Below are 108632 nucleotides of genomic sequence, written 5' to 3'. Positions count from 1 at the left end.
TTGTGATTAATTTAATTTTACCAGGCATCTAAAACAGGTGCATATTTTTTGTAAAAAAATATGCTGAGGCTACGCCCCAACATTTATTATAGAACCTTTATTTGAAAGTTAGGGTATAATAGCATATGATGGAACAATTTAAGGGAGGAGATAACTTTGGGAAGACCAAGTATCTTTAGTAAAAATTATGAGGAACAGATGAGAAGAAGAAGAATTAATATAACATTAATTATATTAATAATAATTTTTGCAGCCTTCTTTTATACAAAGTATCAATTAAATAAGAGAGGTATTAACATAAATATTGCCGATAAGTTTAGTTTTTTAAAGAAGCAGGAAAAGGACATAAAACAAGATGTAAATATAAATAGAGAAAATAAAAAGGAAGAGATAAAGGATACTCCAAAGCAAGAAAATAAGGTGGATGAAACATTAAAGGAATACATATATACCTCAAATTCACAGAGGCAGTTTAAAGTTGTTTATAAAGATGAAAATGGTGTAAAAAAATTTGTTGAGGTAAAATCAGAAGGATTCAATGTTGACTTTGATATTTTAAAGGATGGAACAAAGGTTGTATTTGATGATAAAGAAAACCAAAATATAATCGTATATTCAATAGATGGAACATATGAAGATATAACTCTAAAAACTTTAAAAACATCTAAATATACATTTGAAAAGGATAAGGTCCTACAGAGGCAGAAGGATTATATATGGGCAGAAAAGCCACATTTTACGTCTGATGGTAAAGTAGTATTTCTAACAAAGCTTCCGTATAATTTGACTAAAAGAGGAATATTTATATGGTATGCTAATTATAATGGTACAAGATTAGTAAGATTAGGTGAATTATCCTATGATATTAATAATATAAAATATGATGGATTTGATGAAAATGAAGGTTTAAGAATAATTTCTGATGGTAAAATTTTTGTTTTAGAAAAGGGGAAGTATAAATTAAAGGAGATAAAGTAAATATAAATAAAAGTCCTCTATAGACATAGAGGATTTTTAATGAGTATTTTATGTTTTTGTGATCTAAAAAAGGCAACCCCTTTAATTGGTTTTGGCAGCATTATAACAGAACGAAACAGGAGTTAACAAACAGGAGATTGGGATTGCCTTTTTAACTTATTCATCACATTAATTAATATTACCTTTAAATTGGGGAATTATACATTTAAATGATAAATTTTTAGGAGGAATTTATGAACTTTGGTATTTCAACAGCTTGTTTTTATCCAGAAGTATTAACAGAAGACACATTAAAAATCATAAGTAGCATAGGTTTTAAGCTATGTGAGGTGTTTTTTGAATCATCAACTGAGATGACAGGAGAAATACTTTCAAAGATAGATGAAAATATTAAAAAATATAACTTAAGTATAAACACAGTACATCCATTTCCTGCATCCTTTGAACCCTTTCTATTTGATGCCTATAATAGAAGAAGGGAAGAGATGGAGGAAAAGTTTGAATTAGCCTGCAGAGCGGCAAAAAAGCTTGGTGCAAAATATTATATATTTCACGGTCAAAGAAACAATAAACAGATTAAGGATATAAAGTGGGCAGCAAAGGTTATGGATAACTTATGTAAAATAGCTTTGAAATATGATGTATATATAGCTTGGGAAAATGTTTCTTGGTGTATGGGAAATGATCCTAAGTTTATACAAGCTGTTAAGGAAAATATGAAGGAAGAGCTCTATTTTACTTTAGATGTTAAGCAAGCTATAAGGAGTGGCAGAAGTATAGATGAATATTTGAATGTGTTTGGAAATAAGATTGTAAATGTACACGTATCTGATTCAAATGAATTTTGTGATTGTTTGCTACCTGGCTATGGTGGGGTTGATTTTAAAGAATTAATAAAAAGAACACAAAATTTAAATAAAGACTGTCAGTATATTATTGAGGTTTATAGGGATAATTATGGATGCTTTGATGAAATAAAGAAAAGCTTTGAATGTATGAAAAACTTGGAGGTATAACTGTGAAAAGAATTTTAAGCTGTCTTATAATTATATTTACTTTGTTTTTTACAGGCTGCATAGAATCAAATATTGAACAATCAAATAACATAGAAAAATATCTTAAAGTGATTGTTTTAGATGTTGGTCAAGGTGATTCTATTTTGATTCAGACACCTAATAGAAAAAATATATTAATTGATGCAGGGCCTAATAGTGTAAGGGACAGTTTTTTAAACAAACTAAATAAAAGTAAGGTTAAGGATATAGAAGTCCTAATTTCTACACATCCCCATGAAGACCATATAGGTAATATGGACGATGTTATAAAGAACTATAATATTAATAATATTTTTATGCCTAAGGTTACAACAAATACTAAAACTTTTATAAATATGATGGAAGAAATAAAAAAGAAGAATATAAAAATTAAAACTGCAAAGGCAGGTGTAAAGTTTAATGTAGATGGCGTAGAGTTTGAACTATTAGCACCTAATGGAAATTATTATGAAGAATTAAACAATTATTCTGCAGTAGTAAGAGTAAAATATAAAAACAGTGCATTTTTATTTATGGGGGATGCTGAAAAGCTATCTGAAGGAGAAATATTAAAAAAAGGATATGATGTAGGGGCAGATGTTATAAAATTAGGGCATCACGGTAGTTCATCCTCTTCATCGGTACAATTTATTAAAAAAGTAAATCCTCAATATGCCGTAATATCAGTAGGTAAGGATAATAGTTATGGGCATCCCCATAGAGAAACCATATCCCTTTTAAATAAGTTAAGGATTAAATATTTCAGAACTGATGAAGTGGGGGATATTATATTTGAAACAGATGGATATAACTTATGGACAAAAAAATAAATTAAATTGTTTAATTTTTATGTATTATGGGATATAATGTAAAGGGATAATATATTTTGTATTGTGGGTGATATTTTGAAGGTTTATTATGACAGAATGCACGACATAGTTAGTTTATACTTTGAAATGGAGGATTCAGAAGTTTGTGCCTCCTACTCAGAAGATACTAGTGAAATTAAAAGAGATTTCAACTTTGATGAAGCTGCATCCTTAATACTTGATATGGTTGATATAGTCGATAAAAATGGAAAATGTATAGGATTTAGAGTTTTCAATGCCTCAAAATATTATGACGTAAACCTTTTAAATAGCGTAGATGAAGAAGTTTTAAGTGAAGAAAATGTAAAATTACCAAAGGATAAAGTTATTGCGAGGGTTTCTAAAGGTCAAATAATTCTGTGATACTATTGAACTTATTTTTTAATTGTGTTATTATTACAATGTTAAACTGTAATAATAGGCTGTTTATATAAAGCAACAGGAAGAACAAAAAGTTGAATAGGAGGAAGTAAAATGAATACAAAGGTAGAAAGATTAGAAAATAATAAGGTTAAGCTTGAAATAACAGTTTCAAGTGAAAAATTTAATGAAGCAGTAGAAAAGTCATACAGAAAGAACGCATCAAAATTCAACATACCAGGATTTAGAAAAGGAAAGGCTCCAAAGGCAGTTATAGAAAAGTACTATGGAGAAGGTGTTTTTTATGAAGATGCAATCAATTACATATTAGACGAAACTTATCCAGTAGCAATAAAGGAAAATAACATTGAACCTGTAGATAGACCAGAAATAGATGTTGTAAAGATTGGCAAGGGAGAAGATTTCGTATATACTGCAGAAGTTGTTGTAAAGCCAGAAGTTAAACTTGGAGATTATAAAGGAATAGAAGTTAAGAAAATTGAATATCCTGTAACAGATGCTGATATAGAGGCAGAACTAAATGCTTTAAGAGAAAGAAATGCAAGACTAATAACTAAGGAAGAAGGAACAGTTGAAAATGGCGATATAGCAGTTATCGACTTTGAAGGATTTGTAGATGGTGTTGCATTCCCAGGAGGAAAGGCTGATAACTACAACTTAACAATAGGTTCAGGAACATTTATTCCAGGCTTTGAAGACCAACTTGTTGGTGCAAAGGTTGGAGAAACAGTTGATGTAAATGTTACATTCCCAGAAGACTACCACGCTGAAGAACTAAAGGGAAAACCAGCACTATTTAAGGTTACTATAAAGGAAATCAAGGTAAAGCAACTTCCAGAACTTGATGATGATTTTGCAAGTGAAGTTTCTGAATTTAATACACTTGATGAATTAAAGAATGATATAAAGGCTAAACTACAAAAGGAAAATGAAGAAAGAGCAAAGAGAGATTTAGAAGAAGAAGTTTTAACTAAGGCAGTAGATGCTTGTGAAGTTGAAATTCCAGAAGTTATGGTAGAACACGAAATAGACTATATGATAAAGGATTTAGATTATAGATTAAGATATCAAGGAATGGATATTAACAGCTATGTAGAAATGCTTGGAATTACAATGGAAGCATTAAGAAATGACTTCAAGGAAGTAGCAAAGAAGAGAGTAAAAATAAATCTTGTCGTAGAAGCTATAGCAAAGGCAGAAAACATAACTGCTACAGATGAAGAGGTTGAAAATAGAGCAGAAGAAATAGCTAAGATGTACTCAAAGGATGACGTTGAAAAGATGAAACAAGCAATTTTAATGACTGAAAGATATATGATTGAAGAAGAAATAGTTAATAACAAAGTTGTTGAGTTTCTTGTTAACAATAGTAAAGTTACAGAATAATATATAAAAGGCTAGCATACGCTAGCCTTCATTAAAAGGAGGTTATGAATATGAGTTTGGTACCAATTGTTGTTGAACAAACCAGTAGGGGTGAAAGATCATACGATATTTATTCAAGGCTTTTAAAAGAAAGAATTATCTTTTTATCTGATGAAATAAATGACCAAACTGCAAGTTTAGTTGTTGCACAACTACTATTTTTAGAGGCTGAGGATCCAGATAAGGATATATACTTGTACATAAACAGTCCTGGTGGCCAAATAACATCAGGTATGGCTATTTATGATACAATGCAGTATATAAAACCAGATGTTTCAACTATATGTGTTGGTATGGCAGCATCAATGGGTGCATTTTTACTTGCAGCAGGTGCAAAGGGCAAGAGATTTGCACTTCCAAACAGTGAAATTATGATACATCAACCACTTGGAGGTGCACGTGGTCAGGCAACAGACATTAAAATTCACGCAGAACATATCTTAAGAATAAAGAAGAGATTAAATGAAATTTTAAGCCAAAGAACAGGGCAACCTATTGAAAAGATAGAACAAGATACAGAAAGAGATTATTTTATGACAGCAGAAGAAGCGAAGGCATATGGCATTATAGACGATGTTATAATAAAGAAGAGTAAGTAATGCGAGGTGTAACAATGCCAAAAATAGATGACAAGAAACAACTTAAATGTTCCTTTTGTGGTAAAACACAGGAACAGGTAAAAAGGCTAATAGCAGGCCCAGGCGTATATATATGTGATGAATGTATAGATCTCTGCTCAGAAATAATAGAGGAAGAGCTATTTGAAGAGCAGGAGGTTGAATACACAGACCTACCAAAGCCAAGGGAGATAAAGGAGTACCTTGACCAATATGTTATAGGTCAAGATGAAGCCAAAAGGGCTCTTTCAGTTGCAGTATATAACCACTACAAAAGAATTAATATGCCTAAGATAAAAAACAAGGATATTGAGCTTCAAAAGAGTAATATACTTCTATTAGGACCGACAGGTTCAGGTAAAACACTTCTTGCTCAAACACTTGCAAAGCTTTTAAATGTGCCATTTGCAATAGCAGATGCAACAACTTTAACAGAAGCAGGATATGTTGGTGAAGATGTTGAAAATATACTTTTAAAGCTAATACAAAATGCAGACTATGATATAGAAAGAGCCGAAAAGGGTATCATCTATATAGATGAAATAGATAAAATCGCAAGAAAGTCTGATAATCCTTCAATAACAAGGGATGTATCAGGTGAAGGTGTACAGCAGGCACTACTTAAAATATTAGAAGGAACAGTTGCAAATGTTCCACCACAGGGAGGAAGAAAACATCCTCACCAAGAATTCCTACAGATAGATACTACTAACATATTATTCATCTGTGGTGGTGCATTTGACGGTATAGAAAAGATTATTGAAAAGAGACTTCATACTAATTCAATGGGATTTGGTGCAGAAATAAAGAGCAAGCAGGAAAAGAATGTAGGAGAACTTCTTAAGAATATTCTTCCTGAGGATCTATTAAAGTTTGGTATGATACCAGAGTTTGTTGGAAGAGTACCTATTGTGGTTACATTAGATCAACTTGATAATGAAGCGTTAATTAGGATACTAACAGAACCAAAGAATGCTCTAATAAAGCAGTATCAAAAGCTTTTAGAATTAGATGGTGTTGAGCTTGAGTTTGAAAAAGAGGCACTATATAAGATAGCAGATGAAGCTATAAAGAGAAAAACAGGTGCAAGAGGATTAAGAGCTATAATAGAGGAAATTATGTTAGATATAATGTTTGACATTCCTTCAAGGGATGATGTTGCAAAGTGTATAGTTACTCTTGACACGATTGAAAAGAAGCAACCACCTACTTTAATAGTTGGAGAAAATTTAAAAAAGGCAAAAAAAACTACTTCTAAAAAAAATAAATTAAAAAATGAGATAGTTTCTTAAAGTGGCTAATTTTAGCCACTTTTCTTTTTTTTGAATAAAAAGAAATTATAAACACATACTATATTTAAACAAAGGAGGGGATAATATGGCATACGCTTCACAGCTGCTGGTTATTGTTAATTTAATTTTTACAGCTATAATAGGACTCTATTTTTATAACGCTCTAAAAAATCAACAGAGCAGCAAAATATATATCGAGAAGGAGAGTAAAAAGGAACTCGAAAAGCTCTATAAAATGAGAACAACGAGCTTAACAGAGCCACTTTCTGAGAAAACAAGACCATCAACCTTTGAAGATATTGTAGGCCAAGATAGAGGAATAAAGGCACTTAAGGCAGCACTTTGTGGCCCAAATCCACAACACGTTATAATATATGGTCCTCCAGGAGTAGGAAAGACAGCAGCAGCAAGGCTTGTGCTTGAGGAAGCAAAAAAGAATCCTCTATCTCCCTTTAAGCAGGATGCAAAATTTGTTGAGGTAGATGCAACAACAGTGAGATTTGATGATAGAGGTATAGCAGATCCATTAATTGGTTCTGTTCACGATCCAATATATCAAGGAGCTGGGCCCCTTGGTGTTGCAGGTATTCCTCAACCAAAGCCTGGTGCAGTTACAAAGGCACACGGTGGTATCTTATTTTTAGATGAAATAGGAGAGCTTCACCCTGTACAAATGAACAAACTTTTAAAGGTTTTAGAGGATAGAAAGGTATATCTTGAAAGTGTTTATTATTCATCAGAAGACCCAAACATACCTGTGCATATACGAGATATATTCGAAAATGGCCTTCCAGCAGATTTTAGACTTGTTGGTGCGACTACTAAAAACCCAGAGGATATCCCTCCAGCTATTCGTTCACGTTGTGTTGAAATATTCTTTAGGGCATTAACACAGGACGAAATTGAAAAGATATCAATAAACGCAGCAAAAAAAGGCGGATTTGAAATATCAAAGGATGCAGCAAAACTTGTAAGTAAGTATGCTACAAATGGAAGAGAGGCAGTTAATATAATTCAAATTGCAGGTGGAATAGCAATTAATGAAAAGAGAAAAGATATTACTGCTCAGGATGTTGAATGGGTAATCGAAAGTGGAAATTATTCACCAAGACCAGATAAAAAAATAGAGGTTGAAGCACAAATAGGCCTTGCTAATGGTCTTGCAGTTTATGGACCTAATATGGGTACACTTCTTGAGGTAGAGGCAGTTGCTATAAAACAGGAGGGACTATGTGGAAAACTTATTGTAAATGGAATAATAGATGAGGAGGAGACAGGATCCTACGGTAAGAAGTATAAGAGAAAAAGCACATCTAAGGGTTCAGTTGAAAATGTATTGACTGTTTTAAGAAAATGTTTTAATATTGATACACGTCAATATGATATTCACGTTAATTTTCCAGGTGGAATGCCGGTAGATGGACCTTCTGCAGGAGTTACAATAACAACAGCAATATATAGTGCAATTACTAAATTGCCAATTAATAACGAAGTGGCAATGACAGGCGAAATTTCAATAAGAGGGCTTGTAAAGCCAGTTGGAGGTATACTTGCAAAAATTGAAGCAGCAAAGAGAGCAGGTGTTAAAAGGGTATTAATACCAAAGGACAATTATCAGGATAGTTTTAAAGAATATGATATAGAGATAGTTCCAGTTGAACATATAAAAGAGGTTATAGAAAATGCAATTATATATGAAAACAAACGAGTTATTATCGATAAAGAAATATCTGATATAGGTATATTGACAGCTAGTAATTTATAAAAATAATAATGTAAAGGTATGCATATACTAGCATACCTTTAATTTTGTAAAGTAAAAGAAAAGTTGAAAAAATTGTATGTTATAGGTTATAATATATTAATTGATACGGCCTTGAAAGGAGTTGATTATATGACAGAAGTTAAATTACCTCTTATACCGCTTAGAGGATTGACTATATTTCCACATATGGTTTTGCATTTTGATGTAGGAAGACAAAAGTCTATTGCTGCATTAGAAGAGGCTATGGTTAACGATCAAACAATTTTACTTGTTACACAGAGGGATTTAAAGGTTGAAGATCCAAACTTTGATGATATATACAAAATTGGAACAATATCAAAAATAAAACAAATACTAAAGCTTCCCGGAGATAATATTAGAGTTCTTGTTGAAGGTATAAATAGAGCAGAAGTTTTAGAATTTACCCAAACTGAACCTTATTTTGAGGCAAAGGCTATTGTGTTTGAAGAAAAGAAGGTAAATTTAAGTGTCGAAATAGAAGCACTTATGAGGCAAGTTTTAGATGAGTTTGAGGAGTACATATCATTAAACCCAACAATTCCTGAAGATGTTATAGAAACAGTGATTGATATAGATGACGCAAGTAAACTCTCAGATGTTATAACATCATATTTAATTATAAAACAGGAAAATAGACAGGAACTTTTAGAGGCAATAGAACCAAAGGAGAGATTAACTAAGCTTCTTGAGATTTTAGCAAGAGAGATAGAGATATTAAAAATTGAAAGAAAGATAAGTGCAAAGGTTAAGAAAAAAATAGATAAGATGCAAAAGGAATACTATCTAAGAGAGCAACTAAAGGCAATTCAAGAGGAATTAGGAGATAGAGATGGTATACAAGCAGAGATAGAGGACTATAAGAAGAAGATAGATAAGGCAAAAATGCCAAAGGAAGCAAAGGATAAGGCATTATATGAACTTTCAAGGATGGAAAAGTTAGGCTCACAATCACCGGAAACAGGTGTTATAAGAACCTATTTGGATTGGGTTGTAAACTTACCTTGGAGTAAAGAAACAAAGGATATAGAAGATATTAAGAAGGTTAGAGAAGTATTAGAAAAGGAACACTTTGGACTTGAAGATGTTAAAAAGAGAATACTTGAATATCTTGCAGTAACAAGGTTAAATAAGAGTATGAAGGGGCCTATATTATGTTTAGTTGGTCCTCCTGGGGTAGGTAAAACATCTATTGCAAGGTCAATCGCAAATTCACTTGGACGAAAGTTTGTTAGGATGTCCTTAGGTGGTGTAAGGGACGAGGCTGAAATTAGAGGACATAGAAGAACATATATTGGAGCAATGCCAGGAAGAATAATAAATGGTATGAAGCAGGTAGGTTCAAAGAATCCTGTGTTCTTACTTGATGAAATAGATAAGATGAGTTCAGACTTTAAGGGAGATCCAGCGGATGCATTGCTTGAGGTTTTAGATGCAGAGCAAAATCACAGCTTCAGAGACCATTACATAGAACTTCCATTTGATTTATCGAAGGTTTTATTTATAACAACAGCAAATACGTTGGATACAATTCCAAGACCACTTTTAGATAGAATGGAAGTTATTGAAATATCTGGTTATACAGATGAAGAAAAACTACATATTTGTAAGGATTATTTAATTCCAAGGCAAGTAAAAGAAAACGGTATTAAAGAGGACATTATTAGCTTTAGTGACAAGGCAATAAAGGACGTTATTAATCTATATACAAGAGAATCAGGTGTTAGAAATCTTGAGAGAAAAATAGGTACAATATGTAGAAGGGCAGCTATTGAAATTTTAGAAAATGGAGAAAAGAAGATAAAGATAACTCAGCAAAACTTAGCAAAATATCTTGGAGCTCCAAGATATAAATACGAAGAGATGAACAAGAAGGATCAAATAGGTGTTGTTATGGGATTAGCTTGGACAGCATATGGTGGAGATACTCTTCCGGTTGAGGTAATTCCAATGGCTGGTACTGGTAAGCTTGAACTAACAGGAAAATTAGGTGATGTAATGAAGGAATCAGCAAGAGCCGGTTACAGCTTTGTCAGAGCACATGCTAAGGAATTTAACATAGATGAAGATTTTTATAAAAATGTAGATGTACATATTCACGTACCAGAGGGTGCTGTTCCAAAGGATGGACCATCAGCAGGCGTTACAATGATAACAGCAATGGTATCAGCCCTATCGAAGACACCAGTAAGAAGTGATGTTGCTATGACAGGGGAGATTACGTTAACAGGACGTGTTTTACCTATAGGTGGAGTTAAGGAAAAGGCACTTGCAGCCTATAGAGCAGGAATAAGGACAGTTATTTTACCTATGGATAATAAAAAAGATATAGAAAAGATACCTGAAAACATAAAGAAAAAAATTGAGTTTAAATTTGTTGAAAGAGTAGAAGAAGTGCTGGATATTGCACTAAGGAGGTAATTTATGATTATTAGAAAAGCAGAGATTGAATGTGTTGCAGCACTAAAATCTCAATATCCAACTAAAGGATATCCAGAAGTAGCCTTTGCAGGAAGGTCTAATGTTGGAAAGTCTTCCCTCATTAATGCACTTGTTAATAGAAAAGCATTAGCAAGAACCAGTAGTAAGCCTGGTAAGACAAGAACAATTAACTTTTATAATATAAATGATGCATTATTCTTGGTTGACCTTCCAGGTTATGGATATGCACAGGTCTCTAAGGAAGAAAAGAAAAAATGGGGTGCAATGATTGAGGGATATTTAAATGGAAGAGATGAATTGAGATTGGTTATTCTGCTTGTTGATATAAGGCACGAACCTACGCAGGATGATAAGTTAATGCTTGAGTGGATGAGGCAGACTGGAAAAAAGGTAGTGGTTGTAGCTACTAAGTCTGATAAATTAAGCAATAATCAGCTAATGAAGCAGGTGCCACTAATAAAAAAATCTCTTAAATTAACGGAGGAAGAAAGATTTGTACTCTTTTCATCAGAAACTAAAAGAGGTAAGGACGAATTATGGGAGATAATTAAAAATGAATGTAGTATAATTGAATAAACTAAAAGGTGCTATAATTATAGCACCTTTTAGATAATTAATCTTATATGAATTTATTGGTTTTGGGGGATAAAACTATGATAAGTTTTTTAGATTTAATAAAGGAATTGATTATTTTTTTTATAATAATATTAATTCCGTGGATGGTTTTTAGAAGACAAATTTTAAATAGAACAAAAAAGAAATATGTAGTTATAATTTTTATTTTTTATGTTGTATTGTCTTTATTTACACAAAATCTTTTTCCTTTTGTATTAGTGCTTTTAATTTTACAGAAGGAGAAAAAAAGGGGTAACAAAGAAGAAAATAAGCTTATAAAACCCTTAGGGGATAAAAAGTTTGAGATAATTTTATTTAGTTTTGCTCTTAAACTTATTACAATGCTTATTACTGCACTTTTTGCAATATTTTTAGTAAAGATTGGAATTGAGCCAAAACAACAGACAATCGTTGATATGATTCAAACTTCAAGTTGGATTAAGTTGGTATTTTTGATGTTTGTAATAAATTTATTTGCTCCTTATGTTGAAGAATTTATTTTTAGACATATTTTTTATCGAAATTTTAGTAGAAAATATGGAAAAACAATAGCTGTACTTATTTCAAGTGCTCTTTTTATGCTATTACATTTTAATTTAGTAAGTTCAATTGCTACTTTTTCTCTTGGGGTTATTAATTGTATATTTTATGACAAATATGGATATAAAGCAGCAGTTCTAAACCACTTTATAACTAACTTCACATCATCAATAGTACTTGTAGCGATAAAATTACTTAACAATGTAGGTATTGCATTGTTATTTTAGAAAAAGGCCTGATTGTTGACAAAACTACTTGTTAGCTAAAATATGAAAAAGCCCCATGAAAGGATTTCAATAGGCTCTTTCATGAGCTTTAGCAATTATTGCTTTTCGACTTTGAAAAAGTCCGTAATTCGGCACAGGACGTTCTGAGCCGAGCGGCCATCAGGACGATGGCATCGCGAGGGTAGGACTTTTTCAAACCAAGAAAAGCTTAGAATTGCTTAGGGAAATGAATCGATGCCCAAGAAATCCTTCATGGGGCTAATCAATATAGAAAAAAGCCTTAAACAAAATTTTGTTTAAGGCTTTTTTCTAAAATGGTATGTTTGACAAACTCTCAATTATTCTATCAATTATATTGCACCTATGCTCTGGTAGGAAGGGTTTAAGAGCAGATAATACGGCAATTACGTTGTTTTGTGGATAGGTTAGATTATTTTGTGATAAATTGATATTGCTTTGCCCTTGTGGTAGGTTTAGATTAGATAACATTGCACTTAATTGATTCATATCAATGTTTTGCATTATGTTTTGAATTTGAGACATATCAACATTATTTAAATCAAGTTGATTATTTAAGTCTTGGTTGTGGTGCTTATGTTTATGGTGTTTTTTGTGGTGGCCCATCTAATCACTTCCTTAAATTTCTATGTATGGGGATGGATGCCCATCCCCATATGCTTCTAATATTAGCAGCATTTAATTACTTCTTGCCACAGCCGCAGCAAATTAGATAGTAGAGTACAATTACAAATAGAACGCTGTTGTCAATTGTAGTATTTCCTCCGATGCAATCTACTGGACTGTCATTATGGCAGCCAGGTCCTCTTCTGCCAAATTGTAATAGGATAAGAAGTAGTATTATTAAGCTGCACATATTGTTGAGACCACAACATTTCTTTGACATAGCAAACCCCCCTTTACCTATAGGATATTAACAAGTTGTTGTGGTAGTGGTGCATGGGGATTTGGAAAGCAGGAATATCAATGCTAAAATTAGTAGAGCAAATAGTGAATCTCCTCCAAAGAAGTCATCACAGCGATGGTGTCTTCTTCTGCACCTTCTGCATGAGCATCCATATCCCTGATTTCCATACCCTAATATTATTAAAAGTATTAAAAACCATGCCCAAGTGTTAGTATTTGTTGGTTGACCTGTTGGACAGCAGGATAATAAATTTGATATATCCATATATTCACCTTCTTCCTTGTCGAATTAATGCATTTCTAATAATAATCTATGTAATAAAATCAATTTTGGTTACAAAAAAAGTAGGTAAAAACCTACTTAAAGGGGAAGACATAATCATCTTCATATTTATCTAATGTTTCAAATTTAAAACCTTCTTTCTTGTAGAAGTCAATTATTTTAGGAAGAGCACATAATGTTTCGTTATCAGTTTGCCTACAGTGCATAAGGAGTATTATCTTTGAATTTTTGCCATAATTAGTTGCGTTTTTATATATAGTTTCAGGATCATTATTTTTGCCTATTCCATCTCCACTGGAGATATTCCAATCATATATTTTATAATTTTTTTTCTTTAACAAATTGTAAAATTCTGCATTAAGCCTTTTGTAGCTTCCACCTGGGAATCGAATTATGTATGATTTATATTTTGCAATATCATAGATTAGATTTTGTGTATATTCCATTTCGTTTATGAAGTTTTCATAATCACTATATATTTTTTTATAGTCGTGGGAATAGGAGTGGAGTGCTAATAGATGGCCCTTTTCGTGTATTTCTTTAGTTATTTCAGGATATTGTTTAACTTTATTTCCAATAACAAAAAATGTAGCTTTAACTTTATGTTCATCTAAAACTTTAAGTACATCAAGGGTTAACTTGCTTGGCCCATCGTCAAAGGTTAGATATATTACTTTAGAATTGCTTTTATGTTTTTCTTTTTCATTAGTTATTAAAGGAAGAGTAACAGAGGAAGCTATCTGTCTATTATTTAGTTTTACATAGATCTTATTTATGTAAAATTCTTCTTCCCTGTAATCATAAGTTTGGCTTAAATTGTATTTATAATTTTCTTTATTAGTTATATAGTCTTCTATAGTTTTACTACCCACTGTATATATACTATTGAAATTAAATGTTAAAAATAGGATAATTTTAAATATCAACAAATACAAATTAACGCCTCCAAAATGGTATCTAATAAAATATATTTAGAAGGCAATAAATAAATAACAATTAGAATAATAAAAATTTTTAGACTATCTTGTCTAAATACAAAAAATATGTAATAATTAACTTGTACTACTAAGGAAGAGGTGATGATATGAATAAGACAAAAAAGATAATTTTCGAGGCAGCAATAAAGGCCTTTTCACAAAAGGGTTATCATAAATCTACAATGGATGAGATTGCTGAAACAGCAGGTGTTGCAAAAGGAACCCTCTATTATCACTTTAAAAGCAAGGAGGACATTTTTAAGTTTATAATAGATGAAGGTCTAAAAATGATGGAGGATGAAATAATTGATAAGACAAAACACTTAGAAAATCCCATTGAAAAATTAAGAATGGTATGTAAAGTTCAATTAGATTTAGTAATAAAATATATAGAGTTTTTCAAGACTATATTAAGCCAGATGTGGGGAGATGAAGAGAGACAAAATCAATTAAGAGAGATATTGAATAGATATTTTAACCTTATAGAAGGGTATTTACAAGAGGCTGCAGATGCAGGATTGATAGATGGAACTGATATAAAGGTTAAAGTGTATAACTTCTTTGGAATAATGGCTTCAACTGTAGTATATAGCTTAATACATAAGGATAAAAATGCAAATGATATAATTGAGGAGACTATTGAATTTATAATGAGAGGTATAGGGAAGAGATAAACTCGTGTATAAATTAGCCCCATGAAGGATTTCTTAGGCATTCGTTCATTTCGCTAATCAATTCTAAGCTTTTCTTTGTTTGAAAAAGTCCTACCCTCGCGATGCCATCGTCCTGATGGCCGCTTGGCTCGGCACGTCCTGTGCCGAATTACGGACTTTTCCAAAGTCGAAAAGCTAAGAATTGCTAAAGCTCATGAAAGAGCCTATTGAAATCCTTTGATGGGGCTTTTTTAAAATTTAGATAACAAGTAGGTTTGTCAACAATCTTAGGTAAACTTTAGTTTACCTCTTTTTTATGTAAAAAATGTATTAACAAAAAATACATAAAATTTTAAACTAATTAGTATAAAAATATATTGACTGGTCAGTATAAAAGATGTATTATTATACTGACCAGTATAATTAGGGAGGTGAAAAAATGAGAGCATTTAAAATTGCAAAGAAGGATTTAAAAAATTTGTTTACCAACAGATTTAATCGGGTAGCGGTGATTGTTGTATCCTTAATGCCTCTTCTTTATAGCTTCTTATACCTATATGCCTTCTGGGATCCTTACAGTAAACTCGATAAGATGCCAGTTGCGGTGGTAAATTTAGATAAGGGAAGCACAAAGGATGGAGAAAGAGTAAATTACGGCGATGATATAGTAGATGAACTAAGAGATAACACAAAAATAAAATGGGAATTTGTGGATTACAACAGAGCTATGGATGGGCTAAATAATAAAGGATACTACTCAGCTGTTATAATCCCAGAGGATTTCTCAAAGAGGATAACTGATGCGTCAGAGGGGAAAATAGATAAGGCCGAGCTTATCTATATACCTAATGAAAAGAAAAATTTCTTGGCAGCACAGGTATCCTCAAGAGTAATGCTTGAACTTAAGGATGAAATTGCAAAATCAATTACACAAGAAGCTTCAAAGGTTGTAATTGACAGCTTATATGAGGTCAAAGATGGACTTTCAGAGGCAATGGATGGTAGTATAGAGCTTAATGATGGAGCAATAAAATTAAGGGATGGTTCAAAGGAATTATCAGATGGATTAAAGACGGCAAAGGATGGAATTGTTAAGCTAAGTGATGGTTCAAAACAATTGAAGGATGGTTTAGGTACTTTAAACAATGGTGCAGAAAAGTTAAATGATGGTTCTATGAAGCTATCAGATGGTTTAAAAACAGCAAGTGAAGGTTCTAAAAATTTAAAGGATGGTTTGAGTTCATTAAAGGGTGGACAGACAAGTTTAGTAGAGGGACTTGAGAAGATAGTTCAAGGTATGTCGGTATTTGCACCAAATCTTTTAAATGCTAAATCTGGAATTCAAATGCTTTATGAAGGTTCAATAAAACTTGAAGAGGGATTAAATGAAATAGTCAACAGAGTTTCACAGTTTAAGTCACTAATTGAGGCTGGACAAAAGGATGTAGATACACTTGCAAATGGTGCAAATCAGGTTGCAGATGGTGCTAAAAATTTAAATGAACAAGTAAGTGCACTTAATATGGGTATAAAGTTAAATAGTGCAGCCCAAGGTATAGATGAAGTAGCAAATGCGATAGATTCAGCAAAGGTACTTTTAGATGCAGGTAAGGTGGATGAAGCAAAATTAGTATTATCAGCAATTCAAGAAAAGAATATAAAGCAAAATTTATCAAAACCTCTTAAGGAATCGGCTGCTGCTGTGGATACATTAGTGCAGGCAACTGCAACTTTAAAAGAGGGCACAAAACAAGTAGCAGAAGGAACACAAAAGTTTGCAGAAGCAAATAGAAGCTCAGCTCAAGGTCTTACAGCACTATTAAATGGTTTAAATGAAGCTAAAAATGGTGCATTATCATTAAAAACTGGCTTAGGACAAGTTGCACAGCTTTCATCTAATGAAGGAGTTGCAAAGCTTTCAAATGGAGTTGCAGAGCTTAAGCTGGGAGCAGAAAAGATAAAAGATGGATTAAATGTGGCAGAGAGCAAAACAGGAGAGCTAAGTGAAGGCTTAAATAAACTTTATTTAGGTTCATTAGAACTTAACAATGGTACAGCTGCACTAAAGGATGGAGCAGTAAAACTTTATGATGGTTCACTAAAGTTAAATGATGGTTTAGTTTCATTAAATAGTGGAACAGATAGATTATATGATGGTTCATTAAAATTAAATGATGGATTAAATAAATTAGCTGATGGGACTTTAGAATTAAAGGATGGATTAACTGAAGGATATGATAAGATAAATAATAAATTGAAGTTCTCATCAGAGGATATGTCAAAGTTTATGTCTGAACCAGTAAGACTAAATGAACAGCCAATCAATCACGTTCCTGACTATGGTACAGGTTTTGCTCCTTATTTTATCCCACTATCACTTTGGGTTGGAGCACTTATAATGTTCTTTATAGTCTCTGGTGAAGTTGATGATGAATTTAAAGGACACCCAGCTGCTATAATATTTGGTAAGTTTATTACCTTTGCATTCCTTGGAATATTACAGGCAGTAGCATCAAGCTTTATTTTGATACACGTTTTAAATTTAGAAGTTAAGAGCTTGGTACTATTTTATGGATTTAATATATTATTATCCTTTGTGTTTATATCAGTAATAGAAGCATTAATAATGATATTTGGAGATGCAGGAAGGTTCCTATCACTTGTACTTTTAATGCTACAACTTACTTCCTGTGCAGGAACATTCCCACTTGAACTTGTTCCAAATTTCTTTGTAAAAATAAATCCATATCTTCCAATGACCTATGCTACATCAGCACTTAGAGAGATTATCTCTGGTATAGATTATGGTGTATTAAGGGGAGATGTAGTAGTTTTATTAGCATTTATGGTAGCTTCTATTATGATATCTATATTATTAAAATATAGATTAGAAAAGATTTCTCAAAGGATAGAAAAACTTAAACAAAGCACTCAGGTGGCATAAGAGTGTGTACCTCTTATCAGTTTGTTGACAAACCTAACTGTTAGAAAAAATCTGAAATAGCCCCATGAAAGGATTTCAATAGGCTCTTTCATGAGCCTTAGCAATTATTGCTTTTCGAACAGGACGTGCCGAGCCGAGCGGCCATCAGGACGATGGCATCGCGAGGGTAGGACTTTTTCAAATAAAGAAAAGCTTAGAATTGCTTGGCGAAATGAACCGATGCCCAAGAAATCCTTCATGGGGCTTTTCAACATATTACTTTTTCAACAGCATAATAAGGCATAGGATAAAAATCCTATGCCTTAGCCTTTTTCCTTTGACTCTTCTTCTTAACAACCTTCAACCTAAAGAAATCCTCTCTATCCTTTTCCTCCAAAACATCCTGTATATATTTTACTATCTCCTCATACTTTGGTATCTGTATGTTTTGAAGTGCATTGGCTCTTTTTTGAGTCTTTTTTATTTCCATAGCAAGTTTAAACACTGCATTTTCAACCTCTGCATATTCCATAATGAGATATGTTATTTCTGAAAACTTAATAAAAGCAATATCCATAGCAGTATTGGTTTGATAAAAGCTATAGGTTGGCTCTTTATGTTTCTTATCATATCGTACTATGGGCACTTCAACCCCCATTACACTTTTAAACAGTAAATTAAACTGCCCATTTTCTGGAACAGAATGGGATATCTCCTCAACCGTTGAAACACCCATTGTTATGTTTGCCATTCTAAGTGCCTCATAGGCTTCTTCAAACTTTTTATTTATCATCTCCTGTATATCCTTTGCTTTATTAACATATCCCATCATTTCTCTAATTAGAACATTTCTCTTCTGGTCTAAAAGTTCATATCCCTTTTTAGAAAACTCCAATGTTGATTTAGCACTCATAAGGTTAGATTTTGTTGGTGCAATATTTTCCATTTAATCACCCTCTATAATATACATTTAAGAACTTAGGGCTAATTCTATCCAATTCGTTCTTAGGTAGTATTGATAATATTTCCCAAGCAATTTCCAAACTTCTATTTATATCTCTATTTTCATTAAACTCCTGCCTCAAAAATCTATATTCAAATGCTTCTCCAAATTCTAAATACTTTTTATCTATTTCAGATAGTTCATCCTCTCCTATAACCTGCGATAGTGCCTTAACCTCCTGAACCCTTGAATAGGAGGAAAATAATTGATTAGCCACATCAGGATGGTCTTCTCTTGTGTAGCCTTCACCTATTCCATCCTTCATAAGTCTTGAAAGTGAGGGCAGTATATTTATTGGCGGATAAATATTCCTTTGATATATTTCTCTGCTTAAAACTATCTGTCCTTCTGTAATATATCCTGTTAAATCCGGTATAGGATGTGTTATATCATCATTCGGCATTGTTAATATTGGTATTTGAGTAATTGAACCTTTAGAGCCTTCAACCATACCAGCCCTTTCATATAGGCTTGCCAAATCTGAATATAGGTACCCAGGATATCCCTTTCTACCAGGTACTTCCTCTCTTGCTGCTGATATTTCTCTCAATGCTTCACAGTAACTTGTAATATCAGTCATTATAACTAATATATGCATATTTTCATAGAAAGCTAAATATTCTGCCGCAGTTAGGGCACATCTTGGTGTTACAATCCTTTCAACTACAGGATCATCTGCCAAATTCATAAACATAACAACCTTATCTAAAACTCCAGCCTCTTGAAATGTCTTTATAAAATAATGGGCATCATCGTGCTTAATTCCCATAGCAGCAAAAACGACTGCAAATTCCCCTTCTCCCTCTGCAACCTTTGCCTGCTTTACAATTTGAGCAGCTATCTGATTATGTGGTAGCCCATTGCCTGAAAATATAGGCAGTTTTTGACCTCTTATTAATGTGGTAAGTGTATCTATAGCTGATATACCTGTTTGAATATAGTTTCTTGGATACCTTCTTGCAACTGGATTTATTGGACTTCCATTTACATCAAACTTAATTCCGCTAAAAACTGGCCCCCCCTCCATCTATAGGCTGACCTATTCCATTAAACATTCTACCTAATATTTCCCTTGAAAGTTTAATCTCTAAAGGTTTTCCTGTAAACTTTACAGAAATATTATTTACAGACATTCCTGAAGTATTCTCAAAAACCTGCACTATTGCTAAATCGTTATTGAGCTGTACAACCTTACCGTGCTTTGTTTCTCCCTGCACCTTTATCTCTACCATTTCGTTATAAGATACACCCTCAACCCCTTCTACTACAATAAGAGGGCCTTCTATTTTCTTTAAACTCAAATATTCCTTATGCATATTAATCACCCTCATATTCTCTTATTAAATTAGAGAAATATTCATTAATATCTTCCATCAACAAATCAAATTTATCTCCATAATCATTGGGTATTTCATATTTCATTTTTATTATTCTATAAAACAACTCACTCGTCTTGATTACAGAAATAGGAACCCCTACCTTAACAGCTTCCTTTGCAAGTTTATAAAAATTATCAATAACTTTAAGCATCATATACTGTTTAACTAAAGGAACAAATGTATCGTCTTTATGATAGGCATTTTGCTGCAAATATCCTACCTTCAAAAGTCTTGCAATCTCAAGAATTAATCTCTGCTGATCAGGAAGTACATCCTCACCTACTAATTTTACTGTCTCTAACAGCTTACTTTCCTCCTGCAAAACCTTCATCATTTCTCCTCTTAAAAAAATCATATCCTCTGCTACATTTTGTTTATACCAATCCTCAAGTTGTGTAATATATCCACTATAACTCGACAGCCAATTTATAGCAGGATAGTGTCTTGAATAGGCAAGCTTTCTATCTAACCCCAAAAAGGCACTAACAAATCTCTTTGTATTTTGTGTAACAGGTTCAGAGAAATCTCCACCTGCTGGTGAAACTGCTCCAATTATTGTAACTGAAGCCTCTTTATTATTAAGTGTCTTAACATAACCTGCCCTTTCATAAAACTCTGCCAATCTTGATGGAAGATATGCAGGATAACCTTCTTCTGCTGGCATTTCCTCTAACCTTCCTGATATTTCTCTTAGTGCCTCTGCCCACCTTGAAGTTGAATCTGCCATAATAGCGACATTATATCCCATATCCCTAAAGTATTCAGCTATAGTTATCCCTGTGTATATAGATGCTTCTCTTGCAGCAACTGGCATATTTGATGTATTTGCTATAAGTATTGTTCTATTCATCAAGGGTAGATTTGATGTTGGATCTATTAACTTTGGAAAATCCTCTAAAACTTCCGTCATCTCATTTCCACGTTCTCCACATCCAATATACACAATTATATCGGCATCCGACCACTTAGCAAGTTGATGCTGAGTCATTGTTTTACCAGTTCCAAAACCACCTGGTATAGCAGCAGTTCCACCCTTTGCTATAGGAAAAAAAGTATCAATAACTCTTTGACCAGTTATAAGAGGTTTTTGTATAGGTAGTCTCTCTTTAACTGGTCTTGGAATTCTAACCGGCCATTCCTGATACATTTTAAGTTCAGCACCACTATCTAACTTCACTAATATTGTTTCTAAATCATACTCTCCATTTGGTTTGACTTCTTCAACCTTTCCCTTTATATTTGGTGGAACCATTAAATAATGTTTTATTAAAGGAGTTTCATCTACAGTACCAAATATATCTCCTTCCTTTAGTTCATCACCAACCTTAACCGTTAATTCTACATACCATTTTTTCTTTTTGTCTATTGTTGCAAGCCCTATACCCTCTTTAATAAAATTTCCTGATTTGTCAAATATAATATTCAATGGTCTCTGTATACCATCAAAAATATTTCCAACTATACCAGGCCCTAAAGTAACTGACAAAGGTTTTTGTGTTGAAACAACTTCATCATTTATTTTTATTCCAGTTGTTTCTTCATAAACCTGAATTGTGCCTAATTCTCCATCAATAGAAATAACTTCTCCAATTAACTTTTTTTCACCAACAGTAACCATTTCTCTCATTTTAAAGTTTTTCATATTCCTTGCCTTTACAACAGGACCATTTACATAAACTACTCTTCCTGCTGAACCCTCCATTTTACCACCACCTATAGCATAGCAAATAATTTTTCTCCTATTTTTTCTCTATATTCTTCTACTATATTTTCAATAGAAAAATCATATTTAAAATTATTTTTAAAATCAACTAATATAAAACCTCCACTTACATTTTCATCAAAAATTACCTTTAAAACACTTCTTAACTCTCCTTCTACATCACTACCCCATAAATTCCAATCCTGCCTATTCACTATCAAATTTGCCTCTTTAATATCATTATTTTTTATTATGCTAATCAGCTTGTTAGAAAAATATTGTTTATATTCTTTTTTGTTCTTATTTTCATTTATATAACAAATCACATCCTCTATTGCTTTGTTATAAATATTATTTTTTCTTTCTAATATAATTTTCTTTCCTCTTATGTGTGCCTTAGATAATGTTTGCGTTCTATAAAGTTCTATTTCGCTTTTTACCTTCTTATCCAACTTACTTGCCTTTTCTTCAAATTCCTTCTTTTTTTCACTTAAAATTTTTCCATATTCTTCCTCAAACTTTTGAATAACAATTCTATTTTCCTTTTCAACCTTTTCATAGACCAATTTAGTAAAAAGATTTAGTTTTTCTTCTATAGTTATCATAAAAATCACCTCAAACTTTTATGCCCACAGAATTTCTAACATAGTTTAATATATAATCATTATCCTTATTTGAACCGTGTCTATCAGGTATCTCTACAATTAGTGGATAAGGTTTTTTTAGTTTAATCTCGGTAATTTCATCTTTAATAAGTTCAGCAGCCTTTTCCGTTATCGCAAGTATTCCTATATTTTTATCCTGTAGAGCTATATTTAAGGCTTCCTTTGCTTCACTTCTTTCATGAACAACCCTACCCTTTATTCCTGCAAGTCTTAAACCAACTAATGTATCTCTATTATCAGAAATTAAATATATAATCATAAAACCACTTCCTACAGCCTTCCTAATATCATTATTGAAATGATTAATCCATAAATTGCAATACCCTCTGCAAGACCAACAAAAATAAGTGTTTTACCTAATATCTTTGGATCCTCAGATACCGCACCAAGTGCTGATGAACCAACTGAACCTACCGCATAACCTGCACCTATTGCAGCAAGACCGGTACTTAATCCTGCAGCTAAAAAACCAATACCTGCAGAAGGATTATTAGTTCCTGCTGCATTTGCAACCTGTGGTATCATTGTTATAATAAGTCCTGTTAAAACAGGTATAAATGAAAATACATTTGCCTTTATAGCCTTTTTTACACCTAATGCATTTGTCTCTTCTCCCTTAAAGAACTTTACTACCCCTTTTGAGATTGTTAATACAACAATTAAAACAGCTAATATTATAAATACATACATAAAAATTCCTCCCCTTTTATAGTTTTACTGGATTATATTCATACCCTGTACCACTAAAAAATTTACTAAAAAGTTCGTAATATTCAAGTCTTAGCCCTTGAATAAAAACTATCAAGCCCTCAAGCCCAATAATCACAATGTTTCCAAATACAATCATTAAAATGCTTTCAAGTTCATTTCCCATCATTTTTGCCAACGTTTCAAAAGCTATAAAAAGGCCAACGTGATTTATTGCAAAGGCACCTACTCTAATAAAAGATAGCGTATTACTTAGCATACTTAGTAGTGTTTCAAGTACGCCAAATCCACCTTCAATATAATAATCTGACTTTGACTCACTATAGAGCTCTTTATTTCCCTTTATTAAATTAGCTAAAGGTTCCTTAAGCAGCATTAAAATCAATAGAAAAACAAGTATTAATGTTATTAGTGAACTTGGTATAATTGTCTTTGCGTCTCTTACATTTGAAACTATTAAGTATAAAAGAAGCCAATAAAAAACAAGTCCAGCCAATCCATTTCTGCTAAACAAACCATTTTCAACATCCTTTTTTATAAAACAGTTAATTAGGTTGTATAAATATCCTATACTTAACAAGAAAACACCTATACCAACTGCCCAAATTAGAACCTTATCTATACTTGCCATAGGTCTAACTAAAAGTGCTTCAATGATATCCTCAAATCCAAAGACACTTCCATACAAAAAACCAAAAACTGTTGAACTTATACCAAGCCTTGCAAGAACCCCACCTAAATTAGGTCTTGCCTTTTTCTTTTCCAAAATTAATCCTAAGGTCAAAAGAACAAGCCCTTGTCCCACATCACCAAACATAGCTCCAAATAAAAACATATAGCTTAATCCTACAAAGGCAGTAGGATCTAATTCATTGTAGGACGGTATACCATAAAGTTTAACCACCGACTCAAAAGGACGTAATAAGAAACCATTATAGATACAGGTAGGTGGCTCTAATCCCTCCCTTAAATTTTTATAATCCTTATAAATTATAATCAACTTATTTTCATAATCTCCCAAGTATTTTGATAGAGCCTTCTTTTTAAAACTTGGTATCCATCCACTCATATAGAAAAATTCATTTGTACAGCCCATATTTGACTTGAGCTCTTCTATCTTATATTGCATTAAAAGTTTAGAATAAAATACTTCAATAAAATTTATATATTCCTTTTTAAGCTCCTTTATTTTGTTTTTGATTATTGCTATTTCATTCTCTATTTGCCTTTTTCTATTCTCTATATCAGTAACCCACTGATTAGGACTACCACTAAATTTAAAATTCAACTGCAATTCATCAAACTCTAATGAATTCAATACCCTTCTTACTTCAATTTCAACAACCTTAGGAACAAACACCATTACCATTGAGTAATCTTGATTCTTATCAAGTTTTAAAACTATTGCAGGTATATTCTCATAATTCTTTTTTAGTTTTTCCATATTATAGTTCGAAACTTTCCCCATAATAAAATCAATATATTTCATTTTAATCAGGTCATCTAAATTGATATTAACATTCTTTATTTTTTTAATATAATTCTCAATCTCACCAATCTGTCTATGTTCCTCCTGCAATTTATTTAGCTCTCTGTTTTCCTCGTTTACCTCCTCATAAATTCTCTTAAGTTTATTTACATCATCTAAAAACACATAGTCCTGTTCTACAATCTTTTTTTGATATTTTTTCCTTATTTCAAACATATCGCAGAGTTCATCATAAACTTTATTTATCTCATTTAAATCTAAATTAGATTGATACTGCTTTATATAATTAAACTCTATAACCGCATCAACTTCGTCCTTTGCTTGAAGTATCGGGAAATTATTTTCATTAATCTCTGACATTGCATTTACAAAATGTATTGATTCAGACAACACAATCCTTTTTGCTATATCCTCCAGCATATCCATATGGCCAATAATATTAACAAACTCCATCTTGGCAACCGCCATAAAACCACCCCACAGTTAGACAGCCTTTATTAAAAAATTATTTGACTGACTAAGTTCTATTCCGTACCTAACCATTTCAGTAATTGAAACAATGTCTCTTATCTCAAATTCTATTATCTGCATTAAAGATAGTACATTTGATATGTCCCTCTTATTTTTTCTAATTATATTTATTAATTTATAATATATATATCTATTCATCCTTCTTTCCATATGTATATCCTGCATATCATCTCCTTTAATTAGAAATGAATATGGAGTAAGCTTTATTCTATCCTCTAATTCCTCAATGGTTTTTGAATAACATAATTCCTTAATGCTTTTATAATTTAATTTTCCACCCCCATCAATGGTGTAATTAAATAATTCATCCGAATACATATTATAAAATTTTTTACCTCTATATATCCATTGGAGGTTTATCATATCAATAATGGGTCCAAATACTTCAAAGAATGCTTTTTTATCAGTTCCTGACAATTTTTTTATTTTCTTAAATAGAATCGAAAAATATGTTTTATCTAATACCATTTCAAATCTGAATAGATTTTCTTCTTTATTACCGTCTAATAAATTTTTTAAATATGGATAATATACAGAATTATTGAGAAACTCTATTAGTTCAGCAATTGATTTTGCCTTTATAATATTATCGACATTAATGTTTTTGTAATAATCAACAAATATCAAGTATTCTCTTAGGCACTGTAGTTCACCTTCAATGTGTATTATCCTTGCAAGCCTCTTTAAATCATAAATTTCATATTTTGAATAGAAGGTCATAAAAAAATCCCTATACTCTCCACTAAAATAGTTATCAAATTTGTCAATATAATAGATTAACATCATTTTTAACTTTTTTTCTAATTCATATCTATGGATGCTATTTAGATTATCATTTGCTATATATCTGCCATAATCACTATTTTTGCTAAGATATAGAGCAATTTCATTAACTGAAGTTAGGGATAATAATTTTTTATAGTCATCACCCTTTAACCTTCTTCCTAAGATTGAATGTACCTTTGTATTAATTGCCTCATAATTTACAACAGCAGGCATAAACATCACCTATCTTTTTCAAAAAAAATATCACAATATACTTCTTTTAAAAACTCTTGTTTTATTAAACTATACTTTCCTTCTATTTCATCTGCTTTAGAATTATACATTCCGATTATTTTCTTCTCTTCATTTTGAATATTTTTCATTTCCCTATCTTTTATATCCTGTAATTCATTAATTTTTTTATCCACTATCTCCTTTTTCACCAGTTCTATTTTTCTATTAAATTCAGCTTTTTTTCTTCCAACGTCCTCATTAACTTTTCTCCTAAGTTCTTCAGCACTCCTATCGATGTGTATTATATTTTGAATAACCTTTTCAACATTATCCTCCATTTTCTCACCCCCCTGAAGCTAAATCATAAAACAATTTTACTCCCATAATTTTAATTTTGCAAATTTTATAAATTGAATAATTTTATGTATTAGTTTTTATTGTCTGATATTTTTTTAGTATCTTAATACCTTCAAATATTTGCATATATTTTCTTGTTTTTTCTACATTTACCTCTATGTTTTAAAATTAAATTTTAAATTTTTTTAAATTAAAAAGGGAGGAATTACTCCTCCCTTCTTACTCCTATCTTTTCACCCATATAAACATAGGTTTCATAACCCTTTTGTGTCTGTTCTAATATGTCATCATCTATTATGGCTATATTTTCTTTAAAGAAAAGAATAACTGTTGACGCACCAAATTTAAAATATCCCTTTTCATCTCCCCTTTTAACCTCTTCATTTGGCTTATAGGTTTGAACAATTGAACCAACAAAGGTTGCTCCAACCTCTACATAGAGAACATCCCCAAAATTTTTAGAATGAAAAATACTCCATTCTCTCTTATTTTCACAAAATAACTTTTCTATTTTATCAAGTGCAACAGGATTCACCGAATAATAGCATCCCTTTATCTTATTTGTCTTTTCGCATATTCCATCATCTATAAAATGAAATCTATGATAGTCAGATGGACATAGTCTAAAAACTAAACAAGTTCCTTTATTATATTTGTCAGCCACCTCATCATCACCAATTAATTCCCTTAAGGAATATGTTATACCCTTAACCTGCAAAAGCATATCTATATCTATATTTTGATATGCCAAAACCTTCCCATCACAGGGTGATATAAGAACCCTATCCTCTTTTTCAATATTCATCATATCCTTCTTAAGTTTTCTGTAGAAAAACTCATTAAAGCTCTTAAATCCACCCTCTGGAACTTGGAATCTATCCATATCCACATTAAAATCCCTTATAAATTTATCTATCTTTTTTCTGCTAACAGACAGTGAACAATAAATACCATAAAGCCTTGAAGCTATTCTTCTCTTAATTAAAAAGTGAAGAAGTCCTGCACCAACAAGCCTTGAACCATATATCCATTTTATAGCCCAATTACCCGCTACCCTTTCTATTTGATATTCTTTATTTCTTCTATTGTAAAACTTTATCATAATTTTACCTTTCACTCCCCAAAATATTGTCATCCTACATTATAGTATAACTCTCAAACTAAAGCAATAATTAAAAGGCTCATATTGTTGACAACCCCACTTGTTAGCTAAAGTATGAAAATAGCCACATGAAAGGATTTTAAAAAGGCATATTTCATGAGCTATAGCAATTCTTGCTTTTCGACTTTGAAAAAATCCATAATTCGGCACAGGACGTACCGAGCCGAGCGGCCATCAGGACGATGGCATCGCGAGGGTAGGACTTTTTCAAACAAAGAAAGCTTAGAATTGCTTAAGCCGTAGAAGCGATGCCCAAGAAATCCTTCATGGGGCTAACTTTTTCAACAGTCGGAAGGCTGCATATGCAGCCTTCCTTTACTTTTTAATCATCTCTGCAACAGCAGATATACTTCCTAATGTTGAAACAACCTCATTTGGTATAATAAGCTTATTTGCTGGATTCTTAGCCATTTCTTGAAGTGCCTCTACCTGCTTTAATGCAATAACCACTTCATCAGTATTTGATTCGTGAATTGCATTATTAACCTTTCTAATAGCCTCTGCTTGAGCCTGTGCAATTCTTTCCATTGCCATAGCTTTACCTTCTGCCTCAAGAAGCTGTGCTTCCCTCATACCTTCTGCACGTCTTATATTTGCTTCTCTTTCTGCCTCAGCTTGAAGTATCATCGCCTGCTTTTGTCCCTCTGCTCTTGCAATTGCACTTTGCTTTTCACCTTCTGCTTGAAGTATTGCTGCTCTCTTATCTCTTTCTGCCTTCATTTGTTTTTCCATTGCCTGTTGTATTTCGGCAGGTGGTATTATATTTTTGATTTCAACTGATAGTATCTTAATTCCATATGCATCAGTTATTTCATCTACAACCCTTAAAAGCTCAGCATTTATTTTATCTCTTCCTGATAAAACTTCATCAAGTGTCATATTACCTACTATATTTCTCATATTAGTTATTGTTGAATAAACAATACCTGATTTGTAATTCTCAATATTATATATAGCATCCTTTGCATTCATAACCTTATAGAATATAACATTGTCTATTGATATTTTTACATTATCCTTAGTTATAACTGATTGTGGTTCAATATCTAGAATTTGTTGCTTTGTTGAAACCTTCGCTCTAACAAAGTCAGCAAATGGTATTAATATATGCCACCCTGGCTCTAATACTTTATGAAATTGACCAAATCTTTCTACTACATAAAGATAACCTGTATTAACTATTTTTATGCTTAAAAATATAATGATAAGTAAGAACAACAATACTACTATTAATAAAATTTTGTCCATTATAATCCCTCCACTATTTCTTAATTGAATTTTTTATTTTGTATTCACTTAAAAACATTAAAATTGCCGCAACTAATTGTATAATCATTATATACCATTTTCCGGTATTTAAAATTAAGTTTATTAATGAAGCAATAATAAAACAGCAACCAGCTAAAATCCATAATCCCCTAACAACTTTTTTTGTTCATAAAAAAATAAGCCCTCCTTTTAAAAAAGAAATTAACATTTTTCAACAATCAACTTATTTCCTTCTATACCTTTTATCTTAAATTTATCCCCCCTCTTTATTGGCTCCCCTACATTCAAGACATACCAATATATACCTTCATATTTGATTTGTGTCTTATCTTGTATGTCTTCCTCTGCCGTCAATACCCTGCCTATATAATTTTGCTCCATTGGTTTAAAGGCAGGTGGTGTTTTCTTAAGTGTCTTTCTAACAAAAGGTGCAACCCAAAGTATAGACGCTATACTAAGTACCATAAATATAATAATCTGTAATGCAATTGAAGCATTAAACATTAAAAGAATTAATGCTCCAATTCCTCCTATTGCAAAGCTAAAAAATATAAAACTACTTGTAAGTGCATCAATTAAAATTGCTGTAAATGAAACTAATATCCATATATACAACATATTACCACCTCTACAGCTATTATATACCATTGTAGTTATAAAGTCATTAAGAAAAAATTAAAAATTCCTAATTAATAAAAGGAGCAAAATATTTTGCTCCTTTTATAGTGTTACCCCTCTATAGATTTTTATATCATATTATAGCATCTAAAGCTTGTTTTAGATCTGCTATAATATCCTCCGCATTTTCAAGTCCAACAGCAAGTCTTATAAGTCCATCAGATATACCAGCCTTTAATCTTTCTTCCCTTGTATAAGGTGAATGAGTCATTGACGCTGGATGTTGAATTAAAGTCTCTGCATCCCCTAAGCTTACTGCCAAGGTGCATACTTTACAAGAATTAAGAACCTTTATTCCCTCTTCAACACCACCATTTAATTCAAAGGCTATAATAGCACCAGGTAGGCTCATTTGTTTCCTTGCAAGTTCATATTGTTCAAAGCTTTCAAGGCCTGGATAGTATACCTTTTTAACTGCCTTATGTTCTTCTAAGAACTTTGCAACCTTTAAAGCATTACTGCAGTGCCTTTCCATTCTAATTTCAAGTGTTTTTAGTCCCCTTAAAATTAGGTATGCATCAAATGGACTTAAACAAGCACCTGTCATATCCTTTATACCAAATAATCTAACCTGATCTATGAAGCTCTTTTTTCCAACAACAAAACCCGCAATAACATCACCATGACCGTTTAAAAACTTTGTTGCAGAGTGCACAACTACATCTGCACCAAGTTCAATTGGTCTTTGAATATATGGTGTACAGAAGGTATTGTCGACAATTAATATACAATCTTCTTTGCTATGTGCAATTTCTGCTACCTTTTTTATATCTATTAATTTAAGATTAGGATTTGCTGGAGTTTCTATATAAATAGCCTTTGTATTTTCCTTCATCGCATTCTTTATATTTTCTGGATTTGAAGCATCTACAAATGTTACATCAACTCCATACCTTGTAAGTCCGTGGTTTAAATATGCAAAGGTACAGCCATATAATGTATCTGCAGCAACTATATGGTCTCCTGCCTTAAGTGCTGTCCAAAGTGCTGAAGAAATAGCACCCATACCAGATGATGTTGCAACACAGGCCTCTGCACCTTCTAAAATTGCTATTTTTTCCTCAAGCACACTAACAGTTGGATTCCCAAGCCTTGAATAAATATATCCCTCTTCTTTTCCTGCAAATCTGTTTCCTCCCTGCTGTGCACTATCAAAAACAAATGTAGCAGTTTGATATATTGGAGTTGCTAATGTACCAAATTCATTTTTATGGTTTCCTGCGTGTATTGCTTTTGTTGAAAATCCCATATTTTTTGCTTTTTCCCTATCCATAAAGGTTCCTCCTTTGAACTTTTATCAATGAAGTATAAGCAAATATGATACCAAAAATACAACACTGAAAGTTCAAAGGATTTTAAATTGTTGTAAAGTTTTGTTTACACTTTAACTTAAAATTTGTAAACTTATATTTACTCATGTAAATATAAGTTTACAAATAGAGTTTATATTTTTTTATTTTATTCATTATAGTTGTATGGGAAACTCCTAAATGTTTCGCTACCTCTCTGTAGCTCTTGTATTTAATTAATGCCCTTTTTATCACTTCCCTTTCACATTCAGATACAATTTCTTCAAGTGTTCTTTCTTTTTCACTTATATCAATAATATTATTTTGTATAAACTTATCGGTATTTATGTAGATGTTATCCTTTATTAATGTGTCTCCTTCGCATAATATAATTGACCTCTCTACAACATTTTGCAATTCTCTAATATTGCCTGGCCAACTATATTTCATTAACTCTTCTATATAACCTTTATCTATTCTCTTTATCTTATTATTAAATTTTTTATTTAGATTCTCTACAAAATAATTAACAAGTAGTGGAATATCCTCCTTTCTTTCTCGAAGTGGTGGAAGATAAATAGGCATTACACTTAATCTATAATAAAGATCCTCTCTAAACTCTCCATTTTTAACCATATCCTCAATATTTCTATTTGTAGCAGCTATAATTCTAACATCTACCTTTGTCTCCTTACTGGAGCCTATTCTCCTAACTACTCCATCCTGAAGAACTCTTAAAATCTTAGCCTGCAATTTTAATGGCATTTCACCTATTTCATCTAAAAAGAGTGTACCTCCATTTGCTTCTTCAAAAATTCCATTTTTTCCACCCTTTAGAGCTCCTGTAAAGGTTCCCTCTTCATAACCAAAAAGTTCACTCTCTAATAGGTTTTCTGGTAAAGTTGCACAGTTTATAGCAATAAACTTATTATTTGCTCTGCTACTTAACCTATGAATTGCCTTTGCAAAAAGTTCCTTCCCTGTTCCACTTTCACCAAGCAATAAAACTGTTGAGGTTGTTTTAGCAACGGATGATACAATTCTTTTTACATATTCTATTATATTACTTTTACCTATGATATCCGAAAAGGCCCCATCCTTTATTGTGTTTACTACCTCAACAAGCTGCATAGCCTTATTAATATCCTTAATCGAAGCCACTGCACCTATCGTATTTCCTAAATCATCTAATACTGGCCTTCCTGATGTTAAATAATGTATCTTAAAATCCCCTCTATCTACTATTTGCTCAACATTATCATAGGGAATACCATCTTTAAATAATTTAAACATTGGAGCATCTTTATTTATTATTGCTCTTATATCACTTCCAATTACTTCATCCTTATTATATTTAAAAAGTGTTTCACAATATCTATTAAATATTTCAACTTTATAATCCTTATTTACTGCCAGTATCCCCTCATCAACAGCATCAATTATCGCTATTAACTTTCTTTCATTTTTTTCATAGGATAACAATTCAACTTCATCTACACTTAAAACCTCTTTAATTTCAAATATCTTTTCTATTAATCGTTGAAGCCTTTCCTTTGAAATTTCATCTATTTTAATACAAACCTTCTTAGAAAAAACCTCAGCAGCCCTAAGATCAATATTCATTTCATACAACTTTTCAAGTATTTTTAAAGTTATTCCTATAGTATCTTTAGTTCTTATTTCTAATCTTATATTCTCCTTCATTTAATCACCCTTTTTAGATTTATCAAATTATATAGACCAAATACAATAAACCCAATACCTATCAAAAACATTATTACTATTGTAAGCTTTTCAACTATTTCATTATTTTTATTATTTTCCAACCTCTGGATTCCCTTTAATGCTGCTAAATTTAAAAACACAAACCAAATAAACATCCCAACTATAATAAATATCAAAAATATATAATAGTAAATAGGCTTCATATCACTAAATCTATGTATAAGCGTACCACTTATGGTTAACCAAAAGGAATGTGTCATAGGATTTGTGAAGGCTATTATAAACCCCTTTAAAACAGGCTTTGAATCATATTTTTTTATATTTTCATCCCTATCACCATTATAATTTTTAATATCCTGAAAAGCAAAAAATAAAATAAGAAGACCACATATAATGAAGAATAAACCCTCAGTCCTTTTATTTTGATTCAACAAGCTAAAAAGACCTATATTAATAAACAAAATATCAAAGGCATCCGCTAAAACTGCTCCAATTGCAACCATTAACCCCTCATTAATACCACTATTTACTGTCCTTTTTATAGATTCTAAACCTGCCGGACCAAGGGGTAGTGCAAAGGCTACTCCTGTAAACAATCCTGTTATTATTGTTCTTATTAATAAAATAAAATTTCTCATATCGTCTCACCTTCTTTTTAGTCAAAGTCTAATTATATTATATTTCTAAACATTCTAAAAAAGCAAACTGTATTTTACTTTGAAAACAATAAAAGCAGATGTCTTTTTTAAGTATAAATTCGACACCTGCTTTTATATAAAATATATTAGATCGTAATCTCAAAATTAGCATATATTATATCTATGATGGATACTTTTTCATACTATTTCGCAACATTTTCAAGCAAATTATCTATATAATCAATGATTTCATCACAAGAAACACCATTTTTCTTTAATTGAATACAATTATCTGTTCCATAAGACTCTTTTACATTTTTCATAATTTCTCTCATTGGAGTTCTGGCTTCATTTCTTTCTGAAGCATCCTTTCTTCCCTTTAGATAGCCTAAAACTACAGCTGCAGCAGTTACCGCACCGCAGGTACTTCCTACTGCCATCCCCCCACCAAAGGCACTTCCTAAATTTACTGGAATATCTAAATTAAATTTTTCATTTGCGGCTTTTATTACTGCCTCTGCACAGTTATATCCTTCTCTATGAAAATTAACAGCCTTTTTCATACTATACCTCCTATATCATAATAATACAATATTATGATATAGCTATTATCGTAATTTGTCAAATATTATCGAACATAAAAAGAGGCCGTAAATACAGCCTCTTTTTATAATAACATATTATGCAACCTTATCTGCCTTCTTTGATTCAGTCTTCTTTTCATATACATAGTACATTATGAAAGCTACTATTGAGAAGAATATTGGTCCTGCAACTGACCAGAATGTAGTCTTCATATCTCCATCTAATGCTGGTTCAAGTACTGTGAAGAAGTTTGCAAATCCAACTGTTAGTGTTACAACTATTGATGCAAATAGTGCACTATTATAGCTCTTGAACACTTCAAATGGTTTGTGTATTTCTGTCTTCTTCTTAAATGGTGCAAATGCACCTGAAAGGAACATATATGGTAGAGTCATTGCAACGTTAGTCATTGCAACAAGTATATCAAAGAACTTTGACATTGAATCTCCACCAACTGCAAGTAAAGCTATCATAACAACAACTATACCAGCTTGTACCCACATTGCATATATCGGCATACCATCCTTAAGTTCACCCATCTTCCATGGCCATAATTCTGCTGGTGTACCTTCTATCATTTGCTTAAGTGGTGAATATGTTAGTGTAAAGAATGCTCCCATTAGAGCTAAGAACATTGATATACCAACGAATCTTGCAATTCCTGCTCCCATTGCCATAGCTGTAGCATCACTAACACCTATAGCTCTACCAAATTCAATACCAAGGTTTGTCATAACAACATAACCTGCGTTTCCTAAGTGAACACCCTCTTGATTTATAACATTTGTCCAGTTAGTAAATATACCTACAAGTAATATACCCATTGAGTAACCTATTGATATTATTGCTGCTGATATAGCAACTCCCTTTGGGAATGTCTTTTCAGCATTTTCAGTTTGGTCAACAAGACCACCAACTGCTTCAATTCCACCGTATGCAAATATTGCATAAACTATAAACGCAAGTCCTGCCATTATATTTCCTGCATACTTAGGATTTGGTGATTGAGTAAATGACTTAAGTCCTTCTATTGGTTGAGCAAGTTGTCCCTTGTTTAATATTAATATTGCTATAGCACCTATCCATAGAACTATGTTAAGTGCTGCAACTGCTGAACCACCAAGTGAAGTAATCTTCTTTATCTTATCAAGACCCTTTGTTGAGATGTAAGTTGCGAATACTATCCATAATATACCAAGTACAGCAAGTAGTTTTGGTCCTGATAATCCAAGAATTACCCAATCCTTTGTTGTATCCTTACCAAATATAGCATTTGAGAAAGGAACCCACATACCTTGTGATACGTTAACCATCCATATAATGTATGAAACGTACCACATAAATGTACCTATGAACGCAAATCTTGGTCCTACTGATTTTTCCATCCAAGAATAAATTCCACCCTTTTCATTCTTGAAGGCTGCACCATATTCAGCCATCATAAATGCAAAAGGAATAAAGAAAGTTATTCCTGAAAGTATAAACCATGGAATAGCAGCGTATCCCATCTTATAGAATGATCTTGGAATGTTGTTAAAGCCGTACACTGAAGTAAAAATCATAAGTATCAATGATACCAGCGTAAGTTTGCCTGTTGGCTTCTTATTTGATGCCATTCTTTGTCCCCCTCCTTAGGTATTTTTTCTTATTTGTTCATCACACAAATACTATTATACACATTTCGACAACATCCGCAATAATTCTGTAAAAAGTTTTTATATTTTGATTATTTATATATTTTGCTCGCTTGACCTAATAAATTTTTTTATATTCACTTTGTGTCCAATTTAAAATTTGAAACCTATAATTATGAATAAAAAAACTTGTTATATTCAATTATTAAAAGTTATAGTTAATATTTTATTATCTAAATATTTTGCAATTGAATTTATGACAAAACATTAATGCAGATATTGTTTTTTATTAATAAAATTTAACACCTATCAAGAGGGGAAATACCTATATTAATAGGCTACAATTTCCTTTATCATAAACTCCCTTCCACAGAGAAGTTCCCAAACTTCGCTTTTACATTTAGGACATACCTTATTATTTTGAATAACATTAAATACACTACCACATTCTTTACATATTGCATTTGCAGGTAAAATTTCAATTTTCAATTGTGTATCTTGAAGCATTGTGCCGTCTACTGCAGCTGGATAACAAGCCTCAATATATCTTGGAATCATAGCTGAAAGCTCTCCTATTTGAAGAACAAGAGTATCTATTTTTGTTAACTTATTTTTCTTTGCAAAATCCTCAACAAATTTCACAACCTCAATTATAACACCTAATTCGTGCATATTAACACCTCTCTTTAAAATTTTTAGCTTACAATATTGTCGCCAACTTAAATGCTGGCGACAATATATAATCTATTAAAAACTTGAGCGTCATATTAACTACTTTCTATAAAAAACCTCTATTTTTTTCTTGTGAAAACAGACTGCATATACTTTAAAGGCTTTTTAAGAGTAATCCTAATTTTTCGTTTTAGAGCATATTTAACTATTGTTGATTTCATTTTGCTAAACTCTGGGTTTTGTGCATCGTACTTTTTAACAAGCTTGATTGCATCAAATTTACATTTTGTAACACATTGTCCACACCCTATACACATAAATTCATCAACAACTGTTGCACCACAGCTCAAACAACGTTCTGTTTCCTTTTTAACCTGTTCTTCTGTAAATGTACCACGTAAATCCCTCAATGTTGCCTTTGCTTTATCTCCATCAACGTGAAGGGGTCTTTGCCTTGGCATTCTGTCATAACCCTCAAGTACAACATTTTCTTTATCAAAGGGCTTATAATTTCTTTTTGTTCTACCAAGAACTAAACTCTGTCCAGGGTGTACATATCGATGTATTGATATTGCTCCTTCTTTTCCCATAGCTATTGCATCTATTGCAAACTTTGGTCCTGTTACAATATCTCCACCTGCAAATACATCCTTTTCTCCTGTTTGATAAGTATCTGGGTCAACCTTTATTGTATTGTTTGGATTAATCTCAATTTTTGTACCTTCAATTAATCCTCCCCAATCAATTGCTTGGCCTACTGAAATTAGAACATAATCAGCCTTTACTACCTTTGTTTCATTTTCATCATATTTTGGATTAAACTTCTTATTCTCATCAAATACTGAAACACATTTTTTAAACTCAACCCCAATGACTCTACCATTCTCTGTAATGATACGTTTTGGTCCCCAAGAGTTATTTATTACAATTCCCTCTGATTCCGCCTCCTCTATTTCTTCCTTTAGAGCTGGCATCTCCTCCTTCTTCTCTAAGCAATACATAGAAGTATTTAAAGCCCCAACTCTTACAGCTGTTCTTGCAACGTCTATTGCAACATTTCCTCCTCCTATCACAACAACATTGCCATTTAGATTTTTAAGCTCTCCTAAATTTACACTGCGTAAGAAATCAACACCAGTTATTACTCCCTCTGCTTCCTCTCCTTCAATTTTAAGTCTTCTTCCAGCTTGAGCGCCAATTGCAATATAGAAGGCTTCAAAACCTTGTTTTCTTAAATCATCTAACTTAATATCCTTACCAACTTCAACACCTGTTTTAAACTCTACACCCAATTCTCTTAATATATCTATTTCAGCATTAACAACATCCTTCTCAAGTCTAAAGGATGGTATTCCTAAAGTTAACATTCCTCCTAATACCTTTTCCTTTTCAAAGACAGTCACTTTATAACCATCTATTGCAAGATAATAAGCACAAGATAATCCTGCAGGACCTGCTCCAATTACTGCAATCTTTTTACCATAGTTGTGTCTCTTTTTTGGAATATATCTTCTTTCTTTATTTAAATCCTGTTCTGCAATAAACTTTTTAATTTCATCTATAGCAACAGGATCATCTATATCTCCTCTCGTACAAGCTGATTCACAATATCTTGGGCATACACGTCCACATACTGCTGGGAATGGATTTTCCTTCTTTATAAGTTCAAGTGCCTCTGTATATCTTCCCTGTGCCGCAAGCTTTATATATCCTTGAATACCAATATGGGCTGGGCATTCTGCTTTGCAAGGACTTGAACCAGTCTCTAACACTACCCTTCTATTAGTACGATAATCTACATTCCACTTGTCAGGTCCCCATTCAGTATCATAGGGAAGTTCTCTTTTCTTCTCAGGAATAGGATTTTTAGAACACAACTTTTGACCAAGTTTTAAGGCATTTGTTGGACAGTTTTCTACACACTCTCCACAGGCAACACACTTATCCTTATCAACCTGAGAAACATAGTTTGAACGCACCATATCAGGGTTTACAAACATATTTGCAATTCTTACAGCAAAACATCCACAGCCACAGCAGTTGCAGATAGCGTGAGTTTTTCCTGGCCCATCTGTGTTTGGAATGCAATGCATCAACCCATTTTCTTCTGCTCTTTTTATAATTTCAAAGGCCTCTTCACGAGTAATCTGCCTTCCTCTTCCTGTTCTAATATAATATTCAGCTGCATGTCCAAGTTGAATACACATATCCTCCTTTAAATGGCCACATCCCTCTCCCATTGCCTCTCTTGCGGTACGGCAGGAACAATCAGAAACTGAAAAAATTGTGTTTTCATTTAGATATTTTGAAATTTCTTCAAAGGAAGCCCTTCTTGTTTCGCCTTCAATTGCGTGTTCAATTGGAATTACACGCATTGGGCCAAGTCCTACTGGCACATTACCTGCCGCCTTAGGTCCTCTCTTTTTACCATATGCATCAAAGGCCATACCAAGCTGTGGATATTTTTTTGCGTTTTCTTTATTGTTAACTATCATCTCCATATGACCTGGAACCCAAATCTCGTGCCAAAACTTATCCACTCCATCAATTTTATTTACAAATGCTGCTCCAGCTTTTGCTAATTCCCAAAGTAACCTTTCTGTCTCCTCTAAAGATTTGCCACATTTTTTACTAATTTCTTCTGCACTTTGTGGTTTTCTAAGCTCAAGGCACAATCCTACCTCTGCCATCTCCTCAGTAATTATAGGCTCTAATATTTTGTATTCTGGGTCATTTGGAGTAATTTCATCCTTTGAACCACGCTTTGTTCTGCTTATCTTGTTTGCTAAATCAAGTACCTTTTCTTTTACCATAATTTTATCCCCCTTCAAAAATTATTCCTTCCAAGCCTTTACCTCATTTCTTAACCAATCTATCCATTCATCAAACCCCTCCCCTGTTTTTGCAGAGATTGGTATAACCTTTATGTTTGGATTTAATTTTTTAACACGCTCCTTTACCTTCTCAATATCAAAATCAAATATACACATTGCATCAATCTTATTTATTAAAAGAACATCTACAACTGAAAACATCAAAGGATATTTTAGTGGTTTATCATCTCCCTCTGGAACACTTAAAATCATTGCATTTTTTGAGGAGCCAGTATCAAACTCTGCTGGGCAAACAAGATTTCCTACGTTTTCAAGTATAACTAAATCAAGTCCATCTGCCTCAAGTGCATCTAATCCTTGTTTTGTCATATCTGCGTCAAGATGACACATTCCTCCTGTATGTAACTGTATTACCTTTGCACCAGTTTTTGCAACTAAGCTTGCATCAACATCAGAATCAATATCTGCCTCCATAACACCTATCTTCATTTCATCCTTTAATGCTTCTATTGTTCTTAAAACAGTAGTAGTTTTACCTGAACCAGGTGAAGACATAAGATTTAGTAAGAATGTCTTTTTGTTTTTTAACTCTTCCCTGAGTTTATCTGCTTGTTTATCATTATTAGAGAAAACACTTTCTTTAATTTCAATAATTTTATAGGTATTCACACTCCCGCACCTCCATCTATAAAATATTTATGAAAATAATAATTAAAGTAGCACATAATATATTTAAAGTTTAAAATAAAACTTATATTACAAATATTCTACAAATTTTAAAGATTTCCTTTTCAACTTTGATAAAAAAATGACTAAAAAACACCTTTACTAAATTTCTTTCAATAAGTCTTGGCTTTTATGCTTGTGCTATGGTTTATGTATCTATGATTGAAATTTTCTCTGAAGCACAGTAGAAACAAAAAAGTTGAGGTATTAAGTACCTCAACTTTTTTGTTTCTATTAATGTTTTCCACCTATTTTGCAGGCAATAGCTTCATTTTCAATTTCCTTTGATATTATATCTGAATATTTTTCTTTGTTCTTTTGAAGCCAATTATTTGCATAAGAACAACTTGCTGTTGCCTTTAATCCTTTTTCTCTTAAAAATTCTGCAACAACCTCCATCATTTTTGAGGCTATACCCTGTCCTCTCAAAACTGGATTAACATAGGTATGGTCAATATCAACTTCTCCATTTTCTTTTAAAACATAAGTTGTCTCTGCCATTAATTCACCCTTATCATCCACACTATATATACGTCCATCTTCAAATTTCCAATTCATATTCTGTACCTCCTTATATAAATTTTAAATAGTTATATTACTTTTTATGCAATTTATCCTTATAATAGCTATCTGAAAGGTAAAGTGCACCTAATGGGTTGTGTGCCAATACTCTATCCTTAACTGCAAAAACAGTCACAGGTGCCTCTGAATATTTTATAAACAACGAATCGTGACCTACACAAAGCCCTAATATTATATTTAAATCTGTTTTTTCATTGTTTAAAAACATCGCTTGTCCTATTGGATTACAAATTGCTTCAAAGTTACCTGGTCTAACTTTTTGATGTTCTTTAATATTCAAAAATTCTTTAGGAATACTTCCGTTTTTACATATAATAGAACATACCTCAAATCCATTTTCCTTCAGTATTTGAGCTAACTTTTTAGCTTCTTGGTTTAAACCAACACAAAATGCGATTCCTAATTTTTTAAAATCACATTTATTTGCAAAATCCATTATTTCTTCAAGTCTGGTTTTTTTACAATAACCCTCTGCCTCCACCAAAGCAGAATTATAAGCTAATTTATAATTTTCCTCCTGTAAATATAATTCCTTAAATTTCTCAACTTCTGCAGTTTCATTACAAGGACAGTTTGAGGGTGTTTTTTCTAATTCTCCTCTTCTACAATAATGTTCATTACAGGATGCACAAGTATACATTTACTCACCTCTTAATATTATAAATTTAACTATTAATAGCTCTATTTAGTTTATCTAATATTTCATCTAATTCTATACTATATTTTTCTGTTACAGATTCTAATGAGTCAAATAGATGAGAACACATAATACATACACCTGCTCTCTCATCATACATATGAAAAACATCTTCTGTCTCTGGATATTTTTCTAAAATATCAAGCAAAACCATATCCTTTTTAATACTCATAATTCCTCCTAAAAAATGAACATTGCTTTTAATTTTATTCTAACACATAAATCTATTTTGTAAAGGTTATTATCTTATGCCAATAATGTAGTGATTGATATTACTATCTCTTTTTTATTTTAACTTTATTAATTATAACGTATAATAACAACATACATAATTGATAATATTTTTTAAAGTTATGCAACTAAATAAGTTTATTATTTATCTAATAAAGTGAATGAAACAATATGTGCACATATTAGACTACACTTAGAAGGGAGTGCAATAGTTTGGAAATATCGTTGATGGTTAAAAAGGCTAAAAAAGGAGATGAAGAAGCCTTTATTAATCTTATGAAGCAGTATGAAATAGTTCTTTATAAAGTTGCAAAACGTATGCTTATTAATGAAGATGATGTCGCAGATGCACTTCAAGATACAATTATTACAGCATATGAAAACATAAAAACACTTAAAAATGAAAAATATTTTAATACTTGGATATGCAAAATTCTCATTAATAAATGTAATTCTATTTTAAATAAGAATAAAAAAATTATCCCTGTAGAAGATATATTACCTCAAAAGAATAAAAACAATAACGAATTTTTTAAAGTTGAATTAAATGATGCACTAAATACTTTAAATAAAGAATATAAATTGGTGTTAGTTCTTTATTACATTGCTGGCTTTAACATAAGGGAAATAAGTGAATTAACTAATGAACCTGAAGGTACAATTAAATCAAGATTATCAAGAGCAAAAACCATTTTGAGAGAGAAATATTTTTTAGATAATGAAGGAGTGATATTAAATGAGATATGATTTTGAAACTGAATTATCAAAGGTTTTGAATAGTGAATGTACAATTTCTGATAAGGTTAGAACATCAATAGATAATGCATATGAATCAATAAGAAAGAAAAATAAAAGAAAAAAATATTTTAAAAATACAATTGCTGCTGCTATGTGTTTACTTATGGTTTGTGCTATTCTATCAAATGATGTAATAGCAAGTGTAATAAAATCATTTTTAAATTTTAACGACAAAGGTATTGAAACAGCTATTAATAATGGTTATATAAATAGAACAGAATCAGAAACAACTAATAATGATATATCAATAAAATTACAAAGCTATTTTGCTGATTCTAATAAAATAGGTATAAGTTTTAAAATAAAAATTGAAGATTTATCATTATTAAAAGGAGATATAGAAAAAATATACTTAAGTTATAGCATTATCGATAAAAATGGTAATTATATTGGACAATCTGGTTATACTGAAGAAGAAAATTTAAATATAAAAAAATCAATTATATCAAGTATAGAAGACAAATTTGAACTACTCAATTTAGAAAATGGTGAAATACAGTATGACACAATTCTTGAATCCTGTGATAGTTCTATACCTAAAATAGAAGAAGCAGTTATAAAAGTAGATAAAGTCAACATATTATATAAAAATAATAAAACTTCAATAAAGGGTAACTGGACTTTAAAATTAATACAAAATAATTTTGAGTATGTTAAAGAATATAATTATAGTGCTTTAAACAGTATACCGAATATAGATATAGTTTCTATTAAAGCTGAGCCTACTTCACTTAATATTATCTTTAACGTAAATCAAGTATATGAAAATAAAGAGTTCCCTATAGACAATCTAATACTTATCGATGAAAATGGCAACGAATATAAAACAAATATCTGTTCTATGAATACTAATGACGGCAAAACTACAATATCAACTAATTTTAAAATAAGCTCTTACGAAGAACACAAATTGTTAAAACTAATAATACCTAATTATGGACAAATAAAATTACAAAAAAAAATAAATTAATAAAAATAAGTGATATGACAACCATATCACTTATTTTTATGTGATTCAAGCCATATTAAAATATCCCTCATAACTTCATCACGATTAATTTCATTTAACATCTCGTGTCTTCCGTTTTTGTAGAACTTATACTCTATATCCTTAATTCCTAATTTTCTATATCTTTCTATCAGCCATCTAATAGTTTTGCAATTATTTCCTACTGGATCAAGTTCACCTGCAAAAATATAAATAGGTAAGTCCTTTGGTATTTTAGCCATATTCCTATTTTGATGTATCATCTTGAGTCCCTTTAAAAAGTCGTAGAAAAAGCTTGATGTAAATACTGTTCCGCAAAATGGGTCATTTATGTACTTTTCTACCTCTTTTTCATCACTGCTCAACCAATCAAACTCTGTTTTTGTGGGCTTAAATGATTTATTATAATTTCCAAAGGATAGTTTATTTAATAAGTTACTCTGCCATCTCTCACCTTTTCTTTTCATCTCAAGTTTTGCAATAAGTATTCCAAATTCCAATAAAAATCCCTGTTTACCTGCAGTTCCTGATAAAATTACTCCATCTATGCTATCACCATACTTTTGAATATATCCCTGTGAAAGAAATGATCCCATACTATGTCCCATTAAATATACTGGAATATTAGAATATTCTTTTTTAATAATATCATTTAATTGTTTCATATCCTCTATCATCCAGTAGAATCCATCTCTGCCTATATAACCTACATTTTCAATACATTTAGCTGTTTTGCCGTGCCCCCTATGGTCATTTGCGTACACTACATACCCTTCGTTAGTTATAAATTCTGCAAATCTCTCATATCTTGCAGCCGTTTCAGCCATTCCGTGTGCTATCTGAATTACACCTTTAATCCTTTTATCCTCATCTGGAAGCCACTTGTATGTAAAAATTTCTACATTCTGCTTATCTTTAAATGTAAATTCCTCAATCCTCACATTACCCCCTCCATCCCCTAATTTTATAAGGTACATTTCTTGTTTTAGTTAAAAATTATTTTATATAAATTTATTCTAATTTTATATACTTTTATCAATATATATTCGTGTAAAAATTTATTATTCCTTCTATGTAATGAATTTTTACCTATTTATATTTTTGTTAATACTTTAATTTATAGCATATAAACTATTGAAAAAATTCCTTCTCAGCTATAATTTTTAAATAAACTAAGAAGGAATCTATAATAAATTCTAAAAAAATACTATTTCAACTGTCTGATAAAATCATCCCAATCCTGCTTTCTTATTGATTTTGTTGCATTATCATAAAAACAATAAGCAGGATATGGATTTAAGGTTTATATACTCCTCTATAACCTATATATCCTGCTAAAATATATGCAATTGTCTTTGGTATCATCAATAATCCTATCATTGGGTTTATATTATTAAAAAGTATTACAGGTATATAACAGGCGTAAGATACAAAAATCATAATACTTATCCATCTAAAGGTTATATCTTTAGCCTTTTGTGCATCAATATACATCAAAGAGGCAACACTCAAGCCTTGAACTGCAAGAGGGATATTTCTTATAAGAGACCAAATATATGGCTGGTTTAAACTTGACCAATTATTTTGAGGTAAAAATAAAATAAATATTCTTAAAATACCTAATGCTATTAAAAAATAGTGAAATATTCCAAACTCCTTGTTAAATCTATATCTCCAAACATATAGAAAAACAATGTAAAATAATGTTACCGTAATTGCTGTCGCTAAGGCACCATATCCAACTAATACCGAATACTTTTCTATTCCCCCTAACATATATGCATATGCTCTAAATCCAACGTGTCCTGTATCTCCAAGAGCAAGTAAAAAGAATGCTAAAAGTAAATATCCCCCCACTTTTTGTTGCTTATTTTTTAATTTTTCTTTATTTAATTTCATCTTTACAACCATTAACCATATTAAAAATAAATAAGTAATATTAAATATTATCTCTATCGTACCTCTTAAATTCTCTGACATAAAACTCCCCCACAAAAATTAAATTCATATTATATAAATATTTACTAAACTATTAATTAAGTACATTTTTTAAATTTATTTGCCTTTAATTAATATGTTATAGAGTTACAAATACGATTAAAAAAGTTGGGTATATATCCCAACTCTCCTTATATATAATGTATTTTATCCCAAAGCCACATCTAAAAGCATCATAACAGCAAATCCCATCATAGTTCCTAATGTGGCTATATGCGTATGTTCTCCTGCCTGTGATTCTGGAATAAGCTCCTCAACAACTACAAATATCATTGCACCGGCTGCAAAGGATAATGCATAGGGTAATATACCTTTCATATAGACAACTAAAGATGCACCAATAACAGCTGCAATTGGCTCTACTACCCCAGATGCCTGACCATACATAAAACTTTTAAATCGTGATAATCCTTCTCTTCTAAGTGGAATAGAAACTGCTGCTCCCTCTGGAAAGTTTTGAAGCCCAATTCCTATTGCAAGTGCAATCGCCCCTGCCAAATTAGCCGATGCATCTCCATTATTTAAAGCACCAAATGCAACTCCAACCGCAAGCCCTTCTGGAATGTTGTGCAGTGTTATAGCAAGTACAAGAAGTATGCTTCTTTTTAAGCTTGTCTTTATCCCCTCTGCCTCATCTGAAAACATATGTAGATGTGGCATAAACATATCTACTGCTCTTAAAAAGAAGCCTCCTAATAAAAATCCTATAACAGCAGGAACCCAAGGAATAATTCCCATATTCTCAGCCATTTCAATGGCTGGATTTAAAAGAGACCAAAAGCTTGCAGCAATCATAACTCCTGCTGCAAATCCAAGCATTCCATCTAATACTTTTCTATTAAGTTCTTTAAATATAAAAACCATCCCAGACTCTAAAGCTGTTAAAAACCAAGTAAAAAGTGTTCCAAATAATGCTAATATTACTGGACTAAATTTAGAAAAATTCATAATATCACCTCACTATAAAACTCCATACAAATACCTCTTTAGAAAATTATTATTTGTTAACAATTATATTGCTTTACAAATATTATTTCAAGAAAAATAAGTTTTTAAATAAGACATAAACAATATAAACATTTCTATAAAATAAAAAAACCTTGAAAAAACAAGGCTTTTTAACATATTATTGATATTATCTCATATCCTTTTCAGTATAGTAAACAAACCCTATTGCACCTGGACCTACGTGTAGTCCAATTACAGGACCAATATCTATAATATCAGCTTTAACTCCAAGCTTTTCTTCTATCAATTTTGAAAGGTCTAATGCCTCTGCATAGCAATTGATATGATGAACAACTATTTCCTTAAGACCATAAATAGAACTATCCTTAACTAACTTATTTATCATTGCAGATACAGCATTTTTCTTCGTTCTAACCTTAGTTAGGATTGCAGTTTTTCCATCCTCAACTGTTAATATTGGAATAATCTTTAAAAGATTACCTATAAGTGCTTTAGCACCACCTATTCTACCACCTTTTTTCAAATATTCAAGATTATCTGGGATAAATAGGAATCTGCTTCGTCTTAAGTTTTGCTTAACTAATTCAACAACCTCATTTAGTGTTTTGCCTTCCTTTGCAGCTCTTGCACCAACTATTGCTGCAAAACCAAGCTGCATACAATTTGACCTTGAATCAATAATTTCTATTTGAGCATCCTTATATTCTTCAAGAACCATCTCTTTTACCATAAGTGCTGATGAATATGTACCGCTCATTTCTGATGAAAGAAATATACAAACAAGGCTATCTCCATTGGCTACAGCCCTTTTCATTTCCTCTAACATTTCTCCGATGGAAGGCTGTGAAGACTTAGGTATTCCCTTTTCTTCCATCATACGATAAAAATCTTCATTATTGATATCAACTTCCTTCACACTCATATCATTCCAAGATACACTAAGTGAAATTTTTTTGATGTCTAATTCTCTGCAGATTTCTTCACTTAAATAACTTGTACTATCCGTCAAAATTTTTACTGCCATTTTATCCTCTCTCTTCTTTTAAAATAATGTTTTAATATAAATGTTTCTTACATTTTATGTATATTTTAAAAAAATTTTAATAATTTTTTTCTTCTTGTTGAAATTTTACCACACAGTCAAATTTTTTTCAATCTTTTAAAACTAACTATATATATGAACTTTTTTCACACAAAAGTAAATACTACTTATTAATTTAATTAAGATAAAATATAAAAGGAGAGCTATCATTAGCTAACTGCCCTTTTATAATATATAATATTCAACAATTTATATGAATTTTAATATTTACTTCATATACTTATCAAGGAATGCAAATACCTTATCTAAATAACTCTTTTCTTCAAATTGTGGACCACCGTGTGATGCACCATCTAAAAGAACAAGTTCAACCTTATCTTCCCCTAAAACCGATTGTAGTTTTTGTGCAAAATTAATGGATTGTTGCACTAGTACATTTGCATCTTGTGTCCAATGTTCTATAAAGAATGCTGGGTCATCAGCTGATATATATGTTTCTGGGTTTGCCTTTGCAACAAGGTCTTTTGCTTCCGTAATTAACTTTCCAATATATGCAGATTCAGGTGAAGATTCACTGCTTGTTTTCCCAAATCTTGGTGTTATGCCTGATTCCTCAAACTGGCTATCCATTTCTAAGAAATTAATTGGTCCAAACCAATCAACAACTGCAGTTACATCATCTGAAACATCTGCATATCCAAATGAAGTATCATAAAGTTCATTTGTACCTCCTGTAGTTCCTGCAATTGATGCCAAGTTTCCACCTGCTGAATCTCCCCAAAGTGCTATCTTATCAGGATTTAAATTGTATTTTGAAGCATTTTGTCTTATAAATCTTATTGCTGCCTTTATATCATTTACAGCTGCTGGAAATATAGTCTCTCCTGATAACCTATAATCAACAGAAATAACTGCATATCCTCTATTTAATCCTTCAAACATAGCGGCTAAATCTCCACCTGTCTTATTTCCCATTTTAAACGCTCCGCCATGTATTGCAATGATTACTGGGAATGGTCCATCCCCTTCATTCGGTAGATATATATCTAATTTTTGGCTCTGTGACTTATCTGCATAAGCTATATCAAGATACTTTTTTGTGTACTTTGATGTATCTATAGATTGACCACCTAATCCTCCACCCATAGGTCTTCCTCCTTGTGGAGCTCCTTGTTGAGTTTGAACTGTATTTGTATTATTTGTTGAATTGTTTTGTGATGTTTTAGCACAACCTGCTAAAGTTGAAATTGTTAATACTAATCCTAATGTTAAAATAGTTAACTTTTTCATTTTATTATCTCCATTTTCTTATTGTTTTCCTCTTGATGTTTTAAGTATAAGATATAATTGTGGCAAAAAAATGGCGGTAATTTGATTTAAAAAGGAAATTATTTTTTTATTCCTATTGTAAAACTAAATTTAGTACCCTTTCCTATTGTAGACTCAACCCAAATTTTTTCATCTAATGCCTCTATTATTTGTTTTGCTATCGCAAGGCCTAATCCTGTACCCTGTGTTATTCTGGATTTATCTGCTTTGTAAAATCTTTCAAATATATATGGAATATCCTCCTTCTTAATCCCTTCCCCTGTATCTTCAACACTAATGATTACCTTTTCATTATCTATATTTGAGGAAATAGTAACTACACCACCTTCTTGGGTAAATTTAAAAGCATTATCTAATAAAATAATCAAAACCTGTTCTATTCTTTCAGCATTTGTGTATGTTAAAGGCAAATTTTTTATATGATTTTTTAATTTTAATTCGATTCCTAAATCATCTGCAATACCATCAAATTTTTGGTAAACTAAATTTATTAGTTTTGATATGTCTACTGTACTCTTTTCTAAATATGCATTACCTGATCGAAGTTTTGAAAGTTCTAACATATCATTTATTAATCTTTGCAATCTTATAGACTCTATCAGCATTATTTGATAATATCTTTGTTTTTCTTGCTCATCATTAATCATTCCATCCAATAATGTTTCACTCATAGCTCTTAAAGAAGCTATTGGAGTTCTTAATTCGTGTGAAATATTAGCTACATACTCCCTCCTGGTTTTTTCAAGCCCCTCTGCCAACTTAGATGCTTCTTCTAAATTAATAGCAAGAATATTAAAACTGTTTGCTAATTCTTCAACTTCTCCATATCCTTTTTCTTGTATCCTTACACTATAATCTCCCTGTGCTATTTTTTTGCACTATAAGCCATATCTTTAAATGGAATTATAAGTGGTTTTATAGAGAAATATAATAAGATTAATATTATAATTAATATTAATATACTCATAAATAAAAATACCATATTAAATCCATTTAATGCAGATATATAATCACTAACAGGTTTTAATAAAAACACTCCTCCTATTATTTGTCCATCTTTTCTGATAGGTATTCCTAAAACAATGGATATTCCTTCAATTGCTTCTAGATTGGTTATTTTTTCAATCTCCTCACCTGAAAAAACTTCATTCATAAATGGTTCAATTGACTTTTTTATATTGTCTTCAAAATATGGTTCTTTATCTTCACCATGTTCCTTAATTGATTTAAATGGATTCTCAAAAACATTCATCTCATTTTTATAAACATCATAAGCTTTCACAATAAAAGGTAATCTATTGAGATTAACATTACTTTTCCCTTTACTATTAATTTCATCAATTATGTTTTGTAGTTCAGGTTTTAGTTCATCTACTTTAATATTAATATAGTATTTTTCTATTACAAATCTACCTACAAACAAAGAAATAGAAAAAACAATTATTAATATTAAGGTTATAGTTATAAATAATCTATTAAACAAACTTTTTTCATCTTTGCACCTCAAATTTATATCCTACTCCATAAATAGATTTAATTCCCCAACTAACACCACTTTCAGGTAATTTTTTTCTTAACCTTTTTATATACGTATCTACTGCCCTTGTATCACCAAAATAATCATATCCCCATATTGTTGATAAAATTTGTTCTCTTGTAAATACTTTACCTATATTACTTGCAAGTAGATATAAAATCTCAATTTCTTTAGGTGTTGCATCTATAGGATGATTGTCTATTTCTATTGAATATTTTTCTAAATCTACAACTAAATTATCAACTTTAACAACTTTCTTATTTTCTTTTATTTCTTTATTGTTTGCTTGATATCTCTTTAAAATAGTCTTTACCCTTGTAACGACTTCCCTTGGTGAAAATGGTTTTACTACATAATCGTCAGCACCAATTTCAAGTCCAACAATTCTATCTATCTCCTCTCCCTTTGCAGTTAACATCAAGATTGGTACATCACTTATTTTTCTTATCTCCTTATATACTTCCGTACCAAACATTTTAGGCATCATTATATCTAATATAACAAAATCAGGTTTTTCCTTTTAGAAAATTTCAAGTGCTTCCAATCCATCAAAGGCTGAAGAATATGTCATACCTTCAGCCTTTATATAAGCACCAATTATATCGTGAATGGCTTGATTATCATCACAAATTAAAATATGTATATTTTTTTCTATACCCTTCTCCTTCTTGTTTTTTATAATTTCCAAACAATTTTACTTTATATTTTCTTTAATTACCTCAATCACCCTATTATAAACATCCTCAACCTTAATATCTATTACTTCACTTGAATTTCTAAGTTTAAATTCAACTATTCCATCTTTAATTTTCTTTCCAACAGTTATTCTAATTGGAATACCAATTAGGTCAGCATCGTTAAATTTAACTCCTGCTCTTTCATCTCTATCATCAATTAAAACTTCAATCCCCATATCATTTAACTTGTTATAAATCTCCTCTGCCACCTTAACTTGTTCATCATCCTTCATAGAAACAGGTACAACTATTACTTTATAAGGTGCAATAGATATTGGCCATATAATTCCCTTTTCATCATGGTTTTGTTCAATTATTGCAGCCATTGTTCTATTGATTCCTATTCCATAGCAACCCATAATAATTGGTTTTTGTTCTCCCTTTTCATCAACAAATGTTGCATTCATCTTTTCAGAATACTTTGTTCCTAACTTAAAAATATGTCCAACTTCTATCCCCCTATTTATTGTTATACTTCCACCACATTTAGGACATCTATCCCCTTGTGTTATATTTCTAAAATCACCAACTGTACCATTAAAGTCTCTTCCAAAATTAGCATTAATGATATGGTATCCTGTTTCATTTGCACCAACAATCATATTTTTTGTGTTTTTAACTTCATAATCTATCAATAGCTCATCTACTTTTATTCCAATAGGACCTGCAAAACCAACATCTGCGCCTGTTGCTCTTTTAACTGTTTCTGCATCTGCCATTTCAAAGTTTATACACTTTAATTGGTTAATAACCTTTGTTTCATTTACATCCCTATCTCCTCTAACCATAACTGCAACAACTTTATCATCAGCTTTATATATCAATGTTTTTGCAAACTTTTCTGGAGTTGTATTAAAGAACTTTACTAATTCTTCTATTGTTCTTACATTTGGTGTTTCAATCTTTTCTGTATTTTTTATATCTTCACTGTTTGAGATAATGGCTTCAAAGGTTGGAGCCTTTTCAATATTTGCCGCATAATCACACGATGTACAAAATACTACTTCTGCCTCTCCTATATCTGATTTAACCATAAACTCCATTGAACCTGTCCCACCCATAGCACCTGTATCTGCTTCAACTGCTTTAAAATCCAATCCACATCTTTCAAAAATTTTGTTATATACCCTATACATCTTATTAAATGACTCATCTAAACCTTCCCAAGAAGTATCAAAGCTATATGCATCCTTCATTATGAACTCTCTACTTCTCATTACTCCAAATCTTGGTCTTCTTTCATCTCTATATTTTGTTTGAATTTGATATAGGTTCAGCGGCATATCCTTGTATGACTTTATTTCATTTCTAATAATATCTGTAAATATTTCCTCATGAGTTGGCCCTAAACAAAATTCTCTATCATTTCTATCTATAAGTTTAAACATTTCAGGGCCAAAAACATCCCATCTTCCCGATTCTTTCCACAATTCTGAAGGTAGAAGAGCTGAACATAGAATTTCCTGTGCACCTTCTCTATTCATTTCTTGTCTAACAACCTCTTCTATTTTTCTTAATACTCTAAGTCCTAATGGAAGAAAATTATATACACCTGAAGCTAATTTCCTCATAAGAGCTGCCCTTAGCATCAATTGATGACTTGCAATTTCAGCCTCTGATGGAACTTCCCTTAGTGTTGGCATAAATAGTTTACTAACTCTCATCTTTTATCCTCCTTTTATCTTATAAATAATTGATATATTATAGGAATAAATACTGCTGGAAGTAAATTTGCTACCTTTATTTTTGTAATACCAAGCATATTTAGACCTATACCTATTATAAGCAAACTACCAATGGCTGTCATATTAGCAACTACGGTTTCAAGTAAAATGCCTTTGAGCAAAGCTGCACAAATAGTTATAAACCCTTGGTAAATAAATACTGATATAGCTGAAATCATAACTCCTATTCCTAATGTTGATGAAAAAATAATAGAACTTACACCATCTAATATTGATTTTGCATACAGCATCTGATGATTACCTGTAAGTCCACTTTCTAAAGAACCGACAATTGCCATTGAACCTACACAAAACAATAAACTTGAAGCAACAAAACCTTGTGAAATTTTACTCTCTCCGCCCTTAAATCTTTTTTCTATATTGTTGCCTAATTTTGTAATCGCCTTATCAATATCAATTGCTTCTCCAACAACTCCACCAATTACAATACTCAAAATCATTAAAAGTGGATTATTGCCCTTTAATGTTCCTGAAAAACCCAAATACAACACACAAAGTGCAAGCCCCTTCATCACTGTTTCCTTTATATTATCTGGAAGACCCCTTTTAATAAAAATTCCTACTAAACTCCCAACCATAATAGCTATTGCATTTACAATAGTACCCAAAAGATTAAACATAATACCCCTCCATCTTATTTATAGTTTAAAAAATGTATTACATAATTTCCTCTATCACATTGAAGCAATACAAAAATGTTGGACAGGATTTTAATATAAAATCGTTGTTTTTTATATTAACTTTATTCAAATAACATTGTAACCTAAAATTAAGCCATCTTCCCTGATGTTGTCAATATATTCTCTAAAAATATTACATTATCCATCTCACTGATTCCTTAAGATAGACTGAAACATATTATAGCTCTGTAGCTCATACTCTTAGATTGTGGTATATCTACTACATTTAGCTTTAATAGAATTATTTTTACACTATTCGCCTTTTAAACTGCATTCATACTATAAATATTATTTTATTTTATAATTATTTTAAACTAAGTTTATATTTACGTCACTAAAATAATACAAAAACAGCAATATCACCTATTTAAAAATTATATGTGATATTGCTATCATTAAAAAGTCCTAATTTCTAAAGGTTTCTATTTACTGTATGAAAGTATAGTTTAATTTGTCTTTGGACGATTATGTTGATACGATGTTTAATTTTTTATAGCTATTATAAAGGACAGGCATTCTAATCGAATACCCGCCCCCAACTATTTATAAAGAGCCAATTTTTAATACATAAAAATTATTTCCATACTAAATCGTCAATATCTTAATTTTAAATTATATTAACCTAAATTTTTTAATCTTTCTTTAATAATTTCTTTCTCTTCATTCCCTGTAGCTACAGAAAGCCCTTTTTGGTAGAATTCTTTTGCTTTAACAGCATCATATATATCGCTTTCATACAAGCAATATACATCACCATAAGCAATATAACTCCAAGGGTTCTTAGGAAAATCTAATATTAATTTTTCACATTCTTTTTTTGCTTCTTCTAATTTATTTAATCTAACTAAAGACTCAATTATCGCTCTCCTCATCTGATGAATTAATTCCTCATTTTCATTCCAAAAATAGTGTAAAAATTCTTTACAATATTTGATTCTTATTTCAAAATATTTTGGTTCATCAATTCCTGCATTATATAACTCACTCTCTAATTCTTGACAAAAATCCCTTATGTCAAAACTTCCACAATACTCTTTATCCAAATATTCAAGAGTGTTAAAATCTGTTCTTATTCTATATTTTATCCCTTCCCAAACTTTTAACCATTTATCGCATGCCAAAATTGATTTATTATCATCTAAATATTGATATCCTTCTTCAATCAAATCTGCCATTTGCTCCATGGATAAAACATTTTCTGGAGCAAACCTTTCCCATAATACCCAAGCTGCATAAAAAGGAAAATCTTCATCTCTTCCTTTAGCTGTCACATTATATGTATTAAACCATTTTTCAGATATCTGCTCTGCAGAATAATATCTTTCTATATCTTTTAAAAATATTTCTTTATTAAACATAATTCCTATGCTTTGTAATTTTTCTATTATTTCTTCATTACTCATTTCTTTTACTTCTTCATAAGACCATAATTCAAAAAGAAAATTTCTAAAATTATTAAAGCTCACTTCTTGGTTTATTTTATCTATACAACACTTTTTATATTTTTTACCACTACCACATGGGCATAGATCATTTCTTCCTACTTTCATAAACAAACCACCCTCTTATTTAAGTTTATATACATATTATAAAGCCTCTAAAATCAAAAAATCAATTAAATTTTTATAAGCCACATGAATGCTATCATATCTAAAGAATCACCGAATCTTGAAATAAGATGCCAACCCTAAAAACCTTAATTTGCAAAAACTTATTATTTTTTATATCCACTTTTATCCCCGTCGTATAATATGATTTATAGAGAATTTCCAGGAAAGGAGTTTTTTTGCGTGCCCAATACTTTAATCGTTGATATCGATGTTTACTTATTTGTTAGTGTCGATTATATTCTTTTCGGATATCATTTCATTTCAAATAAAGCCTGAGCAGCCAATTCAACTGTTGCACTTGATTTATCGAGTTTCATTATATCTTTATCTTTATTATATTTCTTAAAATATTCACGAACTCTTTCTATAGCCATTGCTTCCTTCTCCTTCTCCAGTTGATTGTAAAAATACTACATAGGTATTAACGATCTAGTTTACATTAATTTTTACTAACTTTAATATATTACTACTACATAAAATTATATTTTCCTTCAATTTTTTTGAAAAAATCAAAAAGAACAGCCATTCTAATCGAATACCCGCCCCAACAATTGACAAAGAGCCATAATTATTAGTTAAAGTTATATAATATATCCACGATTAAAAACAAAAAGCCCTGATTTCTCAGGGCTTCTATTTATCGTATCAATATGTTGTTCAATATGGCTTTAGACAATGATTTTGTTACAAGAAAGGTTGTGTTTTTATACAAAAAATTTTTTTGCTGTTATAAACTATTAAATATTAAATTGTTTTATTAACTTGATATTTTCATACTCTATTTTATTTAAGATTATTTTGAATAGCTTTTAAATGTGATTTTGATGCATCCCTAAGTAATGTATTTAATACAATTTTTATTTATTTTTCAACTTCAACACTATGTGTCTTCATATATTCTATTTGTTTCTTAGTTGGTTTACCATTTTTTAATATTATTTCTACAGCTTGTTTTGGAAGATATGCCTCTTCAGTTAAATCTATATCTATTCCTTTATAAAATGCCACAAAGGCTCTAACAGCACCTGTCCCTATATCCTTCCCTTGTGTATCTGAATAGTTTGCCTCTAAATCTTTACACTTGAATGTATCAATTTGGCTTTTATCTATCAAAAATGCTTCAGCTAAATCCTCTTCTGGTATATTAAAATTACGAACAACATCTTTAAATGTATATGAACCTTTTATATCATTTGGATTAAATTGTCCTGCAAATTCACCTTCGGTAATCTTTCTTGGCACCTTTGTTGAGGTTGTTTTCCACGTTCCAGTTAATTTTGCTAATCCAACTCCCCCAAATATTATTATAAGTATGCTTATTGCAATAATTTTACTATTTATCTTCATTAACTTCACCACCCTTTGTACTTAAAAATACAGTATTATCAACTGGACAATTAACCTCAGAAGTACATTTTAAACATCTAATACACTGATGGTCTTTAATTACATCTTTATCTGAAACAACAATATTCATAGGACAACCTTTATCACACACCTTACAAGAAATACATGTAGTTTTGTTTCTCCTAATTTTAAATATACTTATAAAATTGAATAACCCTAAAAATCCACCTAAAGGACATAAATACTTACACCAAGGTCTTTCTATTAAAAGTGATGATAATAATACTACTATCAATAAAACAATTGCTTGTATTGTAACCTCTCCTGTCCAAAAATTAAACAGTGCATAATATGGGTCTACGTCATTAAATAATAATTTGCCTGTTTTGCCTATAACATATACTATCCAAGCAAATGTAAAGTATCTTAAATATCTAAGTTTTTTATCTAATTTATTAGGTATAAAAGTATTATACCTTCTGCCAAAAATCTTTTTACCAAGCTTTCCTATCCATTCTTGAACTGAACCTAAGGGACATACCCATCCACAAAATACAGGTCCAAATAATATAGATAAAAATACTACTATTCCCAACATAACAAATGATGATTCATGTATTTTTTGAACAAAACTTCCCTCTGTTACAAACTTATATATTGATACTACTCCACCGAATGGACACAATCCGTGTAATGACGCTTTTGAAATAAATGGTATTGTTATATTCTTTTTAGAAAGATATTCATTTATCGCAGTCAATAAAATAGCAGCAAAGAAGAATATTTGTATAAACAGTCTAATTTTTATATTTCTTCTTTTCTCTAATGACTTAATCTTTGTCATTTAATCCACCACCTTTTTTAAAATTATTTTTTCAAAAATTTTATTGGCTTATCTTATACTTTGATTGTAAATTAAGGTTGTGATTATTTTATGTGAGTTTTGTGTAGATTTTGTGAAGAAAAATTTTAATCCTAATATAAAAATAGCCAGACATTCTAATCGAATACCCACCCCAACAATTGAAAAAGAGCCAAAATTAAAAGCAAAAAATAAGTTAATTGAAGCTAAAATTCGTAAAAAACAAATGGAGATAGACTTCTTAAAAAAATTGAAGGAAATCGAAGGGAGGCTATATTAAGCCAAGTAAAAAATGAAACTATATATCTTTCAATACATTAGGATATTGCTCATCAGCAATATCCTAATGCTAAACCTATTTTCCATAGTGACAGAGGTTTTCAATATACTAACAAAATATTTAAAAAGAAGCTTGAAGATGCAGGTATGGTCCAAAGTATGTCAAGAGTATCATGTTGTATAGATAATGGGCCTATGGAGGCTTTTTGGGGAATGTTAAAAACAGAAATGTACTATCTAAAAAAGTTTAATTCATACGAGGAACTCGAAGTTGCTATAATCGATTACATAGATTATTACAACCATCATCGCTATCAAAAAAGGCTTGGCAATATAACTCCGATTGAGTATAGAAATCATATTTATAAAAAAGCTTCATAAAAATAAGATAGGTAATATTGAACACGATTTTATTATTTGTTACAATTATAATTGTTAATATGTTAACAATTATAATTTGGAGGGGTCAATATGATAAGTGTGCATATATGCGTAGGAAGTTCATGCCATCTTAAAGGTTCATATCAAATTATAAAAATATTTCAAGAAATAATAAAGAAAAAAAATTTAGAAGAGAAGATTGACCTTAAAGCATCATTTTGCCTTAGTAATTGTACAAAAGGTGTTTCAATAAAGGTTAACGACGAGATTTTTGGAGATATAAATACTGAAAATGCAAAAGAAAAATTTGATGAATATATATTAAAGAAGGTTAATAACAATGATTAATATAATAGAATTTAAAAAATCAAACTGCAAAAACTGCTATAAGTGTATAAGAAGTTGTCCTATAAAAGCTATATCATTTAATAATAACCAAGCTAAAATAATCGATGATAATTGCATACTTTGTGGAAACTGTCTTAAAGTATGTACTCAGCATGCTAAAAGTGTTATAGATGAAACAGAAAAAGTAAAAGGATTTATAGAAAAAAAGTATAGTGTTTATGCAAGTATTGCACCTTCCTTCCCCTCTGCATTTAAATCACATAATGCAAAAGCTCTGTTTTCTGCCATTAAAAAACTTGGTTTTTCTTATATTGAAGAAACAGCGATAGGAGCTTATGCCGTATCTAGGGAATACGAAAACCTTATTAAAAAATGTGAAATGAAAAATATTATATCAACGGCTTGCCCAGTTGTTGTATCCCTTGTTGAAAAATATTATCCTGCGGCTATACAATTTCTCGCCCCTGTAGTATCCCCTATGATTGCCCATGCAAAGATGTTAAAACATACCTACGGGGAAAATATAAAAGTTGTATTTATTGGGCCTTGCCTTTCTAAGAAAAAAGAATACAAGGATGGAGAAAATGATTATTTAATCGATGGTGTTGTTACCTTCGATGAACTAAAAAAATGGTTTGAGAATGAATGTATCGATTTGAATAAGTTCCAAGATGAAAACATTAAATATGATGAACCTCTTATTGAAAGATATTATCCAATAGTTGGCGGTATATTAAAAACTTTAGATAATCAAAGCAATTATAAATTTTTAAGCGTAGATGGTTTAGAGAATTGCATGGAAACTCTTGATTCAATAGTAAAAGGAAATATTAATGAATATTTTATTGAAATGAACAGCTGCAGGGGTGGATGCATTAACGGTCCATGCAATACAAGTAGAAGCTTTATTGAAGCCTATGATGATATTTTGAATTATGTAAGTAATAAAAATACAATAATTGATTTGAAAGATATTAAAGTTAATGTTGATTTGTCAAAGTTTTTTTTGTAATAGAGAAGTAAAAAATAGTATACCTGATGATGAGTCCATAAGTTATATATTAAAAAAAATAGGTAAGTTTAAAAAGGAAGATGAGCTTAATTGCGGTGCCTGCGGATATTCAAGTTGTAGGGAAAAGGCAATTGCAGTTTATAATAATAAGGCAGAGCTTAATATGTGTCTGCCTTATATGAAAGAAAAAGCTGAATCGTTATCAAATATAATTATTAACTCCTCTCCTAATGCAATACTCGCTTTAAATAGTGAGCTTTATATCCAGGAAGCTAATAATTCAGTATACAAGATTTTTAATATTGAAAATATAAATTTGGCTGGCAAAAATGTGTTTGAATTTTTTGATTGCCCTGATTTTGTAATTGTAATGGACACTGGAAAGGACATTTTAAATAAAAAGGTTTATTATGAAAAATTTGATGTCACTGTGGAACAGTCTGTAATACATGCAAAGGACCATGAAGCAATTATAATAATAATGAAAGATATAACAAAAGAAGAAAAAAATCAGGAGCAATTAAATAAAGTTAGAAGAGAAACTGTTGAAATTGCACAAAGAGTTATTGAAAAACAAATGAGAGTTGCCCAAGAAATAGCAAGTCTCCTTGGAGAGACTACAGCAGAGACAAAAGTAGCGTTAACTAAACTAAAAGATACAATAGTAACAAAGATGGGTGAAAGCGAATGAACTTTTTTATAGATGCAGATTATGAGAGTATTAACAAATTTAATGAGGAACTCTGCGGAGATAAAGTTGAAATCATAAGAAGTAAAGATTCTGTTATTGTGGTTCTTGCAGATGGTCTTGGAAGTGGAGTTAAGGCTAATATACTTGCAACTATGACTAGCAAGATAATAGGAACTATGCTCTCTAAAGGCTCAAGCATAGATGAAGCAGTAGAAACCATAGCAAAAACTCTTCCTGTATGCAAAGAAAGAGGTATTGCCTATTCTACCTTTTCTATACTTGAAATTTACAGCAGTGGTGAAGGGTATATTGTAGAGTTTGACAATCCCTCAATTATAAGTCTAAAAAATGGGAAGTATGCACCTCTTCTTAAAAATAATAGAAGTATATATGATAAAAAAATATATGAGGCAACATTTAAAGTAGATTTAGATGATACATTTATTATGATGAGCGATGGAGCAGTCCATGCAGGAATAGGGCAGACACTGAACTTGGGATGGCAGTGGGAAAATATTAAAGATTATACAGAAAGAACATATAAAAAGGAACTACCTGCTAAAAACTTTGCAAGGTTGTTAGTTAACGTCTGTGATAATCTTTATGGGCAAAAACCTGGAGATGATACAACAGTTGTTGTTGTAAGAATTAGAAAGCCTCAAAACGTTAACGTATTAATAGGGCCTCCTGTTGATAAGGAGCTTGATGAATATGTTATTAAAAAGTTTATAAATAGCGTTGGGAAAAAGGTTGTATGCGGAGGTACTACATCTCAGATAGTCTGTAGGGTTTTGAACAAAGAGCTAAAGGTTAATTTAAACTACATTAATCCTTCAATTCCTCCTACAGCAGAAATTGATGGTATAGATTTAGCCTGCGAAGGGGTACTAACAATGAGCACAGCTGTGGAATATGTAAAAAAGTATATTTCATCTAAGGATACTTTAACAAATTTGTTTAATCTTAATAAATATGATGGTGCTTCAAGGCTATCTAAAATGCTGATAGAAGAGGCTACTAATATACATTTTTTTGTTGGAAGAGCCATTAATCCTGCCCATCAAAATCCTGAATTTCCTCTCGATTTAGGATTAAAATTAAAGCTTGTTGATACTATGGCTGGATATTTAAAATGCCTTGGAAAGGAGGTCACAGTAGAATATTTTTAAAAATTCCTTAATATTAGCAATATCTGTTTTTACATCACCTGATGTTTGCCTACGCCAAAAATGACAGCTTTTTAACCAAACACCAGATCTTAAGCTTTAATAAAGACCTTAAATCATTAATAATATATATAATACATTTTCCTTTTATACTTTTTGCCAATATAAATACCAAATAAAAATCCCCCAATATGTGCCCACCAAGCAATACCAAAACCATAAACTGGTCCTAATAATGTCAATAGACCATTTGATATTTGTGAAATAAACCATACTCCTATAAATATAAAAGCAGGTATATTAATAAAAAATGGTAACCACAGAACTAAAAAAACTGTTCTTATTTTTGCAAATGGGTATAATATAAAATAAATTCCCATTACCCCTGAAATTGCCCCAGAAGCTCCTATAGTTACCACAGGAGAATTAATGTTAAATATATAATGTGTAATTGCAGCTATAAAGCCACTTAATAAATATATAATTAAAAATTTAAAATGCCCAAGTCTATCTTCAACATTATCACCAAATAACCAGAGTGCCCACATGTTACTAATTAAATGTGTTAAACTTCCATGTAAAAACATACTTGTAAATATTGTAATGATATTAATTCCAGCATTAGTAAAAGCCACATATACTATAGATTTTGTTAATTCCTCCGGTATAAAACCATAATATTTAATAACAATTTCAGTTAAATTTCTTGGTAAAATAGTTTCAAAAATAAATACAACAATATTAATAAATATTAAAAAAACAGTAATATAAGGTTTTTTTCTGCTTGGGTTTATATCTCTTAATGGTATCATTTTAACTCATCCTTTTCACTAAATGTAGCCAAATATTAAATTTTATATTTTTACTTTATGTTTTTTTATTAATGAAAATTCTTTATTTGTTAATTTCCCAATCTTATTTAAAACATGTTCATATGTACCTATTTTACCGATATCATGTAAAAGAGCTGCTTTATATAGTTTCTCTCTTTGATTTCAAGGAAATAATGATTTAATTTCTTCCATGTTATTTTTAAAATACTCTTGGTCATTTTCTAATATAGCTTGATACATTTCGTCCCAAACAAAATGTCCATAACTAATTCCTTTCGCAGAAGCTTCTATATAAGAAGAAAAAACTTTTTCAGCTAAGAATTCCATTTTTAAAAAACGGTTTTTATTTAATTTATAAAATCCCATTAAAGATAATATAAAAAACTCACAAATCCTTTGTATTTTATATCTATATCATTTTCTTGATTTGCATTTTAAATTTCATTTCCATTATTTTCATCATTGTTTTCCGTTGTTTCAAAAGATTTTAACTCTTTAATTTCATCTAATAGCCGTTCAATTTCAATTTTTAAATTTTCATTTTCTTTTAAAAGTTGCTTTTCTGATTTATTTATACTTAGATATTTTCTAATACCTAATGATAAAGTAATAATTGCACCAATTAGAACTGAAATAAATATAATTAGTGCTTGAGATGATTCAAAAGTATAAAAAAATAATTTAACAGGAACTGGACCTGCATTTGTTAAAGCAAAAATAATTACAAGAATTCCAAAAATTAAACTTGTTATAAATAAGATTTGGCTTTTATTCATCTTCAATTCTCCCTCCTATAATTGATATGACATAATTCAAAATCCCTTTACAATTTTTTTGTTTGTATTTCCTCCTCTCGATAGTGTTTATGTTACTTATTTCTACATATAATTCTATTTTCCTGCTTTTTTCAAATAAATATTTTTTTGAATTATTTTAAAATAGGTCCTGTAATAAATATGGGAAGTATCTCTATCGATTTTTCACACAATTCTGTATGGCTTGTTTAACTCTTGCCACTAGAAAACCACCAAAATCTACCGATTGTGTGAATACATTTCCAAATATTAATCGTAATGCCTTAAGCAAAGTTCATACACTAAATATCAAAATAACTATAAACCCTATTATATATAAAATAGCCATATAAGGAACTATATTCTCTAAAACCGTTGTATAGATTGCTTTCAAAAAGTATTAATCTATATATTAAATTTCTATATTAAAATTTATTTTCCTTCATTTTTGAAAAACCTAAAAGGGCAGGCATTCTAATCGAATACCCGCCCCAACAATTGATAAAAAGCCATATTATTAATACCTCAATCCTTTAAAATATGTCTTTATAATTTCATAGCTTTTTTTCAGTCTTTCTCTATAAATTGGCTCCTCCCAACCATTCCACTTATAAATCTTTTGTTCTATTGATTTTTCCCCTGGAAATACATCTTCTACTTTTCCATTAGACAATACAATCCCACTTATAACAAATCCATCTGTTGTAGCAACTTGGAGTACATCTCTTCCTGGATAAGTTGTAAATAATCCTTTATCATCTAAAACTTTATGACTAGATGGGTCAGTTACGTTTAATCTTCCCCAAGGAATTCTAACATGTATTTTACTATCAATATAATAACCATTACTTGAATCAGAAAAATCCCCTTTTTTTAATGTACTACCATCTTGTCTTAACTCTAAAATACGTTTTCCATCCATTGTAACTCTAGATTTATTAATAAGAGGTCTTATTTCTTTATATATACCAGAATTAGTTTTTTTAGATGAAAATTTCATATCTCCAATATTATAATCTGGATGTGCTAAGATTTTTGCATATTCACTGTTTATTTTTAAAACAAATTCCATCCCAGATGGCGCATTAATATTTATATCAGGATTATATTTAAAATCTCCTCTTTCTCTATCATAAGTATCAATTCCTATGATTATTTCCTTATCTTTCAAATCAATAGTTTTATCATATTCAATATCTAAATACAAATATGAAATATCACTTGAAATTTCAATCTTCTTAATTATTCCATCATCTTCTAAAATCATATCTGGTTTTTCAGGCTTTACACTTTCATATGAAAGTATTCCATAATTTTGTTCAGGGTCTATAACATTGTGCCATAAAACGTGTCTTTCATATGGAATCATAAAGGGTTCAGTTATCCAAGTTTTTTTAGCCCATTCATCCATCCACTCGAATATTATACCTCCCATATATCCTTCTTTTTTTATAGCTGACATCATTCTTACGATTCCTTCACCTTGCATAACTTCATCTACTCCACCATGATTAAGACCATCTGGATTTGAATGAGCATTTCCCATCCCAGTTGCTAAACCAAATTCAGCAACTAATGCTGGAAATTTTTTATGCTGTGCAATAAATTCTTTTAAATATCCACCATACATTAATCTTCCTTTTTCATCTTTGTATTCTTTATATTGTTCTTCATTGTTCATAAAGTCAGGATAATTTGGATATATATGATATGCTCCAAAAAATCCAGCTAAATTTTCGTTTCCTAAATCAAATTTGTTAATATCTACAACTACACTATCGTTATATTCTATTTCCTTTTTACCCCATTCATTAAATTCAGATCTATGAACAATTGGGTCTAAAGTTGGCCAACTTACTATTGCAACAGGATGTTGCATTTTATATTTAGAATCTTCATACTTCACAACATAATCACAACTTCTTGCAAGCCATGCTTCTGTTGCTTCACCGCTTATTGATGATACATAATTACCTGTATATCTATACCCTTTATTTTTTTCATTTGTACTTTTTACTTCTTCAGGCTCTAGTTCTCTTCCAACAAGATATGCTATTGTCCACTTTGAAACATCAGCTTTATAATCCCCATAAGATTTACCCCTTCTTTCAGGTATTTTTACATTACCATGTACTGCATCTATCACATATTCGATTTCCTTTATAAAACTTTCCAAATTCTCTTTATCAAGATAATTATGGTCTTTAGGATTTTCATCAGGCCAAATTTCCTGAATCAAATATAATGGATTATCAGGGTGAAGCTCATTATATGTTTTTAGAGCTTTATAAAAGGATGGATGAATAAGAGTATAAACACGTATTGTATTAGCATTCATTTTCCCTATTAAATCAAACCATTTTAAATATTCTATTTCTGTTTCTGGCATTTGTGTAAACCATTTTCCTGGAGTAGCAAATCCCATATTTACACCCTTAATAAAAAATTCATTCCAAGAACCATTTTTATATATTTCTAACTTATTATCTTTTATTCTTGAAACTAATTGCACTCCATTTGTTTTATATACGTCATTTTTATTACTGTTTTTCATACTTTCAACATCTGCAATTATTTTTTTCATCATCGGAACATATACCTTCCAAAAAAATGGTCCCTGAGAAGTATCTGTATTTCTTGAAATTAATTTCATAAATTTATCATAGCCAACCATCTGATATATAATCGGAACATTTTTAATATCTACAAAATCACCTGCAAAATAATATGACTTATAATCATCTGTATTTTTTGTTAATACTGCTGGGAATGATTCTCTTAATCCATATTTACTTATTTTTTTTAGACCTTCTTCATTTAAATCAATTTTAAAATCTGCTAAAACTTCTGCCCCATTTACTTCATTTACTTCAAACCAATAATTATAATTAACTTTATCAACCACATTATATTCATTTTCATACTCATCTTTAAAATCTATATACATTTTTTTACTTTTAAAATCATTTTTATCTAATACTAAAATCTCATTGTTTTTAGATATATATACAAAACCATTACCTTTAAACTCCCATTTTGCTTTGTATTGTTCTTCGTATGCCTTTACAACCCAAGTTGGTACTTCAACATCTTTTGATAAATCTGTAAAATATCTACCAATCCACCCCCTCCACTTAAATCCAAATATACCTTCTAATTCGTTTCTTACCTTTTCACTTGTTGGATATTGTATTGTATTAAACTCTGCAATAATAGTTCTCCCATTATTTAGATAGGATTTTATTTTATACAATTCCTCTTCATTTAATCCACCATATATTAAATTAGATTTAGATCCTTCTATATTTTGCTTATTTAAATCATCAGTATAAACACCATATGTGTCTGCTATATATATAAAATCAGGATTATTAGCTTTTATATCAAATATGTCATATCCATCTTTTTTAGGATAAAAGCCAAAATAATCCTTTGTGTAATCAAAATATTTCATTGTTAATTTGTTTTTTATTTTCATATTATTTAGCAACCAAACAAATCCCTTATGTTCTCGAAAATCATTTGTAGGAACTGTTTTATCAATAATCCAGACATTTAAATAAGAAGTTTCTTTTAATTGATATTTCACAAAAGGAACTGAAACTAATATAATTATTATACTCAATAAAACATAAGTATATTTTTTCATTTAACTCACCACCATATAATTTTAATCATTATTATACTACTTTAATACAAAATGTAAACACTTTTGATAGTTTTTATCATAATTTTCAAAAATTTAGTCTGTATTTTTATACCGTTTTATTTTCCCCCATCCCATCCTTAAACACAAGCACCATCTTCCCACCTGTATAAACCTTAACTGCCTCAATAACCATATTCCAAAGCTCACCATCAAACTCATCAACAAGCCCATCCCTATCCCTTAAAACCTTCATAAACTCCTCTATTTTATCCTTCTTAACAAGTCTTTCGAACCTCTCATTTTCAATACTTTCAATTTCGTTTCTAACACTCTCATACCTTTCAACTAAAGCATTGTATCTTGTCATATATTCCTCTTGGTCTTGTGCTTTAGTTGCATTATCACGAATACACCTATTTATTTCTTCTAAAATTTCTTTTGCTTCATTTTCAAGTTCATCTATTTTTTCATCTAAATCTTTACTATTAACAATTTCCTTTATAACTTCCTCATAACCTCTTAATATTTCTTCCTTATTATTTATAACTCCATTAAACACCTCTACAAATATCTTCTTTAGTTCTTCTTCATTTATAAATGGTGTCTTGCACTTTTTATCATTCTTATACTTAGAATTGCACTGATAAATTATTTTTCTATATTTATCATTCGAATGCCAAACCTTTCTGCCGTAAAAACTTCCACAATCACTGCATATAATCTTTCCTGAAAAGTAGTTTCTTCCTGTCTTATACCCTTTTGCACCTTTCCTATTTTTTATCTCCATCTGCACCATATCAAAAACTTCAGGTGAGATAATTGCAGGGTGGCTGTTTTCTACATAATACTGTGGAACTTCCCCTTCGTTTCTCTTTATCTTCTTTGTAAGAAAGTCTACTGTAAACTTCTTTTGAAGCACTGCGCATCTCCTTTATATTTTTCATTTTGAAGAATACTTAATACTGTGCTTTGATGCCATACTTTTTTGCCCGCTGGTGTTGGAACTTTATTATCTAAAAATTTTTATATGGCAAACTATATATGTGATATGTTTGCATCAAAAAAGCAAAGAAGCCCTGATTTCTCAAGGCTTCTATCTATTGTATCAATGAATCGTTCAAATATGGTGGAGGCGAGGGGAATCGAACCCCTGTCCGAAGGAGTAGCCATCCAGGCATCTCCGAGCGCAGTCAGTGTTTTTACATTCCCTCCATCTGACTCCCACTGACAGGATTCAGACTTCAGTAGCTTCATAGATGCCGACCTATCGCAAAGCTTAGATAGGCCCGTTCCCCACTAGTCGACGCCCTATCTCAGGCCGTGGGCCTCCCGAGTAGGACGGCTACCTGTTATTAGGCAGCTAAAGCTAAATTATCGTTTGCGTTTATTTTTAATCCCAGTTTTTTAACGAGGTACCAGGAGCCTCGGCTCGCTTCCTGAACCACTACCTCCCCCGTCGAAAGCCAAAACGCCCCCGTGTTAGTAGCGGTATTTTTCTTTAAAATGTTTTTCAATTTCCCTCATTGCATCCTTTTTAGCTATATCTTCTCTTTTATCATACAGCTTCTTACCCTTTGCAAGAGCAAGCTGCATCTTTACTAATCCCCTTGTTTGATATAATGATAGTGGAATTAGTGTATAGCCCTTTTGTGAAACAAGACCTGCAAGCCTTCTTATCTCACTTTTGTGCATAAGAAGTTTTCTTGGTCTTAGAGGATCTTTATTAAATATATTACCCTTTTCATAAGGACTTATATGGAGATTATAGACAAATATCTCTCCATTTTTAACCTCTGCATAGCTATCCTTAAGATTAGCTTTACCAAGCTTTACAGACTTAACTTCTGTTCCAACTAATTCAATCCCTGCTTCATAGGTTTCTTCAATGAAATAATCGTGTCTTGCTTTTCTATTCTCTGCTAAAGTCTTATTTTCACCCTTCATATTAACCACCATCATAACTCGTGTATTTATTAATATATAATATTATCTCTTTAATGTCAATATATCATATATTTCTAAAAAAGTAAAGTTTCCTTACAATTGATAAAAGTTCCGCTTGGCAAAATAATAGCCTAAACGGAACCTATATTAGAAATGGCTTAGAAATTCTTTTAATCTATCGCTTTTTGGCTGTGTAAATATATCATCTGGTGTGCCTTCCTCAACAATTGTTCCACCATCCATAAATATTATCCTATCTCCAACTTCCTTTGCAAAATTCATTTCGTGGGTTACGATAACCATAGTCATACCATCATATGCAAGTTCCTTCATTACACTTAAAACTTCCTTTACCATCTCAGGGTCAAGGGCTGATGTTGGTTCATCAAAGAGCATTACATCTGGTTCCATAGCAAGTGCCCTTGCTATTGCTACCCTCTGCTTTTGTCCACCAGAGAGCTTTGATGGATAATAATCTGCCTTATCTTGAAGTCCTATTCTTCTTAAAAGGTCCAATGCAATCTTATTGGCCTCTTCAACAGATTTATTCCTTAATTTTATAGGTGATATTGTAATGTTTTGAAAAACATTCATATTAGGGAACAAATTAAAGCTTTGAAATACCATCCCCATCTTTTGTCTTATCTTATTGATGTCAACATTTTTATCATTTATCCTCATTCCTTCAAATATAACATCTCCACTGTCTGGTACCTCTAAAAGGTTAAACACCTTAGAAGTGTACTTTTACCCGAACCACTTGGACCAATCATTACAACCACTTCACCCTTTTCAACCTTTAAATCAACATCCTTAAGAACGTGCAAATTCTTAAACCTCTTATTTAACTTCTTAACCTCAATCACTCAGCTTCAATCTCCCTTCTAATTTACCTAATAGTTTTGATAACGTAAAAGTAAGAATAAAATAAATAAGTGCTGCAATAATAAGTGGTTCAAAGGGTCTAAATGTTACACCACGTACAGTATCCGCGTTGTACATAAGTTCGTGTATACCAATAATTGAAACAATTGATGATTCTTTTATAACTACAATAAACTCATTTACAAGGGCAGGAAGTATATTTTTAAATGCCTGAGGATATATTACATATCTCATAGCCATTCTATAGGTCATTCCAAGGCTTCTTGCTGCCTCCATCTGCCCCTTATCAACTGATTGAATGCCAGACCTTATAATTTCTGCTACATAGGCAGCACTATTTAAGGAAAGTGTAGCAATACCCGAAGCAATATCTCCAAATTCTCCTCCTATCAATCTTGAAAAATCAAGTCCATAGTAGATAATAAAAAGTTGAACAAGGAGGGGCGTACCCCTCATAAACTCAATATATACAGTTGATACTGCCTTTAAAATCTTATTGTTTGAAATTCTCATTAATGATAATACTGTTCCAAAGATTATACCTAAAATAACTGAAAAAAATGCTATAAGAACTGTAAATTTTGTTCCCTGTATAAAAAAATTATAGTATTTAGGTAAAAAATCAAAGTTCACTTGTCTACCTCCTTATTAATCCACAAGCTCATTTGCCTTTATTACAAATTCATCTATCTTCTTTTCATCCATAAGCTTCTTTAAAGTCTTATTTATCTCATCTAAAAGAGCACCTGAATTTTTTCTTACAGCAATTGCAGAACCTGCATCTTCATTTGGAAGCTTTATTTCTGATATTGCTAAATCAGTATTTTTGTTTACATTTGCCTGTGCTACTGGTTGTTCAATTATTGCTGCATCAATCTTTTTATCCTTTAGACTTAATATTATGTCTGAAATTTTACCAAGTGCTTTAATTTCAGAGTTTGCCATATACTTTTGAGCAAGTCCTTCTTGAATTGAGCCTTTTTGCACTCCTACCCTTGCACCCTTTAAGTCCTCTAAAGTCTTATACTTTTCTTTATCCTCTGTGCGGATAACTACAGTTTGAACAGCATAGTAATAAACATCTGAAAAGTCAACACTCTTTTTTCTCTCCTATGTTGGAGTCATACCAGATACAATAAAGTCTATCTTTCCTGCCTGAAGTGCAGCAAGTAATCCCTCAAACTTCATATCCTTTATTTCAAGTTCAACACCTAAATCCTCTGCAATCTTCTTTGCAATATCAATATCAAAACCTACTATCTCGTCCTTACCGTTTATAACCTTATGGAATTCATAGGGTGGATAATCTGCACTTGTTCCTAAAACAATCTTCCCTGCCTTTTTAATTTTACTAAGTTCATCTTCTTTTGCATTTTTACCACAGCTAACTGTTGAAATCATTAAAATTAAACACATTAAAATTGACATAATCTTTTTCATACTATTCTACCTCCATCAAAATATATTTTTTATTTCCTTTTTTAAGAATGTTTGAATAATCAATGTATTCATAAATGTCTTCCTCTATTTTCTCTGAAAAACTCTTAAGTTCATCTAAATCTAATTTTTCTATAGCCCTGCCCTTTTCTTCACAATAGAGTACAATTCTACCTACAATCTCGTGGGCATCTCTAAAGGGAACACCCTTTTTCACAAGATAATCCGCAACCTCAGTTGCATTTATATAACCTTTATCTATAGATTTTAACATCTCCTCTTTATTAACCTTCATTGTCTCAACAACCCCAATCATAACCTCAATACAGATATTTACTGTATCTAATGCATCAAAGAAACATTCCTTGTCCTCCTGCATATCCTTGTTGTAGGCAAGAGGGAGTGCTTTTAGGATAGTAAGAATATTAATTAAGCTTCCATATACCCTTCCTATTTTCCCTCTTATAAGCTCAAGAGAATCTGGGTTTTTCTTTTGTGGCATTAGACTACTCCCTGTTGAGTATTCATCACTTAAAGTAACAAACCTAAACTGAGGTGTGCACCAAATTATAAGCTCCTCCGATAACCTGCTCAAATGCATCATAATTATTGAAAAGGCTGACAAAATTTCAATAAGATAATCCCTATCACTTACACTGTCAAGATAATTTTTAGTAGGACACCTAAAACCAAGCTCCTTTGATGTAAAGTCCCTGTCTATGTCATTTGTTGTCCCAGCAAGGGCACAACTTCCAAGGGGACTTTCATCTAAGAGGGAAATTGCATTCAAAAGCCTTTTTTTATCCCTTTTCAGCATTTCAACATACGCCATAAGATGATATCTAAAGGTTATAACCTGTGCAGGTTGAAGATGTGTAAATCCAGGCATTAGATACTCATTTTCTTTACCCTTCTTTTTTAAACACTCAATCAGAACATCAATTTTTGAAATTAGAGCTGAAATCTCATCTTTAACAAACATCTTCATATCAACCGCAACCTGATCATTTCTACTTCTTGATGTATGAAGCTTTTTTGCAACCTCTCCTATCCTTTGCAAAAGCTTTGACTCTACAAAGGAATGAATGTCCTCAAAATCACCCTCAAGCTTTAATCTGCCATCTTCTATTTCCATCATTATTTCTTCAAGACCATTTATAATTTTATCTACTTCATCTTTTCTTAATATGTTTACCCTTCCAAGCATTTTGACGTGGGCAATACTCCCTCTTATGTCCTGCTTATATAATCTTTTATCTACATAGAAGGAATTATTGAACCTCTTCATTAACTCATTTGTATCTTTATTAAATCGTCCTCCCCAAAGCTTCATACCTTCACTTCCTCTTTATACTTTTGTTTTAATGATTTTATTTTTACAGGAAGTCCATAGAGCTTTATAAATCCTTCTGCATCCTTGTGATTATAAAGCTCGCTAAATCCAAAGGATGAAATCTCCTTATCATATAGTGCATTTTCAGTAAACACACCGTATGGAATAACATTTCCTTTATATAACTTAAGCTTTACTTTTCCTGTTACATTCTCCTGAGTTTTATCTATAAAGGCATCAAGTGCTTCTCTTATTGTTGTAAACCAAAGTCCGTTATATACAACCTCTGCATATTTATGCACTAACACCTCTTTATAATGTAAAGTTTCCTTATCAAGAACTGCATATTCAAGTTCTCTATGGGCTGCATATAGTATTGTTCCTGCTGGTGTCTCATACACACCTCTTGATTTCATTCCAACAAGTCTATTTTCTAATATATCAACAATTCCAATTCCGTGCTCTCCACCAATCTTGTTTAAATATTCAATTATCTCAACTAAATCAAAAATTCCATCTACTGATTTTACTTCTCCCTTCTCAAAAACAACCTCAATAAAATCTGGTTCATCCTTTGCCATCTCCAAAGGTGTTACTATATCATACATAGATGGATTGTGCGGATTTTGTATATCCTCTAAATCCCCACCTTCGTGGCTGACGTGCCATAGATTTTTATCAACTGAATAAATCTTTTCCTTTGTTACAGGTACTTCAATTCCCTTTTCATTAGCATAGTCTATTGCATCCTCTCTGGACCTTATATCCCAAATTCTCCAAGGTGCAATAACCTTTATATTAGGATTTAATGCAAATATTGAGACCTCAAATCTTACTTGGTCGTTGCCCTTTCCTGTACATCCGTGGGCAATATATTTTGCACCTTCCTTTTCAGCTATCTCTACAAGCTTTTTAGTTATAAGTGGTCTTGCAAAGGATGTTCCCAAAAGATACTTTCCCTCATACATTGCCCTTGCTTTTATTGCCCTTGATAAATATTCATAGGCAAACTCACGCCTTGCATCCTCTATATAAACCTTAATTGCTCCTGATTTTAAGGCTTTTTGTCTTATGTAGTCAGTATCCTCACCTTGTCCAACATCAACATATACTGCTACTATCTCTAAATCAAAATTTTCCTTAAGATATGGAATGATTATTGAGGTATCTAATCCTCCAGAATAGGCTAATACAACCTTTTCCATCCCTTCACCTCCGAATTTATATTCAATTTATGTTTATAATTATACATTTTGTTTAATTATTATGCAAGTATTTTTATAATATTTTTTGTATATTAATAAAAGCAGGTATTCATTAAAATACCTGCTTTTTAAATAAAACTATTCTTCCTCATATTCATCTGCTATTACAAAATCTATTGTCCTTGTCTCTAAGTCTGCCTTTACAACCTTTATAACAACTTTATCACCTAATCTATATCTCTTCTTTGTTCTCTCTCCAATTAGGCAGTGATGTTTGTCGTCATAGATATAGTAATCATCTGTTAAGTTGCTTATGTGTATTAAACCTTCTATTGTATTTTCAAGTTCAACAAACATACCAAAGGATGTTACAGATGAAATTATACCAGGATATACTTCTCCTATTCTCTCCATCATATACTCAACCTTTTTAATATCATCGGTCTCCCTTTCTGCCTCCTGTGCTACTCTTTCCATATCACTTGATTGCTTTGAGGCCTCTTCTACAAGCTTCTTTAGTTTTTGTTCTCTCTTTTGGTCTATCTTTCCCTTTAGGTGTTCCTTAATTATTCTGTGAATTATAAGGTCTGGATATCTTCTTATTGGTGATGTAAAGTGGCAATAGTATTTTGCTGCAAGCCCAAAGTGTCCAGTACATTCTGGTGAATACCTTGCCTGCTTTAGGGATCTTAAAAGAAGCGTACTTACTACAACTTCTTCATCCTTACCCTTTACCTGCTCTAATATATCCTGTAGTACCTTTGGATGTACTTCCCTTGTAACTCTTAAGATATATCCAAGGTTGTGTATAAATTCACTGAAGTTTTGAAGCTTTTCTTCATCTGGGTCTTCGTGAATTCTATATACAAAGGGCACACCAACCCAATACATATGCTCTGCAATTGTTTCATTACATACAAGCATAAATTCCTCAATTATCCTATTTGCTATTTCTCTCTCATAAGGTTTTATTTCAATTGGCTTACCCTTTTCATCAAGAATAATCTTACATTCCTCAAAATCAAAGTCAAGTGCACCACGTTGCATTCTCTTTTTGTAAAGAATCAAGCAGAGTTCCTCCATAAGTTTGAAATCTTCAAGTAAGTAATCATATCTTTTCATAAGTTCTGGATCTTTATCTCTTAATATTTTAGTAACATCAGTATATGTCATTCTCTCGCTTGTTTTTATAACACTTTCAAATATTTCGTGGCTTACCACCTTTCCATTTTCATCTATAACCATTTCACAGCTCAAGGTTAATCTATCCACCTTAGGATTTAAACTACAAAGTCCATTTGAAAGCTTCTTTGGTAGCATTGGAATAACTCTATCCACAAGATATACGCTCGTACCTCTCTTAAATGCCTCCTTATCAAGTGGAGAACGTTCCTTAACATAGTAGGTTACATCAGCTATATGCACTCCTAATTTATATTTCCCATCAGGAAGTTTTTCAATAGATACAGCATCATCTAAGTCCTTTGCATCTTCTCCATCTATTGTAACTATCCTTTTATCTCTTAAATCTCTACGTTTTTTAATTTCGGCCTCTGGTATTTCATCTGGTATTGCATTTGCATATTCCTCAACTTCCTGTGGAAATTCCTCAGGAAGGTTGTATTTTTTAATAACAGATAAAATATCAACACCGGGGGTATTTATACTTCCAAGTACCTCAACAATCTTTCCTTCTGGATTTCTTCTCTTCTCTGGCCACTTTGTAACCTCAACTACAACCTTTTGTCCATCCTTTGCCTTTCCCATATTTGATTTTGAGATAAATATATCCTGATATATCCTCTTATCATCTGGAACTACAAAGCCAAAGTTTTGACTCTTTTCAAACCTTCCAACAATCCTCTTATTTGCCCTCTCAAGAATTCTTATTATTTCACCCTCAACCCTTTTATCCTTAATTGCAGCTCTTGTTATTCTTGCTATAACTCTATCGTTGTGCATTGCACCATTTATTCCCTCTGCAGGTATGAATATATCAGGTTCTCCCTCTTTATCTGGAATCACAAAACCATAGCCTTTACTATGTCCCTGAAGCCTTCCTACAACAAGATTCATTCTTTCAGGAATACCGTATCTTTCTTTTCTTGTTTTAATTATCTGTCCATCCTGCTCCATATCATCTAATATCTTATAGAATTTCTGCCACTCTGATTTATCAATATCAAATATAAGAGCAAGCTCCTCTGCTGTCATTGGTTTATATGCCTCTTCCCTCATAAAGGCAAGAATTTTTTCTTTAATTAGACTCATACCATCACCTCTTATAATCCTATTTCTTGTGCTATTTTTTTCATTGATTCAAGTCCTATTTCTATAAACTCCTCTAATGTTAAACCTATTTCCTCTATTGATTTAATCTGTTCTCTATTTGCTCCCTTTGCAAAATCCTTCTTCTTCATTTTCTTTATAACCGAATCTACAGTTACATTTTCTAATTTTTTATCTGGCATAACAAGTGCACAGGCGGTTATAAGTCCACTTAAAGGATCTGCTGCCCAAAGTGCCTTATCCATTCTACTCTTTCTTTCGAAGCCGTGTATTTCATTGTGCACCTTTACGGCATATATAATATCTTCATCAATAGCTAATTCTTCTAAAATTTTTGCCCCTAATATACTATGTTTCTCAGGTGCATCCATTGTCTCCTCATAATCAATATCGTGCAAAAGTCCACAAAGCATCCATCTTTCCTTATCCTCTCCTAACTTTTCTGCCAAACCTCCCATTATAGCTTCAACTGCTATCATATGATTTATAAGATTTTTATTAGATACCCTACTTGTAATTTCTTTAAGTGCCATCTCCCTATTCATAATAACCTCTCCTTCTTATTTTTTTCATTTGATTTAGTTTATATGTATAACCTACTCTAAATTGTCCTTTATCTTTTTGAGTGAATTCTTAATTACCTTGCCAACATAACTTACGTGAAAGCCAAAATGGTCTGCTATCTCCTGCATTGTTTTTCCCTCTATATAATACTTTGTAAAAATACTCTTTTGTCTCTCTGTAAGATGCCTCATCGCAGTGTATATACGTGATAAATCCTGCTCCTTTGATATCTCCTCTAATATGTTTTCCTCAAAGCTATCATCCTTTATTGAATCTATAAATTGCATATTACCCTCATCATAGCTTGGTTCATTTAAAGAAAGATATCCAAAATGTCTTCTTGCCTCCCTATAAAAAGTTCTTATTTCATTTTTAATGTAGGTAAAGGCAACTGTAGAAAATTCTATGTTTTTTGTTAAATCATAACTATTGAAGGCTTTATAAAGTCCAATTGAAGCAACCTGAAATAAGTCATTATATTCTGCAGTTCCCTTCCACCTATTGCAAACTTTATAAATCATATTTTTATACCTTTTAAACACCATTTCAAAGGTCATTACAATATACTCACCCTCAATCTTAAGTAGCTTTTCTTTTTCCAAAGCACCAACTCCTTAAGTATTTCATCTTTTACTATTTTTTTCACATATTATAATTATTATACATCAACAATTTTATCTATGCTACTATAACATAACAGCTACTATATTAAAAATAAAGGCACAAAGGATACAAAGTGTATCATTCGTGCCTTTATATTTCCCCGGAAATATTTTTATTTCAACATTTTAATTAACATTCCACCATATTTCACAAATAGTGGTGCAAAAACGAGAGAAACGATTGTCATAAGTTTAATCAATATGTTCATTGAAGGTCCTGCTGTATCCTTAAATGGATCCCCAACAGTATCTCCAACAACCGCTGCCTTGTGGGCAAAGCTTCCCTTTCCACCATGTTCTCCTGTTTCAATGTACTTCTTTGCGTTATCCCAAGCACCACCTGCGTTTGCCATTAGAATAGCAACAAGAACACCAGATACAACCGCACCAGCTATAAGTCCTCCTAATGCTTCAGCACCAAGTAGTATTCCAACTAATATTGGAACTACTACTGCAAGTACACCAGGAAGAACCATTTCCTTAAGTGCTGCTTGAGTTGAAATATCAACACAGGTTCTATAATCTGGAGTTGCTTTTCCCTCCATTAAACCTGGAATTTCCCTAAATTGTCTTCTTACTTCCTCAATCATATGGTTTGCAGCTTTACCAACAGCCTCCATTGAAAGAGCTCCAAAGAAATAAGGTAAAACTCCACCTATTAGTACTCCAACTAATGTTATTGGATTAAGTATATCTATTTTTTCAATACCAACAGCCTGTGAATAGGATGCGAATAGTGCAAGTGCAGTAAGTGCTGCTGAACCTATAGCAAATCCCTTTCCTATTGCTGCGGTAGTATTTCCAACTGAATCAAGCTTATCTGTAACCTTTCTTACATCCTTTGGAAGTCCTGCCATTTCAGCTATTCCACCTGCATTATCTGCAATTGGTCCATAGGCATCTACTGCAACTGTCATACCTGTAGTTGATAGCATTCCAAGTGCTGCAAGAGCAATCCCATATAGTCCCATTGAAGCATTTTTGTATCCTCCCATAATAAAGAAGGAAAGAAGAACAGCAACTGCAATAAATACAATTGGTAGAACAGTTGAGTACATTCCAACTGAAAGACCAGATATAATGTTTGTTGCAGGTCCTGTTTCTGACTGCTTTGCTATCTTTTTTACGTGGGTATAATCTGCTGATGTATACATCTCTGTTAATTGTCCTATTATAACTCCAACTACTAGTCCTGCTGTAATTGCCCAAAAGGCCTTATAATTTCCAAATACAGTTTTACTTAAAATAAATGAAGCAATTATAATCAATAAACTGCTTACATAAGTACCATTTTTAAGTGCCTTTTGTGGATTTGAATTTTCATCTCCCTTTACAAATAGAGAGCCAATTATAGAAGAAATAATTCCTATTGCAGCAAGAACCATTGGGAATATTATACCTTCACCATTTTTAAATAGTACTGCACCAAGTGTAAGTGCTGAAATAATCGCACCTACATAGGATTCAAAAAGGTCAGCACCCATACCAGCAACATCGCCAACATTATCCCCTACATTATCTGCTATAACTGCTGGATTTCTTGGGTCATCCTCTGGAATTCCTGCCTCAACCTTACCAACAAGGTCTGCACCAACGTCTGCTGCCTTTGTATAAATTCCACCACCAACACGGGCAAATAGTGCAATTGAGCTTGCACCAAGTCCAAAACCTGTTACAATATTTGAATCTTTAAATGTTAAATATAAAACCCCAAGTCCTAAAAGTCCTAATCCTACAACTGACATACCCATAACTGCACCACCTGAGAAGGCTATCTCAAGTGCCTTATTTTGTCCTTTGGTTGCAGCCTGTGCAGTTCTAACATTAGCCTTAGTTGCAACCTGCATTCCAAAGAAACCTGCTAAAATTGAAAATAATGCCCCAAATAAGAAACATATACCAGTTTTCCAGTTAATAAATATTGCAAGAACTATAAATACTACAGTAATAAATATTGCTAAAGTTTTATACTCCCTTGTTAAAAATGCCATAGCCCCTTCGTGTATGTAACTTGCAATCTCCTTCATTCTGTCATTACCTTCATCCTGTTTACCTATTTTATTTGAAAGAAAATAGGCAAATAATAAAGCAATAACACCTGCAATAGGTGCCAGCACAATTAATTGACTATTCATTTCTTTTATCCCCCTTTTTAAATTAGTGGTTGCTTAAATAAACTAATGCCATTGAAGTTATAACAAATAATACCATTGATATAACCGTTAGTCTTTGTAGTTTTGCCTCCATAGTTCTTGATTTGTTTTTTCCAAAGAAAGTTTCTGCACCACCTGAAATTGTTGTTGATAGACCATATACCTTTGAAGGTTGCATAAATATTGAAGCTATTACAAGTAAACTGAAAATTACGTGCATTACGCTAACAAATGTCTTCACCTTAACACCTCCCTACACTTAAGTCTAAACATATTTTAACATAGGTTTAAAAAATAAACAATACAATTCAGAATATTTTGTTAATATATATGATTTAATCAATTAATGTGCTACACTTTAAATGCAGGTGCTAAACATAATTATACTATAAAAAGGGAGCAAAGCTCCCTTAAAATTTATATTATTTATTACTTTTTAACATTGTAGAAGGCATCTCTTCCAAGATACTTAGCTACATCTGCAAGTTCATCTTCTATTCTTAGTAATTGATTGTACTTAGCAACTCTATCTGTTCTACAAGGAGCACCAGTCTTAATTTGACCAGCATTAGTTGCAACAACAAGATCTGCTATTGTAGTATCTTCTGATTCACCTGATCTGTGTGATACAACTGCTGTATATCCTGCTCTTTCTGCCATTTCTATAGCTTCAAGAGTTTCAGTTAATGTACCTATTTGGTTAAGCTTTATAAGGATTGAGTTTGCAACTCCCATTTCAATTCCTCTTGATAGTCTCTTAGTATTTGTAACAAATAGGTCGTCTCCAACTAATTGAATCTTTGAACCAAGCTTTTCAGTAAGTAGCTTCCATCCTTCCCAATCTTCTTCTGCAAGACCGTCTTCAAGTGAAACTATTGGATACTTTTCAACAAGGTCTGCCCAGAAATCAACCATTTCAGCTGCAGTTAGTACTCTTCCTTCTCCTTCTAAGTGATACTTTCCATCTTCCTTGTAAAGTTCTGTTGCAGCAGCGTCTATAGCTATAGCAACTTGTTCTCCTGGCTTATATCCAGCTCTTTCTACTGCTTCAAGAATAACTTGGATAGCTTCTTCGTTTGACTTAAGGTTTGGAGCAAATCCACCTTCATCACCAATTGCTGTATTGTATCCCTTTTCGCTTAATGTCTTCTTTAGTGAGTGATAAACTTCTGCACACATTCTTAAAGCTTCGCTGAAGTTTGGTGCACCAACTGGCATAACCATAAATTCTTGTATATCAACATTGTTATCAGCGTGCTTTCCACCATTTAGAATATTCATCATTGGAACTGGTAGAACCTTAGCATTTACTCCACCTATGTATTGATATAATGGAAGTCCTAAGCTTTCTGCTGCTGCTCTTGCAACTGCAAGTGAAACACCAAGTATAGCATTAGCACCAAGCTTACCCTTATTTTCTGTACCGTCAAGCTCGATTAGAGTCTTGTCTATTGAAGTTTGATCATATACATTCATTCCAATTAGTTCTGGAGCTATTATATTATTTACATTTTCAACAGCCTTTAAAACACCTTTTCCAAGGTATCTTGACTTATCACCATCTCTTAATTCAACTGCTTCGAATGCTCCTGTTGAAGCACCTGATGGAACTATTGCTCTTCCTACTGTACCATCCTCTAATACAACTTCTACTTCTACAGTTGGGTTAGCTCTTGAATCAAGAACTTCTCTTGCATAAACATCAATAATTTCTAAATATCTTTTCATTTTTATGTCTCCTTTCTTGTATTTATTTTTTTATTAATGATTTTCCTGTCATTTCAACAGGAATATCTAAATCCATAATTTCAAGCATTGTTGGTGCAATATCACATAGTCTTCCACCATCTCTTAATTCTAACTTTTCATCACCAACAACTATAAATGGCACAAGATTTGTTGTGTGTGCTGTATATGGTTCACCTGTTTCATAGTCAACCATCATTTCAGCATTTCCGTGGTCTGCAGTTATAAGTACAGTACCACCCTTTTCTCTTACCTTTGAAACAACCTTACCAATGCATTCATCTACTGCTTCAACTGCCTTCTTTGCAGCATCAAAAACTCCTGTATGTCCAACCATATCTGGATTTGCAAAGTTTAGTATAACAACATCATATATGTCCTTATCTAACTCTTGGCATACTCTATCTGCTACAAGATATGCACTCATTTCTGGTTGAAGGTCATAAGTTGCAACCTTAGGAGATTGAATTAAAACCCTTTCTTCATCCTTATTGGGTGCTTCTACACCACCATTAAAGAAGAATGTAACGTGTGCATACTTTTCTGTTTCAGCAATTCTAAGTTGCTTTAAGCCCTTATTTGCAACATATTCACCAAAAGTATTTTTATATACTTCTGGTCTATATGCTATATCAACATTTTCAATTGTCTTGTCATATTGAGTCATACATACAAAATATACCTTGAAATAATTTCTTTCAAATCCTGCAAACTCAACATCAACAAGAGCTCTTGTTATCTGTCTTGCTCTATCTGGTCTAAAGTTAAAGAATATAACTGAATCATTTTCCTTTATTCTTGCAACAGGTCTTTCATTTTCAATTATAACTGTTGGAAGGACAAACTCGTCTGTTCTATTTTCTGCATAGGACTTTTCAACAGCTTCTCTTGCACTATTTGCAATTTCACCTTGGGCATTTACCATTGCATCATATGCAAGCTTTGTTCTCTCCCATCTCTTATCTCTATCCATTGAATAGTATCTTCCAGAAATAGTTGCAATCTTACCTACTCCTATTTCCTTCATATACTTTTCAAGTCTATCTATATATTCAAGAGCAGATGATGGTGGAACATCTCTTCCATCAAGGAAGGCGTGAACAAATACCCTATTTAAACCTAAATCTTTGCATAGCTTTATTAAAGCTTCAAGATGATCTATATGGCTATGAACTCCTCCATCTGATAGAAGCCCCATAAGGTGTATGTCACTGTTGTTATTTTTAGCATTTTCAATTGCTTTTATTAGTGCTTCATTTTTAAAGAATCCGCCTTCTTCTATCTCTTTATTTATTCTTGTATATTCTTGATAAATTATTCTACCTGCACCTATGTTTAAATGTCCAACTTCTGAGTTACCCATTTGTCCTCTTGGAAGTCCTACATCTAATCCACTGGCACTAAGCATTGTATGGGGGTATTCATTCCATAGTCTATCAAAGTTTGGCTTATTTGCATTTGCAATTGCATTACCTTCTGCCTTTTCATTGATACCCCATCCATCAAGTATCATTAGCATTACAGGTTTTTTTTGCATGTTTTACCTCCTTAATAATTAACGATTGCTGCAAAATCTTCTACTTTTAAACTTGCTCCTCCAACCAGTGCTCCATCGATGTCGCTTTGTTCCATTTGCTCTTTAATTGTGCTTGGCTTAACGCTTCCACCATATTGTATTCTTATTTCTTCTGCAGCCTTTTCGCCAAACATTTCTCTTATCTTGCCTCTTATATACTTAATAACTTCATTTGCATCTTCAGCTGTTGCTGTCTTACCAGTACCTATTGCCCAAACTGGTTCATAGGCTATAACCATCTTTGCAACATTTTCAGCATCTACGTCCTTTAGGTCTTCTATAAGTTGCTTGTCTATAACTTCAAATGTCTTACCAGCTTCTCTTTCTTCTAAAAGTTCACCAACACAAAGAATTGGAGTTAACCCGTGAATGAAGGCTGATTTAACCTTCTTGTTTATTAATTCATCATCTTCCTTAAAATACATTCTTCTTTCGCTATGTCCTAATATCACATACTTTACTCCAAGTTCCTTCAGCATAACAGGTGAGATTTCGCCAGTAAATGCACCATTTTCTTCATAGTGCATATTTTGTGCACCTACTTCTATGTTTGTATCTTCAACTAAAGTTAAAACTTGTGTAAGAGAAGTAAAAGGTGGACATACTACTACTTCACAGTTAGCATCCTTTACTTTGTCTCTTAGTTCGATTATGAATTGTGCTGCTTCCTTTGCAGTCTTATTCATTTTCCAGTTTCCTGCAATAATTGGCTTTCTCATTATATATCCTCCTTTTAGGAATTTAAGCAAGGGGGAATAACCCCCTAAATTATTTTATTACTTATCATTAAGTGCTGCAATACCTGGTAGAACTTTTCCTTCTAAGAATTCAAGTGAAGCTCCTCCACCAGTTGATATATGAGTCATCTTTTCTGCGTATCCTAATTGTTCAACTGCTGCAGCTGAATCTCCACCACCTATAATTGTAGTTCCATTTACCTTTGATAGTGCTTCTGCAACAGCCTTTGTACCTACAGCAAACTTTGGCATTTCAAATACTCCCATTGGTCCATTCCAAATTACTGTCTTAGCATCTAAAACTGCCTCTTCGAAAAGTTTAACAGTTTTTGGTCCAATGTCAAGTCCCATATAATCTTCTGGTATTTCAACATCTACAGTCATAGCTTCAGCATCATTGCTGAATTCCTTTGCTACAACGTGGTCAACTGGAAGGTATACCTTTACTCCCTTTTCTTCTGCCTTCTTTAACATTTCCTTTGCGTAATCTATCTTATCTTCTTCAAGAAGTGATTTTCCTATCTCAAATCCTTGTGCCTTTAGGAATGTGTAAGCCATTCCTCCACCTATTATTAGTCTATCAACCTTTTCAATTAGGTTGTTAATAACGTTTATCTTGTCTGATACCTTTGCACCGCCAAGAATTGCAACAAATGGTCTTTCTGGATTTTCAAGAGCTTTACCCATTATTTCTATTTCCTTTTCAATTAGGAAACCTGCAACAGCTGGTAGGAATTCTGCTACACCTGCAGTTGATGAGTGTGCTCTGTGGGCTGTACCAAATGCATCGTTTACAAATATGTCAGCAAGTGATGCAAGCTTCTTTGCAAAATCCATATCATTCTTTGTTTCAGTCTTAATAAATCTTACATTTTCAAGAAGAACAACTTCGCCTTCCTTCATTTCGTTTACAAGTCTTACTGCATTTTCTCCTACAACTTCCTTATCTTCAGCAAGCTTAACTTCAAATCCTAATAACTCTGAAAGTCTCTTAGCAACTGGCTTTACGCTGTATTTTTCTTCGTATCCTTCCTTTGGTCTTCCAAGGTGTGACATTAATATTACCTTCGCACCATTTTCAAGAAGATACTTAATAGTTGGAAGTGCTGCTACTATTCTTCTATCATCAGTAATGTTTCCTTCCTTATCTTGAGGAACGTTAAAGTCACATCTTACAAGTACCTTCTTACCCCTTACATCTATATCTCTAACAGTTTTCTTATTCATACCCAAAACCTCTCTTTCACTAATTTAGGAAAATAAGTCCGGCCTTATAGCCGAAACTACAAAACCGGACTTTAAAATTACATTCTTTCAGCTATGTAGTTTACAAGGTCGATTATTCTGTTTGAATAACCCCATTCATTGTCATACCAAGAAACAACCTTAACCATATTGCCTTCAATAACCATAGTTGAAAGTGCATCTACTATTGATGATCTTTCATCTCTTCTGTAGTCTATTGAAACAAGTGGTTCTTCTGAGTATCCAAGAATTCCCTTCATTTCGCCTTCAGCAGCTTCCTTAAGTGCAGCATTTACTTCTTCTACAGTAGTTGGTCTTGTAACTTCTACAACAAGGTCAGTTACTGATACAGTTGGAGTTGGAACTCTTAGAGCAAAACCATTTAGCTTACCCTTTAAGTTTGGAAGTACCTTACCAACAGCCTTTGCAGCACCAGTTGTAGTTGGGATTATTGATTCTGCAGCTGCTCTTGCTCTTCTTAAATCCTTGTGTGGAAGGTCAAGTATTCTTTGGTCATTTGTATATGAGTGAACTGTAGTCATAAGACCTTTAACTATACCAAACTTTTCATCAAGTACCTTAGCAAATGGAGCTAAGCAGTTTGTTGTACAAGATGCATTTGAAATAATGTGGTGGTTTGCTGGATCATAATCCTTTTCATTAACACCCATAACTATTGTTATATCTTCATCTGTAGCTGGAGCTGAAATTAGAACCTTCTTTGCACCTGCTTCAATGTGAGCTCTTGCCTTTTCAGCCTTTGTAAATAGACCTGTTGATTCTATAACTATATCTACTCCAAGGTCCTTCCATGGAAGGTTCTTTGGATCCTTTTCAGCATATACTCTTATTTCTTTTCCGTTAACTATTAAGCTGTTTTCTGTAGCTTCTACTGTTCCGTCAAACTTACCAAAGCATGAGTCATACTTTAAAAGGTGTGCAAGTGTTTTTGCATCTGTTAAATCGTTGATTGCAACGATTTCAACATCCTTGTTTAATCTTGTTTGAGCAATTTTAAATGCGTTTCTTCCAATTCTACCAAACCCGTTGATAGCAACTTTAATTGTCATAATTAATCCCTCCTAATTTTATGACTTTTATATAAAGATAGCATAGCTATCTTTTATTCACTCTTTGTAGATTTAGTATCTCCTTGGCAGCTGCCTCATCAGTCACTATTACCATATTAGGGTTATTTATTTTAGTTGCTATTATTGCTTCTGCCTTGCCTTTTCCACCTGCTACAGCCACTATATGTTTTATATTAGGAACATCCTTAAAATCTAACCCTATCGTTGGAGTCTTGTAAACTATTTCTCCGCCTTTATCAAAATAATATCCAAAGGCCTCCGCAACTGCTCCCTTAGATAAAAGTTCCTCTATTTCTGCTTCTTCAAGTCCCCTTCTTTTAGACATTTCATCTGCTCTACCAATACCAAATATCAAAATATCTGCTTTACTTATATTTTGTACAACATCCTTTATGCCTGGTTCATTTAACATAGTTCCAAGGGCTTCACGGCTAAGATTATCTGGAACGTGAAGAAGCTTATAATTTGCACCTATTTTGTATGCAAGCTTTGCAGCAAGTGTACTTGCTTGCGTCTCAACGTTTCTTCCTATTCCTCCTCTTGCAGGAACAACAAGAATATTCTCCTTTGAAACTTTAGGGAAGTTCTCAACAACCTGTGAAACTGATGAACCACCCGTTAGAGCAATTATTGTGTCATTTGACATTATCGATTTTATATAATTTGCTGCAAGCCTTCCCATTTCCTTAAGTACTGTAATATCCTCATCTATGTCTCCAGGTACAACTATAACCTTATGTACTTCTAAAATCTTTTTTAATTTATTTTCTACATCAGCCAATCCACTTATTTCGTGAATCATTTCTTCAAGGCTTTCTAATATATATTCCCCATCTTTTGTTACTGTCATACCAGTTGAATATATTTCTATTAGTCCCTGTTCTTTTAGAAAATTTACCTCTGTTCTTACAACTCTTTCTCCTAAATCAAGCTCTTGGGACAGTGCTCTTCTTCCAACAGGTTGGTTGTAGTATATGCATTTTAATATCTTATACCTTTTTAAAAGCAGTTCTATAATTTCTGGAACTATCTTTTGTTGTAGAGATAATACATTTTTCAACTATGTCACTCCCCTAAACCTGTTGTAGGGACTATTTATGTCCCTATGTTTTATTTTTGTCCCACTCCAATTTCTACTATATCATTAAAATTATTATTTTTCAATATATTTTCTAAAAAATTCTTATTTACCATACATCTTTATTATTTGTTTTAGAGAATTCATATATTCATAAACAAATAAAAGGAACCCTAAAATGCTGTACTACTTAAAAATAAAATCAACTTACATCAAGGTTAGCATTTTAAGGTTCTATAAATTTATATTATTTTATTTTTCTCTTTGACGATGACTCAATACCTAATTCTTCTCTATACTTCGTTACAGTTCTTCTTGAAATCTTAACTCCAGTTGCATTTAATATATCTGCTATCTGCTGGTCAGAATAAGGTTTTTTCTTATTTTCGTTATTTATAATATCGCTTATTTTATTTTTTAATGTATCAATAGACACATTATCCCCATAGTAAGTACTAAGCCCACGAACTAAAAAATATTTTAGTTCAAAAACGCCCTTTGGTGTTTGTGCATATTTACCATTAATCGCTCTGCTTACTGTTGATTCGTGAAGTCCTGTCTCTTCTGAAATTGTTTTTAAATTAAGAGGTTTGAGAGATTCATCATACTTAAAAAATCCTATTTGATGTTTTACGATTGATTCCGCAACCTTTTTTATAGTTTCCCTTCTCTGTTCAATACTTTTTATTAACCAATAGGCTGCCTCAATCTTTGATTTTATATATTTATACTCTTCACAATTCCTATTTCTGAGTATATTTTTATATTGTTTATTTATTTTAAGCATTGGTAGATTATCTTCATTTACCCTTACAATAAACTCCCCATCAATATTCTCTATATATACATCTGGAACAACATATTTTACAGTTTCATCACCAAGTCTACATCCAGGTTTGGGATCTAAAGATTTAATTACTTCTATATATCTTAGAAGTTTCTCCTCTTCAACCCCATATTTTTGAGAAATAAATGTATAAGCTTTATTTGCAATATTCTCTAACTCATTATCAATTAATTTTTCATAAAGGTGATCATATACCCCTTTATTTTTTAATTGTATCTTTAAGCATTCCTTTAAATTTCTTGCACAAACTCCACTTGGTTCAAAATCCTGTATGATTGTAATAATATTACGAACTATATCAAGCGAAACTTTAAACTTATTTGCAATTGAAAGTTCGTGCATATTTAAATATCCATTTTGATCCAGATTATCAATAATATACTCTGCTATCTTTCTATCTCTTTTTGTAAGAGGGATATAACCAAGCTGTTCCTTTAAGCAATCGTATAAACTCCTCTTATTACTCAAAAAATAGAAGGGAGTTATCTTTTCGTCATATTCATCCTCCGAATAATCAGTAAAGTAATCATCACTATAATCTGAATAAATTTGTATAACTTTATCCAATCTTTCATCATAACTTGAATCAAGCTCTAAAACTGGATTTTCAAGTAGCTCGTCTTCAATATATTCTTTTAATTCATTGTTGGGAAGCTGAAGAACTTTTACTGCAAGTTGCATTTCCTGTGTCATTACAAGTTTTTGTTCCAGTTTTAAATCTAAAGAAAAATTCAAGCTCATATTATCCCCCACAAATTGTATTTTGTATTACATATTATATTAAGAATTATATAAATATTATAACACATTTTATTAGACAGATTAAATAATAAAAGATAAAAAAGAGGCATAAAAGCCCCTTTTTTATCTTTCTCCCTTGTTATATGGAACTCCATCTGCTGCTGGTGGAGTTGTTTTACCAACAAAACCTGCAAGTGCAAGCATAGTTAAAATATATGGGAATGCTAAGTATGCTTCTGTTGGTAATGCCCAACCAAATTTTTGTGCAAGTATTTCAAAAGCTTGAGCAAAGGCAAATAGGAATGAAGCACCCATAGCACCAAATGGCTTCCAGTTTCCAAATATCATTGCTGCAAGTGCAATGAAACCTCTACCACTTACCATACCTTCTCTAAATAGGTTCATAACACCTATTGAAAGTGTAGCACCACCAAGACCAGCAAATACACCTGACATAATAACACATAAATATCTTATCTTATACACATTTATACCTAATGTATCAGCTGCCTTTGGATGTTCTCCAACAGCTCTAATTCTAAGTCCAAGTGGTGTATAGTATAGTACATAATGTACAACAAATACAAGTATTATAGCCATAAATACAAACCAGTTAAGTTCTGATAAAAATGGTCCAATAACAGGTATCTTAGCCATTGCTTCCGTTGGATATGGAAGAGCTGCAACACCATCTGTTTGACCTTGTCTTCCAAATAATTTAAATATCAAGAAGCTTGTTAAAGCACCTGCAAATAGGTTTATAGCAACACCTGATACTGTTTGGTCTGCCTTAAGATTAATACTTAAAACTGCGTGAATAGCTGCAACAAGTGCTCCTGAAACTACTGCAAATAATAATCCTACCCAAGGGTTTCCAGTTAAACTTGAACCATAAACCGCAAAGAATGCACCAACAATCATTATACCTTCAAGACCTATATTAACAACACCTGAACGTTCTGAAATAACACCACCTAATGCTGCAAAGATAAGAGGCGTCGCAAGACGGAATGTAGCAGCAAGTAGTGCTACAACAACTGGTAAGCTTCCATTAGCCATTTATCATCGCCTCCTTCTTTCTCTTTTCTCCAATCCATTTGTAGATGTAGTCTGCTGCAACAAATATTATAATTATTGCTTGTATTAGGTACACTATATCTTTTGGAATGTTTGCAAGCTGTAGGTTAAGTGAACTGCTGTTTAGTGCACCAAATAATGTAGCTGAAAGAAGTACCCCTACTGGATGGCTCTTTCCAAGTAGTGCTACTGCTATACCATCAAAACCAAAATTAGTAAATCCAAATAGCTGTATAGCTTGATATTGTATACCTGCAACGTGAACAGCACCACCAAGTCCAGCTATTGCACCTGAGATTGCCATTGCAAGAATTATATTTTTCTTTATATCTATACCACCATATTCTGCAGCGTGGGGATTTAGTCCAACCGCTCTTAATTCATAGCCAATTGTAGTTTTCCATAATAAAACATACACTAATGCTACTAAAAGAATTCCTATAAATAAACCTATATTTATTCTATTAGCTTCACCTAAAAATCTCCAAAGTTTTGCAGAATCTTGTATAAGTGGAGTTGTTGCCTTTCCTGGAGCATTCAAAGGTCCCATTATCATATAGTTTACAAAGAACATAGCAATAAAGTTCATCATTATTGTATTGATAACTTCATTTGTTCCTACCTTTGCCTTTAGGAAACCAGGTATAGCTGCCCAAATTGCACCAGCAAGCATTCCACCTAAAAGTACAAGAGGAACGTGTATAATAGCTGGTAATCCTGGTATTAAACCAATTGCAGCAGCTGCAAAAATACCCATTATAAACTGTCCTTCAACACCTATATTGAAAAGACCTGTTTTGAATGCAACTGCGTTAGCAAGACCTGTAAATAATAATGGAGTAACAAAAACTAATGTTTCTATTATACTAAAGCTTGTTCCAAAGCTACCTTCCCATATTGCTTGGAAAAGTGTTATTGTTGCCACAAAGAAGTTTTCTCCTTCTGCCCACATTACAAAGAAAACCGCAATAAACATTGCTATTATTATTGATATAATTGGGAAAACTAATGTACTCAAAGCTGCTTTTAGCTTGTTAGAGGTCGTATTTTTATTTGCCATTTTTATACCTCCTTATGCCTGCTTCTTAAGAGTGCCGCCTGCCATAAGTATTCCAAGTTCGTGTTCAGTTGCACTCTTAGCATCTAATATATCAACTATTTGTCCGTCGTATATTACAGCAATTCTGTCGGATAACGCTAATATTTCATCAAGTTCAAGTGAAACAAGTAGTATTGCTCTACCTTTATCTCTTTCCTCTACAAGCCTCTTGTGAATATACTCAATTGCACCAACGTCGATACCACGTGTAGGTTGTGCTGCAATTATAAGTTCTGGATCTTTATTTATTTCTCTTGCAGCAATAAACTTTTGTTGGTTACCACCTGATAGAGCTGATGCAAAAACTTCTTCATTTGGAGTTCTAACATCAAACTCATCAATTAATTTTCTTGCATATTCCTTTATTTTGTTATAATTCATCATAATTCCCTTTGCGAAAGGAAGCTTATAATGGTTACCTAACACTGCATTTTCATACAGTGAATACTTTAAAACAAGACCACGCTTATGCCTATCCTCTGGAATATGTCCAACTCCTGCTTCAATTACATCCCTTGGAGTCTTTCCCGTTACATCTTTATCATTTATATAAACCCTGCCATCGGTTGGTTTTCTAAGACCAGTTATAACCTCTATAAGTTCAGTTTGACCATTTCCATCAACACCAGCTATACCAACTATTTCTCCAGCTCTAACTTCTAAATTTACACCTTTAACAGCTGGAAGTTTTCTGTGATCTAAAGCTGAAACATTTTCAAGTTTTAATACAACCTTACCTGGTTTTGCTTCACTCTTTTCTACTACCAAATTAACTTTTCTACCTACCATCATTTCAGCAAGTTCATCTATATTTGTATCCTTTGTATAAACTGTATCTATAACCTTTCCCCTTCTTACGATTGTAACCCTATCACTCATTGCCATAACTTCTTTTAGCTTATGAGTAATCAATATGATTGACTTACCCTCTTTAACCAAGTTCTTTAAAATAACCCCTAACTCTTCTATTTCTTGAGGTGTTAATACTGCTGTTGGTTCATCAAGTATTAATATATCTGCACCTCTATATAATGCCTTTAATATTTCAACCTTTTGTTGTTGTCCAACAGTTATATCTTCTATTACTGCATTCGGATCTATTTTAAACCCATACTTATTTGCTATTTCTTCAGTATCCTTTATAGCCTTTTGCATATCAATTTTTATACCCTTTTTAGGTTCTGCACCAAGCACTATGTTTTCTGCAACTGTAAAATTATGCACAAGCATAAAGTGCTGATGCACCATTCCTATACCAAGCTTTATCGCATCACCTGGGCTTTTTATGTTTACCTTTTGTCCGTTTACATATATTTCTCCAGCATCTGGTTGGTAAAGTCCATATAGTATGTTCATTAAAGTTGTTTTTCCAGCTCCATTTTCTCCAAGTAGAACGTGTATTTCTCCCTTTAGTAGTTCAAAGTTTACATCATCATTTGCTCTAACACCTGGGAAAACCTTTGTTATCCCCTTCATTTCAACAACTTTTTGCATTAATTTTCCTCCCTTCTTTTGGTTAAAAAAGCTAGATGCGGCGGCATCTAGCTTTATATTAAATTACTTAACTTCAGGAGCTGTAAAGTTCTTAACGTCATCTCTTTTTTCTGGAACTGTAAACTTTCCATCCTTAATAGCTTGTGCATATTTATCAACTACAGCTATAACATCTGCTGGTGTGTTGTTCTTAGTTGTTGGAGCATAGCCTACACCATCTTCTTTTAATCCAAGCACAGTATGCCCAGCCTTGAAGTTTCCTTCAACTAATTCCTTTGTAGCAGTATAAGTACCAACATCAACCCTCTTTATCATTGATGAAAGAATTACATCCTTATAATCTGGTGCTGTTTCAGCTTGGTCTTGGTCAACACCTATTGCCCACTTCTTCATTTCCTTTGCAGCCTTGAATAATCCAAGTCCTACTCCACCAGCCGCGTGGTAAACAACGTCACATCCATCATTGTAAAGAGCCTTTGCTAATTCATAACCTTTATTAGCATCATTGAAACTTCCAGCATACTTAACAGTTGTTTTGTTCATTAAGCCTTCTGCAGCTTGTGGATTTACCGCCTTAACCCCTGCTGCAAATCCAGCTTCAAACTTTTCAATAAGTGGCATTTCTATTCCACCAATGAAACCAACCTTGTTAGTCTTTGTCATTTTACCAGCAATTACACCCATTAAGAATGAACCTTCTTCTTCTTTAAATGTAATTGATTTTACGTTTGGTAGATCAACAACTGCGTCGATAATAGCAAACTTCTTATCTGGCATCTTTTGAGCAACATTCTTAAGTGAACCTTCCATTAGGAAACCAATTGCAAAAGTTAGATCATCTCTTTGTCCAAGTTGTGTAAGGTTTGGTTCATAATTTTCTTGTTGCTTTGATTGAAGAACATCTACCTTTACTCCAAAGTCCTTTTCAGCCTTCTTTAATCCTTCATAAGCTGAATCATTAAAGGACTTGTCACCAAGACCTCCTTGGTCTGTTGCCATACCAACCTTAATGCTTGACTTTGGTTGTGTTCCTTGTTCTCCTTCCTTCTTTGCACAGCCAGCAAATACACCAGCTATTAATGAAGCTGAAAGAACAAGGGCAAGAGCTTTTTTCATTTTCATATTTTTTCCCCCTTCTTTTTGGTGTTTATATTTTTAATATTCCTAAAAGGATACAATTTTATAACGAACCCATTATGTAAAAAATGAATTTAATAAAATATTTACCATTTTATTTTTCAGAAAATTATTTTTAAATGTCATAATTTCAAGTTCTTCCATTTTCAGAACGCATTGTGCTATACTATTTAAAAGTTGCAAAAAAATATATCTTATCATATTTTTATTTAACTTTATCATATTACCCTGCATATAATAATATACGATAACTTTTGTATAATTTCAATATGTTATTTAAATTTTTTCAAAAAAATAATAATTTTAAAATTTGACTACTGTCGCAAATTGTCGAATTTTAATATTTAAGGGGCAATTGCCCCTTTATATAAGATTACATTCCTTTAATATTTTCATAGCTATATCTAAATCTTCATCTGCCACCATAACTATTGGGCCTGTACATCCCATACCACTTTCTGCATATATTCCTTTGGCCCAAAGCATTTTCACTGCATTTTCAAGCTCTAAAATATCAATTCCTGATATGGTGGAGGTAACAACCTTTTTATTTGGACACTTAACATCTTCAGTTGATTTACCATTTACTTTTTTCAATTTTTCAAAAATATATTTAAGATTAACTGCCTCTAATTTTTTAAACTCATCCTCTAATATTTTATTTATTTCGTTTTTAGCACAGGTTGCACAATATCTTAATGCTTCACAAATTACAGGAGCACCTGATGCCCTTGATATTATGTTTATTAGTCTTTTATAACCTTCACCTATTCCTGGTCCATATCCATAGCCTAATGACTCATAGTCTCCACCTGTTGTATATGCCGAAAATATCTTCATCAATACATTTCCTGTAAGGGAATCAGTTACAACCACATCTGCTGAACCTGCTAAAATATCATTTCCCCTTAATATAAAACCTCCGTCTTTTCTTATTGATGAACAAAACTCAATATCATATCCTGTATTTTTTAGTTCTATTAGTATCTTTTCAACTTGTCTTGCACCTTCAACATTTAGTATCCCTACCGTTGGTTTTTTTATACCACAGGCCTTAGCAGCTATTACTCCATAAAATGTATTTTTAACCATAGCCTCAATTCTATCTGATGATGAAGTTCCAGTTGTTGTAGCTATAAATACTTCTTTTCCCATCGATGGTGTAATTATTCTCCCAACAGTTGAAACGCCAATTGGGAAATTGTAATGCATTGTTACGCATCCCTTTAAAACTTTTTCATCTATAAGCTTTTCCATTATTTTATGACATTCATCTTCACTTTCTGCTTTAATACAAGAAAAACCCTCAACTTCACTCGGGCCAATTAGCACTACTTCAAAATCACTATATTTATTTTTAGCAAGATATGCTGCCTTTATTATTTCTTCTTCTCCAAGCTCACTTCCTAAGGTAGTTAATCCAATTTTTATTTTTTCTTCAGCATATCCATTTTGTAAAATATCTGCTATATCATTTAATACCTCAGCAACTATTTTTTTTATATTTTGAGACATATAACCACCCCTTATTCATCAAGTAAGTGGGAAGCAAAATCCTTAAGAGCCTCTGCTACCATCTTTTTAACTTCATCCTTTGTAATTAGTTCCTTTTTATCCTCATAAATTCCCGAATTTTTCTCAATCAAATAGGAAATTCCATCGAATAGATTTGTCATTCGAGCAAGGAAAAGACTTCCCTTCCCAACTATCATTACTCTATTCATTTCTCCCTTTAGCATCTTCTCCCTTGCAAATCCAAGTATTGGAACACCCGAAGGAACGTGTCCTTGTGTTGGTGCATACCCAACATATCCGTGCTTTTTTACAAATTCATTTATTTGGCTTCTTTCAAGTTGGCCCTTCTTAACTGCAAGTGCTGCAATCATCTTATAGTTTTGAGTAGGAACATCTCCAGCACCAGCAGGCTCTGTAACTTCAGGATTTTGCATCTCTGGTGCATATTTATCAACATCAGTGAATTTTAGATTAAGCCTTTCAAGAGGTTGAGCAACAATTGCTTCAATTACTGCCTGTGGTGAAGCACCTGCACCTATTGAATGTTTTCCTACTGAATCTGTTCTAACAACAGGGTTTACTCCATCATTTTCAGAAACTAAAATTGCAAAGCCACCTAAAACATCCTCCATTATAGGCATTCCCTTTTTTACGTGGTCACGTCCATTCATTCCAAGTTTTGCAGTAGCACCACCTGCAACAACAAGAACATTTTTAAATACCTTGGATTGTATTAAAGTTGAGGCATATAACAACGCGTGGGTTGGCCCTGCACAAAATCCTCTAACATCACATCCAGTTGCATTTTTTAAACCTGCTATCTCTCCTATTGCCTTTGCAAAGTTGCCTCCACCCCTTTGATTCATATCTCCACAGGCTTCCTCTGAACATTCAATAATGTAATCTATATCTTCTTTATTTATATTTGCCTTTTCACTAATATGAAGAGCTGCTAAAACTCCTGATGCCTTAACTGCTAAATTCTCAGTTATTACGTGGGCTGATAAATTTATATCAAACTCGTGAGCTCTCTTTACACAGCCTACTAATTTATCATTTAAATACAATCCCTCTGCTATTCCATTTTCAACTAACTTATTTATTTCTTCTATTTCACTTCCATCTCCAAGTCTACTTGTAAGTTCCCTCAAATACATATTGTTTTCAAACTTTATCTTTAATTCCTGTGTAAAACTCTTTTCCAATCTTACTAAATCAAAAACATCACAACTTTTTATAAGCCCATAAAACTCATCCTCAGGCATTATCTCTCCAAATTTTCCATATCTATTTGCATTTTTAAACTTTTTGTTAAACCAAGGTCTTTCAATATTTAATAATTCTTCTGGATCTAAATTCCCTATGTAGGTTTGATTAACTGGATACGAAACCGCATCTTCATAGCTTCGTAAATGATTTCTAATAACCTTTAGATATTCAGAATCTGGATTTGTTTCCTTTTCAAGTGTTTGTGTAGTACCGTTGTGTAAAACCATATCAGGAGTATGAACCAAGACATAGCTTACTCCCCTTATAACAGGATACATAAAATTACCTCCCATATTAAAATTGCTTATTTATTAAGTTCCGTTTAGGATTTTCCTAAACGGAACTTAATTTTATTATTCAAAAACTGTTTGTTCATCAATAGGAGTTTGTAGTGCCTTTAGTGCCTTCTCTACAAGCCTTCTTCTCAATGCCCTTTCATCTTCATAAGAAAGATTTGGATTTCCAAGTGGATGAGGTATTGCAACTGTTGGAACTATTCTATTTGCACCTACAGTCTTAGATATTGGAACAATTGTACACATATGAACTACAGGCAATCCTGCCCTTTCTATTTCCTTTACCATCGTTGCACCGCAACGAGTACAAGTACCTCAAGTAGAGGTTAAAATTACTGCCTGAACACCATCCTTTATAAGTTCCTCAGCAATTTTTTGTCCATATCTTTTGGCATTTGCAACAGCTGTTCCGTTTCCTACAGTAGAATAGTAATACCTGTGGAGTGAACCTATTTTGCCCTCCTTCTCAAGTTCCCTTAACACGTCAACTGGCAAAACCCTATCGGCATCCTTATTTGCATATACAGGATCATAGCCTCCGTGGGCTGTTTCATAGGTTTCACTTGTTAAATCAAACACACCCTCTATATCGTATTTACCAAATTTTGATGCACTTGATGATTCTATTTTATCTGGGTTTCCCTTTGGAACAATGCCACCAGATGTTACAAGAGCTATTTTTGCATTTGAAATATCAACAATTGGAGGATTTGGAGCCACTCTATCAAAATCTGGCATTTTAAACTCTGTCTTAAACTCTTCTCCCCTTATCTTTTTAACAAGCATATCAACAGCTCTTTTTGAACCTCTCTCTTGAGCAAAATAATTCTTTCTTATTCCTCTTTCAATATATCCTTCCTTATCTGGGCTCCCTATTTCCTCATTGTTTACTAATTTTAATGCAAGTGCAGCCATTTTTGGTATAGCATCCCTCATACCAACTGCACTATCCTTAGTGGAAATTATATAAATATCCCTTTTATAAAGATCAACACCAGGGTTTTCAATATACATACCAGTTAAAACAGGAATATTTAGGTTTTCTTTAACGCATTTACAAATACTTCCACAAGCATTACCATATCTACCTGCATTGAAGGCTGGACCTGCTATAAATAAATCTGGTTCATATTTTTTTATCATTTCAAGAATTGTATTTTTTGCCTTCTCTTCATTCTCTGCATAGTAGGAATCTCCACATATAATTGTTGCTACAATCTGTGCCTGTCCCTTAAAGGCTGCATTAAGTGCCATACCAGGTCCCACAAACCCTTCCTTTACAAAGGGTTCAATGTGTGCCTTATCTTCACCGCCAACCTGTCCAAAAAACTGATTTAAATAATGAACAACCTTAATCATCAACTCCCACCCCCTTAGTGTCAATCTTTATATTGGCTGTACATTTCTCTAATGGAACGTACTTCATTAGAAATCGCATCAACATCAAGAACCATTTCCATCATTCCACACTGTTCATCATAAACAGCTAAATCACATTCGTTTTTAATCTCTTCCTCAAGAATGTGATATACCCTAAGTCCCAATGCTATTCCTGCAAGTGGCCCTGCATAGGTTGGATCTCCTGCTGTAACTGTTTCTGCTGATAAACCTGCTGCCTCTGCCTCTGAACCACCAAGAAGCACAACAATATTTTCAGCCCCATACTTTTCAGTTAAATCCTTTACTCTCTGTTGGATCTCCAGATCCATTGCACCTGCAGCTGTTCAAACAAAGCATTCAGTTGAAGCAAAAACCACTTCAGCTCCTGCACTCTTTGCACATTCCTCAATTGCTGGTCCTGGAATACCGTCTCTATCTCCTATCGCTATAACCTTTCTTCCCTTTAAAATCATAGTATTACCCCCTTTAAAATCCTTTTGCTGATAAATATCCAAATCCAACTTCACTTGTTGCACCAGTTATAACCTGAATTTCTGCCTCTATTGAACCATCTTCTCTAAGTGAACCTGCAAATCCACCAGCAATGATGTTCGCAGCCTCCTTATGTCCAATAATCTTCTTCATTGGTGGAAGCACTATAAGTTCATTTGCATTTCCTGCAGTTACAACTGCATCTCCCTTTGGAGTTGAATCAGCAAGAGATTGTGAAGCTCCATCCCTTCCTGCATACTCATCAGTTACAAGTACAGTTTTAATTCCCTTTTCTTCAATCTTATTGCAGTTCATAACAAGGTCCGCATCTGGGTTTCCAAATCCTTCTTCTGATATTATCACTGCATCTGCACCTAAAAACTCCACAAGCTTTGCAGTATAATTTGATGACCTCTCCTTATCTGCAAGATACACATTTTCATTTGTAATTACGCAACCAATAAAATTAATATCCTTTCCGTGTCTTTCATATAAATCTTCAATTATAGGGTTATTCATATGAACATAGGTTGGATTTTTATCGCAAGCAGAAACACAGTTTCCACTAACGATTGCACCATCAAAAACCTCTGTTGGATAAATAAATGTTGGAATAATCCTTTTAGCATCAACACCATAAACATAGGTATCGTGCAGTAATCCTTGGCTTTGAAGCATATAAACATATACAACTTTTGGAAGATGTGGATACATATTTATTTGTTGATGTAATGGAAGTGTTTCATAAACCTTTATTTCATCAGGTTCTATGTTTTTACCTGCCCTACCAAGATAGCAAGCAGCCTTAAAACCTACCATTCTTACTGCCTCTTCGTGTTCGTGTTGTGGTAGATTGTCAACAGGTTCACATACTAAAACAACATTGTTTGTTTTTGAAAATGGAGTATACTTTGCCCCCTCACCTGACATATCAATTATGCCTTCTTGAAATCCAACTATTTTACCTGTTGTTATTACTGCTGTTCCCTTTAATACGTGTGTTCTTCCTGAACCTACTGTATCGACCTTTGAAATAAAACCTGGAAATATTCCTCCCTTTCCTTCCACCTTAACTCTTGGCTCAATTACATCCTTTACAGGTATTATCCTTACCTCTTCACCTATTTTTGCAAGTTCTACATCAATGCTTTTAAGCCTCTCATCCCCTGATACTTCCTTTAGAAGTTCCTCTTTGTTGATGTACAAAACGCCATTTTCTACTTTTGTTTCATCTGAAAACTGAACATCCTTGATAAAAATTTTTCCAAGCTCAAGTCTCAATACCTTCACCCCCTATAGTTTTTATTTACTAAATATTTTGAACTTTTTATTTAAATAAGGAGACTCTGTCTCACTTATTCACAAAACCTTTTAATTGCATTTTCAATATCTTCAACAGTATTTATTTTGTCTGGAGTTAATACCTCTGCCTTTTCTCCATTTACATAAACTATCATTGTTGGAAGTCCTAATACCTTTTGAGCTATAGCAAGTCTTCTGTTTTGGCTTGTATTGAGACTACAAAATTTAATTTTATCTCCATACTTTTCTTCAAGCTTGTGAACGTCTGGCATAAGTTCAATACATTTTTGGCACTTATCTCCCCAATAATCAACAAATACAGGTTTTTCAGTATAATTTAAAACTTCAGCTTCAAAATTATCCTTATTAACCTCTAACATATTACCCCTCCTATTTATTGAATTTTTCATTTATATATTCCTCTGCAGCAACAGCAGCAACAGCCCCATCAGATGCTGCAGTTATAACCTGCCTTAGAGATTTTTGAACTACATCACCTGCTGCAAATACTCCATCAACATTTGTTTTCATACTTCTATCAGTTAAAATATATCCCCTCTCATCCATTTCAACCTTACCCTTAAAAAGGTCACTCTTTGGTTCAAGTCCTACAAAGACAAAAACACCGTTAACAGCAAGTTCACTTATCTCTCCAGTCTTTATATTTTTCAATACAAGGGATTCTAATATTTCATCTCCCTTTGCCTCCTCTACTACTGTGTCCCATATAAATTTTATCTTTGGGTTATTAAAGGCCTTTTCTTGTAGTGATTTAGCAGCCCTTAATGAATCTCTTCTATGTATTATTGTCACTGTTTCTGCAAATTTAGTTAAATAAAGTGCCTCAGTTATTGCACTATCTCCACCACCTATTACTGCAACATCTAAACCTTCAAAGAAATCCGCATCACAGGTGGCACAGTATGAAACTCCTCTACCTCTTAGTTCAATTTCATTTTTAAACCCTGCAAGCCTGTATTCAGCACCTGTTGCAATAATTACAGCCCTTGACCTATATTCTTCCTTTCTTCCCTTTAGAGTTTTTATATCTCCTGAAAAATCAACCTCTACTATTTCATCCTTTGCAAAGGTAGTTCCAAATTCCTCTGCCTGCCTCCTCATTCTTTCAACTAAAGCTGGTCCTGTACAATTTTCAATTGAACCGGGATAGTTTTCGAGTTCTGCTGTCGTTGCTGCCTGTCCTCCAAACTTCTCCTTCTCAATCACCAGAACATCAAGCTTTGCCCTTGAAGCATAAAGTCCTGCTGACAAACCTGCAGGGCCTCCTCCTATTATTACAATGTCATAGATATGGCTCATAATTTCACTTCCTTTCAATTTAATGCGTTTTTTATTAAATCAAAATCAATTAAACTAAAATCTCTAAGCACCTTATCCGTATAAATTAATGTTTTACTATTTTTAATAAGCTGGTCAGCCTTCAATATGCTCTCCTCTATTATCTCAACACTTAATAGATCAACCTCTTCAAAACAATCCCTTGAAATTGCAATAGACTTATAGGGTGTCTGATTAGGCTTTATACTCCCCATTAGAGGATGTGTTAAGAGCCTATGTCCTCTATGGATATAATCCCTTGCCATAATTAAAATATCCATAAGTGAAGCTTGAGGTTTATATAGAAGATCATATTTATCTTCTAAACTACTCTTTGTTAAAGGGTTATTGGTTAATATAACTGGTTTAAGTTTCAAGCCTGACACCTCTTTTTTGTTCGGTAATCTATTAATTTTAAATCTAATCATCAGAAGAAATTATATACTTCTGTAAGTTAATGATGATTATTCTTCCTAATACTACGATAGAAACATTATCAATGATACCAAAAACTCTGTAGCTTAAAGTTCGCTAAAATACAAGTTATTTGGCAAATAAAAAAAGGATGTAGTTGCCTACATCCTCTGCCTTCACAGAGTTCTGTCCACAAATAGTACTTTTGCCTGAGAGTATCATAAAGCTTGGCAAGCTTTACTTACCCCTTCGGCGCCCTCTTAGGGTCTCTCCTATTTGCTTCATCCAGAATATTTACTTTCTACTTTCATTATACCTAAATTATAGCAATTTTGCTATTTATTTTTTGAATAGTTTGAATTATAAAAATTAATAGAGACAAAGCCTCTATTTATATATTGAATAGCCCCATAAAGAATTTCTTGGGCTTCGTTCATGGGGCTTTTTCAGATTTTAGCTAACAATTAGATTTTTACAATCTAAAATAGAGGCAAAAGCCTCTATTTAGCATAAAACCATATTCCCACTACTCCAGGGCCTGAGTATGTTGCAACTACAGTTCCTACTTCAGCCAAAAGATAATTATCTACACCCAACTCATTTTTAACCATCTCTTTAAACTCTTCAAGATTTTCATAATCTTTTACAGTTCCTATTGCAAAAAGCTCATTTTCATCAAAGCCTTCATCCTGAACATACTTTATCATTCTTGATAAAGCTTTCTTCATTCCCCTTGTTTTATCTAAAATAGCGTGGTTACCATCAGTAATATATATGATAGGTTTAATATTTAATAGTGTTCCTATTGTTGCCTGTGTTCCTGATAATCTGCCACCCTTTTTAAGATATTCAAGTTTATCTAATGCATATGCAACCCTTGATTTAGGTGCAAGTATGTTTAATGTATTGTATATTTCTTCCACATCTTTACCTTCTTCAATCATTTTAGCCGCCTTTAGAGCAAGCATTCCTGTTCCAAAACTTACTGTCCTTGAATCAACTACATATATATCATCAGTCTCCAACATATTTTTAGCAATTATTGCTGATTGATACGTACCACTTAAATTAGATGATAAGTGAATAGAAATAATTTTATTATACCCTTCATCAAATAATCTCTTGTACTCTTCATAAAATCTTGCAGGATTAACTTGTGATGTTTTTGGAAGTTCTTCTCCTTCATCAAGCATTCTTAACAAATCATCAATTTTTAAATCTACTCCATCATAGTAAGTTTTATCTTTGTATGTTATTGTTAAAGGAATAACTCTAATATTATATCTATTTACAAGTTCCTTTGGAATATCTGAAGTACTATCTGTAACTATCGCTATTTTATTCATCCTACCCCTCCACTACTATTTCATATTAGGAAATCCCATCTGTCTTAATGCTTCATATGCAACAATAGATACTGTATTGGATAAATTAAGAGATCTTTCAGTTGTTTCTACCATTGGAATTCTTATTAAAGTATCTTTAAAAACATCTCTAACACTGTCTGGAACACCTGATGACTCTCTACCAAACATTATAAAATCACCCTGTCTGTATTCTACTTCTGTGTAGAATTTACTTGCTTTAGTTGTTGATAGATACACCCTTGCACCTTTATTAACTTCAAGGAAATGATCAAAACTATCGTAGTAAACAACATCTACAAGCTTCCAATAATCCATCCCTGCTCTTTTTAAATGCTTATCATCAATTAAAAAACCAAGTGGCTTTATAAGATGTAGTCTTGAATTTGTTAAAACACAAGTTCTTCCTATATTACCTGTATTATAGGGTATCTCTGGCTGATATAAAACAATATTAAGATTCAACGTAATCCCTCCAAAACTACATATATACATTTTATTATACCAAGAGTATAAAAAAAAAGTAAATATATTTTAACTTAAAACACTATTTTAGAGATTTTTTTAACCTAAAAAATATTTACGTGACCAGTCAGTATAATTTTTTATGTTAATTTAACTGCTAAATTAATCCATTTTTAGAGTAAGGTGATATAATAAAATTTATAGGAGTTATAATTCTTAATTTTATTTAATATATATTGAATAGTAAAATATGGGAGGGGTTTTAATGAATTTGGCAAGGACAAGACTTGGTGAAGCTGCAATTAAAGAAGCTGTTAAGTACATCTTGAAGGACCCAGAAAAGAATATCCCTAAAATTATAAGATGGGGAGAAAAAATAGCAATAAGAGAACAGGACAAAAAATATATAGCTAATATCAAAAAATATCTTGATGACCCAAACAGCAACTGGTATAAGTACACATACAAGCTATTAACAGAGATACATCCTAATGTCAGAGAAAGAGTTGGAATTAATTATTTCTTAAATGCAACTATGTTTGGCATACCTGTTCAGACTGAAAACGAAAAGAAATATGATTGCAACATACCTTGGGCAATACTTATAGACCCTACATCTGCTTGTAACCTTAAGTGTAAAGGATGCTGGGCAGGTGAGTACAAGCCTTGGAATCTTTCCTTTGAAGATTTAGACAAAGTTATAACAGAAGGAAAGGAACTTGGAATATATATGTATATATTCTCAGGTGGAGAACCACTTATGAGAAAGGATGATATTATAAAACTTTGTGAAAAGCACAACGAGTGTGCCTTCCTATCCTTCACAAATGGTACTTTAGTAGATGAGGATTTTGCAAAGGAGATGCAAAGGGTTGGAAACTTTGCACTTGCATTTAGTGTTGAAGGATTCAGAGAAGAAACTGATATGAGACGTGGTGAAGGTTGTTTTGACGCTGTTATGAAGGCAATGGATATATTAAGAGACTATGGATGTGTATTTGGTTTTTCAACCTGCTATCATAGATACAATACAGAAGTAGTTGCATCAAAGGAATATATAGATTTAATGGTACAAAAGGGCTGTAGATTTGGATGGTATTTTACCTATGTTCCAGTTGGAAGCGACAGTGATGTAAACTTTATGGCAACAATCGAACAAAGGGAATATATGTATAGAAGAATAAATGAAATAAGAGCAACAGAACCAATATTCGTGCTTGATTTTTGGAATGATGGAGAATTTTCAAATGGATGTATTGCTGGTGGAAGAAGATATTTCCATATTAATGCTAATGGAGATTGTGAACCTTGTGCGTTCATACACTATTCAAATATGAACATAAAGGAACATAGTCTATTGGAAGTTCTACAATCCCCATTATTTATGGCATATAGGAGAAATCAACCATTTAATAACAATCTACTAAGACCTTGTCCAATGATAGATAATCCAGATGCCTTAAGAAGAATGGTAAAAGAGTCTGGAGCCTTCTCAACACAAGTTAATGATGATGAAACAGTAGATCAACTTGCCGATAAGCTTCAAGAATATGCAAAGGCTTGGGGCGAAAAGGCTGACGAAATTATGATGGCAAAGAAAAATATGTCTAAGGGTGCATAAATATTTAAAAAATTGCTGTAGGTAAAGGCCCTACAGCACTTTTTATTTAAAAACTCTATTTAATATCCAAGGTCTTTTTATACTTATTGCCTTTTTAGGACAGAGCTCGTGACAACAGAAGCACCTTATGCACTTTTTATAATCTATACTTGGGATCTTATCTCCCATCTTAAGTGCCTTAGGTGGACAACTCTCAACACATACCCCACACTTTATACAAATATCCTTTGAAAACTCTGGTCTTGGAGATAAATAAAAGGTTAAAAAATCCTCTACTCTCTTTGGAACTCTTCCTCTAAAGAAATTTACACTTCTAATTTTAGGAACTTTGAAGTTTGAAACATATTTATCTAAATCCTCACCTACTATATCTACAGTTTCTATGCCACCCTTTATTATTCCTCTCTCTAAACTTCTTTTTAGTGTAGGAACATCCTCTACCTTAAGTCCCATAATATGTGCTCCACACACATCAAGTTCATAGGGGTTTTCCGACGCTAAAAGAAGTCCTACATTTTTAGGCACACCTGCAGTTGGTCCATCCCCCTCCATCGCAACTACCCCATCAATAATAGAAAAGGATGGTTTAACTGTCTCACATATATCAACAAGTAGGTTTGAAAAATCATGTATCTCAGGCATTTTAAAATGATATTCAACCTTTAATACTCCTGGTATCATTCCAAACAAGACCTTAACAGCACCAGTATAAACAGCCATACTGTGGGTTTTGAGTTTTGAAATAGTAATTATCCTATCACACTTGAAAGGTGGGTCAATCATAGTTAAAACTCTTGATATACAACCATCAGGTGTTTTGTAGTCACTGTATGAACAATCATAATTAAGTTCTGCTCCACTATTTTTAGCAGCCTCCTCTATTCCGCATATCCTATAAAACCCTCTAAGCACCTTTTCATTGTATGGGCCACCTGGGCTATCTCCAATTATAACTCTACATCCGTTTTCAACAAGCCTTTTACTTACTGCCTCAATAACCATTGGATGTGTTGTTGCTGCTTCATCAGGGTGCTTTTTTATAACTAAATTTATTTTTAAAAAAACTGTCTCTCCCCTTTTGGCTATTTTATCTATACCTCCATATAGTTTTATCATCTCATCAACTGCTCTATATACATTTTCCCTTTCATAATCACTACAATTTACAGAATATACTCTACTCATTTTACCACCTCAATACATATTTTTTTAATTTCTATTTATTCTAATTATAAAGGAGGTTTTACAATGCTGTTTTATCCAAAGCGTGCCTTTTTTGAACCCAAAACATTGGATTATCCTACAGGACAATATATATATAATAAACTTAAAGAATTAAATATTCCTGTATTCATTGAAAACAAGTCTGTCAACTTTGAAAAGGATTTTGACAACATCCAAGAATACTATGCCTATGCCAAGGGTTCTCTTGTTGTCTCTATAAAAAAAAGTATGAAACTTGATAGTTGCAAACCCTCTGCAGATTACCAATTTCCGCTTGTTACAGGATGTCCCGCAAGCTGTCAATACTGCTATTTACAGTCTAACCCAAATATAAAGCCCTTTGCAAGAGTATACGCAAATGTTGAAGAAATTTTACAAAACAATGAAAAATACATAAATCAAAATAAACCCAAAATTACATCCTTTGAACTTGCAAGCACAAGCGATCCTCTCTCTGTTGAACATTTAACTGGTTCTGTTAAAAAGGCTATCGAGTTCTTTGCACAGCAAGAATACGGAAGATTAAGGCTTGTTACAAAATTTGCATATGTTGATACTCTACTTGACATAGAACATAATAGACATACAAAAATAAGATTTAGTATAAATTCAAAATATGTAATAGATAAATTTGAATTTAATGTAAGCCCTTTGATGGAACGATTAGAGGCTGCACAAAAGATATATGATGCTAATTATCCATTAGGTTTTATTATTGCACCTATATACTATTATGAAAACTACAAGGAGGAATATGCAGAACTACTTGATATGCTGAGGGAAAAAATAAAAAACCCAGATAATGCTGAAATAACATTTGAACTTATTCAACATAGATTTACAACAAAGGCTATGGATACAATATTAGCACGCTTCCCAAATACAGAAATAGACTTTTCAATGGAAAACAGACAACAAAAATGGGGACCCTATGGTGTTTATAAATATGTTTATAAAAAGCACATTTCCACTGATATGAAGGAATTTATAATATCCGAAATAAAAAGAAGATTCCCCAAGGCTGAAATAGAATACTTTACATAACTAAAGTGCCACCCAGGTGAAATGTGAAATAATTCGTTTTGTCTCAAATGTCACATTTCACCTGGGTGGCACTTTCTTGGCGGAGAGGGTGGGATTCGAACCCACGGTGGAGTTACCCCCACGCCGGTTTTCAAGACCGGTGCCTTAAACCAACTCGACCACCTCTCCATATTTAATTGGTGACCCCTAGGGGATTCGAACCCCTGTTACCACCGTGAAAGGGTGGTGTCTTAACCACTTGACCAAGGGGCCATCTCTCTGGCACAGAAAATAATATACCATCTTATTTGACAAAAGTCAACATATTTTTTTATTTTTTTTATTAAATTGATACGATTTGTTTTTATAAAAACAATATAAACTTTTATTAATTATTTTTAAGTTGAATTAAAAATGTTAAGGTTATAAAATCTAATTATGATTTTATATACAAGCAGGTGTTAAAATGAAGCAGATTATAAATACTCTATATTTTTTATCAGGAAGGATATATGTTCCCACCTACCTTTTGGGAAGAAAAAATATCATTTTACATATTAGCGACACTCCATCTAACATATATCCTTCAATTATTAAACTGGTCAAAAAAATTAATCCAAAATATATAGTACATACTGGGGATATTGTTGATAATATAAAATTAGAGCTATATCCTAATAGATTAAATGAATACAAGGATTATGCCTCCATATTTATTAATGAATTAGTTAAATACACAAGCAATAGACTTATAATTGTTCCTGGAAATCACGATAATATTGACGTTATAAAAAATATAGATAAAGTTATTATAGTTGAAGAAGGTAAATCAATTTCAATTGATGGTTTAAGTATAGGAGTCTCTCATACGATAAATAATCTACCAACATACAAATGTGACTTTTATTTATACGGCCACGATAAAAGTAAGGGAAATAGGAATCAACTAAATGGAATAAATTTAATAAACATAATAGATATTGAATCTAATAAAGTTTTTCATCTAAAATACCCTATGGGAACTGACAATTATAGGCTACTTAGAACAAAGATAGGAATTTAATTGGGGGGAAATTTAAATGCTTTCACTTTTTAGATTAGGTCCTAAGATGATAGTTATAGGAAGTAAAAATCCAAAAGAGCTCTCTAATGAAATATTAAAATACTTTTCTGCTATTAAAACTAATATTATTGACGCCTTAAATTCTACTTATGAAAATTCAACTATTATATTTATAACAGAACCAAATAAAAAAATAGCACATATTAAAGATATAATAACAACAATCTATATAAATATGCCATCTGACGAATTTTACAATAATCTCATAAATAATAGAATATGTGAAAAAATTAATGATATAAGAACTGCTCCTGGAATTATAGTTATGCGAACTCAAGGAGACAAGGACAAAATAATTAGCTCTGTTGCATATGAATATAGAGCCAAAATGCTGCCAATATTTGATAGCTTAGAAAATGGAGAGTCTAACCAAACAATAATTTTATTTACTGAAAAACCTCTTAACAGTAGGTTAACTATAAATTCCTTTGATTCTACTACTCTGCTAATAGATGAAAATATTACTGCTATATCATCTAAGTTGAGAAATCAAGCACTAAGATTTTTAAATGAGGGATTGGTTGATAGACCTTGGTATGAATTAAGCATACGCATATATGATAGATATAGCAAGTACGATATGCATTATAAAAGATTATCCATTACACTTGATAATTTAGATGTTGGATTTATATTAGGTGAAATGTGGACAAAAGACACTCCAAGGTTTCTTTTATCTGTCTTAGTATATCAAATAAAACTATTTACATTGCTTCCTCCAACTGAAATAAAAAAGATATTGCTTGGACTTGAATATGCATCTGACGGTACAAGAATCGTTGATTTTGACTTAATCTATAAAAATAAAAAAATAGATTGGACAGAAGTTAAAGTAAATAATTTAGAACGTAAAAATCTTGGAATGATGTTTAGGGAGGAAATTTTAAAGACCTTATCTGATGAACAAAGGCAAAAGCTAATAAATCTTGAAAACATTATTTTAAATACAAGGGAGTAGATAATATCTACTCCCTAAAATCTACTCCCTACAGATTGTTGACAAACCTGTTCGTTAGCTAAAGTATAAAAAAAGCCCCATAAAAGGATTTTATTAGGCATATTTCATGAGCTTTAGCAATTATTGCTTTTCGACTTTGAAAAAGTCCGTAATTCGGCACAGGACGTGCCGAGCCGAGCGGCCATCAGGACGATG

The 108632-nt window shown here is 32.1% G+C and carries 97 protein-coding genes, 2 tRNA genes, 1 other RNA gene, 7 pseudogenes and 1 riboswitch; of the genes and pseudogenes, 25 read left to right on the top strand and 82 right to left on the bottom strand.

The window, feature by feature from the left end; all coding sequences use genetic code 11:
• Positions 1 to 156 precede the first annotated feature (156 nt).
• The 11 genes from JG776_RS03805 (at position 157) to JG776_RS03755 (ending at position 12203) form a co-directional block, all read left to right on the top strand.
• On the top strand, positions 157 to 978 hold the full coding sequence (locus JG776_RS03805; protein ID WP_291964847.1) for a hypothetical protein: 822 nt from the start codon (positions 157 to 159) through the stop codon (positions 976 to 978).
• Positions 979 to 1211: 233 nt separating this feature from the next.
• Positions 1212 to 1994, top strand: a complete 783-nt coding sequence (locus JG776_RS03800; protein ID WP_291964845.1) for a sugar phosphate isomerase/epimerase — start codon at positions 1212 to 1214, stop codon at positions 1992 to 1994.
• Between the two features lie 2 nt (positions 1995 to 1996).
• Complete coding sequence (locus tag JG776_RS03795) at positions 1997 to 2842, top strand: ComEC/Rec2 family competence protein (RefSeq protein WP_291964843.1); 846 nt, start codon at positions 1997 to 1999, stop codon at positions 2840 to 2842.
• 75 nt (positions 2843 to 2917) lie between these two features.
• The gene (locus JG776_RS03790) at positions 2918 to 3244 is read left to right on the top strand and encodes a hypothetical protein (protein WP_291964841.1); all 327 of its coding nucleotides are present in this window, start codon (positions 2918 to 2920) and stop codon (positions 3242 to 3244) included.
• Between the two features lie 111 nt (positions 3245 to 3355).
• On the top strand, positions 3356 to 4648 hold the full coding sequence (gene tig, locus JG776_RS03785; protein WP_027307718.1) for a trigger factor: 1293 nt from the start codon (positions 3356 to 3358) through the stop codon (positions 4646 to 4648).
• A gap of 50 nt (positions 4649 to 4698) precedes the next feature.
• Positions 4699 to 5286 carry an ATP-dependent Clp endopeptidase proteolytic subunit ClpP gene (gene clpP, locus JG776_RS03780; protein ID WP_027307719.1) on the top strand — a complete coding sequence of 196 codons (588 nt, stop codon included), beginning with the start codon at positions 4699 to 4701 and terminating at the stop codon, positions 5284 to 5286.
• Positions 5287 to 5300: 14 nt separating this feature from the next.
• Complete coding sequence (gene clpX, locus JG776_RS03775; protein ID WP_291964836.1) at positions 5301 to 6596, top strand: ATP-dependent Clp protease ATP-binding subunit ClpX; 1296 nt, start codon at positions 5301 to 5303, stop codon at positions 6594 to 6596.
• An 85-nt stretch (positions 6597 to 6681) separates the two neighbouring features.
• The gene (gene lonB / locus JG776_RS03770) at positions 6682 to 8361 is read left to right on the top strand and encodes an ATP-dependent protease LonB (RefSeq protein WP_291964834.1); all 1680 of its coding nucleotides are present in this window, start codon (positions 6682 to 6684) and stop codon (positions 8359 to 8361) included.
• Between the two features lie 129 nt (positions 8362 to 8490).
• Positions 8491 to 10800, top strand: coding sequence for an endopeptidase La (gene lon, locus JG776_RS03765; protein WP_291964832.1), 2310 nt, complete (start codon positions 8491 to 8493; stop codon positions 10798 to 10800).
• 3 nt (positions 10801 to 10803) lie between these two features.
• Entirely contained in the window at positions 10804 to 11397 is a 594-nt protein-coding gene (gene yihA, locus JG776_RS03760) for a ribosome biogenesis GTP-binding protein YihA/YsxC (protein WP_291964829.1), read from the top strand.
• A 77-nt stretch (positions 11398 to 11474) separates the two neighbouring features.
• Positions 11475 to 12203 (top strand): type II CAAX endopeptidase family protein, encoded by a 729-nt coding sequence (locus tag JG776_RS03755; protein ID WP_291964828.1) that lies wholly within the window; start codon positions 11475 to 11477, stop codon positions 12201 to 12203.
• A 309-nt stretch (positions 12204 to 12512) separates the two neighbouring features.
• On the opposite strand, the gene JG776_RS03750 is transcribed toward JG776_RS03755, so the two are convergent.
• The 3 genes from JG776_RS03750 to JG776_RS03740 all read right to left on the bottom strand — a co-directional run bounded on the left by JG776_RS03750 (position 12513) and on the right by JG776_RS03740 (position 14345).
• Positions 12513 to 12827, bottom strand: coding sequence for a hypothetical protein (locus tag JG776_RS03750; protein ID WP_291964827.1), 315 nt, complete (start codon positions 12825 to 12827; stop codon positions 12513 to 12515).
• 76 nt (positions 12828 to 12903) lie between these two features.
• Positions 12904 to 13107 carry a hypothetical protein gene (locus tag JG776_RS03745; RefSeq protein WP_084424567.1) on the bottom strand — a complete coding sequence of 68 codons (204 nt, stop codon included), beginning with the start codon at positions 13105 to 13107 and terminating at the stop codon, positions 12904 to 12906.
• Between the two features lie 377 nt (positions 13108 to 13484).
• Positions 13485 to 14345: a polysaccharide deacetylase family protein gene (locus JG776_RS03740; protein WP_291964823.1), complete on the bottom strand. Its 861-nt coding sequence runs from the start codon at positions 14343 to 14345 to the stop codon at positions 13485 to 13487.
• Positions 14346 to 14494: 149 nt separating this feature from the next.
• Between JG776_RS03740 and JG776_RS03735 the strand changes: the two genes are divergently transcribed.
• Positions 14495 to 15061 carry a TetR/AcrR family transcriptional regulator gene (locus JG776_RS03735; protein ID WP_291964821.1) on the top strand — a complete coding sequence of 189 codons (567 nt, stop codon included), beginning with the start codon at positions 14495 to 14497 and terminating at the stop codon, positions 15059 to 15061.
• A 418-nt stretch (positions 15062 to 15479) separates the two neighbouring features.
• Positions 15480 to 17984, top strand: a complete 2505-nt coding sequence (locus JG776_RS03730) for a YhgE/Pip domain-containing protein (RefSeq protein WP_291964819.1) — start codon at positions 15480 to 15482, stop codon at positions 17982 to 17984.
• 295 nt (positions 17985 to 18279) lie between these two features.
• Here the strand turns inward: JG776_RS03730 and JG776_RS03725 are convergent, their stop codons facing one another.
• From JG776_RS03725 to JG776_RS03610, 23 genes and pseudogenes are all read right to left on the bottom strand, one after another.
• Positions 18280 to 18909 carry a V-type ATP synthase subunit D gene (locus JG776_RS03725; protein ID WP_291964817.1) on the bottom strand — a complete coding sequence of 210 codons (630 nt, stop codon included), beginning with the start codon at positions 18907 to 18909 and terminating at the stop codon, positions 18280 to 18282.
• A 4-nt stretch (positions 18910 to 18913) separates the two neighbouring features.
• Positions 18914 to 20282 (bottom strand): annotated as a pseudogene (locus tag JG776_RS03720) (V-type ATP synthase subunit B).
• A 1-nt stretch (position 20283) separates the two neighbouring features.
• The gene (locus JG776_RS03715; protein WP_291964815.1) at positions 20284 to 22047 is read right to left on the bottom strand and encodes a V-type ATP synthase subunit A; all 1764 of its coding nucleotides are present in this window, start codon (positions 22045 to 22047) and stop codon (positions 20284 to 20286) included.
• Positions 22048 to 22058: 11 nt separating this feature from the next.
• Complete coding sequence (locus JG776_RS03710) at positions 22059 to 22652, bottom strand: hypothetical protein (protein WP_291964814.1); 594 nt, start codon at positions 22650 to 22652, stop codon at positions 22059 to 22061.
• Positions 22653 to 22662: 10 nt separating this feature from the next.
• The gene (locus JG776_RS03705) at positions 22663 to 22971 is read right to left on the bottom strand and encodes a V-type ATP synthase subunit F (RefSeq protein WP_291964811.1); all 309 of its coding nucleotides are present in this window, start codon (positions 22969 to 22971) and stop codon (positions 22663 to 22665) included.
• 11 nt (positions 22972 to 22982) lie between these two features.
• Positions 22983 to 23402, bottom strand: a complete 420-nt coding sequence (locus JG776_RS03700) for an ATP synthase subunit C (protein ID WP_291964809.1) — start codon at positions 23400 to 23402, stop codon at positions 22983 to 22985.
• 16 nt (positions 23403 to 23418) lie between these two features.
• Positions 23419 to 25377 (bottom strand): V-type ATPase 116kDa subunit family protein, encoded by a 1959-nt coding sequence (locus tag JG776_RS03695; RefSeq protein WP_291964807.1) that lies wholly within the window; start codon positions 25375 to 25377, stop codon positions 23419 to 23421.
• 15 nt (positions 25378 to 25392) lie between these two features.
• Positions 25393 to 26439, bottom strand: coding sequence for a V-type ATPase subunit (locus JG776_RS03690; RefSeq protein ID WP_291964805.1), 1047 nt, complete (start codon positions 26437 to 26439; stop codon positions 25393 to 25395).
• A gap of 5 nt (positions 26440 to 26444) precedes the next feature.
• On the bottom strand, positions 26445 to 26777 hold the full coding sequence (locus JG776_RS03685; RefSeq protein WP_291964804.1) for a hypothetical protein: 333 nt from the start codon (positions 26775 to 26777) through the stop codon (positions 26445 to 26447).
• 224 nt (positions 26778 to 27001) lie between these two features.
• The gene (locus JG776_RS03680) at positions 27002 to 27898 is read right to left on the bottom strand and encodes a phosphatidylserine decarboxylase (protein WP_291964802.1); all 897 of its coding nucleotides are present in this window, start codon (positions 27896 to 27898) and stop codon (positions 27002 to 27004) included.
• Positions 27899 to 28273: 375 nt separating this feature from the next.
• On the bottom strand, positions 28274 to 29206 hold the full coding sequence (locus JG776_RS03675; RefSeq protein ID WP_291964800.1) for an SPFH domain-containing protein: 933 nt from the start codon (positions 29204 to 29206) through the stop codon (positions 28274 to 28276).
• A gap of 222 nt (positions 29207 to 29428) precedes the next feature.
• Entirely contained in the window at positions 29429 to 29845 is a 417-nt protein-coding gene (locus tag JG776_RS03670; RefSeq protein ID WP_291964798.1) for an NfeD family protein, read from the bottom strand.
• A gap of 133 nt (positions 29846 to 29978) precedes the next feature.
• Positions 29979 to 31178: a methionine gamma-lyase gene (gene megL / locus JG776_RS03665; RefSeq protein WP_291964797.1), complete on the bottom strand. Its 1200-nt coding sequence runs from the start codon at positions 31176 to 31178 to the stop codon at positions 29979 to 29981.
• A 157-nt stretch (positions 31179 to 31335) separates the two neighbouring features.
• Positions 31336 to 32898 carry a sigma 54-interacting transcriptional regulator gene (locus JG776_RS03660; protein ID WP_291964795.1) on the bottom strand — a complete coding sequence of 521 codons (1563 nt, stop codon included), beginning with the start codon at positions 32896 to 32898 and terminating at the stop codon, positions 31336 to 31338.
• Entirely contained in the window at positions 32895 to 33557 is a 663-nt protein-coding gene (locus JG776_RS03655; protein WP_291964793.1) for a LysE family transporter, read from the bottom strand. The genes JG776_RS03660 and JG776_RS03655 overlap by 4 nt, the downstream gene beginning before the upstream one ends.
• Before the next feature lie 203 nt (positions 33558 to 33760).
• Positions 33761 to 34120, bottom strand: coding sequence for a C-GCAxxG-C-C family (seleno)protein (locus tag JG776_RS03650; protein WP_291964791.1), 360 nt, complete (start codon positions 34118 to 34120; stop codon positions 33761 to 33763).
• A gap of 117 nt (positions 34121 to 34237) precedes the next feature.
• Positions 34238 to 35758, bottom strand: a complete 1521-nt coding sequence (yjeM, locus tag JG776_RS03645; RefSeq protein WP_291964789.1) for a glutamate/gamma-aminobutyrate family transporter YjeM — start codon at positions 35756 to 35758, stop codon at positions 34238 to 34240.
• Between the two features lie 348 nt (positions 35759 to 36106).
• Positions 36107 to 36448 carry a hydrogenase maturation nickel metallochaperone HypA gene (locus JG776_RS03640; protein ID WP_291964787.1) on the bottom strand — a complete coding sequence of 114 codons (342 nt, stop codon included), beginning with the start codon at positions 36446 to 36448 and terminating at the stop codon, positions 36107 to 36109.
• 119 nt (positions 36449 to 36567) lie between these two features.
• The gene (locus JG776_RS03635) at positions 36568 to 39261 is read right to left on the bottom strand and encodes an FAD-dependent oxidoreductase (RefSeq protein ID WP_291964785.1); all 2694 of its coding nucleotides are present in this window, start codon (positions 39259 to 39261) and stop codon (positions 36568 to 36570) included.
• 21 nt (positions 39262 to 39282) lie between these two features.
• A complete protein-coding gene (gene hypB / locus JG776_RS03630) occupies positions 39283 to 39951 on the bottom strand; it encodes a hydrogenase nickel incorporation protein HypB (RefSeq protein ID WP_291964783.1) in 669 nt (222 codons plus the stop codon).
• 291 nt (positions 39952 to 40242) lie between these two features.
• Complete coding sequence (locus tag JG776_RS03620; RefSeq protein WP_291964781.1) at positions 40243 to 40566, bottom strand: GNAT family N-acetyltransferase; 324 nt, start codon at positions 40564 to 40566, stop codon at positions 40243 to 40245.
• A 37-nt stretch (positions 40567 to 40603) separates the two neighbouring features.
• Positions 40604 to 41230, bottom strand: a complete 627-nt coding sequence (locus JG776_RS03615) for a DUF1847 domain-containing protein (protein WP_291964779.1) — start codon at positions 41228 to 41230, stop codon at positions 40604 to 40606.
• Positions 41231 to 41255: 25 nt separating this feature from the next.
• Positions 41256 to 41459, bottom strand: coding sequence for a hypothetical protein (locus tag JG776_RS03610; RefSeq protein WP_291964778.1), 204 nt, complete (start codon positions 41457 to 41459; stop codon positions 41256 to 41258).
• Positions 41460 to 41731: 272 nt separating this feature from the next.
• Between JG776_RS03610 and JG776_RS03605 the strand changes: the two genes are divergently transcribed.
• Complete coding sequence (locus tag JG776_RS03605; protein ID WP_291964776.1) at positions 41732 to 42265, top strand: sigma-70 family RNA polymerase sigma factor; 534 nt, start codon at positions 41732 to 41734, stop codon at positions 42263 to 42265.
• Entirely contained in the window at positions 42255 to 43286 is a 1032-nt protein-coding gene (locus tag JG776_RS03600; RefSeq protein WP_291964774.1) for a DUF4179 domain-containing protein, read from the top strand. The genes JG776_RS03605 and JG776_RS03600 overlap by 11 nt, the downstream gene beginning before the upstream one ends.
• A 26-nt stretch (positions 43287 to 43312) precedes the next feature.
• Here JG776_RS03600 and JG776_RS03595 read toward each other — a convergent pair whose 3' ends face one another.
• From JG776_RS03595 to JG776_RS03530, 14 genes and pseudogenes are all read right to left on the bottom strand, one after another.
• Positions 43313 to 44245: an alpha/beta hydrolase gene (locus tag JG776_RS03595; RefSeq protein ID WP_291964772.1), complete on the bottom strand. Its 933-nt coding sequence runs from the start codon at positions 44243 to 44245 to the stop codon at positions 43313 to 43315.
• Positions 44246 to 44600: 355 nt separating this feature from the next.
• Positions 44601 to 45284, bottom strand: coding sequence for a hypothetical protein (locus tag JG776_RS03590; RefSeq protein ID WP_291964770.1), 684 nt, complete (start codon positions 45282 to 45284; stop codon positions 44601 to 44603).
• A 165-nt stretch (positions 45285 to 45449) separates the two neighbouring features.
• Entirely contained in the window at positions 45450 to 46253 is an 804-nt protein-coding gene (locus tag JG776_RS03585) for a ZIP family metal transporter (RefSeq protein WP_291964851.1), read from the bottom strand.
• A 184-nt stretch (positions 46254 to 46437) separates the two neighbouring features.
• On the bottom strand, positions 46438 to 47295 hold the full coding sequence (locus tag JG776_RS03580; RefSeq protein WP_291964769.1) for a DegV family protein: 858 nt from the start codon (positions 47293 to 47295) through the stop codon (positions 46438 to 46440).
• Positions 47296 to 47580: 285 nt separating this feature from the next.
• On the bottom strand, positions 47581 to 48603 hold the full coding sequence (locus JG776_RS03575) for an alpha/beta hydrolase (RefSeq protein ID WP_291964767.1): 1023 nt from the start codon (positions 48601 to 48603) through the stop codon (positions 47581 to 47583).
• A 98-nt stretch (positions 48604 to 48701) separates the two neighbouring features.
• Positions 48702 to 49400, bottom strand: coding sequence for an ATP-binding protein (locus JG776_RS03570; RefSeq protein WP_291964765.1), 699 nt, complete (start codon positions 49398 to 49400; stop codon positions 48702 to 48704).
• A 107-nt stretch (positions 49401 to 49507) separates the two neighbouring features.
• Positions 49508 to 50149, bottom strand: a complete 642-nt coding sequence (locus JG776_RS03565) for a hypothetical protein (protein WP_291964763.1) — start codon at positions 50147 to 50149, stop codon at positions 49508 to 49510.
• Positions 50133 to 50834 (bottom strand): annotated as a pseudogene (locus JG776_RS03560) (response regulator transcription factor). Before JG776_RS03560 ends, JG776_RS03565 begins: the two are co-directional and overlap by 17 nt.
• A gap of 39 nt (positions 50835 to 50873) precedes the next feature.
• Positions 50874 to 52580, bottom strand: a complete 1707-nt coding sequence (locus JG776_RS03555) for a proline--tRNA ligase (protein ID WP_291964761.1) — start codon at positions 52578 to 52580, stop codon at positions 50874 to 50876.
• 14 nt (positions 52581 to 52594) lie between these two features.
• Complete coding sequence (locus JG776_RS03550; RefSeq protein WP_291964760.1) at positions 52595 to 53281, bottom strand: DUF554 domain-containing protein; 687 nt, start codon at positions 53279 to 53281, stop codon at positions 52595 to 52597.
• 677 nt (positions 53282 to 53958) lie between these two features.
• On the bottom strand, positions 53959 to 54891 hold the full coding sequence (locus JG776_RS03545; protein ID WP_291964758.1) for an SEC-C metal-binding domain-containing protein: 933 nt from the start codon (positions 54889 to 54891) through the stop codon (positions 53959 to 53961).
• Positions 54892 to 55202: 311 nt separating this feature from the next.
• Positions 55203 to 55325, bottom strand: a complete 123-nt coding sequence (locus JG776_RS03540) for a hypothetical protein (RefSeq protein WP_366934187.1) — start codon at positions 55323 to 55325, stop codon at positions 55203 to 55205.
• A gap of 487 nt (positions 55326 to 55812) precedes the next feature.
• Entirely contained in the window at positions 55813 to 56298 is a 486-nt protein-coding gene (locus tag JG776_RS03535) for a hypothetical protein (protein ID WP_291964756.1), read from the bottom strand.
• Positions 56285 to 57142, bottom strand: a complete 858-nt coding sequence (locus JG776_RS03530) for a 4Fe-4S binding protein (RefSeq protein ID WP_291964754.1) — start codon at positions 57140 to 57142, stop codon at positions 56285 to 56287. Before JG776_RS03530 ends, JG776_RS03535 begins: the two co-directional genes overlap by 14 nt.
• Before the next feature lie 112 nt (positions 57143 to 57254).
• Here JG776_RS03530 and JG776_RS03525 point away from each other — a divergent pair, with 112 nt between their 5' ends.
• The 6 genes and pseudogenes from JG776_RS03525 (at position 57255) to JG776_RS03500 (ending at position 61040) form a co-directional block, all read left to right on the top strand.
• On the top strand, positions 57255 to 57440 hold the full coding sequence (locus JG776_RS03525; protein ID WP_291964752.1) for a hypothetical protein: 186 nt from the start codon (positions 57255 to 57257) through the stop codon (positions 57438 to 57440).
• 68 nt (positions 57441 to 57508) lie between these two features.
• A pseudogene (locus JG776_RS03520) lies at positions 57509 to 57820 on the top strand (IS3 family transposase); the annotation flags it as partial.
• 90 nt (positions 57821 to 57910) lie between these two features.
• Entirely contained in the window at positions 57911 to 58168 is a 258-nt protein-coding gene (locus JG776_RS03515; RefSeq protein ID WP_291964750.1) for an NAD(P)H-dependent oxidoreductase subunit E, read from the top strand.
• Complete coding sequence (locus JG776_RS03510; RefSeq protein WP_291964749.1) at positions 58161 to 59180, top strand: [Fe-Fe] hydrogenase large subunit C-terminal domain-containing protein; 1020 nt, start codon at positions 58161 to 58163, stop codon at positions 59178 to 59180. The genes JG776_RS03515 and JG776_RS03510 overlap by 8 nt, the downstream gene beginning before the upstream one ends.
• Positions 59152 to 59871 (top strand): (Fe-S)-binding protein, encoded by a 720-nt coding sequence (locus JG776_RS03505; protein ID WP_291964747.1) that lies wholly within the window; start codon positions 59152 to 59154, stop codon positions 59869 to 59871. Before JG776_RS03510 ends, JG776_RS03505 begins: the two co-directional genes overlap by 29 nt.
• The gene (locus JG776_RS03500) at positions 59868 to 61040 is read left to right on the top strand and encodes a SpoIIE family protein phosphatase (RefSeq protein ID WP_291964745.1); all 1173 of its coding nucleotides are present in this window, start codon (positions 59868 to 59870) and stop codon (positions 61038 to 61040) included. Before JG776_RS03505 ends, JG776_RS03500 begins: the two co-directional genes overlap by 4 nt.
• A 116-nt stretch (positions 61041 to 61156) precedes the next feature.
• On the opposite strand, the gene JG776_RS03495 is transcribed toward JG776_RS03500, so the two are convergent.
• The 39 genes and pseudogenes from JG776_RS03495 to JG776_RS03310 form a co-directional block, all read right to left on the bottom strand.
• A complete protein-coding gene (locus JG776_RS03495) occupies positions 61157 to 61849 on the bottom strand; it encodes a rhomboid family intramembrane serine protease (RefSeq protein WP_291964743.1) in 693 nt (230 codons plus the stop codon).
• Positions 61850 to 61891: 42 nt separating this feature from the next.
• Positions 61892 to 62014 (bottom strand): annotated as a pseudogene (locus JG776_RS03490) (HD domain-containing protein); the annotation flags it as partial.
• Between the two features lie 290 nt (positions 62015 to 62304).
• Positions 62305 to 62646 carry a lipopolysaccharide assembly LapA domain-containing protein gene (locus JG776_RS03485; protein ID WP_291964741.1) on the bottom strand — a complete coding sequence of 114 codons (342 nt, stop codon included), beginning with the start codon at positions 62644 to 62646 and terminating at the stop codon, positions 62305 to 62307.
• A 535-nt stretch (positions 62647 to 63181) separates the two neighbouring features.
• Positions 63182 to 66313, bottom strand: a complete 3132-nt coding sequence (locus tag JG776_RS03480) for a hypothetical protein (RefSeq protein WP_291964739.1) — start codon at positions 66311 to 66313, stop codon at positions 63182 to 63184.
• A 106-nt stretch (positions 66314 to 66419) separates the two neighbouring features.
• The gene (locus JG776_RS03475; protein WP_291964737.1) at positions 66420 to 67232 is read right to left on the bottom strand and encodes a recombinase zinc beta ribbon domain-containing protein; all 813 of its coding nucleotides are present in this window, start codon (positions 67230 to 67232) and stop codon (positions 66420 to 66422) included.
• Positions 67208 to 67279: pseudogene (locus JG776_RS12405) on the bottom strand (hypothetical protein); the annotation flags it as partial. The gene JG776_RS03475 and the pseudogene JG776_RS12405, both read right to left, overlap by 25 nt.
• 158 nt (positions 67280 to 67437) lie before the next feature.
• Positions 67438 to 67789: a transfer-messenger RNA gene (ssrA, locus tag JG776_RS03470) on the bottom strand.
• Positions 67790 to 67792: 3 nt separating this feature from the next.
• On the bottom strand, positions 67793 to 68269 hold the full coding sequence (smpB, locus tag JG776_RS03465; RefSeq protein ID WP_198011960.1) for an SsrA-binding protein SmpB: 477 nt from the start codon (positions 68267 to 68269) through the stop codon (positions 67793 to 67795).
• Between the two features lie 135 nt (positions 68270 to 68404).
• Positions 68405 to 69123 (bottom strand): annotated as a pseudogene (locus JG776_RS03460) (amino acid ABC transporter ATP-binding protein).
• Positions 69116 to 69775, bottom strand: a complete 660-nt coding sequence (locus JG776_RS03455) for an amino acid ABC transporter permease (protein WP_291964734.1) — start codon at positions 69773 to 69775, stop codon at positions 69116 to 69118. Before JG776_RS03455 ends, JG776_RS03460 begins: the two are co-directional and overlap by 8 nt.
• Before the next feature lie 15 nt (positions 69776 to 69790).
• A pseudogene (locus tag JG776_RS03450) lies at positions 69791 to 70543 on the bottom strand (ABC transporter substrate-binding protein).
• 40 nt (positions 70544 to 70583) lie between these two features.
• On the bottom strand, positions 70584 to 71912 hold the full coding sequence (gene argH, locus JG776_RS03445; RefSeq protein ID WP_291964732.1) for an argininosuccinate lyase: 1329 nt from the start codon (positions 71910 to 71912) through the stop codon (positions 70584 to 70586).
• Complete coding sequence (locus tag JG776_RS03440; RefSeq protein ID WP_291964730.1) at positions 71909 to 73117, bottom strand: argininosuccinate synthase; 1209 nt, start codon at positions 73115 to 73117, stop codon at positions 71909 to 71911. Before JG776_RS03440 ends, argH begins: the two co-directional genes overlap by 4 nt.
• Positions 73118 to 73255: 138 nt before the next feature.
• Positions 73256 to 75388: a ribonuclease R gene (rnr, locus tag JG776_RS03435; protein ID WP_291964728.1), complete on the bottom strand. Its 2133-nt coding sequence runs from the start codon at positions 75386 to 75388 to the stop codon at positions 73256 to 73258.
• An 11-nt stretch (positions 75389 to 75399) separates the two neighbouring features.
• Complete coding sequence (locus JG776_RS03430) at positions 75400 to 75951, bottom strand: HDIG domain-containing metalloprotein (protein ID WP_291964726.1); 552 nt, start codon at positions 75949 to 75951, stop codon at positions 75400 to 75402.
• Between the two features lie 51 nt (positions 75952 to 76002).
• On the bottom strand, positions 76003 to 76572 hold the full coding sequence (locus JG776_RS03425; RefSeq protein ID WP_291964723.1) for a sigma-70 family RNA polymerase sigma factor: 570 nt from the start codon (positions 76570 to 76572) through the stop codon (positions 76003 to 76005).
• 173 nt (positions 76573 to 76745) lie between these two features.
• Positions 76746 to 78767: a sodium-translocating pyrophosphatase gene (locus tag JG776_RS03420; RefSeq protein ID WP_291964721.1), complete on the bottom strand. Its 2022-nt coding sequence runs from the start codon at positions 78765 to 78767 to the stop codon at positions 76746 to 76748.
• A gap of 22 nt (positions 78768 to 78789) precedes the next feature.
• Positions 78790 to 79026 (bottom strand): preprotein translocase subunit SecG, encoded by a 237-nt coding sequence (gene secG, locus JG776_RS03415; RefSeq protein WP_291964719.1) that lies wholly within the window; start codon positions 79024 to 79026, stop codon positions 78790 to 78792.
• Positions 79027 to 79214: 188 nt separating this feature from the next.
• Positions 79215 to 80513: a phosphopyruvate hydratase gene (eno, locus tag JG776_RS03410; RefSeq protein ID WP_291964718.1), complete on the bottom strand. Its 1299-nt coding sequence runs from the start codon at positions 80511 to 80513 to the stop codon at positions 79215 to 79217.
• A gap of 22 nt (positions 80514 to 80535) precedes the next feature.
• Complete coding sequence (gene gpmI, locus JG776_RS03405) at positions 80536 to 82068, bottom strand: 2,3-bisphosphoglycerate-independent phosphoglycerate mutase (RefSeq protein WP_291964717.1); 1533 nt, start codon at positions 82066 to 82068, stop codon at positions 80536 to 80538.
• Between the two features lie 11 nt (positions 82069 to 82079).
• The gene (gene tpiA, locus JG776_RS03400) at positions 82080 to 82826 is read right to left on the bottom strand and encodes a triose-phosphate isomerase (protein ID WP_027308946.1); all 747 of its coding nucleotides are present in this window, start codon (positions 82824 to 82826) and stop codon (positions 82080 to 82082) included.
• Between the two features lie 57 nt (positions 82827 to 82883).
• Positions 82884 to 84077: a phosphoglycerate kinase gene (locus JG776_RS03395; protein ID WP_291964714.1), complete on the bottom strand. Its 1194-nt coding sequence runs from the start codon at positions 84075 to 84077 to the stop codon at positions 82884 to 82886.
• A 71-nt stretch (positions 84078 to 84148) separates the two neighbouring features.
• Positions 84149 to 85159, bottom strand: coding sequence for a type I glyceraldehyde-3-phosphate dehydrogenase (gene gap / locus JG776_RS03390; protein WP_291964712.1), 1011 nt, complete (start codon positions 85157 to 85159; stop codon positions 84149 to 84151).
• Positions 85160 to 85205: 46 nt separating this feature from the next.
• Entirely contained in the window at positions 85206 to 86240 is a 1035-nt protein-coding gene (locus JG776_RS03385) for a sugar-binding transcriptional regulator (RefSeq protein WP_073249219.1), read from the bottom strand.
• A gap of 265 nt (positions 86241 to 86505) precedes the next feature.
• Positions 86506 to 87846 carry an RNA polymerase factor sigma-54 gene (gene rpoN, locus JG776_RS03380; protein WP_291964709.1) on the bottom strand — a complete coding sequence of 447 codons (1341 nt, stop codon included), beginning with the start codon at positions 87844 to 87846 and terminating at the stop codon, positions 86506 to 86508.
• A gap of 123 nt (positions 87847 to 87969) precedes the next feature.
• Positions 87970 to 88905 (bottom strand): ABC transporter permease, encoded by a 936-nt coding sequence (locus JG776_RS03375; protein WP_291964707.1) that lies wholly within the window; start codon positions 88903 to 88905, stop codon positions 87970 to 87972.
• Positions 88898 to 89983, bottom strand: coding sequence for an ABC transporter permease (locus JG776_RS03370; protein ID WP_291964705.1), 1086 nt, complete (start codon positions 89981 to 89983; stop codon positions 88898 to 88900). Before JG776_RS03370 ends, JG776_RS03375 begins: the two co-directional genes overlap by 8 nt.
• A 12-nt stretch (positions 89984 to 89995) precedes the next feature.
• Complete coding sequence (locus JG776_RS03365) at positions 89996 to 91516, bottom strand: ABC transporter ATP-binding protein (RefSeq protein WP_291964703.1); 1521 nt, start codon at positions 91514 to 91516, stop codon at positions 89996 to 89998.
• A gap of 63 nt (positions 91517 to 91579) precedes the next feature.
• On the bottom strand, positions 91580 to 92638 hold the full coding sequence (locus JG776_RS03360; protein WP_073248000.1) for a BMP family ABC transporter substrate-binding protein: 1059 nt from the start codon (positions 92636 to 92638) through the stop codon (positions 91580 to 91582).
• Positions 92639 to 93016: 378 nt separating this feature from the next.
• Positions 93017 to 94168 (bottom strand): glycine/sarcosine/betaine reductase complex component C subunit alpha, encoded by a 1152-nt coding sequence (gene grdD / locus JG776_RS03355; RefSeq protein WP_291964702.1) that lies wholly within the window; start codon positions 94166 to 94168, stop codon positions 93017 to 93019.
• 11 nt (positions 94169 to 94179) lie between these two features.
• Positions 94180 to 95715: a glycine/sarcosine/betaine reductase complex component C subunit beta gene (gene grdC / locus JG776_RS03350; RefSeq protein WP_291964701.1), complete on the bottom strand. Its 1536-nt coding sequence runs from the start codon at positions 95713 to 95715 to the stop codon at positions 94180 to 94182.
• Positions 95716 to 95790: 75 nt separating this feature from the next.
• Entirely contained in the window at positions 95791 to 97092 is a 1302-nt protein-coding gene (grdB, locus tag JG776_RS03345) for a glycine reductase complex selenoprotein B (RefSeq protein WP_291964700.1), read from the bottom strand.
• Positions 97093 to 97112: 20 nt separating this feature from the next.
• Positions 97113 to 97586 (bottom strand): glycine/sarcosine/betaine reductase complex selenoprotein A, encoded by a 474-nt coding sequence (gene grdA, locus JG776_RS03340; RefSeq protein ID WP_084424737.1) that lies wholly within the window; start codon positions 97584 to 97586, stop codon positions 97113 to 97115.
• A gap of 13 nt (positions 97587 to 97599) precedes the next feature.
• A complete protein-coding gene (locus JG776_RS03335; RefSeq protein WP_291964699.1) occupies positions 97600 to 98886 on the bottom strand; it encodes a glycine/sarcosine/betaine reductase component B subunit in 1287 nt (428 codons plus the stop codon).
• A gap of 74 nt (positions 98887 to 98960) precedes the next feature.
• The gene (locus JG776_RS03330; RefSeq protein WP_291964698.1) at positions 98961 to 99287 is read right to left on the bottom strand and encodes a thioredoxin family protein; all 327 of its coding nucleotides are present in this window, start codon (positions 99285 to 99287) and stop codon (positions 98961 to 98963) included.
• 10 nt (positions 99288 to 99297) lie between these two features.
• Positions 99298 to 100227, bottom strand: coding sequence for a thioredoxin-disulfide reductase (gene trxB / locus JG776_RS03325; protein ID WP_291964697.1), 930 nt, complete (start codon positions 100225 to 100227; stop codon positions 99298 to 99300).
• A gap of 14 nt (positions 100228 to 100241) precedes the next feature.
• Complete coding sequence (locus JG776_RS03320; protein WP_291964696.1) at positions 100242 to 100622, bottom strand: GrdX family protein; 381 nt, start codon at positions 100620 to 100622, stop codon at positions 100242 to 100244.
• 224 nt (positions 100623 to 100846) lie between these two features.
• Positions 100847 to 100944: riboswitch (glycine riboswitch) on the bottom strand.
• 215 nt (positions 100945 to 101159) lie between these two features.
• On the bottom strand, positions 101160 to 102005 hold the full coding sequence (locus JG776_RS03315) for a DegV family protein (RefSeq protein WP_291964694.1): 846 nt from the start codon (positions 102003 to 102005) through the stop codon (positions 101160 to 101162).
• Between the two features lie 15 nt (positions 102006 to 102020).
• Positions 102021 to 102488 carry a tRNA (cytidine(34)-2'-O)-methyltransferase gene (locus JG776_RS03310; protein WP_291964692.1) on the bottom strand — a complete coding sequence of 156 codons (468 nt, stop codon included), beginning with the start codon at positions 102486 to 102488 and terminating at the stop codon, positions 102021 to 102023.
• A gap of 265 nt (positions 102489 to 102753) precedes the next feature.
• On the opposite strand from JG776_RS03310, the gene JG776_RS03305 reads away from it, so the two are divergent.
• On the top strand, positions 102754 to 104109 hold the full coding sequence (locus JG776_RS03305; protein WP_291964690.1) for a radical SAM protein: 1356 nt from the start codon (positions 102754 to 102756) through the stop codon (positions 104107 to 104109).
• Positions 104110 to 104151: 42 nt separating this feature from the next.
• Here JG776_RS03305 and JG776_RS03300 read toward each other — a convergent pair whose 3' ends face one another.
• Positions 104152 to 105294 (bottom strand): DUF362 domain-containing protein, encoded by a 1143-nt coding sequence (locus tag JG776_RS03300; RefSeq protein WP_291964688.1) that lies wholly within the window; start codon positions 105292 to 105294, stop codon positions 104152 to 104154.
• A 63-nt stretch (positions 105295 to 105357) separates the two neighbouring features.
• On the opposite strand from JG776_RS03300, the gene splB reads away from it, so the two are divergent.
• On the top strand, positions 105358 to 106377 hold the full coding sequence (splB, locus tag JG776_RS03295) for a spore photoproduct lyase (RefSeq protein ID WP_291964686.1): 1020 nt from the start codon (positions 105358 to 105360) through the stop codon (positions 106375 to 106377).
• 77 nt (positions 106378 to 106454) lie between these two features.
• Here the strand turns inward: splB and JG776_RS03290 are convergent.
• Positions 106455 to 106545 (bottom strand) — tRNA-Ser (locus JG776_RS03290).
• Between the two features lie 9 nt (positions 106546 to 106554).
• A tRNA-Glu gene (locus JG776_RS03285) sits at positions 106555 to 106629 on the bottom strand.
• A gap of 193 nt (positions 106630 to 106822) precedes the next feature.
• Between JG776_RS03285 and JG776_RS03280 the strand changes: the two genes are divergently transcribed.
• Together JG776_RS03280 and JG776_RS03275 are read left to right on the top strand one after the other, a co-directional pair.
• On the top strand, positions 106823 to 107419 hold the full coding sequence (locus tag JG776_RS03280) for a metallophosphoesterase (protein WP_291964684.1): 597 nt from the start codon (positions 106823 to 106825) through the stop codon (positions 107417 to 107419).
• 16 nt (positions 107420 to 107435) lie between these two features.
• A complete protein-coding gene (locus tag JG776_RS03275; RefSeq protein WP_291964681.1) occupies positions 107436 to 108437 on the top strand; it encodes a hypothetical protein in 1002 nt (333 codons plus the stop codon).
• The last annotated feature ends 195 nt before the right edge of the window (positions 108438 to 108632 follow it).

Origin of the sequence: Caloramator sp., from assembly GCF_020054765.1 — a bacterium.
Taxonomy (GTDB): domain Bacteria; phylum Bacillota; class Clostridia; order Clostridiales; family Caloramatoraceae; genus Thermobrachium; species Thermobrachium proteoclasticum.
This window is presented reverse-complemented; position numbering and strand designations above follow the sequence as displayed.

Excerpts from the sequence above, each read along its gene's own strand:
- JG776_RS03800 (WP_291964845.1), top strand. The coding sequence starts at position 1,212 with ATGAACTTTGGTATTTCAACAGCTTGTTTTTATCCAGAAGTATTAACA.
- tig (WP_027307718.1), top strand. The coding sequence starts at position 3,356 with ATGAATACAAAGGTAGAAAGATTAGAAAATAATAAGGTTAAGCTTGAA.
- clpP (WP_027307719.1), top strand. The coding sequence starts at position 4,699 with ATGAGTTTGGTACCAATTGTTGTTGAACAAACCAGTAGGGGTGAAAGA.
- clpX (WP_291964836.1), top strand. The coding sequence starts at position 5,301 with ATGCCAAAAATAGATGACAAGAAACAACTTAAATGTTCCTTTTGTGGT.
- lonB (WP_291964834.1), top strand. The coding sequence starts at position 6,682 with ATGGCATACGCTTCACAGCTGCTGGTTATTGTTAATTTAATTTTTACA.
- lon (WP_291964832.1), top strand. The coding sequence starts at position 8,491 with ATGACAGAAGTTAAATTACCTCTTATACCGCTTAGAGGATTGACTATA.
- yihA (WP_291964829.1), top strand. The coding sequence starts at position 10,804 with ATGATTATTAGAAAAGCAGAGATTGAATGTGTTGCAGCACTAAAATCT.
- JG776_RS03755 (WP_291964828.1), top strand. The coding sequence starts at position 11,475 with ATGATAAGTTTTTTAGATTTAATAAAGGAATTGATTATTTTTTTTATA.
- JG776_RS03750 (WP_291964827.1), bottom strand. The coding sequence starts at position 12,827 with ATGGGCCACCACAAAAAACACCATAAACATAAGCACCACAACCAAGAC.
- JG776_RS03745 (WP_084424567.1), bottom strand. The coding sequence starts at position 13,107 with ATGTCAAAGAAATGTTGTGGTCTCAACAATATGTGCAGCTTAATAATA.
- JG776_RS03735 (WP_291964821.1), top strand. The coding sequence starts at position 14,495 with ATGAATAAGACAAAAAAGATAATTTTCGAGGCAGCAATAAAGGCCTTT.
- JG776_RS03730 (WP_291964819.1), top strand. The coding sequence starts at position 15,480 with ATGAGAGCATTTAAAATTGCAAAGAAGGATTTAAAAAATTTGTTTACC.
- JG776_RS03725 (WP_291964817.1), bottom strand. The coding sequence starts at position 18,909 with ATGGAAAATATTGCACCAACAAAATCTAACCTTATGAGTGCTAAATCA.
- JG776_RS03715 (WP_291964815.1), bottom strand. The coding sequence starts at position 22,047 with ATGGAGGGTTCAGCAGGAAGAGTAGTTTATGTAAATGGTCCTGTTGTA.
- JG776_RS03710 (WP_291964814.1), bottom strand. The coding sequence starts at position 22,652 with ATGATAACTATAGAAGAAAAACTAAATCTTTTTACTAAATTGGTCTAT.
- JG776_RS03705 (WP_291964811.1), bottom strand. The coding sequence starts at position 22,971 with ATGATTATATATTTAATTTCTGATAATAGAGATACATTAGTTGGTTTA.
- JG776_RS03700 (WP_291964809.1), bottom strand. The coding sequence starts at position 23,402 with ATGTATGTATTTATAATATTAGCTGTTTTAATTGTTGTATTAACAATC.
- JG776_RS03695 (WP_291964807.1), bottom strand. The coding sequence starts at position 25,377 with ATGGCGGTTGCCAAGATGGAGTTTGTTAATATTATTGGCCATATGGAT.
- JG776_RS03690 (WP_291964805.1), bottom strand. The coding sequence starts at position 26,439 with ATGCCTGCTGTTGTAAATTATGAGGCAATTAATACAAAGGTACATTCA.
- JG776_RS03685 (WP_291964804.1), bottom strand. The coding sequence starts at position 26,777 with ATGGAGGATAATGTTGAAAAGGTTATTCAAAATATAATACACATCGAT.
- JG776_RS03680 (WP_291964802.1), bottom strand. The coding sequence starts at position 27,898 with ATGATAAAGTTTTACAATAGAAGAAATAAAGAATATCAAATAGAAAGG.
- JG776_RS03675 (WP_291964800.1), bottom strand. The coding sequence starts at position 29,206 with ATGGACAAAATTTTATTAATAGTAGTATTGTTGTTCTTACTTATCATT.
- JG776_RS03670 (WP_291964798.1), bottom strand. The coding sequence starts at position 29,845 with ATGTTGTATATATGGATATTAGTTTCATTTACAGCAATTTTAATTGAT.
- megL (WP_291964797.1), bottom strand. The coding sequence starts at position 31,178 with ATGGATAGGGAAAAAGCAAAAAATATGGGATTTTCAACAAAAGCAATA.
- JG776_RS03660 (WP_291964795.1), bottom strand. The coding sequence starts at position 32,898 with ATGAAGGAGAATATAAGATTAGAAATAAGAACTAAAGATACTATAGGA.
- JG776_RS03655 (WP_291964793.1), bottom strand. The coding sequence starts at position 33,557 with ATGAGAAATTTTATTTTATTAATAAGAACAATAATAACAGGATTGTTT.
- JG776_RS03650 (WP_291964791.1), bottom strand. The coding sequence starts at position 34,120 with ATGAAAAAGGCTGTTAATTTTCATAGAGAAGGATATAACTGTGCAGAG.
- yjeM (WP_291964789.1), bottom strand. The coding sequence starts at position 35,758 with ATGGCATCAAATAAGAAGCCAACAGGCAAACTTACGCTGGTATCATTG.
- JG776_RS03640 (WP_291964787.1), bottom strand. The coding sequence starts at position 36,448 with ATGCACGAATTAGGTGTTATAATTGAGGTTGTGAAATTTGTTGAGGAT.
- JG776_RS03635 (WP_291964785.1), bottom strand. The coding sequence starts at position 39,261 with ATGGTAAAAGAAAAGGTACTTGATTTAGCAAACAAGATAAGCAGAACA.
- JG776_RS03620 (WP_291964781.1), bottom strand. The coding sequence starts at position 40,566 with ATGAATTGGAAATTTGAAGATGGACGTATATATAGTGTGGATGATAAG.
- JG776_RS03615 (WP_291964779.1), bottom strand. The coding sequence starts at position 41,230 with ATGTATACTTGTGCATCCTGTAATGAACATTATTGTAGAAGAGGAGAA.
- JG776_RS03610 (WP_291964778.1), bottom strand. The coding sequence starts at position 41,459 with ATGAGTATTAAAAAGGATATGGTTTTGCTTGATATTTTAGAAAAATAT.
- JG776_RS03600 (WP_291964774.1), top strand. The coding sequence starts at position 42,255 with ATGAGATATGATTTTGAAACTGAATTATCAAAGGTTTTGAATAGTGAA.
- JG776_RS03590 (WP_291964770.1), bottom strand. The coding sequence starts at position 45,284 with ATGTCAGAGAATTTAAGAGGTACGATAGAGATAATATTTAATATTACT.
- JG776_RS03580 (WP_291964769.1), bottom strand. The coding sequence starts at position 47,295 with ATGGCAGTAAAAATTTTGACGGATAGTACAAGTTATTTAAGTGAAGAA.
- JG776_RS03575 (WP_291964767.1), bottom strand. The coding sequence starts at position 48,603 with ATGAAAAAGTTAACTATTTTAACATTAGGATTAGTATTAACAATTTCA.
- JG776_RS03555 (WP_291964761.1), bottom strand. The coding sequence starts at position 52,580 with ATGAGAGTTAGTAAACTATTTATGCCAACACTAAGGGAAGTTCCATCA.
- JG776_RS03550 (WP_291964760.1), bottom strand. The coding sequence starts at position 53,281 with ATGTTTAATCTTTTGGGTACTATTGTAAATGCAATAGCTATTATGGTT.
- JG776_RS03545 (WP_291964758.1), bottom strand. The coding sequence starts at position 54,891 with ATGAAAGTAGGAAGAAATGATCTATGCCCATGTGGTAGTGGTAAAAAA.
- JG776_RS03540 (WP_366934187.1), bottom strand. The coding sequence starts at position 55,325 with ATGGCTATAGAAAGAGTTCGTGAATATTTTAAGAAATATAATAAAGAT.
- JG776_RS03535 (WP_291964756.1), bottom strand. The coding sequence starts at position 56,298 with ATGAAGATAAATAGTAAAATTATTGCAATAAGCATACTTATAATAATA.
- JG776_RS03530 (WP_291964754.1), bottom strand. The coding sequence starts at position 57,142 with ATGACAAAGATTAAGTCATTAGAGAAAAGAAGAAATATAAAAATTAGA.
- JG776_RS03515 (WP_291964750.1), top strand. The coding sequence starts at position 57,911 with ATGATAAGTGTGCATATATGCGTAGGAAGTTCATGCCATCTTAAAGGT.
- JG776_RS03510 (WP_291964749.1), top strand. The coding sequence starts at position 58,161 with ATGATTAATATAATAGAATTTAAAAAATCAAACTGCAAAAACTGCTAT.
- JG776_RS03505 (WP_291964747.1), top strand. The coding sequence starts at position 59,152 with ATGTTGATTTGTCAAAGTTTTTTTTGTAATAGAGAAGTAAAAAATAGT.
- JG776_RS03500 (WP_291964745.1), top strand. The coding sequence starts at position 59,868 with ATGAACTTTTTTATAGATGCAGATTATGAGAGTATTAACAAATTTAAT.
- JG776_RS03495 (WP_291964743.1), bottom strand. The coding sequence starts at position 61,849 with ATGATACCATTAAGAGATATAAACCCAAGCAGAAAAAAACCTTATATT.
- JG776_RS03485 (WP_291964741.1), bottom strand. The coding sequence starts at position 62,646 with ATGAATAAAAGCCAAATCTTATTTATAACAAGTTTAATTTTTGGAATT.
- JG776_RS03480 (WP_291964739.1), bottom strand. The coding sequence starts at position 66,313 with ATGAAAAAATATACTTATGTTTTATTGAGTATAATAATTATATTAGTT.
- smpB (WP_198011960.1), bottom strand. The coding sequence starts at position 68,269 with ATGGTGGTTAATATGAAGGGTGAAAATAAGACTTTAGCAGAGAATAGA.
- argH (WP_291964732.1), bottom strand. The coding sequence starts at position 71,912 with ATGAAGCTTTGGGGAGGACGATTTAATAAAGATACAAATGAGTTAATG.
- JG776_RS03440 (WP_291964730.1), bottom strand. The coding sequence starts at position 73,117 with ATGGAAAAGGTTGTATTAGCCTATTCTGGAGGATTAGATACCTCAATA.
- rnr (WP_291964728.1), bottom strand. The coding sequence starts at position 75,388 with ATGAGTCTAATTAAAGAAAAAATTCTTGCCTTTATGAGGGAAGAGGCA.
- JG776_RS03430 (WP_291964726.1), bottom strand. The coding sequence starts at position 75,951 with ATGAATAGGGAGATGGCACTTAAAGAAATTACAAGTAGGGTATCTAAT.
- JG776_RS03420 (WP_291964721.1), bottom strand. The coding sequence starts at position 78,767 with ATGAATAGTCAATTAATTGTGCTGGCACCTATTGCAGGTGTTATTGCT.
- eno (WP_291964718.1), bottom strand. The coding sequence starts at position 80,513 with ATGAAAAGATATTTAGAAATTATTGATGTTTATGCAAGAGAAGTTCTT.
- gpmI (WP_291964717.1), bottom strand. The coding sequence starts at position 82,068 with ATGCAAAAAAAACCTGTAATGCTAATGATACTTGATGGATGGGGTATC.
- tpiA (WP_027308946.1), bottom strand. The coding sequence starts at position 82,826 with ATGAGAAAGCCAATTATTGCAGGAAACTGGAAAATGAATAAGACTGCA.
- gap (WP_291964712.1), bottom strand. The coding sequence starts at position 85,159 with ATGACAATTAAAGTTGCTATCAACGGGTTTGGTAGAATTGGAAGAAAC.
- rpoN (WP_291964709.1), bottom strand. The coding sequence starts at position 87,846 with ATGAGCTTGAATTTTTCTTTAGATTTAAAACTGGAACAAAAACTTGTA.
- JG776_RS03375 (WP_291964707.1), bottom strand. The coding sequence starts at position 88,905 with ATGGCTAATGGAAGCTTACCAGTTGTTGTAGCACTACTTGCTGCTACA.
- JG776_RS03370 (WP_291964705.1), bottom strand. The coding sequence starts at position 89,983 with ATGGCAAATAAAAATACGACCTCTAACAAGCTAAAAGCAGCTTTGAGT.
- JG776_RS03365 (WP_291964703.1), bottom strand. The coding sequence starts at position 91,516 with ATGCAAAAAGTTGTTGAAATGAAGGGGATAACAAAGGTTTTCCCAGGT.
- JG776_RS03360 (WP_073248000.1), bottom strand. The coding sequence starts at position 92,638 with ATGAAAATGAAAAAAGCTCTTGCCCTTGTTCTTTCAGCTTCATTAATA.
- grdD (WP_291964702.1), bottom strand. The coding sequence starts at position 94,168 with ATGTCTCAAAATATAAAAAAAATAGTTGCTGAGGTATTAAATGATATA.
- grdC (WP_291964701.1), bottom strand. The coding sequence starts at position 95,715 with ATGTATCCTGTTATAAGGGGAGTAAGCTATGTCTTGGTTCATACTCCT.
- JG776_RS03330 (WP_291964698.1), bottom strand. The coding sequence starts at position 99,287 with ATGTTAGAGGTTAATAAGGATAATTTTGAAGCTGAAGTTTTAAATTAT.
- trxB (WP_291964697.1), bottom strand. The coding sequence starts at position 100,227 with ATGAGCCATATCTATGACATTGTAATAATAGGAGGAGGCCCTGCAGGT.
- JG776_RS03315 (WP_291964694.1), bottom strand. The coding sequence starts at position 102,005 with ATGAATAAAATAGCGATAGTTACAGATAGTACTTCAGATATTCCAAAG.
- JG776_RS03305 (WP_291964690.1), top strand. The coding sequence starts at position 102,754 with ATGAATTTGGCAAGGACAAGACTTGGTGAAGCTGCAATTAAAGAAGCT.
- JG776_RS03300 (WP_291964688.1), bottom strand. The coding sequence starts at position 105,294 with ATGAGTAGAGTATATTCTGTAAATTGTAGTGATTATGAAAGGGAAAAT.
- splB (WP_291964686.1), top strand. The coding sequence starts at position 105,358 with ATGCTGTTTTATCCAAAGCGTGCCTTTTTTGAACCCAAAACATTGGAT.
- JG776_RS03280 (WP_291964684.1), top strand. The coding sequence starts at position 106,823 with ATGAAGCAGATTATAAATACTCTATATTTTTTATCAGGAAGGATATAT.
- JG776_RS03275 (WP_291964681.1), top strand. The coding sequence starts at position 107,436 with ATGCTTTCACTTTTTAGATTAGGTCCTAAGATGATAGTTATAGGAAGT.